This is a genomic window from Methylobacterium sp. J-078 (assembly GCF_022829285.1).
GTDB lineage: Bacteria > Pseudomonadota > Alphaproteobacteria > Rhizobiales > Beijerinckiaceae > Methylobacterium.
In genome coordinates, this window is record NZ_JAKSYI010000145.1 from 1 (window position 1) to 103,089 (window position 103,089).

A 103,089-nucleotide genomic window follows, 5' to 3' on the forward strand; every position below is an offset into this window, starting at 1 on the left:
GGGCGGGATCGATCGCCGGCGATCGCGGCAAGCGCTGACTGGGTGGCGGCGTCGAGGAGCACGCAGACGGTCTGAGCCATTGCCCAGACTCGCATGCATCGCCCGCCTCGTGAATCCTCTGACCGCGTCAGTGCACTAGCGTCGATCGCCGTCCAGCCCGTATCATTAGCGAAATCTTCCTTATACCCCATGCTAAATCCTCCCAAATAGAAATTGCTTTTATTCAAGTTTTCAACACACAATGGCCTCACGACAGATTTTTGCCGCGCGACGATGATATTTTGAATAATTCGAGACTTGTTAACTGTCGTATCGTCACGAAATTGCGCGGCTTATTTTGGAGAGGGGATCGTTATGGCCAACGGTGCTCCCTTTTCCGCGAGGTCGTACATGACCAAGATACGAAGACCTGACGGGCCCTCGTCCAGCGGAAGGATCGCCTCCGCTTTCTTCTCTGCTCCCGCCGGGGGAGGCTGCAACGTGGCGAGCTTGACGAGCTCCGCCCCCCTGTTCCACCAGAAGATTTCGTGGGTGCCATCGATGTCTGCCGCCGGCCCAGACAGAACGAGCAGGCCGTCCTTGAACGGCGCAAGGTCGCGAATCCCCTGTTTGTCGCCAAGGTGGAGGTACGCGGGCTTCGGATCGAGCGGCCCGCCCTCGAACAATGCCTGAAGACTGACCGAAAGAACGAGGGCGCAGGGGCGCCCGATCGCGGAGGACAGCTCGCACGCGGTGTCCTTGATCGGGCTGAACGTAGGTGCCCGGAAGCCCGCATACAGGCGCCCCCCCACGACCGCGAGACCTTCGATCGTGATACCGTCTCGTTCGAGGCGTTGGCCCACGTGAGGGGCTAGGGGCTTCACTGCCTCAATCGCGCCTCTCAGCGAGGCGACTGGTAGCTTCACGCGAAGTTCCCTATCTCCCATGAGCTCCAGCCTGATGATCTGGCTCGAAGCTTTGATCTTAGCCGCGATCAGGTCGTGATCCTTCGCGGGGTCCAGTTTGTGCTTACGGTCGCGCGGATGCCCGTGAGATCCAAGCACGTAGAAGTATTTGTGGCCAGTCTCATCTTCCGCGAATGCGACGCCTTCACCATCGAGCTCTAACGCTTTTGAAGCGAAGCGATTGGAGATGAGTGGAACGACGGCACCCGCTTTGCCTCGTCCCTCGAAGAGAGTGATGCGTTGGGCCGACTGCATGTTGTCGTCGATGACAAGGCAGTCCCTAGGGAAACCAGTCGACGCGCTGCACGCAATGCCGCTGATGTCCTCCGATGTCTTACCTTTCTTTCCTAACAGCTTGCCATCGATGGGCCAGTGGGCCTCGTCTGAGAAGGCCGGCTCTTGGACGCCTGCGGCCAGCAATGCGAGGCAAAGCGCGGCGGCAAGTCGACGATGGAACATTACTGTGCCTCCTCCAATCCGGATTCGCGGCAGACTCCATGAATGCAATCAACAGACGGGTTATGCAATCTCGAATTTACCCTGCCACCCATGTCCATTGGTGGAATTATGTGATCTGCGGTGTAGCCAGCTGGTCGCCTTAGAGAAGCTCGGATCGACTTTTGATAATTTTAATCAAGGGCGATGGCTTGGACGTCGCGGTTCTTCCAATATTTCATCGCGATCGCGGGCGTTCGCTTCGAGATCGGTCGGGCGAGCGGGGAAGGGCGATTGCGGCGTCAACGCGCTCGACGGCAAAGCTGGAGAGGACATGCTCCGAGGCGGCTTAGATGACAACACCTTACAATCCGTGTTCGGCCAAGGTCCCTCAGGCGCCCGCCCCCCCGGCCGCCGACGCGATGTGTAGCCGTGGGTCCGCCTCACCGGCTATCCAGCGGAAAGCAGACCAACTGAATTCTACCCAACTCAGTCGTACTCACTGTCCCATCGGGTGACCCGAAAGTGGACTCGCCCAACGCCCACCCAGGGTCGAACGCACGCCCAGCGGGCTGCAACCCAGCACTCGCCCCCTCCCCTCAGCGATACCCCGCCGCCTGCAATTCAAAAAGTTCGGCGTAGCGCCCGCCCAAAGCCTGCAACTCGGCATGGCTGCCTGATTCGATCACCTGACCGCCGGCCAGCACCAGGATTCGGTCGGCCATGCGCACGGTGGAGAAGCGGTGCGAGATGAGCACCGCCGTGCGCCCGTGGCTGAGTTCGCGGAAGCGCTCGAACACCTCGAACTCGGCCCGGGCGTCGAGGGCGGCGGTGGGTTCGTCGAGGATCAGGATCTCGGCCTCGCGCATGTAGGCGCGGGCGATGGCGATCTTCTGCCATTCGCCCCCCGAGAGGTCGACGCCCTCGGCGAAGCGCTTGCCGAGCGGCTGGTCGTAGCCGAGCGGCAGGCGCCCGATGACCCCGTCGGCGAGGCTGCGCCCAGCCGCCCGGGCGACCCTTTCGGCGTCGTCGCGCGCCGCGATCCGGCCCACCGCCACGTTCTCGCGGGCGGTGAAGCTGAAGCGCACGAAATCCTGGAAGATCACGCCGATGCGGGCGCGCAGGGCCTCGAGGTCGTAGGCGGCGAGCGGCAGGCCGTCGAGGAGCACGCGGCCCTCGGTCGGGTCGTAGAGCCGGGTGAGGAGCTTGACGATGGTGGTCTTGCCGGCGCCGTTCTCGCCGACGAGCGCCAGCACCTCCCCGGCCGCGAGGTGGAAGCTCAAGGACCGCACCGCCCAGGTCTCCGTGCCCGGATAGCGGAAGCCGACGTCCTCGAACACGATCCCGCTGCGGATCGGGCGCGGCAGGGCGACCGGATCGGCGGGCGAGCGGATCGCCGGCACCACGGCAAAGAACGAGAACAGGTCGTCGAGGTACTGCGCCTGGGAGGCGACCTGCGAGAAGCCCATGAGCAGGCCCTCGATCAGGCCGCGCAGGCGCTGGAAGGAGCCCGCCAGGAAGGCGAGGTCGCCGATGGAGAACTGCCCCGCCGCCGTGCGCCAGACGATGGTGGCGTAGGCGAGGTAGTAGGCGAGCGTGCCGAGCGCCGCGAAGGCGCCGCCCCAGCCGGCGCGCCGCAGCGCTAGGGCGCGGTTGTCGGCCACGATCCGGGAGGCGAGCCCCCGGTAGCGCTCGGCGATGTAGCCGTTCAGCCCGAACAGCTTGACCTCCTTGGCGGATTCGACGCTCGCCCCGAGGAAGCGGAGGTAGTCGATCTCACGGCGCTCCGGTGTGCGCGTCCAGGCCAGCCGGTAGCCCTCGCGGTTGAAGTAGGTCTCGTTGAGGAAGGCCGGCACCAGGGCGACCACGAGGAGCAGGATCAGCCAGGGCGCGAAGGCCACGAGGCCGAGGCCGAAGGCCACCAGGGTGATGAGGTCCTGGCCCTGGCCGAAGAGCTGGAACAGGAGGTTGGAGCGACCGGTGACCTGGCGCCGGGCCCGCTCCAGGCGGTCCTGCTGCGCGCTGTCCTCGAACTGCTCGAGGTCGAGGTCGGCGGCGTGCCGCATCAGCTTCAGGGTGGCGGCGTTGCCGTAGAGGTCGGCCACGAGGCCGTCGACCAGGGTACTGGCACGCCCGAGGAGGTCGGTCAGGATGGCAAGGCCGAATTCCGCCGCCACCAGCCCGGCGAGGTGGCGCAGGGCCGGATCGGCGAGCCAGGCCTCGGGCCCGAGGCCGCCCGGGTGCGGCCGGGCATGCTCGGCCACGATCGCGTCGAGGATGAGCTTGGCGAGGTAGAGCATCAGGACCGGCAGGCTCGCCCGGGCGAGGCGCAGGGCGAGGCTCGCCACGAGGAGGCGGGGGCTGGCGGCGTAGACGAGGCGGGCGAGGGCCGGCAGGTGGCGCAGGGCGCCGAGGCGGGCGGACAGGGCCGTGAGGGGCGAGGGGCGGTCGGGCATCGGCCGGGACCATGACCGGGCGCGCCGGCCCCGTCGATGCCGCAGACGCCGCACCCGCGCCCGCTCGCGGGGATGTCAGCCCCCGGCGAGCCGAAGTGTTCAAGCTCCTGAGGACAGCCGGTTCGCCGGCGAGACTTCAGTTTATCGCCTATGTTACGCGTTCATCCTCTCAACAGGCGCGAGGCCGCCCTCAATGCTCAGCGGTTCGGCAGTCGTGCGGGTCGGCATTCTCATCGTGGCGGCGGCGATCCTCGCCGGACTCGTCCAGCTCCTACGTCCGCGCGACAGCGGACCCGTGGACGCACCCGCCTCCCGGACGGCCCCCGAGACCGGACGGGCCGGAACCCAGGCGGCGGTGCCGCCGGCCGTGACGCGGCCGGTCTCCCCGGTGGCCCCGGCCCCCGCGCCGCAGCCGGCCCCCGCCCCGGCGCCTCCGGCCGCCCCTCCCCAAGCCGCCGCTCCGCAAGCCACCACGCCGCAAGCGATCACGCCTCGGGCCTCGGCCCCACCGCCGGCCGTTCCGGCGCCCGCCCCGAACGCGCTCCCGCCGACTCCGACCCCGCCGAATCCATCCCCGCAGAGCGTCCCGGCATCGCCCTCGGCCGGCGAGGCGGCGATCGACAGCGCCGCCGAGTCGGCCGGGCCGCGCGGCATCGCGATCGTCGACCTCAACACCGGGAGCGTCGCCGAGCTGAACGGCCTGCGGGGCGGCGGCATGATCGGGCGCGCCATCGTGCAGAAACGGCCCTACGCTTCCGTCGGCGAGTTGCTGTCGAAGCGCGTCCTCAGCCGGGCGGTCTACGAGCGGATCAAGGATCAGGTCACGGTGCGCTAAAAACCGTTTCGGGTAGCGCGGCGCGCCTCGGCTGCCTAAGATGCGGCTCCAGGAAGCCGAAAAGTCGCTTCGATCACCAGGGACGAGCCATGTTTGCGCAAGCCGGGGGCGTTACCTTTCGCGAGGATCTCGGCGTCGAGGAGACCACCGAGACCGACAACATCGTCCGGTGGGACGGCGAGAAGCTCTATGTCGAGCACGACATCTACCACAACGGCCAGTTGGTTCACCGCAAGTACCGCAAGAACGTCAGCGAGGCGGTGGCCCGGGCGCTACAGGCGTTGATCAACCAGGCACGGCAATAGGCGCGTCGGTCCGGCGCGAGGCGCGGACGGACCGACCCCGGCCCTCCCTACTTCCCGATCCAGTCGTGCCCCGCCGCCACCGCCTCGACGGGGCGCGTCCAGGTCCCGGGCTGGTCGGTGGCGCCGGTGCCGAGCGCGCACTGGACCATGACGCTGTCGCTCCAGCGGCCGTACTTGTAGCCCACCGCCGGCAGCAGCCCGACGCGCACGAACCCGCAGGCCTCGTGGAGGCGCAGGCTCGCCTCGTTCTGGGCGTCGATGTAGCCGATCATCTGGCGGTAGCCGCCGGCCGCGCAGGCCTCGATCAGCGCCGGCAGCAGGCGCCGGCCGATGCCCGCGTGCAGGTGCTCGTGGTGGACGTAGATCGAGTGCTTGAGGGTGTAGCGGTAGGCCGGGCGCTTGCGGAACGGCACCGCGTAGGCGTAGCCCGCCACCACGCCGTCGCGGTCTGCCACGAGGTGCGGCAGGCGCTTCTTGCGCATGGCCTTGCGCCGCTTCTTCAGGTCGTCGGGGTGGAGCGGATCCGCCTCGAAATCCCCGACATCGCCGACGCCGCGCCGGATGTGGTGGGCGTAGATGTCCACCATGTCCGGCACGTCGGCATCCGACGAGGGCCGGATGACGAGGTCGGGGTCGCTCTCCGCCCGGCCCGCCATCAGCGGCCCTCGCGCATGACGTAGGTGTAGAACCGGATCGTCCCGTCCGGGTCGACATCGCGAAAAACGCCCTGGATCTCGGCCTCGAAGCCCGGGAACAGGTTCGCGGAGCGCTCGAACATCTTGAAGTAGTCCAGCATGGGTTTGGCCCGCTCGTCCAGCCGCTCGCCCGGCAGCACCGTGCCGATGCCCGGCGGGTAGACCAGAAGCAAGGTCGTCGCCACGCGCCCCTCGGCCTCCGCGATCGGTACGTAATCGACGTTGTTGCGGGTCAATTGCTGCACCGCCTCCTTCGGGGTCATCACCATCTCGGGGAGATGCCCCGGCTCGAACTGCTTGCGCTGGAGCGTGCTGGTGCCGTGCTCGCGGTGGAAGGCGTGGAAGTCGGCGCAGAGGTCGCGCAGGCGCACACCCTTGTAGCGGTTGGGCCGGCGCCGGACGAATTCCGGCATCGCCTCCTCGAGGGGCACGTTCTCGTCGTGCAGGCGCTTGAAGGCGACCAACCCCGAGATCAGCGTGCCGGCCTTGGAGGATTCGACGCCCGGGGTGAGCAGGAAGAGGAGCGAGTTGAGATCGTTCTTCTCCGGAACGATGCGGTTTTCGCGCAGGTACTGGGCGACGATCGGCGCGGGCACGCCGTGCGCGGCGTATTCCCCGGTGCGCCGGTCGAAGCCGGGGGTGAGCACGGTGAGCTTGTTGGGGTCGGTCATGGCGTAGTCGGGCGCGACATGGGTGAAGCCGTGCCAGTCGGCGCCCGGCGTCAGTTCCCAGTACTTCACGTTGCTGGCAAGCTCGTCGGTGGAGAGGCTTTCCCACGGCACCCGGCCGTCCGGTCCCTTCACGGTGTCGGGCACGAAGGGGTCGAAGAACCAGCGCTTCTGGGGATCGCCCTCCTTCTCCTCGAACTCGCGGCGGATGGCGCGGACCTTCTTGCGCCACTCGATGCCGAGCCGAATGGTGTCGTCCCACAGCACCACGCCCGAGCGGCCCTTCATCATCTGCGCGCCCACATCGAGGGAGGCGAACAGGGGGTAGAACGGCGAGGTCGAGGCGTGGACCAGGAAGGTCTCGTTGAAGCGCCGGTGCTCGATGCGCCGGGTCTGACCGCGGATGTGGCTGTCCTTGGTGTGGATCTGCGAGGCCTGGGAGAAGCTCGCCAGCTGCTTGTGGGTCGATTGCGTGGCGATGATGCCGGGCGAGGTCTCGTCGAGACCTTTGAGCCCCATGGCGAAGCGACCGGCGAAGAGCGGGTGGAACTTCATGAAGCCCGCCCAGGCCTCGTCGAACAGGATGTAGTCGCACAGGTGCCCGATCTTATCGAGGATCATCTGCGCGTTGTAGATCGTGCCGTCATAGGTGCATTGCTCGACCACCGCCACGCGGAACGGGCGCTCGCGCGTCGCGGCCTCGGGGTCGGTGATCAGCGGGTTGTCACGGATCTTCTGGCGGATGCGGGCCTCGTCGAGGGCCTCGTGGTACATCGGACCGATGAGGCCGAAGCAGTTCCGGTCGGTCTCCAGGAAGACGGGAATCGCGCCGCCGAGGAAGAGCGCGCCGTGATGCGCCGCCTTGTGATTGTTGCGGTCGAACAGCACGAGGTCGCCCTCGGCGACCAGGGCCGAGAGCACGATCTTGTTGGAAGCCGAGGTGCCGTTGAGGACGAAGTAGGTCTTCTCCGCCCCGAAGATGACGGCCGCCTCCTTCTGCGCCTTCAGCGCCGGGCCCTCGTGGACGAGGAGGTCGCCGAGATCGAGCACGGAATTGTCGAGGTCGTCACGGAACACCGCCTCGCCGAGATGCTCCACGAAGATTCGCCCGATGGGCGAGCGGTTGTAGAAGATGCCGCCGTTGTGGCCCGGACAGGTCCAGAGCTGGTTGCCCTGCTCGGCGTAGTCCACCAGCGCTCCGAAGAACGGCGTCTTCAGGGTCTCGGCATATTGCTTCACGCGGCTCACCAGGCCGCGGGCGATGTAGTCCGGGGTCTCTTCCGCGAGGAAGATGTAGCCGTCGATGAAGTCCAGCACTTCGACGGGGATGTCCTCCAGGCGCTTCCTCCGGACCATGATCACGATGGGCATTTCCAGCCCGCGCTTGCGCATCAGGTTGATCAGCGCCGCCGCCTTGCCGTCGAGGCCGCGCTTGCCCCAATCCACCACCATGCAGCCGATGGCGGAATCGGTCTGGACCGCGATGGCCGCGTCCTCGACGCGCCGGGCCCGCACCACTTCGAAGCCGAGTTTTTCCACCGAGCCGATGATCTGCTGGACGCGCACGCCCTCGAGATCGTCCGGGTCGAAGTTCGGCGCACACATCAGGACGGTGAAGCGGCGAAAGAAGTCCATGCGGAAAAGGCTCCCAGAGGCGTTCGGCGCACCGTTCGCGACGGGACGTGACGCTTCGATGACGATCCTGCGCCGGTCGCGGTGTTTTCAGGCTCCGCGCGGCGCGACAGGGAGCCGGCTTACGATCAGGCGCGCCTTTTGACGAGCCCGAGGCGGCGGATCACGCCGTAGACCGCCAGCGCGGCGGCCGCGCAGATCACCAGGGCGAGGAGTGAGCCGTTCTCGAACTCGCCGAGGAACAGCCCCTTGGTGTTCATGCCGAACACGCCGGTCACGAGCGTCGGCGGCAGGAACAGGGCGGTGAGGATCGACAGGGTGAAGAGCTGGCGGTTGGTCTCGGCGGCCGTGCGCCCGGCGATCTCGTCCTGGAGGAGGCGCGAGCGTTCGGACAGGACCAGCATGTCGCGGTGGAGCGAGTCGAGGCGCTGGACCACGCGGGCGGCCATGCTCACCACCGCCTCGGGCAGGGCGTCCTCCTCCTCCTCGGTCTCGGATTCGAGGCGGTGGAAGACCGCGCTCAGGCCGGCGAGCTGGCGGTGCTGGCGCACGGCCTGCCGGCGGATCGGGGCCAGGGGCCGGGGATCGTCGGGCTGGTCCTCGTCGAGCATCCGGTCCTCGATCCGATCGAGCTCGTCCGAGAAGCGCCGCGCGGAGGCGTCGAGGGAGGCGGCGACGTTCGCGACGAGCATCTCCAGGAGCCCGGCCGGATCGGACACGCGCCGCCCGGCCAGCACCGCATCGCGGGCGGCTTCCGCCGCGGCCGTGGCGTGGCGCCGCCCGCTCACGAGGAGATGCGGGCCGAGCACGCAGTGCAGCCGCCCGGCCGGCTCGTCCTCGATCCGGCCGCCGAATTCGCGCTCCCGGTCGGCGATCACGAGGCCGAGATCGGCGCCCTCGATCACCACGCGCTGGTGCCCGTCGCGGGCGAAGGTGGCGGCGGCGAGTGCCGGCGGCCCGAAGCGCCCGGCGGCGATGAGCCCGTCGAGGCGCGCATCGACGAGATCGAGATGGAGCCACAGAAACCCCTCGGCGACGGGCTCCGGCAGGCCGCTGTCGGCATCCAGCAGCCGCCCGCGCCCCTCGGCGTCGAACACGAGCGCGAAGAGCAGGCACGGCAGTGTGGGGGCATCGGTGAGGAGGCGCTGCATGCGGGCGGCCCTGTTGCCGGCAAAGCGCCGACGGTTGCGGCGCTGGATCGCAAGTGTGGGCGACAGTGTCGTGACAGGGCGCGCGTATCGCGACCGAAGTCGGACGCCTGGTACCCATCGTCAGGGGCAGCGTCCCGACCCATGTCAAGTGTACGGGCGGCTGTGGGCACTTTCCGCAAGCGGTCGCAGGACAGCCGCCGTTCCATGTCGGATCGGGGTGGATTTTTGCCAGTCTGCTTTCAGACGTCGAATTCGAAAAGTGGACGTCTGTCATTTGGCAGAATTTGGCCGATTGCGGCCCGTCTGCTTCGAGGCTTAGGTAGCAGGTAAGCCGACGTTCGATGCGGCTCCGGCGAAGGCCTCAGAGTACCCTTTTGCGGACATCCTTCCCCAATCAGGTGGTTTGGCTCTCTGATCTCGACCGTTCCGGCCTCACCGTTTGGGGCATTCGCGACTGCGCTGCGGGTGGGGTTCAGGCTCCGACAGTCGCTGGCAATCTACACCAGCGACGATGGCCGACAGGGACAGCACGCGTTGCTCGGCAAGCAGGCACTCCTGCCGTGCCTTGAGCTTGTTGAAGGTCCTCGTGACGTCGCCCTCCAGCTCGATTGGGTAGCCGACCAAGGCGACGTTTCTGCCTGCCATTCGTTGGTCTTCGGAGCCGAGGTCGTCTTCGGCCCTCCACTCCGAGGAAACTGCTTCGAACATCTGGGTGTGTGTCATTAGTTTCAAAAAGGAATCGGGCATCGAGCTCCCATCAATCAAATGAGCGTTTTTCGTTATGATCTCTTTGATCGCGCGGTCAGTTGGAAGGAAAACTGTCCTAGAATACAATCTAAACTTCTCGACCTCTTCCCTACCAGGGGGTGCCCTGTCGTCGAAATAGCCGTAAGTATTACTTCTAAATTTGCATCGAAATGTTTCCCACGTTTCAGTCGATGAAGTCGCGAGCGCAAGCAAGGGGCCGTACAGTCGTTCCAATTGGTCGTTGACCAATTCGATCTGCGCCTTCCGCGCGTCGGACGCGGCGTTGTTCACATAGGTGGCAAGGTAACCCAAGAAAGCCAGGAGCACTGTCACGAGCAGGCCGACGATAGCCAGACGGTTAGCTGCACGCTTCTCCGCGGCATCGCTGCCTTCCGGGGTGGCGGCCATGACATACTCCGATCCAATGCAGGGTCGAACTTGAACATCCGGCTGGGGGAAATGCAAGCTGCACTCAAGCCTACGATGTCTTGACGTCCGCTTCCGAAGACCACTGTAAGGCAGCAATAGGCGCATCACAGCCATAGTAGCAGCGGAACATAGGTCCGCCTACGGGAGCCACACAACCGCACGTGAACGACTGCGAAGGCGAGGTCGGGTCGCGAGCGGGAGCGACAGCGACGTCCGCTTCGCTGCATTGCCGCTCCGGCGTAGAACCGTCGCAGATCCGCCCTCACGCAGACGGCGCCGCGCATTAGAGCCGGATCACGAGGCTCGTCCCGCTGGGAAGACGGGACCGCGAAGGTGCGGGCGATCGATCGTCCCGTGATCCGCGCGGTGGAAGCCCCAATTTCGCAGGCGACACGCGGCCCGGCATCGGGCTTGCTCCACCCCGTCGGAACAGCGGGGCGGCATGGTCGAGAAACTCTTTCACGCGGGCGCGAGCCTTGTCCTGCTGCTGGCGATCGCGGTGCTGTTCTCCACCAACCGGCGGGCGATTTCGCCCCGGGTAGTGCTGTCGGCGCTCGCGCTGCAGGTGGCCCTCGGCGCCCTGGTGCTGTTCGTGCCGGCGGGGCGCACGGGCCTCGCGGCGGCTGCGGGCTTCGTCCAGACCGTGCTGAACTACGGTGACCGCGGCACCTCGTTCCTGTTCGGCGGCCTCGTCGAGCCGCGGATGTTCGAACTGTTCGGCGGCAGCGGCTTCATCCTGGCCCTGCGCATCCTGCCGCAGATCCTCTACGTCTCGGCGCTGATCGCGGTGCTCTACCATGTCGGCGTGATGCAGGCGGCGGCGCGCGCCATCGGGGCGGTGCTGCAGCGGGTGATCGGCACCTCGCGGATCGAGACCTTCTCGGCGGTGATCACCATCGCCATCGGCCAGAGCGAGATCGCCATCGCGCTGCGCCCGTTCCTGATGGCGCTGACTTCGGCCGAGCTGTTCGCCGTGATGTCGAGCGGGGCCGCCTCCACGGCGGGCACGATCCTCGCCGGCTACGCGGCGCTCGGCGTGCCGATGGAGTACCTGCTGGCGGCGAGCGTCATGGCGATCCCGGGCGGGCTCCTCTACGCCAAGATCCTGGTGCCGACGACGGAGCCGAGCCGGATCACCTCCACGCACGTCACCTTCGGCGAGACGCGGGCGGTCAACGTCATCGAGGCGGCGGCGGACGGCACCCAGAAGGGGCTCACCGTGGCGGTATCGGTGGGGGCGATGCTCATCGCCTTCACGGGGCTGATCGCCCTGCTGAACGGGTTCCTGGGCTGGACCGGCGGCCTGTTCGGCCATCCGACCCTGAGCCTGGAGGGCGTCCTCGGCACGGCGCTCGCGCCGCTGGCCTGGCTGATGGGCGTGTCCTGGGACCAGGCCGGCCTCGTGGGCGGGGCGCTGGGGCAGAAGATCGCCTTCAACGAGTTCCTGGCCTACGCGCAGCTCTCTCCGGTCCTGAAGGCGGGCAGCCTCGATCCGCGTGACGCCGCGATCCTGTGCTTCGCGCTCTGCGGCTTTGCCAACCTGACCTCGGTGGCGATCCAGCTCGCGAGCCTCGGCAGTCTGGCGCCGGAGCGCAGGGCGGAGATCGCCCGGTTCGGCCTGCGCGCGATCCTGGCCGGCACCCTGTCCAACCTGACGAGCGCGACGCTCGCCGGGTTGTTCATCGGAGCCTGACGGCGGAGCCGGCCAGGAGGCTGCGAAGGACCCATGCGCGGGACCTCATGCGGCGGCGAGCTTCGCCGCCTTCGCCTTGTCCCCGGCCTTCGCCCCGCCGGCCTTGGCCGGCGTGAGCGGAAGCTCGATGTCGATGTCGAGGGTCGACATGTCCTGGCCGCGGTCGAGGCGGATCTGGACCTTGTCGCTGTTCACCTCGACATGCTTGGCGATGACCGCGAGGATCTCCTCGCGCAGCACCATCACGAGGTCGGAGCCGCCGGCCCCCGCCCGTTCATGGGCGAGGATGAGTTGCAGGCGGTCGCGGGCGACCGGCGCCGAACCGCGCCGGTTGAACATGGTGAGGAGGCTCATGCTGCCCTCCGGGTGAAGAACTTGTCGAGGAAAGACTTCTTGTCGGTGGGGACCGACATCGGAACCGCGTCGCCGTTGAGGCGGCGCACGGCGTCGGTGTAGGCGCGGGCCGGGGCGCAGAGCGGGTTGTTCAGCGTCACCGGGCAGCCCACGTTGGAGGCGCGCAGCACTTCCATGCTCTCGGGGATGATGGCGAGCAGCGGGATGGAGAGGATCTCGAGCACGTCGTCGATCTTCAGCATGTCGCCGCGGTCGGCCCGGGCAGGGTCGTAGCGGGTCAGGATGAGGTGCTTCTCCATGGTCTCGCCGGCTTCCGCCTTGAGGGTCTTGGAGTCGAGCAGGCCGATGATCCGGTCGGAATCGCGCACCGAGGAGACCTCGGGGTTGGTCACCACGACCGCCACGTCGGCGTGCCGCATGGCGAGGGTGGCGCCGCGCTCGATGCCGGCCGGCGAGTCGCAGATCACCCAATCGAACTTTTCGCGCAGCTCGTTCATCACGCGGGCGACGCCCTCGTCGGTGAGCGCGTCCTTGTCGCGGGTCTGCGAGGCGGGCAGCAGGTGGAGCTTGTCCAGCCGCTTGTCGCGGATGAGCGCCTGGGAGAGCTTGGCGTCGCCGTTGACCACGTTGATGAGGTCGTAGACGACGCGCCGCTCGGCGCCCATCACGAGGTCGAGGTTGCGCAGGCCGACGTCGAAATCGACCACCGCCACGCTCTTGCCGGCCTGCGCGAGCGCCGCGCCGAGGGCCGCCGTCGTCGTCGTCTTGCCGACGCCGCCCTTGCCGGATGTCACGACCAGAATTTTGGCCATATGGGCTGTCTCCTCAATCCAAGGATGCGAATTTGATGGCGCCGCCATCGAGCCAGATCTGCACGGGCTTGCCGCGCAGGTGATTGCCCATTTCCTCGGCCGTGCGGACGAGGCGGTCGATGCCGAGAAGCTCGGGCTCGAACTTGCGGCAGCAGATGCGGGCGCGGGGGTTGCGGGCGGCGCCGGCGATGGCCCGGCCGCGCAGCGCGCCGTAGACGTGTATGGAGCCGCCGGCGAGGATCTCCGCGCCGGAGGAGACCGACCCCATCACGGTGACGTCGCCGGTGGGATGGACGATGGACTGGCCCGAGCGGACCGATCCCTCGATGGTGAGGGAGGTGGTGGCCGGCTCCGGGGGCGCCTTCGGCGCTTCCGGCTCCGGCTGGACCGGGATCTCGATCGTGCTCAGGGGCCGTCCCTGGACGAGGAGCGGCGGGCGCCCCGGTCCGGGGAGGGACAGAGTAGTGCCTTCGATGCCGAGGATGCGGATCCGGCGGCTGCCGAGTTCGGCGAGCAGGCCGTCGAGGTCCGACGGGGCGGGTTCGAGGGCCGCCACGTCGAGGATCAGGGCGCGCCCGTCGAACAGGGTCGGCGTGCGCTTCAGCGCCTCGTCCAGATCGGCGAACCAATCGGGGAGCGGGGATTCCGGAGCCAGCACCAGGGACTTGAAGGCGCGGCCGCGAAGCTGAACGGGTCTGCGGGGAGGGCTTGTGTCAGTCACGGGCTCTCGCGATTCCTTACCAGACCATTGATGCCCGGTATGGTTACCGCTTCGTTAACAACCCGTGCTCAAAGGATTAAAGGCGCACATTTTCCAGTGATCCTGGCATCCTGGCATCCTGGCCTCCTGTGACACGCATGCCCCTCGGGCCGCCCTCGGCAGGGTCTGCGCCGCCGTCGACCCGGTCCGGATGCCAGGCTAAGGCTCGCACCGCCTCGCGCGAGGGCAAAGCCATGAGGTCCGGGCGCGCGGGAGCGGGCAGGCCCGCGACGGTCGAGGCGGCGGAAGGCGTCGGGATGCGGGGCGAGCGATGGCGATCTTTCGGCTGCCTTAGCTGACGAGCCGCTGCGTCAGGATGTATCCCGATCCCGGCTTCAGTGTCCCGCGCCGGTCGGTTACCACCGGCGCATTGGACAAAGCATGGCAGGAGGCCCGATGACGTCGCTGATGTTCTTGGTCCGTGGCCCGGACGGCGCGGTTTCGCATCGGATGGAGGCCACGAAGACCGGACGTGGCCTCCGCTTCACCTGCACCTGCGCGGAAGGCCGGGAGGGCGTGCATTGCGAGCACCGGATCGCCCTGCTCCTCGGCGACGCCTCGCACCTGGTGGAGGTCGACCGGGAGGCCGTCGCGGCCCTGGCGGCGCTGACCAAGGGCGCGCCGCTCCTGCACGCGGTCCAGCGTCTCGCCCAGGCGGAGGCGGCCGTGGCGGAGGCGCAGCACGATCTGGACCGCGCCCGGCAGGTCCTGGCGACCATCCTGGCGGGCTGAGTCCCCGCCCGCGCAGTTCTCCCGGATCAGCGTCCGAAGGCGGCGTCGAGATTGGTCAGGGTCGCGGCGAGCGCGGCGTCGCGCAGGGCGACGTCCGAGCCGATATGCGGCCCGGCCTCCACGCAGGCATCCGCGTAGGCGAAGGGCTTGCCCGTTTGGGTGTTGGCGATCACGCCCTCGGCCTCCTCGCGCAGGGCGCAGCCGCGCACGGTCTGAGCGCCGGCCGCGACCGTGGGGGTGGCCGGCCCGATCGGGTTGTCGAAGACGTGCTGCCCGGTCGGGTAGATCGTCATCGCCACGTCGCGACCCGCCGCCTTCAGACGCTCCACGTAGCCGGTGCAGAAGGCGGCCGGGTTGTAGTCGTCGGCGCCCCCGGCGAGGATACGGATCGGGCGCGCGGCGACCTCGGTGTCGCCGAGAAACGCGATGGAGCAGTCGGGATAGACCGGCAGGTACGCCGCCGGGCGGATGCCGGAGCGGTTCCAGGCCGCGTCGAAGCGGGCGAGGCTCGCGTAGAGCGCCGCCTGCCCGCCCCGCGAGAAGCCCATGATCGCCACGCGCTCGGGATCGACGCGGGGATGCCGGGCCAGGATCTCGAGGGCCCGGTAGATGTCGAGGATCAGGTTGGTACGCCCGACCAGGGCCTGATTGGTGTTGACCGAGGTGAGCCCCCGGCCGCTGAAGGCGTCGATGGCGAAGGTGGAATAGCCCTTCGCCCCCAGCATCCGCTGCCAGTACTCGATGTTCCCGCCGATGCCGCCGGAGCCGTGCACCAGGATCACGGTGGGCAGGCGCTCGGTGCCGGCCCGGGCGATCCGCAGGGTGCCCGCGAGGATGACGGGCTTGGCGCCCTCGCTCCGGCCGGTGAGGAATTGTGCGTCGGAGAGGGTCAGGCTCTCGAAGGGCCGGATCTCGACGCGGGGGGCGTAATCCGCGCCGGGATCGGCGTGGGCCGGACCCGTGAGGCAGGCGAGCGCGATCAGCCCGAACCGGAGGTGTCTCATGGTCGGCACTTCTTTCGCAGGTGGGGCACGTCTGTCGAAGGTCGGGAGAGGCGTCCGGCGTGCCGGCCCCCGCGCGGATGCGGGGGCCGGGACCTTCGGCGCGCTCAGCGCGTGGTCGGCAGGAGCCAGTTCGGCAGCCACATGGCGATGCCGGGCACGAGGCAGAGGATCAGGATCGCCACCGCCATCAGGATCACGAAGGGCAGCGTGCCCCAGATGATGTCCTTGAGCGGGATGTCGGGGGCGATGTTCTTGATGACGAAGATGTTGAGGCCCACCGGCGGGTGGATCAGGCCCATCTCCATGGTGATGGTCATCACCACGCCGAACCAGACGAGGTCGAACCCGGCCGCCTTCAGCGGCGGCAGGATGATCGGTGCCGTCATCAGGATGATCGAGACCGGCGGCAGGAAGAAGCCGAGCAGGATCACGAGACCGAGGATCGTCACCAGCAGCACCCAGGGCGAGAGCTGCATCGCCACGATCGCGGCCGCCGCCGATTGCGAGATGTGCAGGTAGCTCATCACGTAGGCGTAGAGGAGCGACATGCCGATGATGAGCATCAGCATGGTGGATTCCCGCAGGGTCGCGGTGAGGATCGGGCTGACGTCCTTCGGACGCCAGACGCCGTAGATCACCGCGATGAGGCCCAGCGCCAGGAGGCCGCCGAGGCCGGCCGTCTCGGACGGGGTGGCGTAGCCGCCGTAGAGCGCCACCATCACGCCGGTGAGCAGGATCACGAAGGGCAGCACGCGGGGCAGCGTCGAGAAGCGCTGGCGCATGCTGTAGGTGTCCTCCGCCAGGATGGCGGATTGCGTGCCCTTGCGCTCGTAAGCCGCCTTCGCGGCGGCGTACTCCGCGCGGAAGCGGTAGACCGACCAAGTCGCGAACAGGCCCACCAGCAGCAGGCCCGGGCCGATGCCGGCGAGGAACAGGCGCCCCAGGGACTGCTCTGCCGCCACCGCGTAGAGGATCATGGTGATCGAGGGTGGCAGCAGGATGCCCAGCGTGCCGCCCGCCGCGATGATGCCGGCGGCGAAGCCCGGCGAGTAGCCGCGCTTCCTCATCTCCGGGATGCCCGCCGAGCCGATGGCAGAGCAGGTGGCGGGCGAGGACCCCGCCATGGCGGCAAAGAGCGCGCAGGCGAAGACGTTGGCGATGCCGAGGCCCCCGGGGATGCGGTGCATCCAGGCATGCATGGCCGAGTAGAGGTCCTGGCCGGCCTTGGACCGCCCGATCGCCGCGCCCTTCAGGATGAAGAGCGGGATCGACAGCAGGGTGATCGAGGCCATCTCCTCGTAGACGTTCTGCGCCACCGTATCGAGGGAGGCGCCCGGCATGAAGAAATACATGAAGGCGAGCGCCACGAAGCCCAGCGCGAAGGCGATGGGGATGCCCGCCAGCATCGCGCTGAGCGTCGCGCCCGCGTAGAGGAAGCCGATGGCCGCGACGCTCATGGATGCCTCCCGGTGACCTTGGTGTTCGGCGTGACGTTGGCCGAGGACGTGTTTGCCAAGGGATCGCCGAGGGGCCGGGTCCCCTCCGGCGTGAGGCCGGGACGGCCTTGGCCATCCTGGGTCTGCGTGTCGCGGTTGAGATCGGCGCCGAGGCCGATCTTCGGGTTCGCCCAGCCGGCCTTCTCGGCGCCGTAGAGGATCTCCTCGGCGATCTGCAGGACGAACTGGACTCCGAGCAGCGTCATGCCGCCCGCCATGAGGATGTAGGGGATCCAGAGGGGCGGCCCCCAGCTCGACTGGGAGACCTGGCCGTCGACCCAGGCCTCGTGCAGCAGGGTCCAGCTCTTCCAGGCGAAGAAGGCCACGAACACGAAGCTGATGATGTCCGCCATCAGCAGGCGGGCGCGGTTGACCCGCGGCGACAGGAGGCCGGTGAGCGCCTCGATCGCCACGTGGCCGCGCTTGGACTGCACGGCGGCGGCCGAGAAGAAGGTGGCGCCGACGATGAGGAACACCGCCATCTCGTCCTGCCAATCGGTGGGCTCGTGCAGGACGTAGCGGATGACGACGCTGTAGCTGAGCACGAGGCAGGCACAGACCAGGGCGATGCCGCCCAGCAGCATGATGACGTGGTTGATGCGCTTCAGGGCGCGATCGATGGTGCCGAGGAGCCCCGGAACCCGGGGCTCTGCCTTGGTCTGCGTCTCGGCGGCGGCCGAAGCCGCGTCGAAGGCGTGGCTCACGACACCTGCTCCGCCAGCTTGAGGAGCTCGGCGCAACCGGCCGACTTGCCGGCGAAGTCCTTCCAGGCGGTGTCCTTGGCGATGTCGCGCCACTGGCCGAGGGTCTTCTCGTCGAGGTTCTGGACCTTGGCGCCGGCCTTGGCGAAGATCTCCTCGACCTTGGTGTCGTCCGCCTTGGCGCCGGACTGCCCGAACGGCTCGAGCTCGGCGCCGATGGCCATGATCAGATCCTGCTGGTCCTTGGGCAGGCGATCGAAGGCGAGCTTCGACATCATGATGGGCTCCAGCATGAACCAGTAGGAGCGCTCGCGGCCCGAGGTCAGGGCCTTGCCCAGCTCCTCCAGCCGGAACGAGATCAGGCTGGTGGACGAGGTGATGACCGCGTCGCAGGCCCCCGTCTGCATGGCGGCGTAGGATTCGCTGGAAGGGATCGACAGGGTGGCGGCACCCGCCTGCTTCATCATCAGGTCCATCTCGCGCGACCCACCCCGGACCTTGAGGCCCTTGGCGTCGGACGGCGCGTAGAGGGGGCGCTCGCGGCTGGCGACGCCGCCCGCCTGCCAGACCCACGAGACGAGGACGATGCCCTTCGATTCCAGGATCTCGGTGAGCTTGCGGCCGACGGGCGCCTTCTTCCAGGCGATGGCCTGCTCGTAGGAGCTGACCAGGGCCGGCATCAGGCCGATGTTCAGCTCCGGCACCTCGCCGCCGGCATAGGGCGAGGGATAGAGCGAGAGGTCGAGGGCACCCTTGCGCATGGCCGCGAACTGGGCGTTCGTCTTCATCAGCGACGAGCCGGGATAGACCTGCACCTCGAGGGCGCCCTTGGAGCGCTCGGCCAGCGCCATCGCGAACTTGCGGCACATCCGATCGCGAAAGTCGCCCTCCTCAAGGGTTCCGCCGGGGAATTGGTGCGAGAGCTTCAGGGTGGTGGCCGCCCGGGCACGCGAGCCAAGGGATAGGATGGCGGGGGCGGCGAGGCCGCCGGCGACGAGGGCACGGCGTGTCAGCATCATGGCGCGTCTCTCCCTGGGCCGTGGCTCGGCCGTTCCGTTTTGCAGCGCAGCATTTATACTGCAATGCGCCTTCATTATACATGAAACGATGTCTTGTATATTTTGTCAACGCAGATGAATAATGAATGCCGCCGGATTTTCGCGAATCGGTGGGATTAAACCGAGCCGGGATCCCAGCGCATGACTCAGTCGCGCCGCCTCAGGCAGACCATCGAGACCGAGATCGTGGATGGGCGCCTCGCCCTCGGCGCGCGCCTCGACGAGACCGAACTCGCCGAGCGCTTCGGGGTCTCGCGCACGCCCATCCGCGAGGCCCTGCTGCAGCTGGCGATGACCGGCCTCGTGGAGATCAAGCCCCGGCGGGGCGCCATCGTCAGCGCGCCCGATCCGCAACACCTGATCGCGATGTTCGAGACGATGGCGGAGATCGAGGCGTCGTGCGGGCGCCTGGCGACGCGCCGCCTCGTGCCGGACGACGAGGCCGCCCTGAAGGCGGCGCTCTCCGCCTGCGCGACCTCGGCCGCGGCCGGCGATCCCGAGACGTATTACGCCGAGAACTACATCTTCCACACGGTGGTCTACCGGGCCTGCCGGAACGGTTTCCTGGAGGAGCAGGCGCGCCAGCTGCATCGCCGGCTCGCGCCCTTCCGGCGCCTCCAGCTCCGCGCCCGCAACCGCCTCGGCCAGTCGCTGGTCGAGCACGAGGCCATCGTCGCCGCCATCGTGTCGGGTGACGAAGCGGGTGCCTCCGACCTGCTGCGCGCCCACGTCATCGTCCAGGGCGACCGCTTCTCCGACCTCGTGGCGGGCCTGCGTTCGATCAACGCCGCCGCCTGACAGTCGGCGGGATCGCCCGCCCGAATCGCACGAAGAAGATGCACTGCAACTCAGGGTTGTCTTTAGGAATCGTGTAAGTCAATCTTAAAAGGCGCGGCATTAAACGGGAGGCCCACGTTCTCGTCTCGCGGTCACCGGCCTTCCCATGCGCTTCTCTCTCAAGTCGACACTGATCGGCCTCTTCGGTCTGCTGGCGATCATCACGGCGGGACAGGGCCTGCTTTCCCTGTCGAAGATGGATACCATCGGCGACCGCATGGCGGTCCTGTCCGACAATGCACTCCCCTCCGTCGATGCCGCGCACGCGATGAACGCCCTGGTGATGCGGATCCGCCTCTGGCAGTTCCGCTACGTCGTCGCCGACACCGCCGAGGAGCGGGCCAACAGCGTCGCCCAGACCGCGACGCTGGCCAAGGATCTTGAGGGCCGGCGCGTCGCCTACAAGGCCCTGGTGAGCTCGCCCGAGGAAGGCGCTCTCTACGACGAGGTCAGCGCCAAGCTCGCCCTGATGGGCCAGGACTGGAGCCGGCTTCAGGCCATCGACCCGGCCCGGCGCGACGAGGTCCTGACCCTGTTCCGGGGGCCGATGAACGCCAACTACCTCGCCACCAGCGGCACCATGCGCAAGCTCGTCACCCTCAACGGCGAGGCCGGCGAGGCCGCTAAGGCGGCGGCGCGCGACGCGCACGCGAGCGCCGTGCGCACGACCCAGATCATGCTCGGGCTCTCGGTGCTGATGGCGCTCGCCGCCATGGCCTACACGATCCGGGGCATCACCCGGCCCCTGAGCGCGATGACGGAGGCCATGCGGCGCGTGGCGGACGGCGATGCGCAGGCCGAGATCCCGAGCGTCGGCCGCCAGGACGAGATCGGCGCCATGGCCGACACCCTCGACACCTTCCGCGCCAACCTCCTGCGCAGCCGCGCCCTGGAGGAGGAGACCCGCCTCGCGCGCGCCGGCGCCGAGGCGCAGCGCAAGGCCGCGATGCGCGCGATGGCCGACGGTTTCGAGGGCGCCGTCGGCGGCATCCTCGGCCGGGTCACGGCGGCCTCGGCCCAGCTGCGCGCCACCGCGCAGAGCATGGCCGGCACCGCCTCCGAGACGGCGAGCCAATCCAGCACCGTCGCGGCGGCGGCGGACCAGGCCGCGGCCAATGTCGGCATGGTGGCGGCGGCGGCCGAGGAACTCGGCGCCTCGGTGCAGGAGATCGGACGTCAGGTCGACGGCTCGACCCAGCTCGCCCAGCGCGCGGTGGACGAGGCGGCGCGCACCGCGACGCAGGTGCAGGAGCTAAGTGCGGCCGCCGCACGCATCGGCGACGTCGTGGCGATGATCGCGTCGATCGCGGGCCAGACCAACCTGCTGGCGCTGAATGCCACCATCGAGGCGGCGCGCGCCGGAGAGGCCGGGCGCGGCTTCGCGGTGGTTGCGGCGGAAGTGAAGGAACTCGCCAACCAGACGGCGCGGGCCACCGAGGAGATCAGCGGCCAGATCGGCCGCATCCAGGGCTCGACGGGTCAGGCCGTCACCGCGATCGAGACCATCAGCGGCCGCATCCGCGAGATCAGCGCTGTGGCGACCTCGATCGCGGCGGCCGTCGAGGAACAGGGCGCGGCGACGCAGGAGATCGTGCGCAACGTCAGCGAGGCCGCCACCGGCACCGGTGAGGTCACGGCCAACATTGCGGGCGTCGCCGGAGCGGCCGAGGCGACGGGGGCCGCCGCCTCCCAGGTCCTGTCGTCGGCCTCCGAACTTTCGGCGGAATCCGAGCACCTCGCTCGGGAAATGGCGCGCTTCCTCGGAACGGTCCGGGCCGCCTGACGCCGCCTCCGGAGCGGGTCGGCGGCGACGGGACAGTCATCGCCGACGTCCAGTCCTTCCGATCATCGAGCCGGCCCAGTCTCAAAGGCGGGGGTGCGCGGGGACCGTGTGCTCCGGCTCAGGCCGCCGGAGCCGCCTCGCGGTCGGAGGTCCCAAAATTCTCGGCGATCACGGGCGTGCGCGCGCGGATATGGACCCGCATGAGGCGGGCCAGCGCCTCGCCGTCGCGGGCGCGCAGCAGGGCGATCATCTGCTCGTGCTCGGACACGGATTGCTCCCACTGTTGCGCAGTCTGATGCACCGCGTAGCGCGAGCGCTGGATGCGCCCCGACAGGCTGTCGTAGATGCCCGCCAGGGTGGCGTTCCGGCTCGCCCGCATGATGGCCTCGTGGATCGCGCGGTTGAGGGCGAAGTACAGCGCCTCATCACCGGCCTTCCAGGCCCCCACCATGGCATCGTGGTCGCGGCAGATGCCCTCGATCTCCCCGTCGGTGATGATGCGGCAGGCGAGGTCGGCGGCGGTCGCCTCCAGGCCGGCGATGACCTCGATCATCTCCTCGATCTCGGATTGCGACAGGCTGGCGACCCGGGCGCCCCGATTGGGCAGCAGTTCGAGCAGCCCCTCCGTGGCGAGGATCTTGATGGCCTCGCGCAGGGGGGTGCGCGAGATGCCGAAGCGCTCGGTCAACTCGCTCTCGTTGACCCGCGCGCGCGGCTCGAGCTCACCGGACCGGATGAGATCCCGCATCCGGTCGACGACTTCATCGTGCAGGTAGCGTCGGTTGATGCCGAGGCCCGTCTCGATCTTGTTCATGGGTCCGCGACGTCTGGAAGCAAAAGGAACAATACTCCCCCTGGTAATCCGCAGACTGCGGCCTGTCGAGGGAGTCTGGAATTATACCTCGCCTTTCGCACTTGGTCATCGGATCTCTTCGTGCCAGGTGCGTCCGTCGCGCTCGATCAGCGCGATGGCGGCGGTAGGGCCCCAGCTGCCGGCCGCGTAGGGGCGCGGCGGCTCGGGTCGGTCAGCCCAGGCCTTAAGGAGGGAATCGGCCCAGGCCCAGGCCACCTCGACCTCGTCGCGGCGCATGAACAGGGTGGCGTTGCCGCGCACCACATCCATGAGCAGGCGCTCGTAGGCGTCGGGGTAGCGCTGCTTGAAGGTCTCCTCGAAGGAGATGTCGAGGTTGGTGGGCCGCAGGCGCATGCCGCCGGGACCCGGGTCCTTGGTCATGACCTCGAGCTTGATCCCCTCCTCCGGCTGGAGCCGGATGACGAGGCGGTTGGGCTCGCGCCCGAAGGATTCGGCCGGGAAGATCGAGAACGGCGAGGCGCGGAACTGCACCACGATCTCGGAGAGCTTCTGGGGCAGGCGCTTGCCGGTGCGCAGGTAGAACGGCACCCCCGCCCAGCGCCAGGACTGCACCTCGAGCTTCAGGGCGACGAAGGTCTCGGTCCGGCTGTCGGCCTCGTTGCCGAGGTCGGCCCGGTAGCCTGCCACCGGCTGGCCCGCCACGGCACCGGCCGCGTACTGCCCGCGCACCGTCACGCTCTGCACGTCGTGCGGGGTGATGGGCTTGAGGGCCCGCAGGACCTTCAGCTTCTCGTCGCGCACCGAGTTCGCGTCCAGCGAGAGCGGGCTTTCCATCGCCATCAGGCAGAGGAGCTGCAGCATGTGGTTCTGCACCATGTCGCGCAGCGCACCCGAGGTGTCGTAGTAGCCCGCGCGCCCCTCGACGCCCACGGTCTCGCCCACGGTGATCTGGACGTGGTCGATCACGTCCGCCGTCCAGAGCCGCTCGAAGATGGTGTTGGCAAAGCGAAGGGCCAGCAGGTTCTGCACCGTTTCCTTGCCGAGATAGTGGTCGATGCGGAAGATCTGCTCTTCCGGAAACACCTTGCCGACGGCGTCGTTGATGGCGCGGGCCGATTTCAAGTCCTTGCCGATGGGCTTTTCCAGCACGACGCGGGACTTCTCGCCGATCAAGCCGTGCTTGGCGAGGTTCTCGCAGATCGAGCCGTAGAGGTCGGGCGAGGTGGCGAGATAGTAGGGCCGGACCTGGTCCGGGCGCTCGGCGAGCTTGGCGGCGAGATTCTCCCAGCCGTCGTCGCCGGCTCCGTCCACCGCGACGTAATCGAGATGGTCGAGGAAGGCGGCGAGCTTGTCCTCGACCACGTCGCCGGCCGGCACGAAGCGCTTGACCGCGTCGCGCGCCCGCTCGCGGAACGCCTCGGCACTCATCTCCGAGCGCGAGGCGCCGATGATCCGGCTCGTGCCCGGGATCTGCCCGTCCTTGAAGCGGTAGTACAGGGCCGGCAGCAGCTTGCGCGTGGTCAGGTCGCCGGTGGCGCCGAACACGACGCAATCGAAGGAGGCGACGGGGATGATGGTGGCCAAGGGCGGCTCCCGTTCGGTTTGCAAGCACAGGCTACGAAGATTCGCGACTGCTGTTTCGACTCGCCGGCCCCGCTATGCAAGGCGTTCGCCATGTGAGCGGCGTGTGGGACGGCACGCCGCTTCCCGGCGGTCCCGCACCTCACCCCGCCGAAATCCTTGCCCCCGCGAGACAGGGCTCGGTGTCAGCCGGGGCTGAACACTTTGAACGCCTCGGCGTGATCGGGGTGCCAGCGCGAGAGCGCCGGGCGGTTCTCGATGATGTCGCCGGCCGCCCAAGCGATGCGCTTCGCGTCGTCGGCGCGGGTGGTCTCGTTGTCTGGGCACAGGATGTAGAAGTCGCCCCGCGCCAGTCCGTCCAAGAGGAACGCCACTGTCTCGTCGGGCGTCCAGGCGCCCTCGGGCTTCGCCGCGACGCCGCGCGCTTTCGTCAGGCCCGTATAGACGAAGCCCGGAATGAGCAGGTGGACGCTCAACGGCACGCCCGCCCGCCCGCGCAGGTCGTGCGCCAGCGCCTCCGTCACCGCCTTCACGCCCGCCTTCGAGACGTTGTAGGGCGTGTTGCCCGGCGGCGTGGTGATGCCCTGCTTCGAGCCCGTGACCACGATGGCGCCGGGCTGCCCGCCCGCGATCATGGCCGGCGCGAAGGCCTGGATGCCGTTGATGACGCCCCAGAGGTTGGTGTCGAGGATGCGCGCCCAGGTCTCAGGCTCCGAGAAGAGCCGGCCTCCGGCCTCGATCCCGGCATTCAACATCACCACGGCGGGCGGGCCATCGGCACAGGCCGCATCGCGCAGGGCCGCGATGTCCTCGGGGCGCCGGACATCCGTGGCGAGCGCCCGGACGGGAGCGTCCCCGGCGACGGCCGCGACCTCCACGCGGGCGGCGTCCAGCGCCTCGCCGGGCAGATCGGCGAGCCAGACCGTCAGCCCTTCGGCGGCGAAGCGCTTGGCCGCCGCCAACCCGATCCCGCTCGCCGCGCCGGTGACGACGGCGGTCCGCCCCGCCTGAAGTGCCGGATGCATGGTCATGGCCTCTCCCTTCGCGCTCTGCGCGCAAGCAGAGTTAGGGCGCCCTGTGGACCACGTCAGGCCGGGACAGGAGATTGGTAACCCTCCGTGCGCATGGTTGGGGAGACACCACACGCGCGAGATCCGTGATGTATTGGCGCCACAGTGCCGACCTTCTCAAGCCGCTCACGCCCCGCGCAGCCCTGCGTGCCGGCCTGTCCTCCGTGGCGCTCCTCCTCGCCCTCGGTGCCACCGCCATGGGCCAGCAGGTCCCCACGAGGGCGAGCGAGACTCCGGCCAGGACAGCGGAGCCCCCGGCCAGGACGGTGCAGGAGGCGCCCGCCAGGGCGACCGTGGAGAACCCCGCCAGGGCGCCCGACGCTCCCGCACGGCCGAAGGTCGAGGCCCTGGTGGCCGCGCCGGCGGCGACACCGGCCGTCCAGGCGATCGTGCCAGGAAGAGGCGACGCGCCGCCGCCCGTGAAGAAGTCGCGGGAGCTGCCGCCGCTGGTGGTGGCACGGGTCTCCGCCGATCCGGTCCCGACGCTCAGCCCCTCCACCTTCCTCGAGACCCTGCGCATGGCCGACCGTTACCAGGCCATGGCTGATGCCGGCGGCTGGCCGGCGCTGCCCGTCGACCTCGTGATCAAGCCCGGCGCCAGCCACCCGGCGATCCCGGCCCTGCGCAAGCACCTGATCCTGGTGGGCGACCTGGCGCCCGAGGCCATGGCGGGCGATCAGCTCGACGCGACCCTCGTCGCGGCGATCAAATCCTTCCAGGCCCGGCACGGCCTGCCCGAGACCGGGCTGATCGGCCGGCAGACCGTGGCGGCCCTCAACGTGCCGGCGGCGACCCGCCAGCGCCAGCTCGCCGCCTCAGCCGCGCGCCAGATCGGCTCGAACTTCGCCTATGGCGACCGCTACGTGGTGGTGAACATCCCCTCAGCCACCGTGGAGGCCGTGGACCACGGCGTGGTGGTGCGCCGCTACGTGGCGGTGGTGGGCAAGCCCGACAAGGCGACGCCCCGCATCGAGGCCCGCATCACCGACGTGAACCTCAACCCGACCTGGACCCTGCCGGTCTCCATCATCAAGAAGGAGATCATCCCGAAGATGCGCAAGGACCCCGGCTATCTCGCCCGGGAGCGCATCCGCATCCTCGGCCCCGGCGGTGTGGAGGTCGACCCCACCGCCATCGATTGGTCGAGCGAGAAGGCGGCGAACTACACCCTGCGGCAGGATTCGGGCCTCGAGAACTCCCTCGGGCAGGTGCGCATCGACATGCCGAACAAACAGGCGGTCTACATGCACGACACGCCGTCGAAATCGCTCTTCGCCCGCGAAGTGCGGTTCCACTCGCATGGCTGCGTGCGCGTCGCGCAGGTGAAGGAACTCGCCGGCTGGCTGCTGGAAGGCACGCCCGGCCCCAACGGCGCCGGCTCGACCTGGGGCCCGATCGAAATCGAGACCAGCATCGCCACAAACGAGCGCCTTGACATCAAGCTCCCAAAGCAGATTCCCGTGACCTTCGTGTATCTCACCGGCTACGCCACTCCGGACGGCCGCGCCCATTTCCGCGACGACATCTACGGGATCGACAGCCCGGCGGTGCCGATGCGGGACGTGGCGACGACAGGCGCGATCACGCCAAAGGCGCCCGCTTCCCCGGCGATCCCGCCGAAGGCCGGCGGGACGGGAGGGGCAGCGATCAGGCCCGGTCCGACGCCTTCCGCGCCGGGCAGGCCCCAGGCTGCCAAGACTCAAGCGGGCAAGCCCGGAAGCGCCGGCCTCGCTCCCCCGAGGTCCCTGAATGCCGGGCCGGTTCCTCCGGGCCTGATTCCAGCCGGGGCGGCTCGGTCGGTCGTCGACTGAGGGCCTCGCGCCGGTCCCCGCGCCAGCCCCGACAGGGATGCGGCGGACGAAGGCCACCGCGCGTTCGCACGGGCAGACCCCTCCCGGAGATTCGGTGGGGCCGTCCCTCGGCACCAGCGCCGTGATGACCGAGGGACGACCGGATGGACGCCATCCGCCATCGTTCATACGGGCCGAAGCCGATGACCGGTCGTGGGTATCACGAGCGTCGAACCGCCCGGATCGCCAAGGACGATCTGTCTCCGGTGCCGGGACAGGTGCATGCCGCGCCTTCGGGCGCCCGATCGCATTCCTATTCGCGCGTGATCACCCCGTGCGCGCGCGGATGAGGTAAATGAGCCCGAAGGCCACCAGGGCGAGCGGTCCCATCACGACGAAGGCGAGGACCGGGTGCTCGGGCCATAAGACGCTCTCGGCCCAGCCGCCGGCTATGGTCACGAGCATGAGGCCCCCGAACGCGACGGCACCGCGCCAATCGGTGAGTTCCCTGCGTCCGGGATAGAGAGCGGTGAACCAGGTCGGCGGCTTGCGGTCCTTGTCCATGCCCGATACCCCTCATACTCCCCTCTCTTGCCAGACTTGTACGATGAGTCGACGGGAGCAAATCGCCGGGGGCCGCGATCTTCGCATCGTGCGCCTGCTTTGGAAGACGCATCGCAAGTGGCTCATCCTGTGGGGTGAATTCCAGATCGTGGCGACCTTCCCGCTCCTTGCCGGATTGTTGGGCGGCACCGATCCCGACAGGGTTCCCGCGCTCCTCGTCTTCTGGCTGGGGGCCGCCACAATCTCGACCCTGCTCTTTTATCCGTGGCTCACCCATTATCGCGCCCGGCGCGATCGTTGATGGACGGACGCGTTCGTGTGGCGTCATCGCGCAAGCAACGGCGCATCGCTCGATGGACCGTATCGGCGCCAAGCATCCGCGCAGGCGGGGCCGGGCTGCCGAAGGAAACGATTCTGCAACGCGTCGATCGTCGCCTGAAGCGCAGGCGTGACCGGCCGCCCGTAGAGCTCCTTTCGCGTCACGTTCTCGGACGAGAGCAGGCTCGCGAGCCGAGGTTCGACGATATGGACGCCACAGGTGGCCTGCGCCATGTCGAGCGTGAGCAGCATCTCCGTCAGGCGTCGTTCCGCCTGCCCGTCGATGGGCGCGGAACCGACGGAGATCGTCGAGCCGAGGATCAACGCCACCGGGAGCAGCCACGAGCGCGCCATCGACTCCGCGGGACCCATGCGACGACATGCTGCCATGATACCCTCCAGTCTCGAGTGACGATGCCTGCTCTGCCTCGGCGACCCTGGCCGACGGGTCAGTTTCGCCCGCTGCGAAACCGGACCCTGGCGTTGCGCAGGAGGGAGATGCCGACGCTGAGGCAAAGAATTCCGATCACGACCGCAAGCCACCAATGCGCGTTCGGGGCGGTCAGGATCCCTGCAGCCAGCAGCATGGCGCCGAAGAGGCCGACCCAGAGCCCGAACCAGAACAGCAGGAACCAATTCGCAGAAGGCAGCGTGTCGGTCAGCCCGGTCAAGGTCTCGATCGCCGCTTCCCCATCCCAGTCGCCGAGGTCCCGCGAGGACGGCCCGGTCCCGTGCTCGCCGGGCGCCGATGCTTGCGGGACGAACACCCGTCCACGTGGTTCGGCGGACCCGAAGCGGTTCACGTCCGGAGTTCCGCGGGCACGATACATGGCGCCCCAGATGGGCGGCCAGAGCACCCACCATCCACGATGGTCGAGATCGTGGAGCCTCCGGACAAGCAGGGAGAGACAAGGCAGGGCGTGGAAGACCTGGTTGACACGGCGAAAGCCGGTAAACCCGGAGCCCGTCAGACCAACGAGCCCGTCGAGGCAGGCAGCCGCAACGTACAGAATCAGCATCGCGATGCTGAACGCCCAGAATTCTTCGCGGGTACTACGACCGCGGAACTCCGCGTAGCATCGCAGGCAGGTCAGATACCCCCGTTTCACCCACGCGACGAAACCGAGCATCGTGGCTCACCTTCCGGGAACATCGGTGCGATACATGCGCGGTCTCAGACGTCCGCTTCCGAACGCTGGATCGAGGACTGTTCTCCACCCGTCACGGGTTTCTGCACAAGGACAAACGTCGCGATTCTGCCCATCGCGACGCGGGCCGCCGCTGAGCGGGAGGCATCCGGCCAAAGCCCGGCGCGAAGAACCCCGCCCGGTGACGGGCGGGGTTCTTCGCAATGTCTGGCGCTCAGGTCACGGGGCGTCCGAAGCGGTCAGGAATCGAGGCCGCCATCCTCGTCGATGTCCACGAGGAACACGATGTCGGCATCGTCCTCCTCGTCGTCCTCGTCCGAATCGTCGTCGGAAGCCTTGTCATCGTTGGAAGCCTGGGCGTGGCGGGCATCCGGCTCGTAGGGTTCGTCCTCTTCCGAATCGTCCTCCGCGAGGGCGTCCTCGAAGATCTCGGTCTCCTCCTCGGTGGCGGCGCGGATCTTGAGCGGGGAGGTGCCGTTCCACAGCACCTTGCCGTCGCTCTTCATGGTCTGGATGTCGTCCTTGAAGCCATCGCAGGTGAAGAGGTCGTTGGCGACCTCCTCGGAGCCGTTGATGACCGCGATGGCCACGCCATCGATCTCGAGAGTGAACATCGCGAATCCTTATCTCTGTGGCCCGGGGCCGCTGTCCGTGTAGGGGCGAACGCCCGATAGGCCAAGGGTGAACTCGAAGGCGCCGAGATCAGGCGCCGCCGCTCGCCCGCCCGATGGCGCGCTTGACCACGCCCTGCACGTCGGGGTTCGACAGGAACAGGTCGTGGTTGATCAGGCCGCCGCCGTAATCGGAGGCGTCGGCCACCCGGACGCCGAGCGCCTCCAGGCGCTCGCGGTCGGCCGCGCCCGCCCGGACGACGCCGCCCGCGATGGCGCCGGAGAGTTCCAGCGCCCGGTCCTTGGTGGAGGAGATCACCGTGACCTTGGTCACGTCCGGCCCCATGCGTTCGATCGCGCTGGTGAACAGGTCGATGTCGATGTCGGGGGCCGCGAGCACCACCGCGCCGATGCGGGCCATGGCCGCCTCGCCGGCCTCGGCCCGCAGCATGCGCAGGGTTTCCAGAGTCAGGAGCGTGCCCATGGAATGCGCGACGATGTTGATGCGCCCGCCGGAGGCCGAATTCGCCAGCGCCTTCAGGAGGTCCTCGAAGCCGTCGCGCGACCAGAGCGCGCTCTCGCGGTCGTAGCCGTAATCGAAGGTGGCCGCCGCCGAGGGCCAGGTGAAGAGCGCCGAGGCGCCCCGGAAGCGGATGCCGTCCGAGAGCCGGGCCGCGCTGACGGCCGCCGACTGGAAGCTCTCACGGTAGCCGTGGACGTAGATCAGTACGTCGCGCCCCAGAGCCGCCTGGGCGAAGGCGCCGGCGGCCCCCGGCCCGGTCTCGACCTGCGGCACCGCCGTCACGGCCCAGTCGCCGGTGACCACCGAGGAGACCTTGCCGATCAGCGAGCGGTCGGGGGCCGACAGGCGAACCTCGGCGAAGCTGAGGCCGCGCCCGCGCTCGGAACTGAAGAAGGGGCTCTTCGGCGGCGCGCCGACGGGCTTGCGCGTGGTCGCCACGAGCAGGACCGGGCTGACGTCGAGGGCGGATTGCCGCTCCGGAGCCCCGCCCACCACCGCATCGGTGACGAGCCCGTCCGCCACGCAGCCGGCGAGCCCCGGCGCGAGGGCGGCCACGCCCGAGAGGGCGGCGAACCGCAGCAGGGTACGACGGGTCGGGACTATCGGTCGGGTCGGTCGGTCGGAGCGGATCATGTCGGGCAAGGCGATCCTGACGATGGCGGGCCGGGAGCGGCCCCGGCGTGGTGCTACCCTGTCGACGAGGATCGTGACCATGGCGCGGCGGAAGCGTGACCGTGGCGATGTGGATTGCGGGCAGAGGGGGCCCTGTGGCGGCACGCCCACAGACGCAGCAGGCCGGGTTTCGGCGCCGCGACGGATCAAGACCGCGCGACGACGGCCCTGCCTCTCGACGAATCCCGGCAGGACCGGCAAAGAAGGCAGCCATGGCCCTGTCATCCGCACCCGCCCCTGCCCTCGACATCGATGCCCTGCGCGAGCGGCTGCTTGCCGGGGACCGCGCCGCCCTGGCGCGGGCGATCACGCTCGCCGAATCGAAACGGGCCGACCACCGGGCGGCGGCGCGCGCGCTGATCGATGCGGTCCTGCCCCACACGGGCACCGCGATCCGGGTCGGGATCACCGGCGTGCCCGGCGTCGGCAAATCGACCACCATCGATGCGCTCGGCGCCAACCTGACGGCGGCCGGGCACCGGGTAGCGGTGCTGGCGGTCGACCCCTCCTCCACCCGCACCGGCGGCTCGATCCTGGGCGACAAGACCCGGATGGCGCGCCTCGCCCTCGATCCCAACGCCTTCATCCGTCCCTCCCCCTCCTCCGGCACCCTGGGGGGCGTCGCCGCCAAGACCCGCGAGACCATGCTGCTCTGCGAGGCGGCGGGGTTCGACGTCATCCTGGTCGAGACCGTCGGCGTCGGACAGTCCGAGACGGCGGTGGCGGACCTGACCGACTTCTTCCTCGTGCTGATGCTGCCGGGGGCCGGCGACGAGCTCCAGGGCATCAAGAAGGGCATCCTCGAACTCGCCGACATGATCGCGGTGAACAAGGCCGATGACGGCGAGGGCGAGCGCCGGGCCAGTGCGGCGGCCTCGGAGTACCGTGCCGCCCTGCACATCCTCTCGGCGCCGAGTTCGACCTGGACGCCGCCCGTGGTCACGATTTCGGGCCTGAACAACAAGGGTCTCGACGGACTATGGGAGCGAATCGTCGATCATCGCAACAAGCTCACCGCCACGGGCGAGATCGCCACGAAGCGCCGGGCCCAGGACGTGAAGTGGATGTGGGCCCTGGTGCACGAGCGCCTGCATCAGCGCCTCGTCGGCTCGGCAGACGTGCGCCGCCAGACGGCGGAGGCCGAGGCCGCGGTCGGGCGCGGCGAATCCTCGCCCGCAGCCGGGGCGGAGGCCATCGCCACCCTGATCGGCCTGTAAGAGCGGATGCCCGGCGGCCTGCTGATCACCGGGTTCGGCCCCTTTCCCGGCGTGCCGCGCAACCCGAGCGCGACCCTGGCCCGCCGCATCGGCGTCCTCGCACGCCCGAAGGTCGGGGGGACCCCGGTGCGGGTGCTGATCCTGCGCACCACCTACGCGGCGATTCCCGCGATGCTGGAACCGGCCCTGGCCGGGGCGCCGTCCGCGATCCTGATGCTCGGCGTCGCCTCCCGCGCCAGGCGGGTTCGGGTCGAGATCCAGGGCCGCAACCGCACGAGCCGGCTGTTTCCCGATGCCTCCGGCCGGATCGCGGCGCGCCCGACCCTGGAGCCGGACGGCCCGGCCGCCCGGCGCTCTCCGGCGGCCCCCTTCGCCTTGGCGAGCCTGCGCAGGAGCGGGATCGCCGCGATCCCTTCGCGGGATGCGGGGCGCTACCTCTGCAACGCCACCTATTTCCGCGCCCTGCGCGAGGGCCCACCGACGCTGTTCGTGCACATCCCCCTCCCGCCCCGGACCCGGCGGCCGGCAAAGGCATCCGCGCGACCGCAGCGCCAGACCTCCGCGGAAATCCTCGCCCGAGCCTGCGCGGAGGTGGCGCGCGGCCTCGTGGTACGGGGCCGCGCCGGCGGCCGATAAGGAGCGCGACGCGCTCGTTTGCCGGCACCGGAAGATTTTCATGCCTGGCCTTGGGCCCCTTCGCGCCGTCGGGCGTTCTGTGAACGTCGGATGCGGGCCGACCTCGGACGGGCAGCCCGCATCACCCGCGTTCAGGAGAGAGACCATGGTCGATACGGATCGCATCGTCGGCGCCGCCAAGGAACTCGGCGGCAAGGTGCAGGGCGCCGCGGGCGACCTCACGGGTTCGTCGCGCAGCTCGGTCGAAGGCCGCTACCGCGAGGCGGAGGGCCGCGCCCAGGACATCTACGGGCAGGCCAAGGACACGCTCCGGGATGTCGCCGACAACGTCCAGGATTACGCCGGCGAAGCCTACGATCGGGGCGGCCACTACCTGCGCGATGGGGGCCGCGCCGTCGGCAGCCGCGTCGAGGAGAACCCGTTCATCGCCCTCGTGATCGCGGGCGCCGTGGGCTACGGCCTCGCGCTCCTGCTGCACGGCCGCCGCTGAACGAGCGATCACGTCCGCCCGCCGGACGTGCCGGCTTGGTCCTCCGCCCCGCGCGGGGAGGAGGACCGGTTTGATCAGGGACCGCGTCGCCTACTGCGCGGTCCAGCCGCCATCCATCGCCATGTTGGCGCCGGTGATCTGGCTCGCCGCGTCGGAGGCCAGGAACACCGCCAGCGCCGCGACCTGATCGATGGTCACGAATTCCTTGGTGGGCTGCGCCTTCAGCAGCACCTCGTTGATGACCTCGTCCTCCGTCATCCCGCGGGCCTTCATGGTATCGGGGATCTGGCTCTCCACCAGGGGCGTCCAGACGTAGCCCGGCGAGATGCAATTGACCGTGATGCCGTGGGTGGCGAGCTCGAGGGCCGCGGCCTTGGAGAGGCCGACGAGGCCGTGCTTGGCCGCCACGTAGGCCGACTTGAACGGCGAGGCGACCATCGAGTGGGCCGAGGCCGTGTTGATGATCCGGCCCCAGCCGCGCTGCTTCATGCCGGGAATCGCCGCCCGCATGGTGTGGAAAGCCGAGGACAGGTTGAGCGCCAGGATCAGGTCCCACTTCTCGACCGGGAAATCCTCGATCGGCGAGACGAACTGCATGCCCGCATTGTTCACCAGAATGTCGAGGGAGCCGAAGGTCTCCTCGGCAAGCTTGACGAAACCCTCGATCTCGGCCGGCTTCGTCATGTCCGCGCTCGAATGGATCGCCTTGACGCCGAACGTGGACTCGATCCCGCTGCGCGCCGCCTCGATGTCCTCCGGCTTGCCAAAGCCGTTGAGGACGATGTTGGCGCCTTGGGCCGCGTAGGCCCGCGCCATGCCGAGGCCGATTCCGCTGGTCGAGCCGGTGACGGCGGCGGTCTTGTTCTTCAGGGTCATGGGCAAGCTCCGTTCAGGACGTCGGGTTCGTGCGTGCGCGCTGCGCTCGGCATAACCTGGAACGCGGTCCGGTCGCACGCCGGATAGAGGTCGTGCCGACCACAACACCCAGAATGGCGGCGCTGGCCAGGGCTTGTCCTCCATCCGGGCGACGCGAAGCCGCACTCTGTCACGGGGCCCCACCCGGACGAGTGGTGGAACTGGGTCCACGCCGCTAAGCCGACCCACCCCTGCGGCCCGGATCGGAGACCGGAACCATGACCGGCACGATCCTGCTGGCGCTGCTGCCCATCGTCCTCCTCATCGGCCTCGGCGCGGCCCTGCGCCGATCGCGCTTCCTCGGCGAAGCGTTCTGGCCCCAGGCGGAACGGCTCGGCTACTACGTCCTGCTGCCGTCCCTCTTCGTCCACGGCCTAGTGACCGCGCCGCTGGCGGGCATTCCCATCGGGGCGCTCGTCACCGTGCTGGTGTCCTCGACCCTCGTGGTCGCGGGCCTTCTCCTCGCGGGCCGGCGCTTCCTGAATCTCGGGGGCGCCGCGTTCACCTCGGTCTTCCAGGGCGGGGTCCGGTTCAACAACTACGTGGGCGTCTCCGTGGCGGCCGGGCTGTTCGGCGCCCAGGGCATCGCCCTGGCGGCGGTGGCCAACGCCGCCATCGTCCCCACCGTGAACATCCTCTGCGTCCTCGTCTTCGCGCGCTTCGGCGCCCTCGGCCGCCCGTCGCTGGCCGGGCTCCTGCGCCTCCTCGCCCTTAATCCGCTGGTCGTGGCCTGCCTCGTCGGAATCGGCCTCAAGTCCGCGGACCTCGGCCTGCCCGGGGGCATCGAGCCGGCGCTGCGCGCCCTGGGTCAGGCCTCGCTCCCCCTCGGTCTGCTCTGCGTCGGCGCGGCCCTCGATTTCGGCACGGCGCGGGCCTGGGTGCGGCCCGTGCTCGTCGCGTCGGCGGCCAAGTTTATCGCGATGCCGCTGGCGACCCTGGCGGCCTGCCTCGCCCTCGGCCTCCACGGCCCCGCCGCCGCCACGGCCCTGCTGTTCCAGGCCCTGCCCACGGCCTCGTCCTCCTACATCATGGCTCGGCAGCTCGGGGGCGACGCACCCCTGATGGCGGGAATCACCGCCGTGCAGACCGTGCTGGCGGGCCTGACCATGCCCCTGGTCCTCATCGGACTGCTCGAGATCGTCGGATGAGGCTGGTGGGCCGGGCCGATCGCACCCCTCTGTTGACACCTGCCCGTCCATCCCCAACACCCTGCGCCCGCGCGGCCCCCGCCGCCGCGCCATAGGCCCGACACGATCTGCGTCAGAACGGTCGCCCGCCCGCCGGACCACCCGGTGCCGCGACCGAGCACGAAATGGACCCCTCGATGACGGTGATGCGCACCTACCTGGATTTCGAGAAGCCCGTCGCCGAACTCGAGGCCAAGGTCGAGGAGTTGCGGGCGCTGGGCGCACGCGACGGCGCCGTCTCGATCAGCGACGAGGTCGGGCGCCTGGAAGCGAAGGCCGCCGCCGCGCTCTCCGACATCTACGCCGCCCTCACGCCCTGGCAGAAGACGCAGGTCGCGCGCCACCCGCAGCGGCCGCATTTCATCGACTATTGCGCCGGCCTGATCACCGAGTTCACCCCGATGGCGGGCGACCGCAGCTTCGGCGAGGACGAGGCGATCGTCGGCGGTCTCGGGCGCTTCAACGGTCGTCCGGTCTGCGTCCTCGGCCAGGAGAAGGGCTCCACCACCGAGACGCGGCTGCGGCACAATTTCGGGATGGCCAAGCCCGAGGGCTACCGCAAGGCCGTCCGCCTGATGGAGCTCGCCGACCGCTTCGGGTTGCCGGTGCTGGCCTTCGTGGACACCGCCGGCGCCTTCCCAGGCATCGAGGCGGAGGAGCGGGGCCAGGCCGAGGCCATCGCCCGCTCCACGGAAGCCTGTCTGGCGCTGGGCGTGCCCAACATCGCCCTCGTCATCGGCGAGGGGGGCTCCGGGGGCGCCATCGCGCTCGCCACGGCCAATCGGGTGCTGATGCTTGAGCACGCCATCTACGGCGTGATCTCGCCCGAGGGCGCGGCCTCGATTCTGTGGCGCGACCAGGGGCGCGCGGCCGACGCGGCCACCGCCATGAAGATCACCGCGCAGGATCTGCTCCGCCTCGGCATCATCGACACCATCGTTCCCGAGGCCACGGGCGGCGCGCATCGCGGTCGCGAAGCGGCCATCGCGGCCGCCGGAGCCGCCATGCAATCAGCTCTGGCGGAGTTCGATGGCCTGAGTCCGGACGAAATCCGCGACCGGCGGGCGGCCAAGTTCCTGGATATCGGCCGGAAGCTCTGATCCATCCGACCTGCGGCGGCATGACGCGGGCGAGCGACGGAACCAAGCCGACATTCGTTAGGATGCGGTGTCTAGTCTGATCGCCGGCGCGGCGGGTCCTTCGGGCACCGGAAAGTCGTTGGCGATCAACCGCTTCCCCTGCCCTGAAATATCCGTCGGATGGCAGTTCCGGGCTTTGCGGCAAGAACGCGTCCGCACCCCCGCGATGACCGCAATCCACACTAGGCGCGCCGACCATCGAGCGTCGCCTTGCGGTAACAACCGGGTAAGTTTAACCAAGCTAAGGGGTTGGGGAGTGGCGTTCGACGGGAAGATCCCGCGGATGCATGACTGAGGACGGGGTTCCCCATGGCTATGCGCCCGCTCGTGGCCGCCGCTTTCGCTGTGCTCGCACTCTCGCTCGGCGCATGCCAGGACGGATCGACCGGCGGCGTTCCCCTCCGCGCCCTCGCGCCCGTGCCTCAGAAGACCCTCGCGCTGATGGCGCAGAAGGGCATGTCCCAGAACGACCCGATCCTGATCCGCGCCTACAAGCGGGAAGCGGAGATGGAGGTGTGGAAGCGCGGCATCAACGGCCAGTACGCGCTCCTGAAGACCTTCCCGATCTGCCGCTGGTCGGGCCAGCTCGGCCCCAAGACCAAGCAGGGCGACCGGCAGGCGCCGGAGGGCTTCTACACCGTGACGCCGGGACAGATGAACCCGAACTCGTCCTACTACCTTTCGTTCGACACCGGTTACCCCAACGCCTACGACCGCGCGAACGGACGCACCGGCAACTACATCATGGTGCACGGCACCTGCTCGTCCTCGGGCTGCTTTGCCATGACCGACGAGTCGATGGGCGAGATCTACGCCTTGGCGCGTGATTCCTTCGCGGGCGGTCAGCGTGCGTTCCAGTTCCAGTCCTACCCGTTCCGGATGACGCCGGCGAACGTCGCCAAGTTCCGCAACGACCCGAACGCACCCTTCTGGAAGAATCTCAAGGAGGGCTCCGACTACTTCGAGGCCCTGCGCGAGGAGCCGCGCGTGGGCGTGTGCGGCTCGAAATACGTGTTCGGCGGCGCGGATGCCGCGGCAGGCTCCTGCACGCCGAAGGTCGAGCCGCAGGTCGCCGAGAAGCGCGAGCGCGACAACCGCGAGATCGCCGAACTCATCGCCAAGGGCACGCCGGCCACCCGCCTCGTCTACGACGACGGCAGCCAGAACCCCGTGTTCCGCGGGCAGCAGACGCCCGCCAACACCCTGACCTTCGCGAGCCTCGGAAAGCCCGAGCCCGAAATGCCCTACGATCCTAAGGACTACGCCCAGCACAAGCTCGGCGAGGTCAGTCGTCCCGAGAGCCTCGCCGCCGGCGAGCGCGAGATCGAGGTCGATGCCAAGGGCCGTCCGGTGATGATGGCGGCCGCACCGATCCCCACCAAGGCCGCCGCGGCGAACCTGGCCCGCAAGGGTTCGACCCCCGCCGCGAAGCCCGAACCCATCGTCGCCGAGCCGGCCAATCTTTCGCCCGCCAAGCCCGCCCGGGTCATGGTGGCGGATGCCGACGGGGATCCGGCGGCCTACAAGAAGCTCCTGGGCAACCTGTTCAGCAACGGCGCCCCCGCGACGCCGGCCACCGACGCGGCGACGGTGCCGGCCGTGGCCGCGCCGGAACCGGCCAAGCTGGAGTTGAAGCCGGACGCGAAGGCGCCCCACGCTCATGCCGCCCTCCCGAGGACCGCGCCGGTGAAGGCCGCCCATGCGGGACTGGCGGCGGACAAAGCCAAGCCGGCGACCGACGAGAAGTCGAAGCCCGCCAGCGACGACAAGGCGGCCGGCAAGGCGACTCAGAAGACGGTGGCGACGGTCGGGCAGGCGTCTCCCAAGACCACCGGTTCGACGACCGCCAAGAACTGAAGCGGCCGGCCTCCTATCCTCTTGTCAGATAACGTTCCATCGCCGAAGCGGCATCCGCATCGGCGATGGAACACCCTAGCGGGCTCCGAGCAGCATCGCTCCGAAGCCGACGAAGATCGCGCCGGTGACCCGGTCGAAGGCCCGCTTCAGGGCAGGACGGGTCAGGGCGGTGGCGAGGCGGCGACCGCCCAGGGCGTAGACCCCGTACCATAACAGCTCCGCACCCGCGAAGGTGACGACCAGGATCACGAATTGCGGGCCCTGCGGCCGGGCGGGATCGACGAATTGCGGCAGGAAGGCGCTGGCGAACAACAGCAATTTGGGATTGCTCAGCCCGATCAGAAGCCCATCGCGATAGAGGCGCGCCGGGGAGAGCGGCGCCGGGCCCGCACCTCCGGAGACGGTGACGGGGGCATCGTCCCCGCGCCAGGCCCGGACCCCGAGGACGACGAGATAGGCGACGCCCGCGTAGCGCAGGATGTCGAACAGGACGGGCGACGCCATGAGAACGGCACTGAGGCCGGCGGCGGAGGCCAGGAGCACGAGGACGACGGCGCTGAGGCAGCCCGCCATGGCGGCGAGGCTGCGCCGGAGCCCGACCCGCAGGCTGCGCGTCAGGATGTGGAGCATGTTCGGTCCGGGCGTCCCCGAGAGGACGAAGACGGCGCCGAGGAACAGCCACCAGGTCTGAAGGGTCATCGCTTCGCGCCTCACGGAACCGGAGGGAGGCGGTCCCGTGCCGTCGATACACCGGAAACGGGCGCGCGAGAGGCGGCGCCGCGCGCCGGGCAGCCCTGTGTGCGGCAAAGAAAAAGGGCCCCGCGAGGGACCCCTTCTCGAATTCGGCCGGGTTCAGCGCCCGATCACATGCGGCGCATCATGCGGCGGTGCATCATCCGACGCTCCATCCGGCGACGCTCCATCCGGCGGTCCATCCGGCGCTCCATGCGCCGATGCATCATGCGACGCTCCATGCGGTCCATCTGCACGGTGGACACGGTCTCGGGGGTGGTCACGCCCATCGGGGCGCCGGGCGCAGCGGAGGCAGAGGTGGCGAGGCTGGCACCGCCGAGCGAGGCGAGCACGGCGAAGGCTAGGGTCAGTTTCCTCACGAGGGAGTCTCCCATTCTCTTTCTGTCCGAGCGCGGCACCCGGGCGGTTCGGCCGGCCGGGAGGCCGGGAACCCATGTCGCGCACCGGAGTGAGCGGCGGACCCCGTTCCGGTCCGCCGCTGATAACCCGCGAGTCAGAGATTCGTTTCCTCGAAAGCCCGGACCCACTCAGCACAAATTCCCGAGCGCACGATGTCGTCGAGGGTAAATTCCACCACCGGGATCGGCATCATCCGGCTTTTGATCAGGTGGATCACGGTGCGCAGGCCCGACGTCTCGCGCAAGTCCGTCTGGGACACGTCGCCGTTGATGATCACCTGGCAATCGTCTCCGATGCGGGTGAGGAACATCTTGATCTCGGCGGTGGTGGTGTTCTGCGCCTCGTCGAGGATCACGAGGCAGTTCTTGAAGGTGCGCCCGCGCATCACCTCAAAGGGCACCACCTCGATGTCGCCGGTCTTCACCGCGATCTCGAAGGCCGCCTCGCCCATGCGCTCCTTCATGGTCTCGGTCAGCGGTGCGACCCAGGGAGCGATCTTCTCTTCCAGGGTTCCGGGGAAGAAGCCCAGCGAGCGGCCGGAGGGCACGTTGGGCCGGGTGATGATGACCTTGCCGATCCGGCGCTGGCGGAGCTGGTCGGCGGCGCGGGTGCCCGCGATGAAGGTCTTGCCGGTGCCGGCGGGGCCCAGCACGATGACCTGTTTGTGAAGGGCCAGCGCGTCGAGATACTGCGCCTGCCGGTCGGTGAGCGGTTGGATCGGACTTAAGTTGCGTTCTTCGTCGAAGCGCGTCTTGTGCGGCCGGACCGTGCGGTCCTCAACGAGTTCAAGTCGTGTGCGGCGTCTCTTCATCGATCAACACTCCAACCGGACTTGCCAACCTGGATTCAATCTGAGCCTGACTTGCTGAACTTGCTTCGTGACATCCTTGAATCGATCCGAATTCGGCGATCCTTCCTGCTTCGCCCGCTTCACAGCCAATCCGGAGACCGCCCGCGAGTTCCGGGCGGCGCCATCAGGACTGTGGATACCCGATACGGCCACGATGACCGCCGGACTTCGCGTTGCACGCACCATGCCGCGGGCCGCGCGACAGGGGCGTGACAACGACTATTCTTGCGAATGATGTAAAAAGTCTGCGCCGATGCTGCGCCGCGGGAGAAATCGTGCCGCGCCGGCCGATTGCCCGGTCCTGTGCCGTAGAAGACGCACTCCGCATTCGGCGACGCACTCCGCAGATCCGAAGGCGCCCCGCGATCAGGCCGCCTGGATGAAGCTGTCGAGCACCATCTTCCGGCCGGCCTTGTCGAAATCAACGGTGAGCTTGTTGCCGTCCACACCCGCCACGGTGCCGGGGCCGAACTTGGTGTGGAACACCCGCATGTCGACGCTGAACGCCGAAGGCGCCCCCGTGGACTTGGCAATGAGCTCGCCCTCGATCTGGCGCGGGCCGCCACGGCTAACGGGCGAACGGTTGCCGACCCCGTAGCCGTTGGCATTGCCGCTTTGCGCCGTGTTGGCCTGGGCCCGCTGCCAGCCCGGCGTGCCGTAGGACGAGCCGAAGGGCGTCGGGTTGCGGTCGAAGCGCGAGGCCCCGGCCGAGAAGTGGGCGGGGGCGTCGAGGACGTCCACGCTGTCCTCGGGCAATTCGTCGATGAAGCGGCTCGGCACCGTGGAGGACCACAGGCCGTGGATGCGCCGGTTGACGGCGAATGACAGCTTGGCGCGCTTGCGGGCGCGGGTCAGGCCCACATGGGCGAGGCGCCGCTCCTCCTCGAGACCGGCGCGGCCGCTCTCGTCGAGCGCCCGCTGGTTGGGGAACAGGCCGTCCTCCCAGCCGGGCAGGAACACGGTGTCGAACTCGAGGCCTTTGGCGGCGTGCAGGGTCATCAGCGAGACGCGGTCGGCCCCCTCCTGCTCGCTGGCCTCCATGACGAGGGAGACGTGCTCCAGGAAGGCGGCGAGATCGGGAAACTCCTCCATGGAGCGCACGAACTCCTTGAGGTTCTCCAGGCGCCCGGCGGCGTCGGCCGACTTCTCCTTCTGCCACATCTCGGTGTAGCCGGATTCCTCCAGAATGGTCTGGGCCACCTCAGAATGCGGCTGGGTTCCCACCAGCCGCGACCACCGTGAAAAGCTCTCCACCAGGGCGCGCACGCCGGAGCGGGCGCGGGGCTTCAACTCGTCGGTCTCGACCACGAGGCGCGCGGCCTGGAGGAGCGGCACCCCTTGCGCGCGGGAATAGGCGTGCAGCGCCTGCAGGGTGGCGTCGCCCAGACCGCGCTTCGGGGTGTTGAAGATGCGCTCAAAAGCAAGGTCGTCGGAGGGATTGGCGGTGACACGCAAGTACGCCAGCGCGTCGCGGATCTCGGCCCGCTCGTAGAAGCGCGGGCCCCCGATGACCCGGTAGGGCAGGCCGAGCTGGACGAAGCGGTCCTCGATCTCGCGCATCTGCGCGGAGATCCGCACCAGCACGGCGATCTCGGAGAGCGGGTGCTGCTTGGCCTGCAAACTCTCGATCGCTTCGGCGACCTGGCGCGCCTCTTCTTCAGAATCCCAGGCGCCCGACACGGTCACCTTCTCGCCGGCCACGTCCTCGGTGCGAAGCGTCTTGCCCAGCCGCCCCTCGTTCTTCGCGATGAGGCCGGAGGCGGCGGCGAGGATGTGGCCGGTGGAGCGGTAGTTGCGCTCGAGACGCACCACCACGGCGCCAGGAAAATCGTGCTCGAAGCGCAGGATGTTGTCGACCTCGGCGCCGCGCCAGCCGTAGATCGACTGGTCGTCGTCGCCGACGCAGGCCACGTTGCGGTGGCCCTGCGCCAGCAGGCGCAGCCAGAGGTACTGGGCGACGTTGGTGTCCTGGTACTCGTCGACCAGGATGTAGCGGAAGCGTTGCTGGTAGTTTTCCAGCACGTCCGGGTTCTCGCGCCACAGCTTGAGGCAGAGCAGCAGGAGATCGCCGAAATCGGCGGCGTTGAGAGTCAGGAGCCGGGCCTGGTAGGCCGAATAGAGCGCGCCGCCCTTGCCGAAGGCGAAGGCTCCCGCCTCGCCCGGCGGCACCTGCTCGGGCAGGAGGCCGCGATTCTTCCAGCCGTCGATGGCCGAGGAGAGGGCGCGGGCAGGCCAGCGCTTCTCGTCGATGTTCTGGTCGACGATGACCTGCTTCATAAGGCGAAGCTGGTCGTCCATGCCGAGAATCGTGAAGTCGGAGCGCAGGCCCACGAGCTCCGCGTGCCGGCGCAGGATCTTGGTGCCGATGGAATGGAAGGTGCCGAGCCAGGGCATGCCTTCGCCCGCCGGCCCGATGAGCCCGCCGATGCGGTGCTTCATCTCGCGGGCGGCCTTGTTGGTGAAGGTCACCGAGAGGATGTCGAAGGGCCGCGCCTTGGCCGTCGCGATGAGGTGGGCGATGCGCGTCGTCAGCACCCGGGTCTTGCCGGTGCCGGCTCCCGCGAGCACGAGGACCGGCCCGTCCGTCGCCTCGACGGCGCGGCGCTGCTCGGCGTTCAGGCCCTCGAGATAGGGCGAGCCCTGCGGCCGCAGCGAGGCCATGGCGCGGGCGGCGATGGAGGTCGGAGCGGCGTCGGAGGCGGATGCGCCGGCCGCGTCGGAGTGCTGGGTCATCGCGCATCCCTGGACCAAAACGCGAACGGCGTCGAGGGTGGGGTGCGTTCCGGGGCCGATGTCGCTCCAATTCGCCGCGACGGTCTCGCCTGGCTCACGCCGGCGCGGGGGCTCGCTCCTATGGCGCCGTGCGCTCCCACCCCATTGCGGGCCTCGGGGAGGTCCGCTTATCGCCTTTCGTTCTTTACACGTACTCCATCCGGACATTTCGATGAACCCTCTCGACGAGGACGCTTGGGATGCATGGTCCCCCCACGAACTCGGTCAGCGTCTCCGAGACGTGATCCTCCCATGGTACGTCGCAGGCGGATGGGCTTTGGACATCTGGCATGACGAACAAACACGCGAGCATGAAGACTTGGAGTTTGTCGTTCTTCGCAATGACGTAAATCCATTTCGCGCGACTTTACATGATCTGGATTTTTTTACCGTCAAAGACGGAGCGATCGAATATTTGCCCCCGTCAGCCGACCTCCCAAGCGATGTGTGGCAGCTTTGGGGGGCAGACATGCGGCATGGTTGTTGGCGAGTGGACCTGATGATCGAGCAAGGGACGCCAGACCTGTGGGTCTACAAGCACGATCAGACAATAAGTATGGCACGCCCCGACGCCGTTCGTGTAAGCAAGGCGGATATCCCGTACCTTGCTCCAGCGAATGTCATGCTTTTTAAAGCCAGACATTGTAGAATTAAGGACCAGATAGATTTCAAAGTTTGCTTGCCTAAATTTTCTTCCAAAGAAAAAGAACAATTGATTCTCTGGTTGGATGAATTACACCCTGAGCATGAGTGGATTACAAATCTGCAAATCAGCGGGTAGTGCTGAGATCACACAGGTTGAAGGTATTGGGATGGGGCGCAGGCGGAACGCCCGCTCGCGAACAGTCGATCAATTTCCGCGCGCTTCCAGGGCTCGTACCGTGAAACGGCGCCATCCTGTCGCCGTCTCGGCCTCCGAAACCGCATCCACTCGCACTCCGCCCCGCCCGAAGTCGCGCGCATCCTCGCCGGCCAGCCCGTCGCGCGGCCGTCTCCCTGGCCCCGCAAGGGCGTCGTGAGGGCGACCAGCCTGACGCTTCCCCTCCCCCCATCGGGTCGCGCGGACGCGATCCGCGCATCATCCGGGCTTCGGCAGCGACGCGGGATTGTGCGGGCGCAGCGCCTGCGGGCGAGGATCGTCGCAGCCGGTCAGACCGTTCTCGTCCCGGCATGAGGCACGACGCCGGAACGCGGGCGTTTCCCGCGCTCCGGCCGTCCGGCGCGGGATGAAGCGTCGGGTGCCGCGCACCCGTTCGGGAACCCGCCTTCCCCCCGGCGCGTCGCATCACCAGATCAAAACTCAAACCCGCTCACACGCAGGATCATGCCATGCCCGCCGCCCGCGCACTCCTCGCCGCCCTCGCGCTGCTCGCCGCCGGCCCCGCCCTCGCCCAATCCTCCAACGGCGCCATCAACAGCCTCAACGCCACCAACGACCGGCTTTCCACCCGCAGCGAGATCCGCGGCATCGAGCAGCGCCAGCAGTTCAACAGCAACCAGACCCGGATGCAGATCGACCGCGGCGACCTGTTCCGGCCGAGCGCGCCCGCCGCGCCGATCGTGGTTCCGGGTCGGCGTTGAGCCTGCCGCACCCCGGCGGCCCCACGGCCGACCGGGGGACGGCGGGCCGCCATCAGAAGCGGGGACCCTGGCTGTTGCCGTGAGCCCCCAGCCCAACGCCCGTATTGGCGCTGCGCCCGGAACCGCCGCCCATGTTGCCCATCCCCCCGTAGAGGCTGCTCACACCCTGGCGTTGGATTATCCCCAGGGGGTCGCGTCGCAGGTCGGCTCGACCGCGAAGGCCGGGGGCCGGCCAAGCCTGCGCCTGCGGAGGGGGACGATATCCCGGAGACTTGCCTTTTTTACGAGCACTCACATCCGAAACAGACAGCGCGACAACCATCATCGCCAGCATGAAAGCTGATATGATGCGCATTTTGTTTAATCCTTATGCGTTGCTGCGAACAGAAGGATAGACGACTATTCGCCACTGCCCATTCCGAGCGCAAAATGCACATTCCGCGCGCAAGTGTTCCGACGCACCTCGGCGACGGGACGGACTGAGGGCGATCGACGCGGCGACGGTTCGACCCGCCCGTTCGGGCACGCCAGCCCATCCGGCCCGCGCGCGCCGGAACGGAGGCGCATTCCGTGTCCGGTGTGCTATGCCGCAGCGGGTTCAAGTAACGAGGCGGAACAGTAACGGTGCGTGACCTCCTGACCGCACTGGCGGGTGCCGTCATCCTGCTCCTCGTGGCGGCGCTCGCCGTGCCGCCCTTCGTGGCCTGGGAGGGCTATCGCGGTCTCCTCGACCGGACGATCGGGCGTTCCCTCGGGATCGAGGTGCACACCGAGGGGCGCATCGGGTTACGCCTGCTGCCCTCCCCGCGCCTGAAGCTCGACCGGCTCCGGCTCGGCCCCGGCGCCACCGAGAAACCGGGCGGCGAGACGCCGGGCCTCGACCTGCACTGGGTCCGGGCGGAGGTCGCCCTCGCGCCCCTCCTCAAGGGCGAGGTCCGTTTCACCGAGACCCGGATCGGCCGGGCCGAGGTGAAGCTGCCCGTCAGCGAGGGCGAGGGCGTGCTGGTGCCGGCGGAGGGCTGGCCGGCCGCGACGCGCGACCTCGCCATCGAGGACCTCGCGATCCGCCAGTTCGTGCTCACCACCCAGGTGCCCGCCACGGGGCGGACCGAGCAGTTCTATGCCGAGGCCCTGCAGGTCTCGGCCCCCGCCCTCCTCGGCCCGTGGCGGGTCGAGGGCACGAGCCGGGGCGTGCCGTTCCGGATCGCCACCGGCGAAGCGGGGGCGGACGGGGTCGCCGTGAAGATCTCGGGCGGCGGCGACACCCAGCCCCGCTTCGAGGCCGACGCGCGCATCACCCTGGCGGCGCCCAAGGAGACGCAGAAGGGGGCACCGGCCGCCCGCGCCGCCGCGCTCAAGGCGTCGGGTCAGCGCATCCTGGTGCCGGAGGCGGAGGGCAGCGCCCGGATCGTGGTCGGCCCCCCGGTCCAGGCGGCGGGCGCCTACCTGCCGTTCTCGCTGGGCGGCAAATTCACCGGGCGCGGCCTGGCGGTGGCCTTCAGCGACGTCGCCCTCGAGATCGACCCCGGCGGCCAGGCCCTGCGCCTCGGCGGCACCGGGCGGCTCGACCTGCGGCAGTGGCGCGGCGCCCTCGCCCTCGGCGCCCGGCGCCTCGATCTCGACGCCTTCCTGACTTCGGCGGGGGGGCAGGCCCTGATCGCGCGCGGCCTGCCTACCGCCGAGGCCCGGGGCACCGCTGCCCGCGGCTGGGCCGGGCTGCCCATCATGCTCGACCTCGACCTCGCGGTGGAGACCCTGGCCCTGGGCCTCGACGAATGGTCGGGCCTCGCTCTCTCCGCCACCCTCGACCGCACCGGCGGCCTCGTCCTGCGTCGCCTCGACGTCACCGCGCCGGGCGCGGCGGTGCTCGGCGCCAGCGGCGAGATCGATACCACGGGGGGCTTGCGCTTCAGCGGGCACCTTTCCCTCGACACGCCGGCCTCGGACGGGCTCGGCCGCTACCTGCGCCGCCTCGGCCTCGAGGGACCCGCCGTGGCGGTGCTGGACGGGCGCCCGGTCCAGCTCGGCACCGACCTCTCGGTGGCCGCGCCCAGCCTCTCGCTGCGCAACCTGCGCCTCAACCTCGGGGAGGCCCGCATCACCGGCAACGCCCGCTACACCGCCGCCGAGGGGACGGGCCGGGGGCGGTTCGACGCGCAGCTGGTGGGCCAGGGCATCGACATCGCCGCCCTGCCGTCCCTGAGCGGGGCGCTGGCGGAGCTGAAGGGCCACGATCTTGGCCTCACCCTCCAGGCCCGCGACGTGCACTACGGGCCGGCCGGGGCGCATTCGGGCAACGGCACCATCGCGGCCAGCATCCAGTCCGACGGCGCCGGCCTCGCGGTCGACAGCCTCGACATCACCGATCTGGCCGGCGCCAACGCCCGGCTCTCGGGGCGCATCGCCCCCGACGGCACCGGGCGCATCGCCGGGCGGGTCTCGGCGGCGGTGGCGGCCCCCCTGTTCGCGCTCCTCGACCGGGTCTGGATCGCCGAGGCCCGGGGGGTGCCGGCCTTCCTGCGGGCGGGCGCCCTCGACCTCGCGGTCAGCCTGGAGCGGGACGCGGGTGCGGCCGACACCCTGCGGGTCGGGGCCAAGGGCGACGCGGCCGGGGGCACCCTCGACCTCGACCTCCTGAGCCGGGCCGGGCGCATCGCGGCCCTCGACCTCACGGTCGCGGCGCCCGACGCCGCGCCCTGGTTCGGGCGGCCCGACCTTGCCGCCCTGCGCCGGCCCGGCCGCCTGCGTCTCGTCGGGGCGGAGGTTCCCGCCCTGCCCGGCGCCCCCGAGGTCGGCCTCGCCCTGCGTCTCACCGGCACCGTCGCCGACCTCACCGTGGCTACGGTGCAGCCCCTGCTGATCGCGGCCGGCGAGCCCTTCCCGCGGGCCGGAGAGTTGCAGCTGTCCCTGCCCGACCTCGCGCCCTTCCTGACCCTGGCGGGCAGTACCGCGCCCTCGGCCGGTCCCTGGCCGGCGGAACTCGGCCTGCGCCTCTCGCGCGCCGGGGCCGATGCCCGGGTCGCCGTGGTCGGCCGCATCGCCGGCCAGGCGGTCTCGGCCGACCTGACCCGCGCGCCCTCCGGCGAGATCGGCGGCAGCGCCACCCTGGCGCGCCTGTCCCTGCCCCTCCTCGCGCGGGCCACGATCCTACCCGTGCAGGCACCGCGCGGGTCGGGCCAGGACCCGGCGAGCCTGCGCTTCGCGCCGGCCCCGGAGGGGTGGCCGCCGGTCGCCCTGGCCCTGCGGGTCGATGCCCTCGACCTCGGGCGTGGGCTCACCGCGACGGGGGCCGGATTCAGCGCCGCGCTCGACGGCGACACCCTGGCGCTGCGCGACCTCTCGGGCGCCCTGGCGGGCGGCCGGATCGCCGGCAGCGCCACCCTTTCGCGCCAGGGCGGCGCGGCGGCGATCTCCGGAGAGGGCCAGATCACCGATGCGGGAATCGCCGAACTGGCCGGCGGCGGCCCCGTGGCGGGCCGGGTCACGGCGCAACTGCGCTTCGGCACCTCGGGGGAGAGCGCCACCGGGCTGACGAACAATCTCGGCGGCAGCGGCACCCTCACCCTCAGCGGCCTCGGATTGCCGGGCGCCGATCCCGCGGGCCTGCCCCGCGCCCTGACCCGGGCCCTCGCGGAGGACGATCCCCTCCGGGAGGGGCGCCTGCAGGCCCTGGTGGCGGAGGAACTCGGCGCCGGCCCCCTCGGGACGAAGGGGCCGGTGACGAGCCCGGTCAGCCTCGTCGGCGGCGCCCTGCGGACGGGCCCGCTCACCCTCGACCTCGGCGCGGGCCGCTGGACGGGCACCCTCGGCCTCGACCTGCGCGACGCCCGCCTCGACGCGCGCGGCAGCCTCACGGCCGCAGCCGTTCCGAAGGGCTGGAGCGGGGCGGCGCCCTCGATCCAGCTCGGTTTCGGTGGCCCCTTGCGGGCGCCGGAGCGCAGCCTCGATGCCGGGGCGGCCACGAACGGCCTCGCCGCCCTGGTGCTGCAGCGGGAACTGGAGAAGATCGAGCTGTTCGAAGCCGACCAGACAGAGCGCGCGCGCCGGCGCGGCCGTATCGAGATGGACAAGGCCCGCGCCGCCGCCCTGAAGGCCGCCGCCGACCGGGCCGCCGCGGAGAAGGCGGCGGCCGAGAAGGCGGCCGCCGAGGAGGCCGCGCGCCAGGCCCGCCTGCGGGCGCAGCAGGCGGCCGAGAAGGCCGCCGAAGAGGCGGCGGCCAAAGACGCGGCGGCTCGGGAGGCGGCTCGCCGCCAGCGCTCCGAGCCGGAACCGCCCCAAGGCGGGGAGGTTCCGGCTGCGGGGCCCTAGGCTCCTGTCTTGCCGTGCCTTTGAGCGACGAACCGGTTTCCGCTTCGTCGGAATGCATTCTGGTGATGCGGGAGGCGCGTGCCCCGGCCTCGTATCAAGTCTCACTGACCCCGACCCACGGTCCGGGGTCAGTGAGGTTCGGCGGACGGTCGCCGCCGCGCGGGCGGACCTCGATGGGGTCGGACCCATCGAGGTCCGGTAATCAAAGGAAGATCAGGTCGTTGACCTGACCCTTCAGGGCGGCGTCGGTCCACCAGTTCGACTGGCCGACGAGATCGCTGGTGCGCAGGACGTCGAGGGGAACCGCGCCGGGGCCCTCGGCCACCAGGGTGTTGTTCTTCATCAGGCGCATGTAGCCGGCATCGTCCACGCTCGCCTGCCAGGTCGCCATCTCGCCCTCCACGATCGTGTCCCGGGCGGTGATCCGGTGGGGGGTCCCGCCGGTGACGATCTCGAACACCATGTCGTCGCCGGTCCAGTCCTGGCCGAGCCAGATGTTGTCCTTCCAGGCCCCGTTGCCGGTGTCGAAGACGCGCTGGAAGGCGCCGCTGTCGAGGTCGTCGAAGCGGGCCTGCGCGATGACCTTGAAGGCCCCGTCGATCTCCGGAATGCCCAGGTGGGGTGTGACCACGAGGTCGCTCACCTTGCCCACCAGCGGCGCGTCGTTGGACCAGTTCGACTTGCCGATGAACTCGTTGGGGCGGTCGACGTCCTTTGGCACGACGCCCTGACCTTCCGCCATGAGCTCGCCGTCCTTGAACAGGCGCATCCAGCCCGCCTCGTTGACGCTGGTCGTCCAGGTCGCCTCCTTGCCCTCCACGATCGCGTTCTTGGCGGTCACGGTCCCCCACTTGCTGTCGTTCAGGATGGCGAACATCATGTCGCCCGACGTCCCGACCTGCCCGAGGAAGACGTTGTTGGCGCCGACGGGGTCGCCGAAATCGTAGACGCGCTGCCAAGCGCCGGCGTCGAGGTCGTCGAAACGGGCCTTCACGCTGGCGGTGAGCGCCCCGTCGATGTCGGCGGCCACGTCGGTCTTGAAGGTCAGGTCGTGGACGGCGCCGGCGAGCTTCGTGTCCCAGGACCAGTTGGACTGGCCCACGAATTCGTTCGCGCGGGCGACGTCCCGGGGCACGGCGCCCTGGCCCTGGGCGAGGAGCACGTTGTCCTTGTACAGGCTCATGCGGCCGTTCGGATCCACGGCGGCGGTCCAGCGCGCCTCCACGCCCTGGACGATGGCGTCCTTGGCCACGATCCGGAACGGGGTCGAGCCGGAAAAGATCTCGAAGGCCATGTCGCGGCCGTTGCCGACCTGACCGAGCCAGACGTTGTCGCTCCAGGCCCCGTTGCCGGTGTCGAAGACGCGCTGGTAGTTGCCGCCGGCGAGGTCGTCGAACCGCACCAGGGCGCTCGCCACGAACGCGCCGTCGATCTCGGGGACGTCGTTGACGTACGGATCGTCGGAGGCCGCGACCAGCGGCATCTCGAAGGTCTTGTTCGACCCGGCCGCGATGGGCCCGAAGCGCCCCTGGAGGTGGGCGAACAGGCCCTTCACGTCGAGTTCGACCTCGCCGATCTTCAGGGTCTCGATGCCCGTGAGGGTCTCGACGGTGTTCGTGGCGATGTGCTTGATGGAGAACGCGCCGGCGGTGCTGGCGGCGTCGTAGACGACGGCGTAATCGGTGCTCTTGCCGGAGAAGTTCACGCGGTCGACGCCCTCGCCGCCGTCGAACGTATCGCGGCCGGAGCCGCCGTCGAGGACGTCGTTGCCGGCGCCGCCGATCAGCGTGTCGTTCCCGTCTCCGCCGAGCAGGGTGTCGTTGCCGGCGCTGCCGTCGATCCGGTCGTCGCCCCAGCCGCCGTCGACCCAGTCGTCCCCGCCGAAGGCGAAGAACGTGTCGTTAACACTGCCGAGCCCGATGGTATCGGCCCGCTCGGAGGCGATCGGCATGCCGAGATCCTGGAAGACGGCGAGGTCGAGTGGCGAGATCCATTCCCGGATTCCCGTGCCGAGATTGGGGTCCATGATGTTTTCGCCGCCCCAGATGTGCGATCGCCCGCCGTCGATACCGATCGCGCGACCGGCGACCGCCCTGACGTTGGGGCCATCGAAGATCGGGTTGCCCCACTGGTCGTTCTGCCAGGAAATGCCGACGAACCCGAGGGCATGGCCGATTTCGTGCGTGAAGAGCGAGAAAGCATCCGTTTGATTGCCGGGAACGGCATGCTCGGCCTTCGGGTCGTAGAAATACTTGTCGAAGTTCTCGATGCCGAGCGTCACCCCGCCATCCGCGGTGTCGCCGTTGATGTCGCGGCCATCACGGGCCTTGGTCATGGCGGGCTTTTCCCACCAGCTGCCGTTGTGATGATAGATCGGACCGCCATTGGCGAGAAAGCCCGGCCCTCCGACGTTGCCGATTCCGACATCGATCACGATGTCCTGGTCACCCTGGAAGTGCTTGGCCCAGTTGTTCGCGGCCGCCTGGGCGGTGGCGAGGATCAGATCGGCCTTGTCGCCCGCGACACCGCGCGCCCAGTCGTTTGCCCACCTCGTCGTGATCGTCGTCATCTATCGGCCCTCCTGCTTCAAGCAACCGCAAGTGGCGCCGGACAGGCATACTGATCGCATGTGCTAAAAATATTTCAGCGATCGATAAAATTTAGGTATTATTTGATAAATATACTGTATATACGCAATATATACTCGTAAATAAGACACCTGTAATTCTTGATGATGCCTTAGAATGACGACCACGCCCTTGAAGCACTTGGGTACAGTCTTTCTGATTTTCGCAAGGCAGTCGGGTCCGGCGTTCCTCTGCGTTGAACATCGAAATCTTGTCACCTGTCCTGACAAGGACGCGAGGCCTGGTGTTCTTCATCGTTCGCGCCAAGCCTCGGCAATCTGGTCCGTCAGCAGCTTCGTCGGGTAGCTCAGGACCGAGCGGTCGCCGAGACCCGGCTCACCACCCCGTCGATCTCCGGCGTCGTACGCTGGTTGAAAGGGGCGAATCGCAAGACCGCAGGTTGGTCGAGGTGGGCGTCGTCGATGTCCTGGGGCTGGATCTTCACCTCGACGGCGCGTTGGTCGGCCTCCGACACGATGCGCATCGCCGGCTGGGCGGGCGTTACCAGGCCGCCGATGGTGTGGACCGTCATCTGGCGCACGCTGCCGTCCTGGGACCAACGCATGTCGACGCGCTTCTCCCAGTCCTCCGAGCACTTGCCCCGGATCTCGGCCAGGTCCCCGCCGGTCTCGGTGCGCATGTCGCCGTCGATCTGCATGCAGGATCTGGAGTTCGGTCTCGGCGATCCTGCCCCGGGTCCCGTGACCGCTCAGGCCTTGCCTACCGCCAGCAGCGCGAAGGCCTGGATCAGGCCGACCTCCTCGAGCCGATCGAATCGGCCGGCGGCGCCGCCGTGGCCGGCCTCCATGTTGATTCGCATCAGGATCGGACCGCCCCCCGTCAGGGTGGCGCGCAGGCGGGCCACCCACTTGGCCGGCTCCCAATAGGTCACGCGCGGGTCGGTGAGGCCGCCGAGCGCCAGGATCGCCGGATAAGCCTGGGGGCGCACGTTGTCGTAGGGCGAGTAGGACAGGATGGTCTCGAAGGCCTCGAGGCTCTCCCGCGGGTTGCCCCATTCGGGCCATTCCGGGGGAGTGAGCGGCAGGCTGCCGTCGAGCATGGTGTTCATCACGTCGACGAAGGGCACGTCGGCCACGATGGCGGCGAACAGCTCCGGCGCGAGGTTGGCGACCGCGCCCATCAACATGCCGCCGGCCGAGCCGCCATGGGCCACGATGCGGCCTTGCGCGGTGTAGTTCGCCGCGATCAGGGCCCGGCCGCAGGCGATGAAGTCCGTGAAGGTGTTGGGCTTCTTCTCGCGCTTGCCGTCGAGGTACCAGCGCCAGCCCTTCTCGGTCCCGCCGCGCACGTGGGCGATGGCGTAGACGAAGCCGCGATCGACGAGCGACAGCAGGTTGGTGCGGAAGGCCGCCGGCATCAGCGTGCCGTAGGATCCGTAGCCGTAGAGGAGTAGCGGCGCCGTCCCGTCGAGGGGGGTGTCGCGCCGGTGCAGCAGCGAGATCGGCACGCTCTCGCCATCGGGCGCGGTGGCGAACAGGCGGCGGGTGACGTAGTCGGCCGGTTCGTGCCCGCTCGGCACGGTCTGGCGCTTGCGCAGCTGCCGGGCACGGGTGGCGCAATCGTAGTCGTAGGTCTCGGCCGGCGTGGTCATGGACGAGTAGGTGAAGCGGATCACCGCCGTCTCGAACTCGTGGCCCGGCTGAAGGCCGAGGGAATAGGCCTCCTCCGCGAAGGCGACGACGTGCTCGCTGCCCTGCTTGTCGCGCACCACGATGCGGGGGCGCGCCTCCTCGATCTCGAGGCGCACCATGTGGTCGGCGATGACGTGCTGGTGGCGGATCATCACGCCCGGCCGATGCGGGACGACGTCGGTCCAGTTCTGGCGGCCCGGCGCCGCGATCCGCGCGGTGACGATCTTGAAGTCCTCGGCGCCGTCCGCGTTGGTGAGGATGAAGAGGTGGCTCGCCCAGTTCTCCACTGAATAGATCAGCAGGGGCTGGCGCGGCTGCACCACGGTCAGGGTCGCGTCGGGCGCCCGGCGGTCGAGGAGGTGGACCTCCGAGGTCTCGTGGTCGCTGGCGGTGACAACGAGGTAGTCGCCCGACTGCGTCTCCCCGATATGCACGAAGAAGCCGGAATCGGCCTCCTCGTACACGAGGGTGTCGGCCGCCTGCGGGGTGCCGAGGACGTGGCGCATCACGCGGGCGGGGCGGTGGTTCTCGTCGACGGCGACGTAGTAGAACGCGCGGCTGTCGGCGCTCCAGACGGCCTCGCCGGCGGTGGCCTCGATCCGGTCCACCGCCTCCGTGCCGGTGTCCAGATCCTTGCCGCTGTCCAGATCCTTGCCGGTCTCGAGGTCGCGCACCCGGATGGTGTGGAGTTCCGATCCCTTGGTGTCGGCGCTCCAGGCGAGCAGCCGGTGGTCGTCGGAATGCACCGCCGTCGCGATCTCGAAGAAGGCGAGACCCGCCCCCTCGTGGTCGCCGTCCACCAGGATGACCTCGCCCGCCTCCGGCCCGCCGTCCGCGGCGGTCTCGGCGCCCTGGCCGGGGATGACCACGATCGCGCGCGGGCGCCGGCAGACCAGCGGGTGCTGCCCGCCCTCGCGGTGGCGGGTGTAGTAGGCGAAGGGGCCGTCGGGCTCGGGAACGCTGCTGTCGTCCTCCCGGATGCGGGCCCGCATCTCGGCCACCAACGCCTTGCGCAGGGGTTCGGTGCCCGCGAGCGCCGTCTCCGAATAGGCGTTCTCCGCCTCGAGATAGGCCCGGATGTCCGCCGGCAGGGCGGCGGGGTCCTTGAGCACGTCCCGCCAGTTCTCGGCCTTCAGCCAGGCGTAGTCGTCGCGCAGCACATGGCCGTGGACCGTGTCGGTGTGGGGGCGCACCTCCGCGACCGGGGCGGCCGCCGAAACGGTGATCGAAGTCGAGGAGGACGTCATCGCGAAAGATCCTGGAAACATTGCGGGAGGACGATGTCGAATCGGGTCTTGATCTGCGTCGATGCCGGTTCGCGCAGGTTTCGTGCGATCGAATGCTGGCCGGCGGAGCGTCTCATCCGAGCCATGTCCCTGGAATTTCAGCCGTCTCCCGTCGGGGGTGATCCCACGCCCGCCCGTGCCGACGAAAATCTCGTCCGCGCCATGTGCCCGCTGCCCCGCCCGCAGGCAAGCGCGACGGGCGGGGCAGCGTCACGACGGCATGTCCGGACTGCGGCAATCTGCCGGAGTCTCGAGGCGCTGCCGATCCCTCCCCGCAAGACCAGGATGAACGGGCAAGCGGCGGCGTTAGAAATATTGTTCGCTCTAGTTGTTCAAGATTACCGGGAATGCTGGGAACCGTCTTGCGACATCATCGCGAATATCCTACCTAGATAATGTGGCGGGCGAAGTCGCTGCGTACCGTACTGCGTTGCGAGTGACGGGGGAAAGCAGGGGGTTCGATCCCTGCGCCAGGCACCGGCCGATGTGGAAACGCTCGGCGTGCTCGAACCCCTGTCCGCGCGTCGCTTTAAGGAGAGTCCTTCCAGTTATGATCGACATCGAACAATCCGCCGATTACGTGGAACTCACGGTCGACATCGTGTCGGCCTACGTGAGTAACAATCCGGTCCCACCCGGCGAACTCGCCCAGCTGATCACGCGCATCCATACCGCTCTGACGCAGGTCGCGAGCGGCCAGGTCGAGACCAAGGCGTCCAACGCGCCCCTGCAGCCGGCGATTCCCGTCAAGAAGTCCATCACGGCGGATCACATCGTCTGTCTCGAGGACGGCCGCACCTTCAAGTCGCTCAAGCGCCACCTGCGGGCGAAGTACGACATGAGCCCCGAGCAGTACCGGGCCAAGTGGGGCCTGCCGCCCGACTATCCGATGGTCGCCCCGAACTACGCCAAGGCCCGCTCCGACCTCGCCAAGGCCATCGGCCTCGGCCAGACCCGCAACGGCAATTACGACGAAGCGGCCTGAACGGCCACTCCGTCTCCGCACCGGTTTCGGGTGGCGTCCTCTGGGCCCGCCCGGAACCGTCTGGACGGCAAACCGCGTCAAGCCTTGATCTAGGATATTTTTCCCTTACCATCGGCGAACGGCACCCCGATGCCGCTGTCATGTGTAATGGAACAAATCATGAACATTGCCCGGTCTCCCGCCGCCCCGGTCCCCGCCCCCCGCCGGCCTCGGGCCGTATCCGGCGCCGCCCCCCTCGGCCGGGACGCCGCGCGCCTCCTCGCTGCCCTCGCCGGCGAGGGCGCCTACGCGATCACCGACCCGGCCGAACCGGCGGGCTGGATCCTGCGCGAGGGCGGACGCGGTGTCTCCCTCGGCGGCGGCCGCTTCGCGCCGTCGGCGGGGCGGGAACTCCTGGCCAGCGACCTCGCGGAGCAGGCGAGCGGGCGCCGGGCCCGCCTGACGATCAGCCCGGCGGGGCGCGCCCGCCTGCGCCGCGAGCGGGCCGGGGCGCACAGCCCCTACCTCGCCCAGCATCTCGACCTCGTCGGCGAGGCGCCGAAGCCGGACCGGCCGCAGCGCGACGCCTCCGAGAGCCCGCTCGCCTGGATGGCCCGGCGGCGCGACCGCGACGGCGCCCCGCTCATCGACGCGGTCTGCTTCGAGGCGGGCGAGCGCCTGCGCCGCGACCTCACGGTGGCCTCGCTGATGCCCCGGATGGGCCAGGACTGGAGCGGCGTCTCGGTGGACGGCTCGGGCCCGCGCGACCCCGCGGCGGGTTCGGACGCGATGCTGGCCGCGCGCCAGCGCGTGCGGGCGGCTCTCGGCGCCGTCGGCAACGACCTCTCGGGCCTGCTGATCGACCTCTGCGGCTTCCTGAAGGGGCTGGAACGGATCGAGGCGGAGCGGCGCTGGCCGGCCCGCTCGGCCAAGGTGGTCGCCCGCATCGCCCTGGCGCGGCTGGCCGAGCATTACGGCCTGGAGCGGGAGGCCGTCGGTCCCGAGCGCGGCCGCCTGCGCCTGTGGCGGGCGACGGACGGCGCGTGAGGGAGACAAGCTCCGGGGCCGCCAAGCGGCCCGTCATACGTTTTCCGGGTAATGGCTCCGGTCAGCCTGCGCGCAACGCGCTCCCTCTGCTGAAAGGAGAGGGTTGGGGTGAGGTGTGGTCCATTTCCGGAGAGGTCACACACCTCACCCTGTCCCTCTCCTTTCAGCAGAGGGGACCCGCGCCAGAACCCGAACGATTCAGTCGGAAATTGTATCAGGCCGCCAGGCGGGCGGCGTCCCGGTGGATGCGCTCGGCCATGGAGCGCACGCCGTTGGAGCGCTTGGAGGTGAGGTGGGCGCCGAGGCCGATCTCCTTGAAGACCTTGAAGACGTCGACCCGGCCGATCTCCTCGGGCGTCTTCCCGTCGTGCAGGGCCATCACCAGGGCGATCAGGCCCTTGGTGATCACGGAATCGCTGGTGCCCCGCAGGTGGAGGCGGGGTGGCGCCTCCGCCGGGTCGAGGCGCGATTCCACCCAGACCTGGCTCTCGCAGCCGTGGACCCGGTTCTCCTCGGTGAGCAGGTCCTCGGGAAAGGGCGGCAGGGCCCGGCCGAGCTCGATCAGGTACTCGTAGCGGTCGGGCCCCTCGTCGAGGATGCTGAAATTGTCGATGATCGTCGCGATGGGTGGGAGCATGATCGGCCGGCGGACTCGGTGCGCGTCTGGGGTTCCCCGCATATAGGATATGCGGGGCGCGTTGCGATCCTCAGGCGGGCGGCGGCACCAGAACCTCGGGCAGCTGCAGCTCCAGGGGCTGGTCCATCGTGCCGATGCCGCGTACGGCGATCTCGGCCTGGGAGGCGTAGGCCGCGATGAGGCGGGGCCCGAGATTGGGCACCTCCAGCTTGCCGGGTGCCGCCCCCTCTCCGGCTCCGGAGACGATGGTGAGCCGCACGGGCCCGCCCGCCCGCGCGTCGATCCGGATGTCGATGGCGCAGGCCACGGTCTCGGCCGTGGTGTCGAGGCATTCCGACACCACCTCGGCCACGATCATGCCGAGGGCGTTGGCGGTGCGCGGCTCGACGAGGCTGGTGCCGCTGCCGCCGACCGTGACGCCGATGCGGCCGGCCCGGCGCAGCTGCCCGAGGCCCGAGGCGAGGCGGTGCAGGTAGTCCCGCAGGTCGATGGAGGCGATGTGGGGCGCCTCGTGCAGGTGCTGCTGCACCAGGGCGATGGCGCGCACGCGCTGCCCGAGCGCCTCGAAGCTGCCCCGGCAGGGGGTCGGCGCCGCGCGTCCGTAGAGCCCGATCAGGCTGACCATGACCTGGAGGTTGTTGCGGACGCGGTGGTAGACCTCCGCCAGCAGCGCCTCCTTCTCCACCAGGGCGCGCTCGGAATGCTCCTCGGCGTGCTTGCGGTCGGTGATGTCGAAGCAGGTCCCGAGGAAGCCGACGAAGTCGCCGTTCTCCCGCAGCGGCTTGGCGGTGTCGAGGAGCCAGCGATAGGCGCCGTCGTGCCGGCGCAGGCGGAACTCGGACGTGAAGGGCTCCTGGGCCGCGAAGGCCTCGGCCACGATGGCGGCGTGCCGCTCGAGATCGTCCGGGTGCAGGCCGCGGCGCCAGCCGTGGCCGCTCTCCTCCTCGGGGGAGCGGCCCGTGAAGGCGAGCCAGGTCTCGTTGTGGTGGACGGCGGCGCCCTGCGTGTCGGCGCGCCACATCATCAGGGGAACGAAATCGGCGAACCGCCGAAACTCCCCGCACCCCATCCCACTCACCGATGCCGCATCGGTCGACGGTGTGTCCGCGGCCATGATACTCCGATCCACCCGTTCCAAGCGTCAGCCCCGCCCCAGGGCTCGCGCCGGACAACGTGCCGGGGGTGGCGCCGTTCCGATCCTACGTTGTGAAGCCGGTGCATACCCTCCGTGCGGCGGGCGGGACGCCTCAGAGCATGGTGGGGAGGATGCGGTCGGGCGGCCGGTGCCCATCCATGAAGGTCTTGATGTTGATGATGACCTTCTCGCCCATGTCGACGCGGCTCTCGTGAGTGGCCGAGCCCATGTGCGGCAGGAGCACGACCTTGCCGGCGCGCGCCAGCTTGACCAGGCGCGGGCTCACCGCCGGCTCCTGCTCGAACACGTCGAGGCCGGCGCCGGAGATGTCCCCCGCCTCCAGCAGGCGGGCGAGCGCGGTCTCGTCGATGACCTCGCCGCGGGCGGTGTTCACCACCACGGCCTCGGGCTTGAGGAGCTTGAGGCGGCGGGCCGAGAGCAGGTGGTAGGTGGCCGGCGTGTGCGGGCAGTTCACCGACACGATGTCGACGCGGGCCAGCATCTGGTCGAGGGATTCCCAGTAGGTCGCGTCGAGGTCGCGCTCGATCTGGGCCGGCACCCGGCGGCGGTTGTGGTAGTGGATCGAGAGGCCGAAGGCCTTGGCGCGGCGGGCCAGGGCCTGCCCGATGCGGCCCATGCCGACGATGCCGAGGCGCTTGCCGGTGATGCGGCGGCCGAGCATCCAGGTCGGCGACCAGCCCGTGGTCCAGGCGTCCTCCGGGATGATCCGGGCGCCCTCGGTGACGCGGCGGGCCACCGCCAGGATCAGCGCCATGGTCATGTCGGCGGTGTCCTCCGTGAGGACGCCGGGGGTGTTGGTGACGGTGATGCCGCGCTCCAGGGCCGCGGCCACGTCGATGTGATCGACGCCGTTGCCGAAATTGGCGATCAGCCGCAGGTTCGGGCCGGCCTGTGCGAGCAGGCCCGAATCGATCTCGTCGGTCACGGTCGGCACCAGCACGTCCGCCTCGCGCACGGCCGCCATCAGGGCTTCCGACGACATCGGGGCGTCGTCGGCGTTGAGGCGGATCTCGAAGAGTTCGCGCATGCGCGCCTCGACGACCTCGGGCAGACGCCGCGTGACGACCACGAGCGGCTTGCGCTTCAACGACGACATGCACCCTCCCCGCGAGCTCTCGCCGCGACCGCGATCCGCCGCGCCCGAATCCGGACCGGCCGGTTCCGGCTCGATGCCCGGGGCGCGGACGACACCGCAAGCTTACCGCGCGTTAACCACGCGCCCGTCAAGACAATCGGAACGACCGGGCCGGCAGCCGGATGGCTGGCGCGACCCTCAAGGTCTTCGCGACCTCACGTGGCCTCTCTACCAGAGAGGCCGCGGAACACAATGGATGCCGGGGTCCGCCGCCGCGCTTCGGGCGCGGCCCCCGGCCAGCGTCAAGGATACCGGACGATGCGCGCACGTGCCCTGCTCCTGACCGCCGCCTTCCTGAGCGCGGGTTCGGCCTTCCTCGGTGCAGGCTCCGCCCTCGCCGCCCCTGCGCCGAGCGCCGGGCCCGACGTCGCCCTGGGCCCGGTGACGAAGCTGCCGCTGCCGCGCTACGCCAGCCTGAAGACCGACCGGGTGAACCTGCGCGAGGGCCCCTCCAAGGACCACCGCACCCTGTGGGTGTTCCAGCGGGCGGGACTCCCCATCGAGATCGTGGCCGAGTTCGAGACCTGGCGCCGCATCCGCGACTCGGAGGGCACCGAGGGCTGGGTGCTGCACTCTCTCCTGTCGGGGCGCCGCACCGCCGTCGTCACCGCCCCCCGGGCGACCGACAAGGGCGCGGACAAGGTCGCCGTGCCGCTCTACGCCAAGGCGGACGAGGCGGCGGGCGAGGAGGCGCGCCTCCAGGCCGGCGTCATCGGCAGCATCAAGGCCTGTACGGGCGCCTGGTGCCGGGTCGTCGTCGCCCTGCCGCAGAAGCGCGGCGACGTCGACGGCTACATCCGCCAGAACCGCCTCTGGGGCGTCTACCCGGACGAGAAGGTCGAGTAGCGCGGCGCCCGCCGGCCTCGGGACTGGCGCATTCAGGACTGGCGCATGCGGGACTGGCGCATGAACGTGTCGGGCGTGCCCGTGCCCTCGCGGACGAAGCGGATGTCGCGGGGCTCGCGCCGGGGCGTGTCGACGGAGAGGAAGACCATCGGCTCCTCGAGGATCTCCGGCACGGAGTGGACCACGCCCCGCTTGAAGAACACGAGCTTGCCCGGGCCGACCTCCACGGGCGCCTCGTCGCCGAACTTCATCCGGCAGCGGCCCGACAGGACGTAGAGATACTCGTCGCACGAGGCGTGGCTGTGCGGCGGCGTCGGGCTGTAGACCCGGAACACCCGGGCGCTCGCCGCCGGGTCGTCGGTGAAGCGGTGATCCGCCACCATGGTGTCCGAGGTCTCGGGCAGGCGCGCGGCGTGCTCCGCGACGTCGAACACGCCGTGCGCCGTCAGGCTGTCATCGCTCATCCCTTCGTCCTCGCTCCTCTCCGGGCCGACCCGCAGCTTAGCGCAGATCCGCGCCGGCCGCCTCCAGGGCGCAACCCTGTCCCACCCCCCGCGCCAGCGCGGCATTTCGGTGACAGGCCCGTCCTTTTCCCGTCGGCAGCGGATTACGTGACGCGCGGACACGTGTCGAGGCGCAGACCGGACAACGCAGTTCTACGTTGGAATAAGTAAAAAACATACGTCTTGCATGTGTATAATGAATCCTGCCAAGACCTTAATCGGCTCAGGGAAGTCGATCACCTCACGATCCCGCGAAGCCTCTGGTGCGTTCCCACGAATGGTCTTGGCTGTGTCCTGCTTTATGTTGCCCACTTCCTCCCGCCGCGTCGGCGACATCGTGCAGCGCGGTCTGATGCTGACGCTTTTGTCCGGCGTTGCCTGGACCGGCGGCCCCTCGAGCCCCGCCCGAGCCCAGGAGGCCAGCCAGACGGTGACCCTCGACACCCTCTCGGTGGAGGGCACTGGCAACGGCCGCAACGCGGCCGGCAGCCAGCCCGGCGGCGCGGTCGGCCCGGTGCGCGGCTACGTGGCCACCGAGAGCCGGGTGGCCACCAAGACCGACACGCCGATCCTCGAGACCGCCCAGTCGATCTCGGTGATCGGCCGCCAGCAGATCGAGGACCAGAACGCCCTCACCATCAACCAGGCCCTGCGCTACTCGCCGAGCGTGACCACCGAGCAGCGCGGCGGGTCCGGCGCCACCCGCCTGGAGCAGTTCTACATCCGGGGCTTCGTCGCCCCCCTCTTCCTCGACGGCCTCGCCCTGCCCGGCAGCCGCGACGCCTCGCCCAGCGTCGACCCCTACCGCCTGGAGCGCGTCGACATCATCAAGGGCCCGGCCTCGGTGCTCTACGGGCAGTCAGGCCCCGGCGGCATCGTCAACCTCGTCTCCAAGATGCCGCGCTTCGTCCAGCACGGGGAGATTTTCGTGCAGGGCGGCGGCTTCAACGAGGTGCGCGGCGGATTCGACGTGGGCGGCCCCCTGCCCGCCGAGGCGGGGCCCCTCGCGGATCAGTTCGCCTACCGGGTCATCGGCCTCGGCTGGAAGGGCGACGGCCCGGCGGTGACCACCCAGGTCGAGCGCGTCCTCATCAATCCGAGCGTCACCTGGCGCCCGTCGGCCGACACCTCGCTCACCATCATCGGCAATTACGAGCGCGATCCGTTCTCGGGCTTCTACGGGGGCTTTCCCGCCGTCGGCACGGTGTTCCCCCGCAACTTCGGCAACGGCTTCACCGGCCGCCTGCCAGTGGACTTCTACGACGGCGACCGCAACTTCGAGCGTTCGGACCGGACGCAGGCCTCGATCAGCTACATCTTCGACCACACCTTCAACGATGCCCTGCATTTTCACTCGGCGGCGCGCTACCTGCGCACCGAGGGCGACTACCGCAGCGTCTACGGCGCCTTCAACGACACGACGGGCCCCTTCGCCAGCGGCCCGCTCATCGACCGCTCGCGCATCGCCACCCGGGTCGGCCTCGACGCCTACACCATCGACAACAACCTGACGGCCAAGTTCGACACCGGCATCTTCGCGCATACCGCGCTCGTCGGCGTCGATTACCGGAGCTTCGAGACCCGCACCCTGTCCTCGGCCTTCCCGGCGGCTCCCAGCCTGAACGTGCTGGCGCCCAACTACACCATGACCATTCCGACGCCGCCCTTCACCACGGATTCGCGGATCACGTCGGAGCAGACCGGCATCTACTTCCAGGATCAGGTGAAGTTCGACCGCCTCGTCCTGACCCTCGGCGGGCGCTACGACTGGGCCAGCAATTCGGGCCCGACCCGCAACCTCACCACGAACGTCGTGACGAACCAGGACGTGCCGTCGGAAGCCTTCACCGGCCGGGCGAGCCTGCTCTACCTCTTCGACAACGGATTCGCGCCCTACGTCTCCTACAGCGAGGCCTTCGAGCCGATCACCTCGGGGCGGATCTTCGACCCGAATTTCGGCACGGTCGGCCGCATCCCCGATCCGATCGCCAGCGACCAGTTCGAGGCCGGCATCAAGTACCAGCCGCCCGGCACCGACATCCTGCTGACCGCCGCCGCCTTCGACATCCGCCGCTCGAACGCGACCAACCCCGATCCGGCGAACCCGGGCAGCATCTTCGTGGTGCAGACCGGCGCGGTCGGCGTGCAGGGCCTGGAATTCGAGGCGCGGGCCAATCTCGCCGAGGGCCTGAACGTCATCGGCGGCGTCTCCTTCATCGACGCGCGCGTCGTCGGCGACATCACCAAGACGCTCAATCAGCTCACCAACCAGCAGGTGCCGCTGCTGGGGCGCACGCCGGTGCAGATCCCCGACACGACGGTCTCGCTGTTCGCCGATTACCGCTTCACCAGCGGGCCCCTGCTGGGCCTCGGCATCGGCGGCGGCGTGCGCTACCTCGGCACCTCCTGGGGGGACCCGGCCAACACCTTCAAGGTTCCGGAGAGCGTCCTCGTGGACGCGGTGCTGTCCTACGACCTGAAGAACCTCGACGCGACGCTCAACGGCTTCACGATGCAGGTCAACGCGCAGAACCTCCTCGACGAGCGCTACGTGACGGGCTGCTTCAGCTACTCGAATTGCTATTACGGCCTGCCCCGCACCGTCTACGCCACCCTGCGCTACCGCTGGTAAGCGCCTTCGCGACCACCACAAATCCCCCGGAGGACGCATGGGGACGACCTTCCGCCAGGCCATGGCCTGGCTCCACACCTGGTCCGGCCTCGTCGTCGGCTGGGTCCTGCTCGCGGTCTTCGTCACCGGCACGGCGAGCTACTACCGGGCCGACATCTCGCGCTGGATGCGGCCCGAGATCGGCCGGAACGCGCCGCTCTCGCCCGACGCCATGGCGCGGGCGGCCACGTTCGGCGTCGCGCATCTCCAGCAGCATGCGGGCGGGGCGCGGAGCTGGTTCATCGGCCTGCCGCAGCCGGACAGCCCGGTGGTCGACCTGTTCTGGCGGACGAAGCCCGGCACCCCGCCCGGACAGGCCCGCCTCGACCCGGACACGGGCGCGCCGGCCGCGATCCGCGAGACGAAGGGCGGCGATTTCCTCTACCGCTTCCACTTCGAGCTCCACATGCCCCCGCTCTGGGGCCGCTGGATCGTCGGCATCTGCGCCATGATCATGCTGGTGGCGCTGGTCTCCGGCATCGTCACGCACCGGCGCATCGTCTCGGACTTCTTCACGCTGCGGCGGGACAAGGCGCCCCAGCGCGGCTGGCTCGACGCCCACAACGTCACCGGCGTGCTGGCGCTCCCCTTCCACCTCATGATCACCTACACGGGCATCGTCACCTTGAGCGTGATGTACATGCCCTGGGGCATCACCACGGCCTACAAGGGCGAGGCCCCGACGTTCTTCGCCGAGAGCGGCCAGATCCCGGCGCCGCGCGCCGCCGCCGGGCAGCCCGGCACGCTGGCGCCCATCGGCCCGATGGTGCGCGCGGCCATGGCGACGGTCTCCGAGCCCCTCGAGCGCCTCGCGATCGTCAACCCGCGGGACGCGAACGCCGTGGTGACGGCGGTGTTCGAGGAGCCGCACGGGCTCTCGCACGAGCACCCGCAGATCGCCTTCGACGGGGTGACGGGGACGGTGCGCGAGGTCCGGCAGGGCGGCCTCAAGCCGGCCACGCGCACCTTCACCACCATGGTCGGCCTGCACGAGGCGCACTTCGCCGGGCCGGCCGTGCGGGCGCTGTTCTTCCTGTGCGGCCTGATGGGCTCGGCCATGGTGGCGACCGGCCTCGTGCTCTGGTCGGTGGCGCGCCTGCCGAAACCCGGCGCGCGGACGCATCTCGGCCTGCGCCTCGTCCAGGCCCTCAACATCGGCAGCGTGGCGGGTCTGCCGGCGGGAATCGCGGCCTACTTCCTCGCCAACCGGCTGCTGCCGCCGGACCTGCCGGGGCGGGCGGACGGGGAAATCGCGGCCTTCTTCGCCGCCTGGGGGCTCGTGACCGTGGCGGCCCTCGCCGGCCCGCAGCGCCGGGCCTGGCGGCTGGCGCTCGCAGCCACCGCCGGCCTCTACGGCGCGGTGGTCGCCGCCGACCTCGCCCTCGTGGATCACAACTGGGCCGGGCTCCTCGCCGGCGAGGCGCGCTTTGCCGTGTTCGACGCGACCCTCCTGGCCCTCGCGGGCCTGTTCGGCATCGCGGCCCGCAAGGTCGCCCGCTACGCCGGCCCCCGGCGAGCGAGCCGGGCCGCCCCGGCCACGGCCCGGACGGCGCCGGCCCCGGCGGCGCGCGCGCCGCGCGGGACGGGGGCGCTCGGCGAGGCCTGACGTCGGCGTCCCGGCGGCCATGCGGGAGGCTCAGGCCTTCCGCGCCGTCACTGGACAACCGAGGCCATCGTCCCGCGAGCCGCATCCGAGGGCCAGGGCCGCGTGGGCGACGCGGCGGGCCGCCAACGCGTACCAGAGCGGGCGGCGGATCTCGGTCGCGGGCCCTTGGACGTGGAGGCGCACCGGGCGGTCTCGCGGATTTGGTCTTCGACCGGTTGAGGGGACGAACTCTGACGGATGGAACTCGCGTCCTGGGTCCGCTGTCGACCCGATTTGGTCATTCCGTTTGTTCCATCGGTCACTCTGAACCGGACGTAGGATCAGTTCAGCCCTCTCGCTGCCAAGCTCGCCCGGTCGATCACCTGCACCTGGCCTCTGCGGATCTCGACAAGCCCGATGTCCGCCCATTCTCCAAGAAGGCGGCTGATGACCTCACGCACACTGCCAACGTCCGATGCGAGTTGCTGGTGCGTCTTCCAGACGATGCCATCGGCGTCGGCCTCGATCAGCAGCCGCCTGGCTAGGCGCTGCTCCAGGGGGGCGAAGGCGATCTCCTCGACCAAGTCGAACATGCCGGACAGTAGCCTCGTGTAGTCGTCGAGGACGAAGTCTCGGAACGTCTCGCTCTCCCGCATCAACTGGCGAAAGGTATCCGCCGGCAACGCAGCGAGTTTGGTCCTGGCTTCCGCGATACTTTGCGCCGGGAAGCCCCCGCCCGAGAGCAGGCATTGGGTGGTGAGCACGCAGGTGCCGCCGGCACTGACCTTGTAGATCAGCATCTCCCGCCCGCCATCGGACATCCGGAACACCCGGGTCCGCCCGTCGATGCACATCAGGTAGTTCGGGCAGGCGTCCTGAAGCTCGTAGGCAATCGCGCCAGCCTCAAGCACGGGGAAGTGTACCGTGCCGCGGGCGATCTGGAGATGGCTGGCGCTGAAGCTCCGGACCAGCGGAAAGCGCTCGATCCAGCGCTCGACCTGATGGGCGCTCTGCATGGTTCGTCCTCCCGGAGGCCAGCGGTCGTTGGATGCCGCCATACCCCGTTTAAGCAATGGATCTTCGCATTCCGAACCCATCGGTGACCTGGGTCACAGACGGTGGGAGCAGACCCCAGTACCACCGTCGTCAGAGAACAAAAATCCGCCCAAACGGCGTCTTGAGGAAGCACGGGCTTTCCATGGACGCGGGCGAGATGATCCGGGAGAAACCATGCGCCGTCTCGCCCCCCTTCTGCTCGCCTCCGTCCTTCTGGCCGCCCCAGCCCATGCCGAGCAGGACCTACTCCTGGGCGCCGACATGGGCTCGGCCGCGATGACCAAGGCCGAGATGACGCGGGCCGACGTCGAAGCGCTGATCGCTAAGGCGGACGGCAAGCCCATCGACCTGTCCGACAAGGCGCTCGCCGGCCTCGACCTGTCGGGCCTGAACCTGAAGGGCGCGAACCTGCGCACCGCGCGGCTGAACAAGGCCAACCTGCGCGGCGCCGACCTGAGCGGGGCGAACCTGGAGCAGGCCTGGTTCATCAAGGCCGACCTCTCGGGCGCCAAGCTCGTGGGCGCCAAGATGTTCGGCATCACCGCCCGCGACGCCAACCTCAGCGGGGCCGACCTCAGCCGGTCGATGCCCATCGGCGACTTCAAGGGCGCGAACATGGCCGGGGCGACGCTAGTCGACCTGAAGGGCGGCGCAGACATCAAGAACCAGTCCATGGGTCTGATGCGGGCCGTGTTCGTCTCGGTGAACCTGAAAAACGCCAACCTGAAGGGGGCGAACCTCGGTCGCTCGCGACTGGAATACGCCGACCTCACCGACGCCGACCTGACCGACGTGATCCTGATGGGCTCCGACCTGTCGGGGGCCAACCTCACCGGCGCGACCGTTGCCGGAGCCGACTTCAAGAACGTTGACGTCACCGCCACCCGGCTCATCGACCTCAAGGGCCAGGACAGCGCCAAGGACTGGTCCGCCCGCGTGAACGTCGACAGGGCGATCACGCAGGTCTCGAACTGAGCCTCGACTTCCACCCCCAGCCATCCATGACGGGAACTACATCCATGACCACCCGCCGCATCCTGTTCGCCGCCTTCGCCGTCGCCCCCATGCTGTTCGGCACCGTCGCCGGCGCCGCCGAGATGACATACACGCCCGCCGCATTCGAGGCCGCCCAGAAGGCCGGCAAGCCGATCCTGGTGCACATCACCGCCCCGTGGTGCACCACTTGCGCCGCCCAGAAGCCGATCATGGCGAAGCTCGAAGCCGACCCGAAGTTCAAGGACCTCCAGGTGTTCGACGTCGACTTCGACAGCCGCAAGGACGTGGTCAAGAAGTTCGGCGCCACGATGCAGAGCACGCTCATCACCTTCAAGGGCGAGAAGGAAACCGGGCGCTCGGCCGGCGAAACCAAGCCCGAGGCGATCTCGTCGCTCCTCGACAAGGCCATCTGAGCCGTCATGGTCACGAGCCTGGGCCTCGCCTTCCTCGCCGGCATCCTCTCGGTGCTGTCCCCCTGCGTGCTGCCGTTGCTGCCGCTGGTGCTCGGCGCGGCGGCCTCGGATCACAGGCTCGGCCCGGCAGCACTTGCCGCCGGCTTGGCGCTGTCCTTCGTGATCATCGGCCTGTTCGTCGCGACCGTCGGCTTCGCCATCGGGCTCGACGCCGGCATGTTCCGGACCGGGGCGGCCATCATGCTGATCCTTGTCGGGCTGTTCCTGATGGTCCCGGCGGCCCGACGCGGCTGGCGGTCGCCGCCGGCCCGATGAGCAACTGGACAGAAAACCGGTTCGGCGGCTTCTCGACCACCGGCCTGCTCGGCCAGTTCGGCATCGGCCTACTCCTCGGCGCGGTCTGGAGCCCCTGCGTCGGTCCGACCCTTGGGGCTGCATCCCTGCTCGCCTCGCAAGGACGCGACCTCGGGGTCGTCGCCCTGACCATGCTGCTGTTCGGTGTAGGTGCCGCCCTACCGCTATTGCTGCTCGGCACCGTATCACGCGAGGTGCTGATGCGCTGGCGGGACCGGATAATGGGTCTGGGCAAGAGGCTGAAGGCGGCGCTTGGATTGATCCTGGTCGTCACCGGCGTGACCATCGTGCTCGGTTACGAGAAGGTGCTGGAGATAGGTCTAGTAAACGCTTCGCCGGCTTGGCTGACGGACCTGACGACGAGGATCTGAGCCCTTAAGCCATATCTGTCGAACGAATGTCTGCAACTGTGGTGCACTGACCGGAAGCGGACTAGCAGGAACCCACTCTGTCGGGTCGTAGGGCGGACTGGCGGCTCGCGACCGGACCTTGCCGTTTAAGCTACCCTACGCCATCCGCCGAAAGCGGTCGTTCGTCGCTCCGTGATGTCGGCAGCAGCGCCACGTCTGCGGGCCTTCGCCTGCAAGCAGGAGATGGGCTGCCTCCGGTGCAGCCGTGAGCCCTGATGCGAATGGCCTCGATGGCGTCTGGTCGAAGTCGCCCACTCGTCCAAGGTCGAGATCCGGCTCGGCGGCTTCCTGCCGGGGGGGGCTGAAACTTCTCGGGGACCGACTCCGTATCAATAGCCGAGGATAGGATCGCGCCCAGGCCAAAAGCCTTGATTTGAGCGCGGAATATCTTTTGCTTAATTATCATAGTATAGGAAAGTAATTATTTAATTTTTAGGAACAGCGATACAATCATGATGTTGTAGTGTGGGTTGGATAAGATGTTCACCTCCACAGGAGATCCTACATGAAGAAGTTCACTCTTGCGCTGACCGCCTTGACCGCTCTCGGCGGCATCGCCCTCGCCGCCGGTTCGGCCACGGCCGCCCCGATGTCCGTCAACGGCATGCAGTCCGAGAGCGGCGTCACCCAGGTCCGCATGGACCGCGGCGAGCGGATGATGATGAAGAAGCGCATGATGCGGAAGAACATGATGAAGCGCCGCATGATGAAGAAGCGGATGATGAACCGCGGGATGTGATCCCAAGCGCCATGCGCTTTCGGAGGCCCCGACATGGGGCCTCCACCCCGATGGCCATGACTTCAAGGAAGACCGTTTGGCTCGAACCTACCTGACCCGTTCCGCGCCCGAGACCGGCGAGGTCGAGCGCCGTCGTTGGATGTTCCGGCACCCCGCCGTCATCCGCGTCACGCACTGGGTCAACGCGGTCTGCCTGCTGGTCCTGCTCATGAGCGGCCTGCAGATCTTCAACGCCCATCCGGCTCTGTACTGGGGCAACGTCTCGACCTTCGATACGCCGCTGATGGCGATGTCCTCCACCGAGGACGACCCGCCCAAGGGCGTCACCACGATCTTCGGAACGACCTTCGACACCACCGGCTGGCTCGGCTCCTCGGTCGGTGCGAACGGCGAGCCGGCCGACCGTGGCTTCCCGGCCTGGACGACCCTGCCGAGCGACCAGGACCTCACCGGCGGTCGTAGCTGGCACTTCTTCTTCGCCTGGGCCTTCGTCCTGAATGGGCTCGCCTACCTCCTCTACGGGTTGGTCAGCGGACAGCTTCGGTTCCGGGTGATCCCGTCGCGCGACCAAGTCCGGCACTTCGGCGCGTCAGTGTGGGAGCACCTGACGCTGCGCTTCCCCCAGGGCGACGAGGCCAAGCGCTACAACGTCATCCAGAAGCTCACCTACCTCGTCGTGTTGTTCGTGCTCCTGCCGGTTCAGGTGCTGGCTGGGCTCGCGATGTCGCCGGCGATGAACGCGGCCTTCCCGTTCCTGCTGACCCTGTTCGACGGGCGCCAGTCTGCCCGTACGATTCACTTCGTCGTGGCGGCGCTGCTGGTCCTGTTCGTCGTCGTGCACGTCGCACTCGTCCTGCTCTCCGGGTTCTGGAACAACATGCGCGGCATGCTCACCGGCTGGTTCGTGATCGAGCGCAAGGTCGAGCCGGTCGCCGTCGCCGCGGAGCCCCGGTCATGAACTCCCTTCCGAGTCGACGTGCCCTCCTAACGGGAGCGTCCGCCACGGCCGCGGCGGCCATGCTCGGCGGGTGCGACCGCCTAGGCAACGCTGACTGGTTCCAGCGCACGCTCAAGACCGGCGAGGACGCCAACCTGTTCGTCCAACGCCTGCTCCTGACCGACCGGACGCTGGCGCCGGAATACGCCGAGTCCGACATCTCGCCGTGGTTCAAGCCGAACGGCACCGAGGATCCGCCGGACAAAGACTACAAGGCCCTGGCGAAGGGCAAGTTCGCCAAGTACCACCTTGAGGTCGGCGGCCTCGTGGAGGTACCCTTCCGGCTGTCCCTGGCCGAGCTTCGCACGCTTCCCGCCCGCACCCAGGTCACCCGGCACGATTGCGTCGAGGGCTGGAGCGCCATTGGCAAATGGACCGGCGTGCCGCTCGCCGACCTCCTGTCCCGCGCCAAGCTGAAGCCCGAGGCGCGCTACGTGGTGTTTCATTGCGCGGACACCATGGACCAGGGCAGTGCGCTCGAAGGCGGCGGAGACGGTGAGGATGCCGACGAGGCGCCCCCCGCCGGCAATACCAACCCGGCCATGACCAAGCAGTCGGGCGGAGGGGAGAGTAGGAAGGATTCCGGCGGCCAACAGGCGCCGGAGGACACCGCGGCCAGCGGCGGGACGTCCGTCCGGTACTACGAGAGTATCGACCTCGTGGACGCGTTCCACCCGCAGACGATCCTCGCCTACGACATGAACGGCAAGGCGCTTCCTATCGCGAACGGCGCCCCGCTGCGCCTACGGGTCGAACGCAACCTCGGCTACAAGCAGGCCAAGTACGTAATGCGCATCGAGGTGGTCGAGAGCTTCGCCCATTTTGGCGAGGGCAAGGGTGGCTACTGGGAGGACCAGGGCTACGCTTGGTATGCGGGCATCTGAGCCGCTCGCGTGCAGCCGGCTTCGAAAGGTGAACTCGATCAACATCTTACGGGCGGCGGCGGACAATGAAAACCTGGCCGATCAGAATGGCTGTTAGCCCCATTCTCCGTCCAGAAGCGGACGGGCAGAACCCCACCCGACACGGTTGTAGCGCGGACGGGCAGGTACCGACCCAACCGCGTCGTAACCGACTGCCTGAGTGGCTCTCGAAAGCGGACAGTCGTTGGAGGACGAAAATACCTGAGTTCCGCTGCATCCGATCATTCGGCTCATGGCTAGCACTCTTGATGCCGCCTTCGCGGCAGATGGAGAACGCCATGCGACTGAGCCTCATCGCCGTTACCCTGCTGGCTGGCACCTGCCTTGGAACCGCCGCGCGTGCCGAGACCGTTGCGGCACTCGTCGGCGATGCCACGCTGGCGCATGTCGACACGGCCGCGAAGAAGGTCACCAAGACGGTGACGATCACCGGGATCGGCGGCAGCGTCCTCGGCATCGACGTGCGGCCGGCCGACGGCATGCTCTACGCCGTGATCTCGGATGGCAGCGTCGTCACGATCGATCCGATGTCCGGCAAGGCCACCGCCAAGTCGAAGCTCGACACGATGCTGGCTGCCGGCACCGCGGCGACGGTCGATTTCAATCCCGTCGCCGACCGCCTGCGCATCATCGGCTCGGACGGCACCAACCTTCGCGCCAATGTCGATGACGGCAAGGTGACGAAGGACGGCCAGCTCAAGTTTGCCGAGACCGACACCATGAAGGGCAAGACCCCGAAGGTGACGGCTGGCGCCTACACCAATGCCTTCAAGGGCACGAAGGAGACGGCCCTGTTCGACATCGACGCTGCTGGCGCGCTGCTGAAGCAGGCTCCGCCGAACGACGGCATCCTGAACACCGTCGGCATGCTCGGCATGTCGGGCGAGGCCGTGGCCTTCGACATCCTGTCCGATGGCCAGGGCGGGAACCAGGCCTGGGCAATGGCCGGCGACACGCTCTACAAGGTGGATCTCGCCACCGGGAAGGGCGAGATGGCCGCCAAGATCGCTGGCGTGTCCGGCAAGGTCCGTGACATCGCCATTCTCCCCAAGATGTAGCATCGCTCCGCCACTACGGGACCGGCCCGGCGGCCGGTCCTTCCGATCGCCGGGAGGGTCATGGAGCCGTTCGATCACGCCTCCGAGCTGGAAGGCTGCGCCCGTGGGGATCCGGCGTCGCTGCGGCGTCTCTACGACCATGAGGCCGGGTTCCTGCTCGCCGTCGCGCTCAGGATCGTGCGGCGGCGTGATGTTGCGGCCGATGTCCTGCACGATGCCATCATGGATATCTGGGAGCGCGCCGGCACCTTCGACCGCAGCCGCGGCGCGGGCCGTGCCTGGATCACCAGCATCGTGCGGCACCGCGCGCTCAAACACATCCGGGTCGTCGGCCGGGAGACGGACCTCGACGCGGCCGCGGCGACAGAGATCGCGGACGACGCGCCCGATCCATTCGCCATCCTGGCGACATCGCAGGACGGGAGACGCCTCCATGGTTGCCTTGCGCAGCTTGGCGCAGAAAGGCGGGCGGTGATCCTGCTCGCCTATGTCGATGGACTGTCGCAGTCCGAGATCGCCGAGCGACTGGGGACACCGCTCGGGACCGTGAAGGCATGGGTCCGCCGCAGCCTCATCGCCTTAAAGGATTGCCTGTCATGATCCCGAGTCAGCCGGAAGACCGCGACGTCCTGGCGGGCGAATACGTCCTGGGTTTGCTCGACCCGGCAGCCACGGCGGCGGTCGAGCGGGCCCTGGGTTCGGATGCAGATCTGGCCCGCCGCATCGCCTTCTGGGAAGAGCGGCTGCTGCCGGCCTCCGCGGTCCTCGGGAAGGCCGATGTCGAGCCGGCACAATGGGCGCGGATCGAGCAGGCCCTCGCGACACGCCGGCAGGCGCTCGGCCCGACCACGGCTCCCGCCCTCACACGGCCGCGAGGCGGGATGTTGAGGGCGGCGTGGCGGAGCCCTGCGCTTTGGCGGGCCACCACGGGGCTCGCTACGGCCGCCGCGATCCTTCTGGCGATCCTGCCGAGCCGCGTCTCGGTGCCGGCCGAGAGCCCGACGCGGTACTACGCGATCCTGCAGAGCCGCGACGCCTCCGGGCAGGAGAGCGGGCCGGGATGGCTCATCCAAGTTGCCCAGAACGGCACCGTGCGGTCCCTGCCGCTGGCTGATGTGCGGCCAGGAAGCGGACGCGCATTGCAACTTTGGACCCTGTGGGATCAGGCCCGCGGTCCGGTCTCCCTCGGCGTGCTGCCCCCGGGTGGAGCGATCCGACTGCCGCCGGAGCGGCTTGAAGCCATCGGCGACGGGCAGCTTTTTGAGATCACGCTAGAACCCGAGGCGGGCTCTCCCATCGGTCGCCCGACGGGCCGGATCCTGTTCATCGGCCGCGCGAAGGGGGCTGCGACGCAGGCTCTGTAGCGGGGCGATCGAGGTACTCGAAGGAGTTCATTCGTGTTCGAGGCGAGCTTTTTTAACTCACCGCCGTGATTGCTCTCGCATTCTGATCACAAGCGAACCAACGCACATTCACCCGATCCTATGGCGGACGGACCGGTCCCAACCCAGCTCAGACATGCAGCGGACGGGCTGGATCCGACTCAACCTCGCCGCTCAAGGCAACTTGCGCTGGGTCCGAAAGTGGTCGTTCGCCAACAGCAGTTCTCGGACCAGAGGGCCAATATCGGCCGTCGTTCGCTGCTGCGATGGCGAGGCCGGCGGGCACCACGGCGTCTTGGAGTTGGGCTCCCGTACCCGGCCACGGCCGCCGGTCTCGCCGTAGCCGGTTGCGGCGATGAGCGTTCGCAAGGCGCATCGGATGCCCTGGACAACCGATCATGACCGGGATGACGACACCGTCGACATCGGTTCGGACGCGATGTGCCGCGGAAGGCCGGCATGGGCGCGCAACTCGGCGATCTCGGCTTCGATCCGGGATAAACGTCGGTCGATAATGTCGCCTTCGGTCGTGGCCAATGCCTCTTCGAGTTCGCCGAGCCTCGTCCAAAAGCGTCGCCATGTCGTTGGCGAGAACAGGCTGCGTGCCGTATATCCGGTCATGTCATAACCCCTCTCTTGCCGGCATGTAGCCGTCAGGCTTTCGGAGCCTTCCGCGTGCAAGCGCCTTGTGAAGCGATATGCAAGAGGCGGAGTTAGAGGGTGACGACGACCTTGCCGATTTGCTCGTTGGATTCCAGGAAGCGGTGAGCATCCTGAATGTCGGCGAAGGCGAAGACACGGGCGATCAGGGGCTTGAGGGCGCCCGACACCAAACCGTCCATGATGAAGGTCTTGGCGCGTTCGAGGATCGCATCGTCGGACACGACTTCGATGTAGAGGTAGCCCTTCAACGTCAGGCTCTTGCTCAGGACTGTAAACAACGGGAACGGCGTGGGCTCAGCGCTGAGCACGCCATATTCAAGCAGGATCCCACCCCGTGCCATGCTGGCCGTCAAAGGCCCGAACGAAGGGCCGCCGACCGGATCGAACACGACACGAACGCCGTTCCCGTCGGTGATTTCCATAACCTTCGCAACAAGGTCCTCTTCCTCCGTTGCTACGACATGGTCGGCGCCGGCATCCAGAAGAGCTTGTCGCTTGGCGTCGGTGCGCGTCGTTGCGATGACGGTCGCGCCGACCATTTTCGCGATTTGGAAGGCCGCTATGCCGACACTGCTGGACGCTGCGGAGATGATCACGGCCTCGCCGCGGGACAGCTTCGCCTGTTCGATGAGGGCGCCCCACGCCGTGACATATGGCATCCAGACCGCCGCGGCGTCCTCGTAGGATAGGTTCTGCGGATGCTTGACGACCAGGCGAGCCTGTACATTGACGAGTTCGCCGTAGGTGCCGCCGTCGGAGATGTCGAGCGAGGGAATGACGCTGACGGCATCACCGACGACGAACCCCCTAACGGACGACCCGACCGCTTCGACAACGCCCGAAGCCTCGTAGCCGAGGCGGCTCGGAAAGCGTGCGTCCTGCAGATAGGCATGACTGCGGAACATCACCTCGGCGCGGTTTATACCAATCGCCTTTACCTTGATTTGAACCTCGTTGGCAGCGGGGGCCGGGACGTCCACGTCATCGATCCGGAGAACGCTGGCGTCACCGTATTCGTGAATTCGGACTACTCGGGTCATTAGATATCTCCAGGCGCATCGCTTTAAGGAGCGTTTGCTCCAAAAAACCATTAGGAGATGTTTGATAGAGCGTCAACATAATATGGAGTCATAGCTCCATTTTATCGGCCATGTTGCCTGAGCCGCTCTCTGCTCCTGGTGTCCCACTGCGCTCTGACTGATGCCGGTACGTGCCCGTATCGATGCCCCGTACAAGGTCGCCCGTCGCGAGGCTTTGGAGGTGTGCCTCCAAAATTTGGTTGACGATCCCGCAATTCGAAAGCAGAACGGACTTGTGGAGGCGCACCTCCAATTCATACCGCGTTGCGTGGGTACGACGCAATGAGGAACACGTCATGCCGTTTTTCAACGTCCACGTACCCAGGGACCTGTTTTCTCTGGATCAGCGCAAGGCGATTGCGGACGCCCTCGCGCACTCCCTTCAGGAGAGCTTTGGCCTGCCCCCGGAGGACAAGTTCGTCGTGATTAACGAGCATGCCGAAGGTTTTATGTTCCTGCATCCCACGTATAAGGATGTGGAGCGTACGGCAGGTGCGATCGTCATCTCTGTCCATATTCCGGCATCGCGTCCGATGTCGGAAAAGCGCAAGTTGCTGAAGGAGATCGTCCAGTGCCTTCACGACAAGGTCGGCATCAGGCCGGATGATGTGTTCGTGACCCTCATTCCATTGCCGTCGGAGAACTTCTCGTTCGGGCGAGGTTTCAGTCCGTTTGATAAGGGCGACGACTAGGGCCGCCCGCCGGGCCATGCATCGAGCGCCATCACGCCGGTCTTTTCGAGCATGCCGCGATCTGCGCCGTCACGCGCACGGACCGCCATGCCCCTGAACACTGTCTCGAAGAACTCGGCGATCTGGGCGAGGTCGGTGCCTTCAGGTAGGTCGCCGTTCCGGACGCCCTCGTCGAGGCGCTCTACCATCAAGGCGAGCGACCGCCCTCTGACATCACGCATGAAGTCGCGGAGATCGGCGCGTTCGGGGGCGTCGTGTAGCCCGGCCAGGGAAATCATGCAGCCTGCAGGGCCCGTGTCGTCAGTGTAAGCGGCCGCAGTAGCCATCATCAGCCGCGCGAACGCATCTCGCGCCGAGCCCCCGCCGGTCAGAGCCTTGGGGAAGAAGCCGCCCGGCCCAGTGAGATATGCACCGACCGCCTCTCGATAGAGGGCCTCCTTGTTGCCGAAAGCGTTATAGAAGCTTGAGGGGCTGACCCCCATCGCGGCAATCAGTTCGTCGAAGGTCGCGCCCTCGTAGCCCCTGTCCCAAAAGACACGCATCGCCCGGTCGAGCGCCGCTGTGCGGTCGAACAGCCGTGGTCGGCCACGCCCGCGAGAGGTTGGGCTCTCGCCCTTGATGGTCATTGCGCGTCCCTACCGGCCTGCGACGTGAACGGTCATCGCCCACGCCTCCAAGCCATGAACTAACATATTCATAGCGACGGCTCCAGTTTTACATTGACTGCCAACGGCGGCAAGGCCAAAGCATATTTATGGAGCTTTCGCTCCAATAGAGACAACCTGCTGCGGCCTTGCTGCTCGACCAAAGGACCATCCTGATGAAAGCGATCCAGATTTCAGCCTTCGGCGAGCCCCGTGATGTACTGCGATTTGGCGATTTTCCTGAACCAGCCGCACCTGGTTTGAACGAGGTGCTCGTTCAGCTCGAAGCGTCTCCGTTCAACCCTCACGACCTCTATGTGATCAAGGGCGGATTTCCCGTCCTGCCGACGGCGCCGGGGCCCGTCGGCAACGAGGGGGTCGGCCGCGTAATCGGCCTGGGCGCGGACGTAGATCATCTTGCCATCGGTGACCGGGTGCTTCTTCCAACCTTCACCTGGCTCTGGCGCGAGCGGATGACCATCCCCGCGGCGGGTCTATTCGCCCTGCCGGACGCCGATCTGCATCAACTTTCGATGCTCGGCATCAATCCCCCAACCGCGGCTCTCCTGCTCAGCGAATACACAGCGTTGGAACCGGGTGACTGGGTCGTCCAGAACGCTGCTAATTCGGGCGTCGGTCGGGCCGTGATCGGCATCGCCAAGGCGCGGGGCTTCAAGACACTCAACATCGTCCGCCGGCCCGAACTTGTCAGTGAACTCAAGGCCGCGGGGGCCGACGTGGTCCTGATTGCGGGCGACGACACCAAGGCCGAAGCCGAGAAGGCGGTCGAGGGCGGCCGGATTGGTCTAGGTATCGACGCCATCGGCGGCGAGGCGATTGGCCTGCTCGCCGATATCGTCTCGCTCCGAGCGACCGTCGTCGCCTATTCTATTCTCGGCAGCGCAACGATGTCGATCCCGGCCTGGTCGCCGATCTTTAAGCAGGTGACCGTCCACGGCTTCTTCCTCGGCAACCCAGACTCAGCCGCCGCTACCCCCGCCGCCGTCCAAGACGTCCTGCCGCTCGTCATCAGCGGTGGCCTGCATACACCGATCAGCGGTGTCTACCCGCCGTCCGCCGTCGTCGATGCCGCCGTCCATGCCGAGCGTGGCGGCAAGGTGATCATCGACTTTACCGCGGAATAAGATTGCCCTCGCCTGAGCCGCGACCTTCGTCCTTTCAACCATCATCAGAGACGTGCGAGCCCGTCGAATCCCTTCAGGGGCGCACGGCGAAAGGTAGTCATATGTCTGTTTATGTTCTCATCGATCTGGACGTTCGCGATCCGGAAGCCTTTGCTGAGTACGTGGCCAAGGTCGGGCCCCTGATCATCCAGTATGGGGGCAAGGTCGTCGCGACGGATCCGGAGCCGGAGCTCTACGAAGGTGACTGGGCGCCAAGCCTGGTTGTCGTTCTGGAATTCGAGACGCGGGCAGCGGTGCGCGCATTCTACGACGCACCCGAGTATCAACCGATCCGTGCGATCCGCATCAACTCCGCGACGTCGAACGGCCTGATCGCCGTGGGCCGATAGACCAACGCCTGTCCGCAGACCGCGAAACGAAGTCGGCTTCGTCGGGTTTCCCGGCGAGGCCGTACGAAGCGTGGTGCTCACGACCTTCGGTCAAGAGAGCGATGTCAAACCGTGGGTACCGTCCCGCCGTTCGCGAGAGCGCCCTTCGCCGCCGCAGGCGCTGCGACGCGCGGCACGCGGCGACTCAGGTGTGGAGAACGCCGGCTTTGACGCTCACGTGTCCGAAAGCTGACGGTCCGCAAACCACCCATTACGGACGTCCGTGACGGGTATCAAACGTCAGGCTTCGACAACCAACAACCGAAGGTTTCCAAACCCGACACGAGTGGCCCCGCCCACGACCTGCATAAATTCCGATCATAGGATTCTATGTTTGACAGCGCGACGCTCCTGGGGTATTGATAGGGCACGCTCAAGAAGTGTGAGTGGCGGTGGGGGCAGCGGCGATGTTCAGCGCACCGATCCCCGCCGAAACCCGCGCTGCCGTCGAGGCGGCCATGCGCGGCACCCGCCGGTCCGTCCGGGACATCGCGACTGAGACAGGCGTCGCGGAAGCGACCATCCGCTCCTGGAACCGGCGCAGCGGCTGGCGCCCGGTGGCGGTGCAGGGGCCGCGCGGTCTCGATCCGCTCCGCTGGACGGCCGCGCGCCGCGCCGCGGTGGCACGGCTCTACCGCCACCCCTGGATCGACATCGCCGATCTCGCCCACGCGATGGGGTTGCCCGGGCGCCGGGCCGAGGCGCTGTTCGCGGCGTGCGGCCTGGAGGGGCGCCGACCCGGCGTGGTGGCGGACGCCACCGGACCCGAGACCGACCCCGGGCGCCTGCGGGCGGCGTTGCGCGCCCACATCGCCCGCCAGATCCTGCGTTTCGACGCGGCGCTGAACGCCGAGTCCGGCGATGATCCCAAGAACTTCGATCCCAAGAACGCCGATCCCAAGCGCTTCGACAGCGCCCGGGTGCTGCGCGACCTCGGCGGCCTCAAGCGGCTCCTCGACGAGACGGACCGGGACGCGGCGCCGGTCGTGTCGGCCGGGGTTGGTCCGGTGAGAACGGATTCGGGGAAAGATGCGCGCGATGGCGAAGGATCCGGTGAAGAACCCGGTCACGCCTCCGGCGACGCCGGCCACGACCTGCCCGCCCTGCGCGCGGAGATCGCGCGCCGCGCTGAGGCGCTCGGCGGCGAGCGGGCGGATGCCGGCCCTGCTGGCGAGCCTGCCGCCGCACCTGATCCGGGCGCTCGCGGCTGACTGGCTCCTGGCGGCCCGGGCCGACCAGCTGCCGCCCTGCCCCGCCCTGGGGGACTGGACCACCTGGGCGGTGATCGGCGGGCGCGGCGCCGGCAAGACCCGCACGGGGGCCGAGTGGGTCCGCGCCCTGGCGCTGGGCGACCCGGCCTTCACGGCCCGGCCGGTCGGCCGCATCGCGCTGATCGGCGAGACCTTCGCGGACGTGCGCGACGTCATGGTGGAGGGGCCCTCCGGGCTTCTGGGCCTCACCGGACGCCGGCCCCGCTGGTCGCCCTCGCGCCGGCGCCTCGAATGGGACAACGGCGCGGTCGGCCTCGCCTTCTCGGCCGAGGAGCCGGATTCCCTGCGCGGGCCGCAATTCGGGGCGGCTTGGTCGGACGAGATCGCCAAGTGGCGCTACGCGGAAGCCGCCTACGACATGATCCAGTTCGGCCTGCGCCTGGGCGCGCACCCGCGCGGCCTCGTCACCACCACGCCCCGGCCGATCCCGCTCCTGCGGCGGATCCTGGCGGACCCGCTGACCGTGGTCAGCCGGGCGCGCACCGCCGACAACGCCGCCAACCTCGCCCCGACCTTCCTGGAGGCGGTGGTGGGGCGCTATGCCGGCACCCGCCTGGGGCGCCAGGAACTCGACGGCGAGCTGATCGCCGACCGGGCCGACGCCCTCTGGACCCGCGACCGCCTCGAAGCGGCCCGCGTCCCGGCGGCGCCGGAGGCCTTGCGCCGCATCGTCGTGGCGGTGGACCCGCCGGCCTCCTCGAAGGCCGGGGCGGATGCCTGCGGGATCGTCGCCGCCGGCCTCGACGGCGCCGGCCACGCCTACGTGCTGGCCGACGCCACCCTCGCCCGGGCCACCCCCGAGGCCTGGGCCTCGGCCGCGCTCGCGCTCTACCACCGGCTCTGCGCCGACGCCCTCGTGGTCGAGGTCAACCAGGGCGGCGAGATGGCGACCGCCGTCCTGCACCAGATCGACGCCGCCGTGCCCGTGACCCCGGTGCGGGCCACGCGCGGAAAATACCTGCGGGCCGAGCCGGTCTCGGTGCTCTACGCGCAGGGGCGCGTCCACCATGTCGGCGCCCTGCCGGCGCTGGAGGACGAGCTCTGCGACTTCGGCCCGGACGGCCTCTCCACCGGCGCCTCGCCGGACCGCCTCGACGCCCTGGTCTGGGCGCTGACGCACCTCCTGCTGCGCGGCGGCTCCGAGCCGCGCATCCGGCGCCTGTAGGCGTCCCCGACCCCCGAACGATCCGACCCAGCGAGGCCCCGATGGCGAACCTCCTCTCCCGGCTCGTGCGCCGTGCCGCGCCTCCCGACACCAAGGCGGCCCCGCAGGCCGGCATCGGCGTCGCCTTCTACGGCGAGGGCCGGGCCTCTTGGACCCCGCGCGACATCGGGGCGCTCGCCCGCGAGGGCTTCCAGCGCAACGCCATCGTCCACCGCGCCGTGCGGCTGGTGGCCGAGGCCGCCGCCGCCCTGCCGGTCGGGCTGGTGGGGGAAGGCGCCGCCGAACCGCATCCGCTGGAGGCGCTGCTCGCCCGCCCGAACCCGCGCCAGGGCGGGGCGGCGCTCCTCGAATCGCTCTACGGGCACCTGATGGTCTCGGGCAACGCCTACCTCCAGGCCACAAACCTCGACGGGAGCCTGCGCGAACTCCATGCGCTCCGCCCCGACCGGATGCGGGTGGTGCCCGGCCCCGACGGCTGGCCGGCGGCCTACGACTACGCGGTCGGCGGCAGAACCCTGCGCTTCGACCAGGGCGGCGAGGGCGTGCCCCCGATCCTGCATCTGACCCTGTTCCACCCCACCGACGACCATTACGGCCTCTCGCCGATGGAGGCGGCGGCGGTGGCCCTCGACATCCACAACGCGGCGGGTGCCTGGAACAAGGCCCTCCTCGACAACGCGGCGCGCCCCTCCGGCGCCCTGGTCTTCGCGACCCAGAGCGGCTCGACCCTGAGCGATGCGCAGTTCACCCGCCTCAAGGGCGAGCTGGAGGCCAACTATCAGGGCGCCGGCAATGCCGGGCGCCCGCTGCTGCTGGAGGGCGGGCTCGACTGGAAGCCCCTCGCCCTCTCGCCCAAGGACATGGATTTCGTGGAGGCCAAGAGCGGGGCCGCCCGCGAGATCGCGCTCGCCTTCGGGGTGCCGCCCCTGCTGCTCGGCCTGCCCGGCGACAACACCCACGCCAACTACGCCGAGGCCAACCGCGCCTTCTACCGGCAGACCGTGATCCCGCTCGTGCGCCGCACGGCCGAAGCCCTGGCCCACTGGCTGGAACCCGCCTTCGGCCCGGCCCGCCTGGAACCCGACCTCGACGCCATCGAGGCCCTCGCCCCCGAGCGCGAGAGCCTGTGGCGCCGCGTGCAGGCGGCGGACTTTTTGACAGAGGCCGAGAAGCGCGCGGCGGTGGGCTACGGGCCGCGTTGAGGCCGAACGGAGCGCCGGCCCGCGCCGCGACCCCGGTGTCTCAGGCCTCCTCCGACCCCGGTGGCGACCCCGGCGGTTTCGGCGCGGACCCCGAGCAGCTCATGAACGCGATGGGATAGGCCGGAACGCTCCGGTCCTCGGAGACGAAGATAGCGCCCTCGGCCTTCGCCTGGGCGATGAGCAGGTGATCCCACGGGTCCCCATGATGACGCGGCAGGTCGCCGAGGCCCAGCAAATGCGCCGGAGTGATCCCGACGAGGTCGAAACCCTGGTCCCGCACCGCGTCGAGGATGGCGCCGAGATCGGCCTTGAGCTTCCCGACCCGCACCTTCACCTGGATCTCCCAGAGGGAGGCAACCGAGACCAGAACGTCGTTGGCCGGGTCCGCAATCAGGTCCTGCGCGGCCCGACCGAGCCTCGGATCGGCCAGCAACCACCAGAGCAGGGCGTGGGTGTCGAGGAGAAGCCTCACGCCACTTCGTCCTTGGAATCCCCGCCCTCCGAATTCTCGCCCTCCAGATTTTCACCCTCCATGGCGGCCAGGAGCGCGGGCGGCAGGATGTCGAAATCCGAAGCCATCTCGATCTGCCCGCGCAGCGTGCCGGGCCGGCGCCGGGGCAAGGGTTGGGGCGGGTGAACGATCGCGATGACCTCGTCGCGGGCGGTCACCGCGAAGGAGGCGCCGTGGCGCACCTGGCGCATGAAACCCGAGAAATTTCCCCGAAACTCACGCACGCCGATCCTCTGCGGCGCGCGCGGCAAAGCCTTCCCATCCTCGGCCACGACCCATCTCCACTGTGCACACACGATGTGTACACATCGATGGGGACCGGTCAACGCGCAGAGCCGTCAGGCTGCCCGGCCTCGATCATGACCGGTCCCGTTCCGATGCAGGATCCGACCGACGCGGCTCGGGCGCGCGTTCGAGCGGAAGCCCGTCACCACCCCAATCCACGCGGCGGAGTCACCCATGGACGGCCATTTCACCGGCTATGCCAGCCTGTTCGGCGTGCCCGATCTCGGACGCGACGTGGTGGCGCCGGGCGCCTTCGCGGCGAGCCTCGCGGCGCGGGGCGCCGCCGGCATACGCATGCTCTGGCAGCACGATCCGGCCGAGCCGGTGGGGCGCTGGCTCACCCTGCGGGAGGATTCCCGCGGCCTGCGCGTGGCGGGCCAGCTCAACCTCGCCGTCCAGCGGGCCCGCGAGCTCGATGCCCTCCTCCGGGCGGGCAGCCTCGACGGGCTCTCGATCGGGTTCCGCACGGTGCGCGCGCAGCCCCAGCGCGGCGGCCTGCGCCGGCTGGAGGCGATCGACCTGTGGGAGATCTCCCTCGTCACCTTCCCGCTCCAGGCCGGCGCGCGGATCGCAGCCCCGGACCGCGCCTCCCTGGCGCAGGACCTCCACGCCCTTGCCCGCAGCATGGCGCCGCCCCGGCGCCCGGCTCCCCCCTCCACCCGGCCCGGGTCCCGGCCCGCCGCCATCCTCCCCGCCCCCTCCGCGAGGTTCGCATGACCGTTCAGATCCCGTTCGTTCAGGTCCCCTTCGAGACCCACGCCGCCGCACGCCGTGCGCCCGAGGCGAAGAATGCCCTGCCGCTCCTGGAGGACAAGTCCGCCGGGCACGCACCGCACGATCCGGCGGTGAGCGGCGCCATGGCCGAACTCTCCCGCGCCTTCGAGGCCTTCAAGGAGACCAACGACGCGCGGCTTGCCGCGATCGAGGGCCGCGCCCCCGGCGATGTCCTCACCGACGAGAAGCTCGCCCGCATCGACGCCGCCCTCGACACGGCACGCACCCGCCTCGACCGCCTCACCCTCGACGGGCGGCGCCCGCCCCTGGGCGCCGGCGCGCCGGCTCCGCGCGACGGGGCAGCCGCCGAGCACAAGGCGGCCTTCGACCTCTACGTCCGGGCCGGCGAGAGCGGCGGCCTCAAGCGCCTGGAGGAAAAGGCCCTCTCGGCCGGCTCCGGCCCGGACGGCGGCTACCTCGTGCCGGCCGAGGTCGAGCGCACGGTGCTGAAGCGGCTTTCCAACCTGTCCCCGATCCGGGCGCTCGCAACCGTGCGGGTCATCTCGGGCGGACAGTACAAACGCGCCGTCTCGGTGCGCGACGCGGTCTCGGGCTGGGTCGCCGAGGCGGCGCCCCGGCCGCAGACCGACGCGCCGGCGCTGTCCGAGCTGAGCTTCCCCGCGATGGAGCTCTACGCCATGCCGGCGGCGACCCAGACGCTGCTCGACGACGCCATCGTCGACATCGATTCCTGGCTCGCCGACGATGTCGAGACCGCCTTCGCCGAGCAGGAGAGCACCGCCTTCGTCACCGGTAACGGGGTCAGCCGCCCGCGCGGCTTCCTGAGCTACGACACGGTGGCGAATTCCGCCTGGGTTCCGGGCAAGCTCGGCACGATCGCGACGGGGACGGCCGGCGCCTTCCCCACCGCGAACCCGGCCGACGTGCTGTTCGACCTCGTCTACGGCCTGCGCGCCGGCTACCGCCAGAACGCCAGCTTCGTGATGAACCGGCGCCTGCAGAGCACGATCCGCAAGTTCAAGGACGCGGAGGGCAACTACCTGTGGCAGCCGCCGCTGGCCGCCGACCGCGCCGCCACTGTGCAGATACCCATAACTTGCCAACGACCCGCATAACCTGAATCGAACTTACCCCATATTCTGCGGATCGGGTCCGCGAAGTTTGGCAGTGATCACTGGCTTCAGGGACGCCCTCCGACGGCTCCGGCCGCCGTTCTCAATCGATGCGGGCTGCCCGCACGACGATTGCCTTCCCGAATCGACCCTGCGATCCCAGGCGATACCCGGTTCGGATTTCGTAGCGGATCACGCATTGCGCTACGCGTCACCCGCTACCTTCGGAGTCGCGCGCCCGCCTCCGCGATCCACCCCGATGTGCCTTTCGTCAGCCGGTCCTAGCATGCCTCCATCGACATCGGAGAGCGTCATGCGAGCGGGAACGGACGACCGGCAGGTCATGGTCGGCATGGACAGGGAGCTCGTCGCCATCGGCATGGGCAACGGCGGCGGGGCGCAGCACAACGACAGCATGCGCCTCCTCACCCGGCGCCTCGGGGTGCTTCCGGTCGCCGAGACGGTGCAGGAAGCCTGCATCGACCCCTCGACCCTCTCGGGGCGGACCCTCTACGACCACCGCGACAAGGGGCCGTTCCAGGGAACCGTGTTCGCCCTGACGCGCAATCCGAGCGAGTTCGCCAAGCCCATCGACATCCGCAGGCTCTTCGAGACCCCCGGCCGGTCGTCGCTGTTCCGGGCCGACGAGGACCCTGAGGCCCCCACCGGCCTGGTCACGGCGTGGGTCGACGACGGCCTCGTCATCGTCGCCCACCGCAGGAGCTACCGCGACCACCTCGTCGAGATCGAGGCCGCGCTCCGACGCGGCACCCTCGCCCTGCTCGCCCCGGACGTCATGCAGGGACCCTTCCTGGTGATCTCGGACCGCGTCCCCGACACCCTCACCATCCCGACCTTCAAGCGCGACGCAGACCAGAACCTCGCGGGACGCGACGAGCCGGGCTGCGTCTTCACCGTCCCCACCTACCAGTCGGACTTCGAGGCCCTCGCCCCGACCTTCCGGCGGTAGCGGGCGTCAGGCCGCGTCGTCCTCCGGCCGGCGCCTGCGGTAACGCCCGCCGCCCTCGTTCGCGAACAGCTTCTTGAACTTAACCCGCTGGTCGATCACGCCCCGCAGCAACTCCGGACCCCACTCGCCGGGGTGCTCCTCGGCTTCCTTGATGACCTCGTGGCCGACCCGCCGGGAAATATCGTTCACGTGCATCGGCTCGTGTTCCGGGAGAACGTCCCAGATCTCCTGCGCCACCCTCTGCCAGAACTCCCGCGCCCGCACGATGCCGACGTGCTTCCGCATCTCGTCGAGCTCGGAGGCGTGCCGGGCGATCTCCGCCCGCAGCCCCGCGATGACCGCGTCGCGCGCGTCCACCATCCCGCACGCCTCGGTCCTGAGCGCACGCTCCACCGCGAGGGCCTCCGCCATGCGGATGCGGTCGCGCTCCAGCATCCCCGCGGCCTCGGCCCCCGCCGCCTCCCAAAGGGCGGCTGCAGCCTTCGCAAGCCGCGTCTCGACCGCCTCCGGCAGTTCGGAAGGCTCGATGATCGGGCTGTAGCCGCGCTTCTCCGCCCAGTCCGACAGGTGCTCGCCGACGATCCGGCTGCCGCCCGCCACGCCGGCGTTCCGGCCGACCCGCGCCCACACGTTCCCGAGCGCGACACGCTCCTTGCCCTCGGCCCGTATCTGGTCCGCCGCCCGGAAGACCTCGAATTTCCGCGGGTCTTCGAGGCGCTCCATGGCCTCTTCCCGACCCGACTTCCTTCCCGCCATCGCCCGACCCCTTCCGCAGGGCGCCAGGACACGCGAGCAGGGTTAAGGAACCGTGCCGACCCCATCGCACATCGCGGAGGGCGCCATCCGGGATGCGCGATGCCCTGAATCGCCGAATCGCGACCCTTGCGGCCACACGGCACGGATGCAGGTCGGCGCAACCGACATCGCGACGGTCTTCGCCGGCGCCGGACGGACCCTGCCACCGAGACCGGGAGCCCTGGCATCGCCGTGACCGGGGACGTCCAAGGCGCAGGCATCCCCGTGTCCGGCAGGGCCGCCGGCGAGCCGCAGGTCCCCGACCGTGCGGCCCTGGCGTCGAGGCCCTCGGGCCTCACGTCGTAGGGAGGACGCCGCCGCATGCGATGGTGGAACCCGCCGTCGCCGCCGAGGCCCATCCTCTCGCCGGTCCACCCGGATCGGTGGACGAGATCCTCGATGCCCCACCGCTCGATGGACCATATCCTCTCCGCGCGGGCATGGGTGCGGAGGCGGGAAACCCGAACGATGCCCGCGGCCCGACGGGTGCGGACATCGAACGTCCGTTCAGAGCGCCTCGTAGCGGCCGTCCGGGGTTTGCCGGAAGTAGTTCTTGCGCCGCACGCGCTCCCCGACCTTCTCGGCGATCAGGGACGTGTCGATCCGCTCGAACGCGCTCTCGGCCATCTCCAGCGCGTCCGCGTCGAGCGTCGCGAGCAACTCGGACGCCGTCTTCGGGCCCTCCTTTCGGATCGCCTCGACGAAATGCTGCATCACGCGGTCCCAGAACAGCCTCGCCATGACCGCGGCGAGGCCCCGCTTGCGCCCCTCGCGCTTCGGTTTCGGCGGCTTCGAACGGGACTGCGAAAGCGCGGCGACCTGCTCCCGCAGGGCGCCGATGTCGTCGGCCATGGCAGCCAGCCGGTCGTGGGTCGAAGTGGGCCACCCGGCCGGATGCCGGTCCCCGTCCGAACCGGACGATCCCGTTTCGATGCCGTCTCCGACATGCGGTCGGGACGCGGCCAAGGCCGTGGCGACGGTCGCGAGAACGCGTTCGAGATCCTCCGGCAGGTCCAGGACGGCAAGGTGTTCGCGATAGCGACGCCGGCACTTCCAGTCGGCCAGGAGCGCGCCGAGATCGCGAACGGCGACGCCCTTGGCCGCCCCGCCACCGTCCCGCCGGAGGGCATCCCTCAGCGAAGCCACGGTGACGCGGACGCCCTGCTCGACCAGCCTGTCGGCCGCCTGATCGACGAGGATTTGCTGGACCATGCGAACGAAACCGTCGGTGGGCATCCACGATGCGTGGCAAGGGCGAAGGACCCGTGCGGCCCGTCGCCGGGCCGCACGGGCGTCATGTCATGCCTGCGGGCGATTGCGCCTCAGGCGGCGGGCTTCGGCGGCACGCCGAAGCCTCAGGCGACGTGCCGCGGCGACACCTCGAAGAATGTCCATGGCCGTCGCGGGAGGCATCAACAGGTCCGCCTGACGCGTGCGGACGAAACACCGCGCCACCGCCTCCCGCGCGGTCCGCCTCAGGTTGCCGTCCGCATCGGTCGGAGGCATGTCCGCCCCCGATATGCAGGCGTGTTCGAGGGCGGTTCGGACATCCGCCTCCTCGCGGGCGAGGAGCCGGGGGCCCTTGCGCTGCCGGGAGGCGACAGGGGGCGAGGGTGGGGCGACCGGGTCGGGGGCGGCCTCCTCGGGCCAAGTTTCTTCGGCCCCGCTCCATAGAGCTGGTTGATCGGTGGATTCGCACACGGTATGAGTCTCTCTGTTGGCCCTGTACCGGTGGTCGTCGAAAAGCTGGCCGGTACACGGACTTGGTGGGTACGTCGGTTCTCCGATGTGTCCATGGCCCCGCAAGGGAGCCGGGTCGGCCGTCGACGATGTTTGCGCGTCGTCGACGGTTGGTTCGCGGCGCCTTGCGACGATGGCCCAGGCCAAGCATGCGCCCCGCCCAGTCCACGCACGCCGCCGCGATCCACCTTCTTTTAGGCACTTAACAGCGCTGTGCGCAAGCTCCCTGGGCCTCGCGTCGTTTCAGGCTGTCGCGCGGGATCCCGCAGCGATCGGAATCGCTTGCGCGCCGGTGCCCGTCGAGGGCCGAACCCTTCACCGAGCCTGGGCGATCACACCCGTCCTCCATCGACAGGCCGCCGTTCTCAGCGCTGAAAATTCCTCCCTGTGCCGGCGGCGCCGCGGTGGCGCCACGGACCGGACGGTGCCTTGCGTTCGCGATCCCGCCCGCGAGCGAGCACCCCGGATGGACGTCGGGCAAAGTCGACCCCCGTGTCATCCGACTGGCCATCCCCGCGTCTGCGTCGCCGGAACCGCTTCGAGGCGGGATGCGACCCGCGCCATGGCCGGCCGCCATCGGACGCTCCCTCGATGCCATTCAGGGACCCGAAGGGACTCCCTGGCGATCCCGCCCCGTCGTCGACGTTCCGGCGTCGGGGGACCTCTCGGAACCGAACCGTCAGGGCGGCCGGCATCCATGCTCGAAAGGCGTAACGCATGGCGGATGGCGCTACCCGACATGCGTTACCCTCGGAGTCGCGCAACCGGCGTCGCGAGCGCCACGATCCAGGGGTTTCGTCCGACCCGCGAAGCCTCGTGTCCCTCGCATCGGCTGACCGGAAGGACGATCTTCGGGGCGATGACCTTCGACATGCGCCAGCGGCCAAACTCAGCGATGGCCGAATGATCCGACTACGAGATCGGTATGGTCAGCAGACGAAAGATGAAGTCGTGGGCCGTCACGCCGAACACGATGAGTGCCGTCGTCACGACGAGGAGGACCACGATCAGCAGGGTCGTCCTCGTCCGGTGCCACGGACCGTCGATGATACTCAATCGTTCGCCTCCGTCCTCGCAGCCGGCATCCGGAGGCTATAGCCGCACGGCGCGCAAACGCAGGGCGTTCCCGATCACGCTGACGGAGGACAAAGACATCGCCGCCGCCGCGATGACCGGAGACAGCAGCAGGCCGAAGCTCGGGTAGAGCATCCCGGCCGCCATCGGGATGCCGGCGGCGTTATAGGCGAAGGCGAAGAACAGGTTCTGCCGGATGTTGCCCATCACGGCGCGCGACAGCCGCCTTGCCCGCACGATCCCCGTCAGGTCGCCCTTGAGAAGGGTGATGCCGGCGCTCTCGATGGCCACGTCCGTGCCGGTACCCATGGCGATGCCCACATCCGCCGAAGCCAGCGCCGGCGCGTCGTTGACCCCGTCACCCGCCATGGCGACGACCTGACCCGCCGCCTTGTGGCGCTCGACGACGGCCGCCTTCCGGTCGGGCAGGACGTCGGCCTCGACCTCGTCGATCCCGAGTTGCCGTGCCACGGCCTCCGCGGTGGTGCGGTTGTCGCCGGTGAGCATGACGACGCGGATGCCCTCCGCCTTCAGGCCGGCCAGGGCCTCGGCGGTCGTTGCCTTGACCGGGTCGGCGATGGCGATGACGCCGGCCAACCTCCCGTCGACGGCGGCGTAGATCACCGTCGCCCCGTCCCGCCGCAAGCCATTGGCGATGGCTTCCAAGTCCGCCGTCGCGACGTTCTCCCCGGCGAGGAAGTTCGCGTTGCCGAGCAGGATGCGGCGTCCCTCGACCGTACCGAGGGCGCCCTTTCCGGTGGGAGAGTCGAAACCCGACATCGCCGGAATCGAGATGCCGCGTTTTTCCGCCGCCGCCACGATGGCGACCGCCAGCGGATGCTCGCTCGACCGCTCGACGCCAGCCGACAGCCGTAGAACCTCCTCCTCCGAAAACCCCTCCGCCGGGACGATGCGGGTCACGGTCGGCTTGCCCTCGGTCAGGGTGCCGGTCTTGTCCACGACCAGGGTCGTGACCTTCTCCATCCGCTCCAGTGCCTCGGCGCTCTTGATCAGCACACCCATCCCGGCGCCCCGGCCGACGCCGACCATGATCGACATCGGCGTGGCCAGCCCCAGGGCGCAGGGACAGGCGATGATGAGGACCGAGACCGCCGCCACGAGCGCGTAGGTGATCCGTGGCTCCGGCCCCAAAGCCATCCACGCGGCGAAGGCGAGGATCGCCACCCCGATGACCGCGGGGACGAACCAACCCGCGACCCTGTCGGCGAGGCGCTGGATCGGGGCGCGGCTGCGCTGGGCCTCGGACACCATCCCGACGATGCGGGCCAGCATGGTGTCGCGCCCCACTTTGCGGGCCTCGATGACGAGCGCACCACTCTGGTTGATGCTGCCGCCGACAACGGTCGCGCCCGCTTCCTTGGTGACCGGCATCGATTCACCGGTGATGAGGGACTCGTCCACAGAACTCCGGCCCTCGACCACGGCCCCGTCGACCGGCACCTTCTCGCCGGGACGCACGCGCAGGCGGTCGCCGACCGCGATGTCCTCAATCCGGACCTCCTCGTCGGTCCCGTCGGCCTTGAGACAGCGCGCGGTCTTCGGCGCCAGGTCGAGGAGCGCCCGCAACGCCCCCCCGGTGCTCTCGCGAGCCCGAAGCTCCATGACCTGCCCTAGGAGGACGAGCACCGTGATGACGGCGGCGGCCTCGAAGTAGGCGGGCACGGCCCCGCCATGGCCTCGCAGGGCATCCGGGAACAGGCCTGGCGCCAAGGTCGCGACCACGGAGTAGGCCCAAGCCACGCCGGTGCCGAGCATCACCAAGGTGAACATGTTGAGAGAGCGCACGACCAGGGATTGGTAGCCGCGCACGAGGAACGGCCATCCGGCCCAGAGCACCACGGGGGTGGCCAGGGCGAACTGGATCCAGTTGGAGGTCTGCTGCCCGATCCGGTCCATCAGGCCGGTGAGATGGCCGCCCATCTCCAGCATGAACACCGGAAGCGTCAGGGCAAGACCGACCCGGAACCGACGAGTCATGCCAATGAGCTCTGTGTTCGGGCCGTCGTCCGCGCTCACCGTCGCCGGTTCCAACGCCATGCCGCAGATCGGGCAGGCCCCGGGGCCGACCTGACGGACCTGGGGATGCATCGGGCAGGTGTAGTCCGTGCCGGCGGTCGTCGGGGCTGCCTTCGCCTCAGCCGGTCCCGCGTCGAGGTATCGCCCCGGATCAGCCTCGAACTTCGTCCGACAGCCGTTCGAGCAGAAGTAGTACGGGTGACCGCGATGCTCCGTGCGATGCTTCGCGGTCTCCGGATCGACCGTCATCCCGCACACCGGGTCCCTTACAGGGCCTGCGTCATCGTTCGCCGCCGGGTACGGACCGTGGTGCCCATGGTCGGCGTGCGCATCAGGCTCGGCGTGAGGCGGGGTCATCCGAATGTCGTTTCCTGTGCCTCCTCAAAGGTTAGCGACCTGACGGCGCAGCGACTTTGAGGCTGAGGATGTAGTCGATGACCGCGTCCATCTCGTCCCGGTCCAGCCTGATGCTCGGCATGCTCGGGTGATGGCTCTGCAGGAAGACGTCGAGTGCCATGCCCGTGGTCGAGGGCATCGCGGCCACGGCCGTGAAGCTCGGGCCGGCAAAGACGCCCGCCCCGGCGCCCTTGCCGATGGCGTGGCACTGGCTGCAGTTCTCCGCGGCCAGGGTCCATCCCCGGATGCAATGGTTCTCCATGGCCGGGTCGGCGGCGGCCTGCTGGGCGATGGCAAGCGATAAGGTGAGGGCGACCACCAAACCCATCCCGTTGGTCAGCGGCCGGATCATGCCGTCCTCGCCAAGCCGGCGGCGGGACACGTCATCGCGCGGCGACCTCGGCGATGATGCAACCGGGGTCGATAAGGCCGCCTGCAGGCGCCATGAACGCCACCAGGCCCTCCGACGGCGAAGTGATGTCGTGCAACGCATCGCCGATCCGGACCGCCGCCACGGCCTCGCCGACCCGTACCCCGGCCCCGTCCTCGACGAGCCAGCGTTCAAGGATACCCTCGGGCAGCATACCCGTGGACCAGAGTGCTTCAGGGACGCGAATATCCGGCATGGCTTCCTGCCTTTCGGGGGCCCTCGACTAGGGGATCCGTCACGCATTGAAGCGCACCGAGCTCGGATGCGCCTTGATCTGGATCACGGCGCAGCGGATCACCTTCGTCGGGACGTTGGCGCGGCTCGCATACAGGTAGGCGCCTGCATCGGCTGCGACCAACGCTGCAACCAAGGACCATGTCAGCCCTGGCCGGCGGCGGCGATCAGGCCTTCATCGATGCCATGTCGATGACGAAGCGGTACTTCACGTCGCTCCGCAGCATCCGCTCGTAGGCACCGTTGATGTCCTGCATGCGGATCACCTCCACGTCCGAGACGATGCCGTGACGCCCGCAGAAGTCGAGCATCTCCTGGGTCTCGGCGATGCCTCCGATCAACGACCCCGCGACCGCCCTCCTACCCATGACCAAGGGCACGGAACTCAAGGCGGGCCCGAGCGGGCCGATCTGGCCGAGCAGGACAAGGGTGCCGTCGAGCGCCAGGGTCGGGAGGTACGGATTGAGGTCGTGGACGAACGGCACGGTATCTAGGATCAGGTCGAAGCGACCCTTCCTAGCCGCCATCTGCGCCTCGTCCGTGGACAGGACGACATGGTGGGCGCCGAGGCGACGGGCGTCCTCGGCCTTGCCGGGGGAACGGGTGAACAGCGTCACCTCGGCACCCAGGACGTTCGCCAGCTTCAGGGCCATGTGCCCGAGGCCGCCGAGGCCGATCACCGCCACCTTGCTGCCCTTCCCCACCTTCCAGTGGCGCAGCGGCGACCACGTGGTGATCCCGGCACACAGGAGCGGGGCTGCGCCTTCAAGGGCGAGGCCCTCGGGAATGGCGAGAACGAACCTGTCGGAGACGACGGTCCTGTCGGAATAGCCGCCGTAGGTCGTCGTCCCGTCGTGCCTGTCCGGCGCGTTGTAGGTCGTCGTCGCGCCGTCGTCGCAATACTGCTCCAGCCCCTGGGCGCACGGCATGCAATGCTGGCAGGAATCGACCATGCATCCGACGCCGACGACATCGCCGGCCCGGAAGCGGGTGACGCCCGCCCCGACGGCCGTCACCCGCCCGATGATCTCGTGGCCGGGCACCATCGGGTAGGTGGCGCCGCCCCACTCGTTGCGGACGTTGTGGAGGTCGGAATGGCAGACGCCGCAGTAGAGGATGTCGAGGGCGACGTCGTCGACGCGAAGGTCCCGGCGCGTGAACTGGTAGGGCGCCAGCGCGGCCTCGAAAGACTGCGCCGCATAGCCTGAAACGGGGATGGTCATGGAGTATTCGGTACCTGTTCGATGAATGGGGCCGGTCGATACGCGGTAGGCCGACGGAAACGGAGGGGAGCGACGTCCCCTACGACCCGGCAAAGTCCAGGACGACCCGCGACGGGACCTCGGCCTTCTGCAACCGGTCGAACACGGCGTTGATCGCCGAGAGCGGTTGGAACTCGATGTCCGCCTTGACCTGGCCGCGGGCGGCGAAGGCGAGGGCCTCGGCCATGTCCTGGCGATTGCCGACGAAGGAGCCGCGGACCGTGATGCAGTCGGCCATCACGCTGAACAGCGGCAGGGGCACCTCTCCAGGCGGGAGGCCGACCAGCACGCAGGTGCCGCGTTTCCGGGTCATGGCGATCCCCTGCTTGAACGCCGGCAGCGAGGCGGCCGTGATCCGGACCCCGTGGGCGCCGCCGCCGGTGGCCTTCCTGACCGCTTGCGCAGGGTCGTCACCCTTGGCGTTGACGACCACGTCGGCGCCCAGGCGCGTGGCGTGTGCGAGCTTGCCGTCGTCGATGTCGACCGCGCAGACCTGCAAGCCCATCGCCTTGGCGTACTGGATGGCCAGATGGCCGAGGCCGCCCGCCCCGGAGATGACGATGCACTCGCCCGGTCGGGCCTCGGTCTCCTTGATCCCCTTGTAGGTGGTGATGCCCGCGCAGATGATCGGCGCGGCCTCGGCGGCTTCGAGACCCGCCGGGATGTGCGCAACGTAGTTCGGGTCGGCGAGGATGTACTCGGCAAAGCCGCCATTGCGGGTATAGCCGCCGAACTCCGCCTCGGCGCAGACCGTCTCCCAAGCCGAAAGGCAATGCTCACAGTGCCCGCAGGCCGAGAACAGCCACGGCACGCCGACGCGGTCCCCTTCCTTCACGGCGGTGACGCCGGGGCCGAGGGCGACCACCACGCCGATGCCTTCGTGCCCGGGAATGAAAGGGAGGGTCGGCTTGGCCGGCCAGTCGCCCCGCGCCGCATGGAGGTCGGTGTGGCAGACGCCGCACGCCTCGGTCCTGACCAGGATCTGCCCAGGACCCGGCGTCGGGATGTTCCACTCGCGAAGGACAAGCGTTTCGCCGAACGCCTCGACGACGGCGGCCTTCATCTTGCCGGGCATGGGGCTTTCCTACGGTGGGCGGCGAAGGTCGAACGGCGGGCCGTCGATGAGTGCGTCAGGCTGGCGACTTGGACTGGTCCGGGCGACGGACATCGGGCATGCGCGCCTCGGCGGTGAAAACGACGCCGTCCGGCCGGTAATCGATCTCGGCCCGGCCTTCGAGCTCGTCGGCCAAGGCCCGCTCGATCATGCGTGAGCCGAAGCCGCGCCGGGTCGGCGGGCACACCGGCGGCCCCTCCGATTCCAGCCAGGTCAGGCGCAACGTCTCGGGCCGCAAGCCGTCGATGATGTCCCAATCGAGCAGGATGCGACCGACTTCGCTGGTCAGCGCGCCGTACTTCACCGCGTTGGTCGCGAGTTCGTGGAAGGCCATGGAAAACGCCAGGGCGAGCCTCGGGGTCAGCATCACCTCCGGCCCCCGGATCGTGATGCGGCGGTCGCCCTCGGTCCGGAACGGCGCCAGGGCCGTCGTCGCCACGGCGGCCAGCGTCGCGCCATCCCAACTCTCGCGCGTGAGAACGTCGGTCGCCGCGGCCAGGGAATGGATGCGGCCCTGGATGACGTCGCGTGTCTCCTGCGGGGACAGGTTCGCCCGCAGGGTCTGGGCGACGATGGACTGGACGGTCGCCAAGGTGTTCTTGACGCGGTGGTTGAGCTCGTTGGCGAGCAGCGCGCGATGCTCCTCCGCATGCTTGCGCTCGGTGACGTCGAGGGCGATGCCGGCCAGCCGCGATGGCGTCCCGTCGGCCCCGTAGAACGGCTGCCCGCGGATCTTGAGCCACCGCACCTCGCCGGTCGGCTTCACGATCCGGTACTCGACGTCGTAGTCGCCGTGCCCCGCGATGCAGGCCGCAACGGCCACGTCCCGCCGGGCACGGTCGTCCGGGTGGATGAGGGTCTCGTACTCGGCGCGGCTCAGCGGAGCCTGGGGATCTCGACCGAGGGCGAGCTTGAAGGTCTCCGATGCGACGAGGCGCATGTCGGCGAGATCCAGGCTCCATGAACCGAGCCGCCCTGCCTGGAGCACGAACCGCAGGCGCTCCTCGCTCCGGGACAGGTCACGGGTCCGACGCTCGACCTCGCGCTCCAACGCCTCACGGTCGGTCTCCAGACGGGTCAGGCGGGCCTTCTCCGAGGTGACGTCGACCTGGGAGGCGACGAAGTATGTCAGCGCGTCGCCTTCGAACACCGGGGACAGATAGATCCGGTTCCAGAACAGGCTTCCGTCCTTGCGGCGGTTGAGGAGTTGGGCCTCGACCGGCACGCGCCCCTCGATGGCCTCGCGCAGGCGTCCAACCTCGACGGGGTCCGTATCCGCCTCCTGGAGGAACCGGCAGTTGCGCCCGAGGATCTCCTCGCGCCCGTAGCCGGTCAGGATGCAGAAGGCATCGTTGGCGAAGACGATGGGGTTGTCGTCCTGCAGCGGGTCGGTGATCACCATCGCCATCTGCGACGCGCGCACCACCGCGGCGAACGGGTCGGTGCCATCGACCGTCCGGGCTATCTCCCTGACGATCCGGTCGTGCTCCCGATGCACCCCAAGCCCCTTGATGCCGAGCGACGTCTCGATGGCATGCGCGCAGGTCGCCTCGTACTCGCACGTCGCCGGCGGTCCCCTCGCAAGAGCGACGCCGGGGGGCGGGATCTTCGTATCGGCGGTCATCCGATCTCCGGCGGTGAACCGGACGGGACGCCGAGCGGCTCGTTGGACGGAGGCATCTCCTCCGGGCCGTAGTCGGGCACACCACGCGGCTCGGGCAGCGGGCTCTGGTCGGGCTGCGGGGGATGGGCCGGCGACTGGTCGGGAAACGTTGGGTTCGGCCGGTCTGGGAAATTCGGGTTCGCCATGAGGATTCCTCGTCGCTGGTGGCAGGGAAACCGACGCGCGCAAGCGTCAGCCCATGAAATGCCAGGCCGCCTCGGACCTCGTCCGCTTGTCGGAGACGACGCCATCGGGGCGAAGCCCGACCTCGTCGATCCGGGCCTTCTCGGAGTGGTCGAGGGCGAGGTCCCGCTCCTTCGCGGCGGCGGTGTGCTCCCCTTTTTCGAGATGCTTCGCCGAATGCCGGTAGTGGGCCGCGGCCCGGTCATGCTGGTGCGCGGCTTCCTCGCAGGCGCGGGCCATCTTGCTCATCGCCATCGTCGTTCTCCCTTGAGGTGGCGTTTGGAAGCCGCGTCCAACCGTCGTCAGCCGCGGACCTGGCTTTGAGCCATGTCGCGGTCCCAGGTGGTCCTGGCGGCCTCGCGGGCAGCGCGGGCGGCGTTCGCGGTGGCTGTCGCCGCCCGGACGATTGACGCCCGCGCTCCGGATGCCGCCCGACGCATCGCCGCCATGTTGGAGCTGATCGAGGCCGCCACGGCATCCTGCGACTTCCGCACCGCCGCCTGCGTCGCCTCCACGGACTTCTGCGCGGAATCGGCGGCCTTGCGCATCGAGGCGTTCGCGGAGACCCCCGCCGCCCTGTTGGCCTCGGCGATCTTGGTCTCGGCCCGGTTGGCGGCCTCCGCGGCGTCGGTGACGAGCTTCCCGATCATGTCGGCGGATTGCTTCGGGGCACCCTTCACCGCCGCCTTCGATGCCTGCATCGCGAGCCGAGCCGCCTCGCGGGCCGCATCGGCGGCCTCGTTCGCCTCGCGCCCGGCCTCCCGCATCGTCGCTGCGGCATCCGTCGAGGGTGCCGTCGGCGTTTGCGCCATCGCCGTTGTCATCGTCGTCAGGGCGAGGAAGGTCGCAGTCAGTACCGTCGTCGTTCTCATGTCGCGATCCATTCGTGGGTGGGGTGCGGACGGCAGGGCGGGCCTGCCGATGGGGTCGGGCTCAATCGACCTGCGGGGTCTTGGGGGCGGCGCCCCAATAGGCGTCCGCCTTCGCCGTCTGCAGGGCGAAAGGCTCCGCCTTAACGAACCGGCCCTCGACGATGCGGGGGGCCTGGTCCATGGCGTCCTTGTTCGTATCGAGGACGAGGATGTTCAGGTTGGGCGAGACCTTGAACCGGTCCCACGGGACCGCGACGTGGCGTTCGCCGAGGCCGAAGACGCCGCCGCGGGCGACGACGAGGTAGGCGATCCCACCGCCCTCGGCCCCCATGACGATGTCGTCCACGCTGCCGAGTGCCACGTTGCCCGGTGTGCGCACTTCGCTTCCGAGCAGGTCGTCCGACCGGAAGGCGGCGGCCCGGCTCACGACCGGCCGCGCCAGCGAAAGCTCCTGCTTGCGGAAGCCCAGGGCGTTCGCGACCCTGAGATCACGACCCTGCATGCCGGCCTTGTACTGGTCGTAGCTGGCCTGGATCTGAACCAGCACGTCCTCGCACGGCTGCTGCATGCCGTGGCGCGCCAGGATGTCGGCGGCGGAGAGGAGAACCCGAACCTCGTATCCGGGGCGGGCGTTCGCGTACCCCATCATCGCGGACGCGGCGCCCATCGCCATGCCGTTGTTCCCGGCCAAGCCGCCGAACCAGTATCCGCCGAGGGGATACCCGTAGCCGTAGCCCGACCCACCGAGCCAGTAGCCGTCCTTCTCCATCCGGGCGTCGAACGCCTTGAGGTGGTCGAGGCAGGCCTGCGCCGGCTTGGCATCCGTCTCCGCCATGGGGCCGGCCTTCGGCTCTTCGGCGGCCCGGAGCGGGCCCATCAGGGAGAGCGAAAGGACCGCCCCGAGGGCGATGGATCTGGCTGGCCGTTGCATGTTCGTGTTCCGGGTTGTCGGGCGCCCAAAGATTGTTCGCCCCGTCCACTCCTCCTGTCTGACGGCTCCGCCCCCTCGATACTTTGTCCTGGATCAAGGCCGACCTACCATCGTTCGTGCTTCCTTCCGGCCATCGATCCCGAGGCTCAAGGACGGAACGCCGACATGAACGTGGCCAGCATCATGGTCTCCGTGGACCTCGGTCCCGCCGCGGCGGACCGCGTCCAGCTCGCGGCCTCCCTCGCCGGGCGGTTCGAGGCCGAGCTCATCGGCGTGGCGGCCCGCCAGGTATCGCCGCCGGCATACTCCACGAGCGCCTACGCGGCGCTTCAGGTCACGGACGTCGAGGTGGCCCGGGCGGATCAGGACCTGGAGCAGGCGAAGCTCGTCTTCGAGCGCAACGTCGAGGGCGTCGCCAGGACCGACTGGCGTTCGGACATAGCCGAACCCTCGACCTACCTCGCCAGGCAGGCAAGGGCGGCCGACGTGGTGGTGGTGGGGCGTTGGGGCGTTCCCGATCCCGAACCCGGCTTCCTGGGCGTGCTTCCCGGCCCCTTCGTCGTGGAGGCCGGACGTCCGGTCCTCGTCGCGCCGCCCGGGATCGAGTCGCTTCGCATCGGACGTGTCGTCGTCGCCTGGAAGGACACCCTGGAAGCGCGCCGCGCCGTCCTCCACAGCCTACCGTTCCTCGAACGGTCGGACCAGGTTCTCGTCGTCGCCGGCGGCCGGGAGGCGGAGGGCGACGGCATCGACGACGTGGCCAACTACCTCTCCCGGCACGGCCTGGCGGTCACGGCACATCGGCTCGGCAACGACGATGCAGGCGCGGGCGAGGCGATCCTGGGTTTCGTGGCACGCGAGGATGCGGACCTGCTCGTCATGGGCGCCTACGGACATTCCAGGTTGCGCGAATGGATGTTCGGTGGCGTTACCCGCGATGTTCTCCGGAACACCTCGGTTTGCTGCCTGATGAGCAATTGACCGTCCCCTGGCCGGCGAGAACCGGCAGCGCATCACGACGGAGCCCCACATGATAGAACTGTTCGACCGCGAGGGCCGGGAAGCCGCCTTCTGCCGCGACGGGCACTCCGTCTACCTTTGGGACGGGACGCCCGCGGCCTACATCGACGGCGACGCGGTCTACGCCTATTCCGGCCGGCTCATCGGTTGGAGCAGGGACGGCTGGATTTCGGACGAGGCCGGCGGGCGCCTCCTGTTCGAATTCGACGCCGTCGGCGGCCCGGAGAAGCCAAGGCGCCAATCCAAGACCACGGCGGGACCGAGAGGCCCAAAGCCAGCGAAGGGGATGCCGGAGCCCGCCCCGTCCCGTCCCGTCCCTTCGCCCGCATGGTCCGACCGTTCCTTCGCCGAACTCGTCTGACTCCTGTGCCGTCCGTACCGTCCCTCACGCTTCCGGTCGGATTTCCCGAGGTGGCGGCGACCCAGGGACGGGACCCGATCCAAGGAACACCTCATGAGTGACGACCCACTCGCAGCTCGTGGACTGGCCCTTGAGGACCTCTTCTTCGCTCGGGAGGAAGCGGCCTCCCGGCGACGTGACGGTGGCCTGCTCGATGCGCAACGCCTGAGGGAAACCTTCGCGGAGGCATCGGGCATCACCGACGATACCCTCTTGCGCCGCTTGACCAACCTGGGGATCGGACCGGATACGCTTGCGGCGCTCATGCTCGTGCCCGTCGTCGCAGTTGCGTGGGCCGATGGTAAGATGGACGACGAGGAACGCGGCTCGGTGCTTGCCGCCGCCGCGGATGCCCGGCTCGACGTCGACGGTACCGGCTGCTTCAACGGTGGCTGTCGACGCACCCGCCAGCGGAGCTCTTCAAAGCATGGAAGAACTACGTCCGGGAGTTGTCGACCTCCATGCCCGTCGAAACGATGCGGTCCCTGAGGTCGGAGATCCTCGGGCGCGTCCGTGGTGCCGCCGATGCGTCGGGGAGCTTCCTTGGCATCGGCCGGACGGCCTCGACGGAAGAGGAAAACGTCATTGCCGAGGTCGAGCACGCCCTCGCGGATTGACCCGCCATGCATGGACGCACACGCTTCCCCTCATGCATCACGCGCCCACACCGCGAACGTCCTCCTCGTTCGTACCGGACGGCTGAAGCGCATGGCCGAGCGCCTGGATGCTCTCGGTGATGTGGGTCAACACCGTTCGTATCCTCGGCGTGTCACGATTGTCCTTATGGACCAGCAGGAGGATGTCGGCGCTGGGTGGTTCCGTCGGCACGTCCATCCGGACGAGCCGGGGTTCCTCGTCGCCGCGGAAACGGGCAAGGCAAGCCAGCCCGCCGCCGTTGGCGGCCGCCAGCACGGCGGCCTCGTGGCTGCTGGTCTGCAGGACGACGCGCGACCGCGAGGCCATCTCGGTTAGCCAGGCCGACTGCGTCATCTCCTGGCTGTCCTCCATCTGGGTGATCAGGTGGTGGTCCGGGCAGCCGTCGTCGAAGTTCAGGTCGCCGCGCTCCTTGATGTAGTCCGACGTGGCGTAGAGCCCGAAGGCGATGCCGCCGATGCGCCGCACCACGAGGTCGTTCTGCTCGGGCTGCCGCATGCGGACCGAGATGTCCGCCTCGCGCATCGCCAGGCTGAGTTCCCGCGGGTTGGGAATGAGCTCGATCATGATGTCCGGGTGCCGGGAATGCAGGCCGGCGAAGCTCGGGGCGAGGAGGTGCGCGGCCATCGTCTCGGCACAAGTCACACGAACCAGCCCCCGAAGGTGGCTGTCGCGGCCGGTGACGTCCCGCTCCAACGCGAGCGCCTCGGTCTCCAGGCTCTCGGCCTTCCGACGGACCTCCTCGCCTGCAAGCGTCGGCACGTAGCCGTCCGGGGTGCGGTTGAGTAGGCGGACGGAAAGCGTCGCCTCCAACGAGTTGAGGCGCCGTCCCACGGTCGATTGGGAGACGTGGAGGACCTTGGCGGCCGCCGAGAGGCTGCCGTGCCGCGACAAGGCTAGGAAAAACCTCAGATCATCCCAGTCAAGCATTCGGCATACCCCGCCAATTTCGCAGCCCTCGTCGTCATATTTGGTTGCCGCCGGGAACGCCAAAGAGCCTAAACTAGAAATCGCACATCGCCTATTTGAGAATACGTGCCGGATGAACGAGGCCGGCAACCTCGCCAGTGACCTGAACGACGGAAATCCTCATGGCCAAGCCACCACCGACTTCCGATATCCCACCGTCCCTGGGGGGCAAACGCGCGCTCGACCTCGTCGTCGCGCAGGCCAAGGCCGACCCGAGCGCCGTGCGCACCCTCCGCTGCCGCACGGTGGCGCAGGGTCGGCTGAGCCAGCTCAACTACATCCGGGACCTGCCGCCGCAGCCGGTGATGGAGGACGAGCCCGAGGGCATCCTCGGCGAGGCGGCGGCGCCCAACGCCTCCGAGGCCCTGCTCGCCGCCCTGGGTTCGTGCCTCTCCATAGGCATCCACGCCAATGCCCTGGCCCGGGGCATCCCGATCCGCTCTCTGGAGCTCAGCGTCGAGGCCGACATCAACATGACCTCGGTCTGGGGCGCCGGCGACCTCCATCCCAAGACCATCGGGTTCGAGAGCATCCGCGTCGCGGTGTCCATCGACGCCGATGCGTCCCGGAAGGTGCTGGCGGCGATGATCAAGCACACGGTCCTGTGGTCGCCGGTGGCGAACACCCTTCACAACCCGGTCCATCTGGACGTGGCCCTGGCCCCTGTGATGCCTGCCGTCCCCGCTGCGGCCTGAACGGGAGGCAAGACTTGCGCAATTTCGCGTCCCCGGTCCTCGATTCTGAAACCGTACTCTAGTTCGTCCGTCGCGTTGACCCTGTAGATGAAGCCTGAACTGCAACCGCTCGGGATAGGGTCCGGATGTTCGAAGCCGATGCCTTTTCCGTACTGGCCAGAGCGGTCGTCGACGTCGGCGACCGACCGGCGGATGGCCAAGCCTGGGACGACGCCACGGTCGGCCTGGCGGCGGGCGTCCTGCAACGCGCCTTTCGGCTCGACATGGACGCCCGCGACGCCTTCCTCGAAGTCGCTCGCAGGGAGGAACGGCTCCTGGCGACCGAACGCTGGCGGGGTCGCCGCGACAACGCGTGATGCCATGAGGCGGTGATCGACGGGCCCACCGTAAGAGGCCGTCCCCAAGCGGAAGGACAGATCCATGTCGATCCATTCCCTACCCATCGTTTCGACGGCCAGGCCGCCCGTACCGGTCATGCCGTCCCGCGTGGGGGACGGTTTCAACCGGGTCCGTCTCGTCAGCCTGTCGACCGCCCTGCCGTTGGCGGAGCGCGACGCGCTGGAGCCGTTGAGCCGCCGCGTGTCGCTCGACCAGAAGGAGACGCTGTTCAGCCAGGACGAGCCCGCCTGCTCGGTCTTCATCGTCACGTCCGGCGCGTTGCGCCTCTACCGTATCCTGCCCGACGGACGCCGACAGGTCACCGGCTTCGCCTTCCCGGGGGATTTCCTGGGGCTGTCGATGCTCGACCGTTTCGCGGTCTCGGCGGACGCCCTCGGGGCGGTGACTGCCTGCCGGTTCGAGCGGCTGGCCTTCCGGAACCTGGTGTTCGGACAGCCGGGCCTGATGATGCACCTGCACGAGATCACCGGACAGGAACTGTCGCGGGCCAAGGACATGATGATGCTGCTCGGGCGGCGCACCGCGGACGAGAGGATCGCCTCCTTCCTGACCGGGTTGCAGGACCGCTACGTCCGGATCGGCCGGTCCTCGGTCACCCTCGAACTTCCGATGGGTCGCCTCGACATCGCCGACCACCTCGGCCTGACCATCGAGACGGTGAGCCGGACCCTGTCGCGCCTCGACCGGGATGGCTGCATCCTGATCGTGCCGGGTGGGGTCCGCCTCATCGACCAGGGCCGCCTCGACCGGATGTCGGCCCACTGAGGTTCGGGGCCGCCGGGTACCGGTACACCTCCCGGCCCCGGTCCATGACGGCGACCGCCGAAGGGATGACAGTCCCGGTCGCCCGGGCGGTCGCCCGGGCGGTCGCCCTTGCCGCGCCGAACCAGGCCCGCGCTTCGTACCGTGCAGGCCGCAGGTCGGAGGAATCGAGGAAGTAGGCGGGCTCACCGGCCCGCGGCTCAGGGTCCGTCCCGCCATACAGAAGTTCCGTCGAGAACGTCATGTGAGATCCCTTTACCGTGACGGGGGGCGGACGGGCGGACGCTTGATGTCCCGCCACCGGGACTTCCCACCGTTACCGGCAGGGCCCTTCATGCTCCCCGTCGCGGCCGGCTCCTGCGGCCTGATCTCGCTCGGCACGACATCCCGGGATAGCG

General features: G+C 68.9%; 99 protein-coding genes and 2 pseudogenes. 46 read left to right on the forward strand and 55 right to left on the reverse strand.

Annotated features, from left to right (window positions below; translation table 11 throughout):
- Positions 1 to 332: 332 nt before the first annotated feature.
- Both MKK58_RS26265 and MKK58_RS26270 read right to left on the reverse strand, forming a co-directional pair.
- Positions 333 to 1,403, reverse strand: a complete 1,071-nt coding sequence (locus tag MKK58_RS26265) for a DUF3616 domain-containing protein (protein WP_243915893.1) — start codon at positions 1,401 to 1,403, stop codon at positions 333 to 335.
- A gap of 575 nt (positions 1,404 to 1,978) precedes the next feature.
- Positions 1,979 to 3,835 carry an ABC transporter ATP-binding protein gene (locus tag MKK58_RS26270; protein WP_243915895.1) on the reverse strand — a complete coding sequence of 619 codons (1,857 nt, stop codon included), beginning with the start codon at positions 3,833 to 3,835 and terminating at the stop codon, positions 1,979 to 1,981.
- Positions 3,836 to 4,028: 193 nt separating this feature from the next.
- Between MKK58_RS26270 and MKK58_RS26275 the strand changes: the two genes are divergently transcribed.
- Positions 4,029 to 4,670, forward strand: a complete 642-nt coding sequence (locus MKK58_RS26275) for a helix-hairpin-helix domain-containing protein (RefSeq protein WP_243915897.1) — start codon at positions 4,029 to 4,031, stop codon at positions 4,668 to 4,670.
- Between the two features lie 89 nt (positions 4,671 to 4,759).
- Positions 4,760 to 4,975: a hypothetical protein gene (locus tag MKK58_RS26280; protein WP_243915899.1), complete on the forward strand. Its 216-nt coding sequence runs from the start codon at positions 4,760 to 4,762 to the stop codon at positions 4,973 to 4,975.
- Between the two features lie 47 nt (positions 4,976 to 5,022).
- On the opposite strand, the gene MKK58_RS26285 is transcribed toward MKK58_RS26280, so the two are convergent.
- From MKK58_RS26285 to MKK58_RS26300, 4 genes are all read right to left on the reverse strand, one after another.
- Positions 5,023 to 5,631 (reverse strand): GNAT family N-acetyltransferase, encoded by a 609-nt coding sequence (locus tag MKK58_RS26285; RefSeq protein ID WP_243915901.1) that lies wholly within the window; start codon positions 5,629 to 5,631, stop codon positions 5,023 to 5,025.
- Positions 5,631 to 7,973: an Orn/Lys/Arg decarboxylase N-terminal domain-containing protein gene (locus MKK58_RS26290; protein ID WP_243915902.1), complete on the reverse strand. Its 2,343-nt coding sequence runs from the start codon at positions 7,971 to 7,973 to the stop codon at positions 5,631 to 5,633. Before MKK58_RS26290 ends, MKK58_RS26285 begins: the two co-directional genes overlap by 1 nt.
- A 125-nt stretch (positions 7,974 to 8,098) precedes the next feature.
- Positions 8,099 to 9,121, reverse strand: a complete 1,023-nt coding sequence (locus MKK58_RS26295; protein WP_243915903.1) for a CorA family divalent cation transporter — start codon at positions 9,119 to 9,121, stop codon at positions 8,099 to 8,101.
- A gap of 432 nt (positions 9,122 to 9,553) precedes the next feature.
- Positions 9,554 to 10,276: a hypothetical protein gene (locus MKK58_RS26300; RefSeq protein WP_243915904.1), complete on the reverse strand. Its 723-nt coding sequence runs from the start codon at positions 10,274 to 10,276 to the stop codon at positions 9,554 to 9,556.
- Positions 10,277 to 10,739: 463 nt separating this feature from the next.
- Here MKK58_RS26300 and MKK58_RS26305 point away from each other — a divergent pair, with 463 nt between their 5' ends.
- Entirely contained in the window at positions 10,740 to 11,990 is a 1,251-nt protein-coding gene (locus tag MKK58_RS26305; protein ID WP_243915906.1) for a NupC/NupG family nucleoside CNT transporter, read from the forward strand.
- A gap of 45 nt (positions 11,991 to 12,035) precedes the next feature.
- On the opposite strand, the gene minE is transcribed toward MKK58_RS26305, so the two are convergent.
- From minE to minC, 3 genes are read right to left on the reverse strand one after another with little or no spacing between them, the layout of a single operon-like run.
- A complete protein-coding gene (minE, locus tag MKK58_RS26310) occupies positions 12,036 to 12,344 on the reverse strand; it encodes a cell division topological specificity factor MinE (protein WP_243915909.1) in 309 nt (102 codons plus the stop codon).
- Complete coding sequence (gene minD / locus MKK58_RS26315) at positions 12,341 to 13,156, reverse strand: septum site-determining protein MinD (RefSeq protein ID WP_243915911.1); 816 nt, start codon at positions 13,154 to 13,156, stop codon at positions 12,341 to 12,343. The genes minE and minD overlap by 4 nt, the downstream gene beginning before the upstream one ends.
- A gap of 13 nt (positions 13,157 to 13,169) precedes the next feature.
- The gene (gene minC, locus MKK58_RS26320; protein ID WP_243915912.1) at positions 13,170 to 13,877 is read right to left on the reverse strand and encodes a septum site-determining protein MinC; all 708 of its coding nucleotides are present in this window, start codon (positions 13,875 to 13,877) and stop codon (positions 13,170 to 13,172) included.
- Between the two features lie 435 nt (positions 13,878 to 14,312).
- On the opposite strand from minC, the gene MKK58_RS26325 reads away from it, so the two are divergent.
- A complete protein-coding gene (locus tag MKK58_RS26325; RefSeq protein ID WP_243915913.1) occupies positions 14,313 to 14,648 on the forward strand; it encodes a hypothetical protein in 336 nt (111 codons plus the stop codon).
- A gap of 26 nt (positions 14,649 to 14,674) precedes the next feature.
- Here MKK58_RS26325 and MKK58_RS26330 read toward each other — a convergent pair whose 3' ends face one another.
- The 4 genes from MKK58_RS26330 to dctP form a co-directional block, all read right to left on the reverse strand.
- Positions 14,675 to 15,652 carry a dienelactone hydrolase family protein gene (locus tag MKK58_RS26330; RefSeq protein ID WP_243915914.1) on the reverse strand — a complete coding sequence of 326 codons (978 nt, stop codon included), beginning with the start codon at positions 15,650 to 15,652 and terminating at the stop codon, positions 14,675 to 14,677.
- Positions 15,653 to 15,756: 104 nt separating this feature from the next.
- A complete protein-coding gene (locus MKK58_RS26335; RefSeq protein WP_243915915.1) occupies positions 15,757 to 17,109 on the reverse strand; it encodes a TRAP transporter large permease in 1,353 nt (450 codons plus the stop codon).
- Positions 17,106 to 17,852 (reverse strand): TRAP transporter small permease, encoded by a 747-nt coding sequence (locus tag MKK58_RS26340; protein ID WP_243915916.1) that lies wholly within the window; start codon positions 17,850 to 17,852, stop codon positions 17,106 to 17,108. The genes MKK58_RS26335 and MKK58_RS26340 overlap by 4 nt, the downstream gene beginning before the upstream one ends.
- Positions 17,849 to 18,868, reverse strand: a complete 1,020-nt coding sequence (gene dctP, locus MKK58_RS26345) for a TRAP transporter substrate-binding protein DctP (protein ID WP_243915918.1) — start codon at positions 18,866 to 18,868, stop codon at positions 17,849 to 17,851. The genes MKK58_RS26340 and dctP overlap by 4 nt, the downstream gene beginning before the upstream one ends.
- A 180-nt stretch (positions 18,869 to 19,048) precedes the next feature.
- On the opposite strand from dctP, the gene MKK58_RS26350 reads away from it, so the two are divergent.
- Both MKK58_RS26350 and MKK58_RS26355 read left to right on the forward strand, forming a co-directional pair.
- A complete protein-coding gene (locus MKK58_RS26350) occupies positions 19,049 to 19,705 on the forward strand; it encodes a GntR family transcriptional regulator (protein ID WP_243915920.1) in 657 nt (218 codons plus the stop codon).
- A 145-nt stretch (positions 19,706 to 19,850) separates the two neighbouring features.
- The gene (locus MKK58_RS26355; RefSeq protein WP_243915921.1) at positions 19,851 to 21,527 is read left to right on the forward strand and encodes a methyl-accepting chemotaxis protein; all 1,677 of its coding nucleotides are present in this window, start codon (positions 19,851 to 19,853) and stop codon (positions 21,525 to 21,527) included.
- A gap of 118 nt (positions 21,528 to 21,645) precedes the next feature.
- On the opposite strand, the gene MKK58_RS26360 is transcribed toward MKK58_RS26355, so the two are convergent.
- The 3 genes from MKK58_RS26360 to MKK58_RS26370 all read right to left on the reverse strand — a co-directional run bounded on the left by MKK58_RS26360 (position 21,646) and on the right by MKK58_RS26370 (position 24,953).
- Positions 21,646 to 22,341 carry a GntR family transcriptional regulator gene (locus MKK58_RS26360; RefSeq protein ID WP_243915922.1) on the reverse strand — a complete coding sequence of 232 codons (696 nt, stop codon included), beginning with the start codon at positions 22,339 to 22,341 and terminating at the stop codon, positions 21,646 to 21,648.
- A gap of 105 nt (positions 22,342 to 22,446) precedes the next feature.
- The gene (gene zwf / locus MKK58_RS26365) at positions 22,447 to 23,925 is read right to left on the reverse strand and encodes a glucose-6-phosphate dehydrogenase (protein WP_243915923.1); all 1,479 of its coding nucleotides are present in this window, start codon (positions 23,923 to 23,925) and stop codon (positions 22,447 to 22,449) included.
- A gap of 182 nt (positions 23,926 to 24,107) precedes the next feature.
- The gene (locus MKK58_RS26370; RefSeq protein ID WP_243915924.1) at positions 24,108 to 24,953 is read right to left on the reverse strand and encodes an SDR family NAD(P)-dependent oxidoreductase; all 846 of its coding nucleotides are present in this window, start codon (positions 24,951 to 24,953) and stop codon (positions 24,108 to 24,110) included.
- Positions 24,954 to 25,081: 128 nt separating this feature from the next.
- On the opposite strand from MKK58_RS26370, the gene MKK58_RS26375 reads away from it, so the two are divergent.
- Positions 25,082 to 26,803, forward strand: a complete 1,722-nt coding sequence (locus tag MKK58_RS26375; protein ID WP_243915926.1) for a murein L,D-transpeptidase — start codon at positions 25,082 to 25,084, stop codon at positions 26,801 to 26,803.
- 306 nt (positions 26,804 to 27,109) lie between these two features.
- Here the strand turns inward: MKK58_RS26375 and MKK58_RS26380 are convergent, their stop codons facing one another.
- Positions 27,110 to 27,346 (reverse strand): hypothetical protein, encoded by a 237-nt coding sequence (locus tag MKK58_RS26380; protein ID WP_243915928.1) that lies wholly within the window; start codon positions 27,344 to 27,346, stop codon positions 27,110 to 27,112.
- Positions 27,347 to 27,434: 88 nt separating this feature from the next.
- On the opposite strand from MKK58_RS26380, the gene MKK58_RS26385 reads away from it, so the two are divergent.
- Complete coding sequence (locus tag MKK58_RS26385; protein WP_243915930.1) at positions 27,435 to 27,647, forward strand: hypothetical protein; 213 nt, start codon at positions 27,435 to 27,437, stop codon at positions 27,645 to 27,647.
- 23 nt (positions 27,648 to 27,670) lie between these two features.
- On the opposite strand, the gene MKK58_RS26390 is transcribed toward MKK58_RS26385, so the two are convergent.
- The 4 genes from MKK58_RS26390 to MKK58_RS26405 all read right to left on the reverse strand — a co-directional run bounded on the left by MKK58_RS26390 (position 27,671) and on the right by MKK58_RS26405 (position 30,579).
- The gene (locus MKK58_RS26390) at positions 27,671 to 28,018 is read right to left on the reverse strand and encodes a hypothetical protein (RefSeq protein WP_243915931.1); all 348 of its coding nucleotides are present in this window, start codon (positions 28,016 to 28,018) and stop codon (positions 27,671 to 27,673) included.
- 95 nt (positions 28,019 to 28,113) lie between these two features.
- Positions 28,114 to 28,794, reverse strand: a complete 681-nt coding sequence (locus MKK58_RS26395; RefSeq protein WP_243915932.1) for a DUF805 domain-containing protein — start codon at positions 28,792 to 28,794, stop codon at positions 28,114 to 28,116.
- 257 nt (positions 28,795 to 29,051) lie between these two features.
- Positions 29,052 to 29,426: a hypothetical protein gene (locus MKK58_RS26400; RefSeq protein ID WP_243915933.1), complete on the reverse strand. Its 375-nt coding sequence runs from the start codon at positions 29,424 to 29,426 to the stop codon at positions 29,052 to 29,054.
- 88 nt (positions 29,427 to 29,514) lie between these two features.
- Positions 29,515 to 30,579 carry an alpha/beta hydrolase gene (locus MKK58_RS26405; RefSeq protein ID WP_243915934.1) on the reverse strand — a complete coding sequence of 355 codons (1,065 nt, stop codon included), beginning with the start codon at positions 30,577 to 30,579 and terminating at the stop codon, positions 29,515 to 29,517.
- Between the two features lie 251 nt (positions 30,580 to 30,830).
- On the opposite strand from MKK58_RS26405, the gene meaB reads away from it, so the two are divergent.
- From meaB to MKK58_RS26420, 3 genes are all read left to right on the forward strand, one after another.
- Positions 30,831 to 31,835, forward strand: coding sequence for a methylmalonyl Co-A mutase-associated GTPase MeaB (meaB, locus tag MKK58_RS26410; RefSeq protein WP_243915935.1), 1,005 nt, complete (start codon positions 30,831 to 30,833; stop codon positions 31,833 to 31,835).
- 6 nt (positions 31,836 to 31,841) lie between these two features.
- On the forward strand, positions 31,842 to 32,471 hold the full coding sequence (locus tag MKK58_RS26415; protein ID WP_243915936.1) for a peptidase C15: 630 nt from the start codon (positions 31,842 to 31,844) through the stop codon (positions 32,469 to 32,471).
- Between the two features lie 145 nt (positions 32,472 to 32,616).
- Positions 32,617 to 32,961 carry a CsbD family protein gene (locus MKK58_RS26420; protein WP_238276571.1) on the forward strand — a complete coding sequence of 115 codons (345 nt, stop codon included), beginning with the start codon at positions 32,617 to 32,619 and terminating at the stop codon, positions 32,959 to 32,961.
- A gap of 90 nt (positions 32,962 to 33,051) precedes the next feature.
- Here the strand turns inward: MKK58_RS26420 and MKK58_RS26425 are convergent, their stop codons facing one another.
- A complete protein-coding gene (locus MKK58_RS26425; protein WP_243915938.1) occupies positions 33,052 to 33,837 on the reverse strand; it encodes a 3-hydroxybutyrate dehydrogenase in 786 nt (261 codons plus the stop codon).
- 257 nt (positions 33,838 to 34,094) lie between these two features.
- On the opposite strand from MKK58_RS26425, the gene MKK58_RS26430 reads away from it, so the two are divergent.
- From MKK58_RS26430 to MKK58_RS26440, 3 genes are all read left to right on the forward strand, one after another.
- Positions 34,095 to 35,024, forward strand: a complete 930-nt coding sequence (locus tag MKK58_RS26430; protein WP_243915940.1) for an AEC family transporter — start codon at positions 34,095 to 34,097, stop codon at positions 35,022 to 35,024.
- A gap of 185 nt (positions 35,025 to 35,209) precedes the next feature.
- Positions 35,210 to 36,163 (forward strand): acetyl-CoA carboxylase carboxyltransferase subunit alpha, encoded by a 954-nt coding sequence (locus MKK58_RS26435; protein WP_243916021.1) that lies wholly within the window; start codon positions 35,210 to 35,212, stop codon positions 36,161 to 36,163.
- A 348-nt stretch (positions 36,164 to 36,511) separates the two neighbouring features.
- Complete coding sequence (locus MKK58_RS26440) at positions 36,512 to 38,059, forward strand: murein L,D-transpeptidase family protein (protein ID WP_243915942.1); 1,548 nt, start codon at positions 36,512 to 36,514, stop codon at positions 38,057 to 38,059.
- A gap of 75 nt (positions 38,060 to 38,134) precedes the next feature.
- On the opposite strand, the gene MKK58_RS26445 is transcribed toward MKK58_RS26440, so the two are convergent.
- The 4 genes from MKK58_RS26445 to MKK58_RS26460 all read right to left on the reverse strand — a co-directional run bounded on the left by MKK58_RS26445 (position 38,135) and on the right by MKK58_RS26460 (position 42,794).
- A complete protein-coding gene (locus tag MKK58_RS26445) occupies positions 38,135 to 38,758 on the reverse strand; it encodes a LysE family translocator (RefSeq protein ID WP_243915943.1) in 624 nt (207 codons plus the stop codon).
- Between the two features lie 164 nt (positions 38,759 to 38,922).
- Complete coding sequence (locus tag MKK58_RS26450; RefSeq protein WP_243915944.1) at positions 38,923 to 39,171, reverse strand: hypothetical protein; 249 nt, start codon at positions 39,169 to 39,171, stop codon at positions 38,923 to 38,925.
- Between the two features lie 134 nt (positions 39,172 to 39,305).
- Complete coding sequence (locus tag MKK58_RS26455) at positions 39,306 to 40,022, reverse strand: PhoH family protein (RefSeq protein ID WP_243915945.1); 717 nt, start codon at positions 40,020 to 40,022, stop codon at positions 39,306 to 39,308.
- Positions 40,023 to 40,427: 405 nt separating this feature from the next.
- Positions 40,428 to 42,794 (reverse strand): ATP-dependent helicase, encoded by a 2,367-nt coding sequence (locus tag MKK58_RS26460; RefSeq protein ID WP_243915946.1) that lies wholly within the window; start codon positions 42,792 to 42,794, stop codon positions 40,428 to 40,430.
- A gap of 211 nt (positions 42,795 to 43,005) precedes the next feature.
- On the opposite strand from MKK58_RS26460, the gene MKK58_RS26465 reads away from it, so the two are divergent.
- The 3 genes from MKK58_RS26465 (at position 43,006) to MKK58_RS26475 (ending at position 48,722) form a co-directional block, all read left to right on the forward strand.
- Positions 43,006 to 43,614 (forward strand): nucleotidyltransferase domain-containing protein, encoded by a 609-nt coding sequence (locus tag MKK58_RS26465; RefSeq protein WP_243915947.1) that lies wholly within the window; start codon positions 43,006 to 43,008, stop codon positions 43,612 to 43,614.
- Positions 43,615 to 44,162: 548 nt separating this feature from the next.
- Complete coding sequence (locus MKK58_RS26470; protein WP_243915948.1) at positions 44,163 to 44,414, forward strand: hypothetical protein; 252 nt, start codon at positions 44,163 to 44,165, stop codon at positions 44,412 to 44,414.
- 624 nt (positions 44,415 to 45,038) lie between these two features.
- Positions 45,039 to 48,722, forward strand: a complete 3,684-nt coding sequence (locus tag MKK58_RS26475) for an AsmA family protein (RefSeq protein ID WP_243915949.1) — start codon at positions 45,039 to 45,041, stop codon at positions 48,720 to 48,722.
- 202 nt (positions 48,723 to 48,924) lie between these two features.
- Here the strand turns inward: MKK58_RS26475 and MKK58_RS26480 are convergent, their stop codons facing one another.
- From MKK58_RS26480 to MKK58_RS26490, 3 genes and pseudogenes are all read right to left on the reverse strand, one after another.
- Entirely contained in the window at positions 48,925 to 51,291 is a 2,367-nt protein-coding gene (locus tag MKK58_RS26480) for a hemolysin (RefSeq protein WP_243915950.1), read from the reverse strand.
- Positions 51,292 to 51,600: 309 nt separating this feature from the next.
- A pseudogene (locus tag MKK58_RS26485) lies at positions 51,601 to 52,089 on the reverse strand (HlyD family type I secretion periplasmic adaptor subunit); the annotation flags it as partial.
- On the reverse strand, positions 52,059 to 54,248 hold the full coding sequence (locus MKK58_RS26490; RefSeq protein WP_243915951.1) for a S9 family peptidase: 2,190 nt from the start codon (positions 54,246 to 54,248) through the stop codon (positions 52,059 to 52,061). The gene MKK58_RS26490 and the pseudogene MKK58_RS26485, both read right to left, overlap by 31 nt.
- Before the next feature lie 589 nt (positions 54,249 to 54,837).
- Between MKK58_RS26490 and MKK58_RS26495 the strand changes: the two genes are divergently transcribed.
- On the forward strand, positions 54,838 to 55,272 hold the full coding sequence (locus MKK58_RS26495) for a MucR family transcriptional regulator (RefSeq protein ID WP_243915952.1): 435 nt from the start codon (positions 54,838 to 54,840) through the stop codon (positions 55,270 to 55,272).
- 159 nt (positions 55,273 to 55,431) lie between these two features.
- Entirely contained in the window at positions 55,432 to 56,298 is an 867-nt protein-coding gene (locus MKK58_RS26500; protein ID WP_243915953.1) for a DUF6456 domain-containing protein, read from the forward strand.
- 214 nt (positions 56,299 to 56,512) lie between these two features.
- On the opposite strand, the gene MKK58_RS26505 is transcribed toward MKK58_RS26500, so the two are convergent.
- The 3 genes from MKK58_RS26505 to MKK58_RS26515 all read right to left on the reverse strand — a co-directional run bounded on the left by MKK58_RS26505 (position 56,513) and on the right by MKK58_RS26515 (position 59,187).
- Complete coding sequence (locus MKK58_RS26505) at positions 56,513 to 56,935, reverse strand: SufE family protein (protein ID WP_243915954.1); 423 nt, start codon at positions 56,933 to 56,935, stop codon at positions 56,513 to 56,515.
- Positions 56,936 to 57,005: 70 nt separating this feature from the next.
- Complete coding sequence (locus tag MKK58_RS26510; protein ID WP_243915956.1) at positions 57,006 to 58,049, reverse strand: sensor histidine kinase; 1,044 nt, start codon at positions 58,047 to 58,049, stop codon at positions 57,006 to 57,008.
- Positions 58,050 to 58,182: 133 nt separating this feature from the next.
- Positions 58,183 to 59,187, reverse strand: a complete 1,005-nt coding sequence (locus MKK58_RS26515; protein WP_243915958.1) for a 2-hydroxyacid dehydrogenase — start codon at positions 59,185 to 59,187, stop codon at positions 58,183 to 58,185.
- 297 nt (positions 59,188 to 59,484) lie between these two features.
- On the opposite strand from MKK58_RS26515, the gene MKK58_RS26520 reads away from it, so the two are divergent.
- The gene (locus tag MKK58_RS26520; protein WP_243915960.1) at positions 59,485 to 60,072 is read left to right on the forward strand and encodes an SH3 domain-containing protein; all 588 of its coding nucleotides are present in this window, start codon (positions 59,485 to 59,487) and stop codon (positions 60,070 to 60,072) included.
- Between the two features lie 32 nt (positions 60,073 to 60,104).
- On the opposite strand, the gene MKK58_RS26525 is transcribed toward MKK58_RS26520, so the two are convergent.
- The gene (locus MKK58_RS26525) at positions 60,105 to 60,536 is read right to left on the reverse strand and encodes a cupin domain-containing protein (protein WP_243915961.1); all 432 of its coding nucleotides are present in this window, start codon (positions 60,534 to 60,536) and stop codon (positions 60,105 to 60,107) included.
- A gap of 340 nt (positions 60,537 to 60,876) precedes the next feature.
- On the opposite strand from MKK58_RS26525, the gene MKK58_RS26530 reads away from it, so the two are divergent.
- Both MKK58_RS26530 and MKK58_RS26535 read left to right on the forward strand, forming a co-directional pair.
- The gene (locus MKK58_RS26530; RefSeq protein ID WP_409565324.1) at positions 60,877 to 63,207 is read left to right on the forward strand and encodes a TonB-dependent siderophore receptor; all 2,331 of its coding nucleotides are present in this window, start codon (positions 60,877 to 60,879) and stop codon (positions 63,205 to 63,207) included.
- 37 nt (positions 63,208 to 63,244) lie between these two features.
- The gene (locus MKK58_RS26535) at positions 63,245 to 64,852 is read left to right on the forward strand and encodes a PepSY-associated TM helix domain-containing protein (protein ID WP_243915962.1); all 1,608 of its coding nucleotides are present in this window, start codon (positions 63,245 to 63,247) and stop codon (positions 64,850 to 64,852) included.
- Positions 64,853 to 64,882: 30 nt separating this feature from the next.
- Here MKK58_RS26535 and MKK58_RS26540 read toward each other — a convergent pair whose 3' ends face one another.
- Both MKK58_RS26540 and MKK58_RS26545 read right to left on the reverse strand, forming a co-directional pair.
- Positions 64,883 to 65,035 carry a hypothetical protein gene (locus MKK58_RS26540; protein ID WP_243915963.1) on the reverse strand — a complete coding sequence of 51 codons (153 nt, stop codon included), beginning with the start codon at positions 65,033 to 65,035 and terminating at the stop codon, positions 64,883 to 64,885.
- A gap of 137 nt (positions 65,036 to 65,172) precedes the next feature.
- Positions 65,173 to 65,847, reverse strand: a complete 675-nt coding sequence (locus MKK58_RS26545) for a Crp/Fnr family transcriptional regulator (RefSeq protein WP_243915964.1) — start codon at positions 65,845 to 65,847, stop codon at positions 65,173 to 65,175.
- Between the two features lie 214 nt (positions 65,848 to 66,061).
- On the opposite strand from MKK58_RS26545, the gene MKK58_RS26550 reads away from it, so the two are divergent.
- The 9 genes and pseudogenes from MKK58_RS26550 (at position 66,062) to MKK58_RS26590 (ending at position 73,141) form a co-directional block, all read left to right on the forward strand.
- Positions 66,062 to 66,862 (forward strand): pentapeptide repeat-containing protein, encoded by an 801-nt coding sequence (locus MKK58_RS26550; protein WP_243915965.1) that lies wholly within the window; start codon positions 66,062 to 66,064, stop codon positions 66,860 to 66,862.
- A 44-nt stretch (positions 66,863 to 66,906) separates the two neighbouring features.
- Entirely contained in the window at positions 66,907 to 67,296 is a 390-nt protein-coding gene (locus MKK58_RS26555) for a thioredoxin family protein (protein ID WP_243915966.1), read from the forward strand.
- Positions 67,297 to 67,302: 6 nt separating this feature from the next.
- Positions 67,303 to 68,021: pseudogene (locus MKK58_RS26560) on the forward strand (cytochrome c biogenesis CcdA family protein).
- A gap of 544 nt (positions 68,022 to 68,565) precedes the next feature.
- The gene (locus tag MKK58_RS26565) at positions 68,566 to 68,799 is read left to right on the forward strand and encodes a hypothetical protein (RefSeq protein ID WP_018041746.1); all 234 of its coding nucleotides are present in this window, start codon (positions 68,566 to 68,568) and stop codon (positions 68,797 to 68,799) included.
- A 76-nt stretch (positions 68,800 to 68,875) separates the two neighbouring features.
- Complete coding sequence (locus MKK58_RS26570; protein WP_409565325.1) at positions 68,876 to 69,757, forward strand: cytochrome b/b6 domain-containing protein; 882 nt, start codon at positions 68,876 to 68,878, stop codon at positions 69,755 to 69,757.
- Complete coding sequence (locus MKK58_RS26575) at positions 69,754 to 70,680, forward strand: molybdopterin-binding protein (RefSeq protein ID WP_243915967.1); 927 nt, start codon at positions 69,754 to 69,756, stop codon at positions 70,678 to 70,680. Before MKK58_RS26570 ends, MKK58_RS26575 begins: the two co-directional genes overlap by 4 nt.
- A gap of 317 nt (positions 70,681 to 70,997) precedes the next feature.
- Positions 70,998 to 71,777, forward strand: a complete 780-nt coding sequence (locus tag MKK58_RS26580) for a DUF4394 domain-containing protein (RefSeq protein WP_243915969.1) — start codon at positions 70,998 to 71,000, stop codon at positions 71,775 to 71,777.
- Between the two features lie 60 nt (positions 71,778 to 71,837).
- The gene (locus MKK58_RS26585; protein WP_243915971.1) at positions 71,838 to 72,377 is read left to right on the forward strand and encodes a sigma-70 family RNA polymerase sigma factor; all 540 of its coding nucleotides are present in this window, start codon (positions 71,838 to 71,840) and stop codon (positions 72,375 to 72,377) included.
- Positions 72,374 to 73,141, forward strand: coding sequence for an anti-sigma factor domain-containing protein (locus tag MKK58_RS26590; RefSeq protein WP_243915973.1), 768 nt, complete (start codon positions 72,374 to 72,376; stop codon positions 73,139 to 73,141). The genes MKK58_RS26585 and MKK58_RS26590 overlap by 4 nt, the downstream gene beginning before the upstream one ends.
- 414 nt (positions 73,142 to 73,555) lie before the next feature.
- Here MKK58_RS26590 and MKK58_RS26595 read toward each other — a convergent pair whose 3' ends face one another.
- Positions 73,556 to 73,780 (reverse strand): hypothetical protein, encoded by a 225-nt coding sequence (locus tag MKK58_RS26595; protein WP_056453524.1) that lies wholly within the window; start codon positions 73,778 to 73,780, stop codon positions 73,556 to 73,558.
- 92 nt (positions 73,781 to 73,872) lie between these two features.
- Positions 73,873 to 74,862 (reverse strand): zinc-dependent alcohol dehydrogenase family protein, encoded by a 990-nt coding sequence (locus MKK58_RS26600; RefSeq protein ID WP_243915974.1) that lies wholly within the window; start codon positions 74,860 to 74,862, stop codon positions 73,873 to 73,875.
- Positions 74,863 to 75,197: 335 nt separating this feature from the next.
- On the opposite strand from MKK58_RS26600, the gene MKK58_RS26605 reads away from it, so the two are divergent.
- A complete protein-coding gene (locus tag MKK58_RS26605; protein WP_243915975.1) occupies positions 75,198 to 75,593 on the forward strand; it encodes a tautomerase family protein in 396 nt (131 codons plus the stop codon).
- Here MKK58_RS26605 and MKK58_RS26610 read toward each other — a convergent pair.
- A complete protein-coding gene (locus MKK58_RS26610; RefSeq protein ID WP_243915976.1) occupies positions 75,590 to 76,219 on the reverse strand; it encodes a TetR/AcrR family transcriptional regulator in 630 nt (209 codons plus the stop codon). The two genes, MKK58_RS26605 and MKK58_RS26610, sit on opposite strands and share 4 nt — an antisense overlap.
- A 194-nt stretch (positions 76,220 to 76,413) precedes the next feature.
- On the opposite strand from MKK58_RS26610, the gene MKK58_RS26615 reads away from it, so the two are divergent.
- The 5 genes from MKK58_RS26615 (at position 76,414) to MKK58_RS26635 (ending at position 81,448) form a co-directional block, all read left to right on the forward strand.
- Positions 76,414 to 77,382 carry a zinc-dependent alcohol dehydrogenase family protein gene (locus MKK58_RS26615; protein WP_243915977.1) on the forward strand — a complete coding sequence of 323 codons (969 nt, stop codon included), beginning with the start codon at positions 76,414 to 76,416 and terminating at the stop codon, positions 77,380 to 77,382.
- Between the two features lie 101 nt (positions 77,383 to 77,483).
- Positions 77,484 to 77,771 (forward strand): DUF1330 domain-containing protein, encoded by a 288-nt coding sequence (locus tag MKK58_RS26620; RefSeq protein ID WP_243915978.1) that lies wholly within the window; start codon positions 77,484 to 77,486, stop codon positions 77,769 to 77,771.
- 446 nt (positions 77,772 to 78,217) lie between these two features.
- Positions 78,218 to 79,021, forward strand: a complete 804-nt coding sequence (locus MKK58_RS26625; protein ID WP_243915979.1) for a hypothetical protein — start codon at positions 78,218 to 78,220, stop codon at positions 79,019 to 79,021.
- Positions 78,966 to 80,246, forward strand: coding sequence for a DNA-packaging protein (locus MKK58_RS26630; RefSeq protein ID WP_243915981.1), 1,281 nt, complete (start codon positions 78,966 to 78,968; stop codon positions 80,244 to 80,246). Before MKK58_RS26625 ends, MKK58_RS26630 begins: the two co-directional genes overlap by 56 nt.
- A 41-nt stretch (positions 80,247 to 80,287) precedes the next feature.
- Complete coding sequence (locus tag MKK58_RS26635) at positions 80,288 to 81,448, forward strand: phage portal protein (RefSeq protein WP_243915982.1); 1,161 nt, start codon at positions 80,288 to 80,290, stop codon at positions 81,446 to 81,448.
- A gap of 40 nt (positions 81,449 to 81,488) precedes the next feature.
- Here MKK58_RS26635 and MKK58_RS26640 read toward each other — a convergent pair whose 3' ends face one another.
- Both MKK58_RS26640 and MKK58_RS26645 read right to left on the reverse strand, forming a co-directional pair.
- Entirely contained in the window at positions 81,489 to 81,920 is a 432-nt protein-coding gene (locus MKK58_RS26640; RefSeq protein ID WP_243915983.1) for a type II toxin-antitoxin system VapC family toxin, read from the reverse strand.
- Positions 81,917 to 82,183, reverse strand: a complete 267-nt coding sequence (locus MKK58_RS26645; RefSeq protein WP_243915984.1) for a prevent-host-death protein — start codon at positions 82,181 to 82,183, stop codon at positions 81,917 to 81,919. Before MKK58_RS26645 ends, MKK58_RS26640 begins: the two co-directional genes overlap by 4 nt.
- Positions 82,184 to 82,418: 235 nt before the next feature.
- Between MKK58_RS26645 and MKK58_RS26650 the strand changes: the two genes are divergently transcribed.
- From MKK58_RS26650 to MKK58_RS26660, 3 genes are all read left to right on the forward strand, one after another.
- Positions 82,419 to 82,961: an HK97 family phage prohead protease gene (locus MKK58_RS26650; protein ID WP_243915985.1), complete on the forward strand. Its 543-nt coding sequence runs from the start codon at positions 82,419 to 82,421 to the stop codon at positions 82,959 to 82,961.
- Between the two features lie 140 nt (positions 82,962 to 83,101).
- Positions 83,102 to 84,094, forward strand: a complete 993-nt coding sequence (locus MKK58_RS26655; RefSeq protein WP_243916025.1) for a phage major capsid protein — start codon at positions 83,102 to 83,104, stop codon at positions 84,092 to 84,094.
- A gap of 310 nt (positions 84,095 to 84,404) precedes the next feature.
- Positions 84,405 to 85,061: a hypothetical protein gene (locus tag MKK58_RS26660; RefSeq protein ID WP_243915986.1), complete on the forward strand. Its 657-nt coding sequence runs from the start codon at positions 84,405 to 84,407 to the stop codon at positions 85,059 to 85,061.
- A gap of 6 nt (positions 85,062 to 85,067) precedes the next feature.
- Here the strand turns inward: MKK58_RS26660 and MKK58_RS26665 are convergent, their stop codons facing one another.
- From MKK58_RS26665 to MKK58_RS26725, 14 genes are all read right to left on the reverse strand, one after another.
- Complete coding sequence (locus MKK58_RS26665; protein WP_243915988.1) at positions 85,068 to 85,784, reverse strand: DNA-binding protein; 717 nt, start codon at positions 85,782 to 85,784, stop codon at positions 85,068 to 85,070.
- Between the two features lie 579 nt (positions 85,785 to 86,363).
- A complete protein-coding gene (locus tag MKK58_RS26670; RefSeq protein ID WP_243915989.1) occupies positions 86,364 to 87,068 on the reverse strand; it encodes a DNA-binding protein in 705 nt (234 codons plus the stop codon).
- A 1,440-nt stretch (positions 87,069 to 88,508) separates the two neighbouring features.
- Positions 88,509 to 88,652 carry a hypothetical protein gene (locus MKK58_RS26675; protein ID WP_243915991.1) on the reverse strand — a complete coding sequence of 48 codons (144 nt, stop codon included), beginning with the start codon at positions 88,650 to 88,652 and terminating at the stop codon, positions 88,509 to 88,511.
- 36 nt (positions 88,653 to 88,688) lie between these two features.
- Positions 88,689 to 91,064 carry a heavy metal translocating P-type ATPase gene (locus MKK58_RS26680; RefSeq protein WP_279578587.1) on the reverse strand — a complete coding sequence of 792 codons (2,376 nt, stop codon included), beginning with the start codon at positions 91,062 to 91,064 and terminating at the stop codon, positions 88,689 to 88,691.
- Between the two features lie 31 nt (positions 91,065 to 91,095).
- A complete protein-coding gene (locus MKK58_RS26685) occupies positions 91,096 to 91,455 on the reverse strand; it encodes a c-type cytochrome (RefSeq protein ID WP_243915995.1) in 360 nt (119 codons plus the stop codon).
- A 31-nt stretch (positions 91,456 to 91,486) separates the two neighbouring features.
- Positions 91,487 to 91,729 (reverse strand): acetyl-CoA carboxylase biotin carboxyl carrier protein subunit, encoded by a 243-nt coding sequence (locus tag MKK58_RS26690; protein ID WP_243915996.1) that lies wholly within the window; start codon positions 91,727 to 91,729, stop codon positions 91,487 to 91,489.
- Positions 91,730 to 91,768: 39 nt separating this feature from the next.
- On the reverse strand, positions 91,769 to 91,903 hold the full coding sequence (locus tag MKK58_RS26935) for a hypothetical protein (protein ID WP_279578588.1): 135 nt from the start codon (positions 91,901 to 91,903) through the stop codon (positions 91,769 to 91,771).
- A 31-nt stretch (positions 91,904 to 91,934) separates the two neighbouring features.
- Positions 91,935 to 92,990 carry an NAD(P)-dependent alcohol dehydrogenase gene (locus MKK58_RS26695; protein WP_243915998.1) on the reverse strand — a complete coding sequence of 352 codons (1,056 nt, stop codon included), beginning with the start codon at positions 92,988 to 92,990 and terminating at the stop codon, positions 91,935 to 91,937.
- 79 nt (positions 92,991 to 93,069) lie between these two features.
- Complete coding sequence (locus MKK58_RS26700) at positions 93,070 to 94,104, reverse strand: zinc-dependent alcohol dehydrogenase (RefSeq protein ID WP_243916000.1); 1,035 nt, start codon at positions 94,102 to 94,104, stop codon at positions 93,070 to 93,072.
- A 55-nt stretch (positions 94,105 to 94,159) separates the two neighbouring features.
- Positions 94,160 to 95,767, reverse strand: coding sequence for an HWE histidine kinase domain-containing protein (locus tag MKK58_RS26705; RefSeq protein WP_243916002.1), 1,608 nt, complete (start codon positions 95,765 to 95,767; stop codon positions 94,160 to 94,162).
- Positions 95,764 to 95,952, reverse strand: a complete 189-nt coding sequence (locus tag MKK58_RS26710) for a hypothetical protein (protein ID WP_243916004.1) — start codon at positions 95,950 to 95,952, stop codon at positions 95,764 to 95,766. The genes MKK58_RS26705 and MKK58_RS26710 overlap by 4 nt, the downstream gene beginning before the upstream one ends.
- 46 nt (positions 95,953 to 95,998) lie before the next feature.
- On the reverse strand, positions 95,999 to 96,244 hold the full coding sequence (locus MKK58_RS26715; RefSeq protein ID WP_243916006.1) for a hypothetical protein: 246 nt from the start codon (positions 96,242 to 96,244) through the stop codon (positions 95,999 to 96,001).
- A 47-nt stretch (positions 96,245 to 96,291) separates the two neighbouring features.
- Complete coding sequence (locus tag MKK58_RS26720; RefSeq protein ID WP_243916008.1) at positions 96,292 to 96,861, reverse strand: hypothetical protein; 570 nt, start codon at positions 96,859 to 96,861, stop codon at positions 96,292 to 96,294.
- 61 nt (positions 96,862 to 96,922) lie between these two features.
- Positions 96,923 to 97,792 carry a PRC-barrel domain-containing protein gene (locus tag MKK58_RS26725; RefSeq protein ID WP_243916010.1) on the reverse strand — a complete coding sequence of 290 codons (870 nt, stop codon included), beginning with the start codon at positions 97,790 to 97,792 and terminating at the stop codon, positions 96,923 to 96,925.
- A gap of 165 nt (positions 97,793 to 97,957) precedes the next feature.
- Between MKK58_RS26725 and MKK58_RS26730 the strand changes: the two genes are divergently transcribed.
- The 3 genes from MKK58_RS26730 (at position 97,958) to MKK58_RS26740 (ending at position 99,701) form a co-directional block, all read left to right on the forward strand.
- On the forward strand, positions 97,958 to 98,773 hold the full coding sequence (locus MKK58_RS26730) for a universal stress protein (RefSeq protein WP_243916012.1): 816 nt from the start codon (positions 97,958 to 97,960) through the stop codon (positions 98,771 to 98,773).
- A 49-nt stretch (positions 98,774 to 98,822) separates the two neighbouring features.
- A complete protein-coding gene (locus MKK58_RS26735; RefSeq protein WP_243916014.1) occupies positions 98,823 to 99,173 on the forward strand; it encodes a 4-fold beta flower protein in 351 nt (116 codons plus the stop codon).
- Positions 99,174 to 99,266: 93 nt separating this feature from the next.
- The gene (locus tag MKK58_RS26740) at positions 99,267 to 99,701 is read left to right on the forward strand and encodes a hypothetical protein (protein ID WP_243916016.1); all 435 of its coding nucleotides are present in this window, start codon (positions 99,267 to 99,269) and stop codon (positions 99,699 to 99,701) included.
- Between the two features lie 165 nt (positions 99,702 to 99,866).
- Here the strand turns inward: MKK58_RS26740 and MKK58_RS26745 are convergent, their stop codons facing one another.
- Positions 99,867 to 100,796, reverse strand: a complete 930-nt coding sequence (locus MKK58_RS26745) for a LysR family transcriptional regulator (protein WP_279578589.1) — start codon at positions 100,794 to 100,796, stop codon at positions 99,867 to 99,869.
- 161 nt (positions 100,797 to 100,957) lie between these two features.
- Here MKK58_RS26745 and MKK58_RS26750 point away from each other — a divergent pair, with 161 nt between their 5' ends.
- The 3 genes from MKK58_RS26750 to MKK58_RS26760 all read left to right on the forward strand — a co-directional run bounded on the left by MKK58_RS26750 (position 100,958) and on the right by MKK58_RS26760 (position 102,694).
- Positions 100,958 to 101,530: an OsmC family protein gene (locus MKK58_RS26750; protein WP_243916018.1), complete on the forward strand. Its 573-nt coding sequence runs from the start codon at positions 100,958 to 100,960 to the stop codon at positions 101,528 to 101,530.
- 125 nt (positions 101,531 to 101,655) lie between these two features.
- Positions 101,656 to 101,886, forward strand: a complete 231-nt coding sequence (locus tag MKK58_RS26755) for a hypothetical protein (protein WP_243916019.1) — start codon at positions 101,656 to 101,658, stop codon at positions 101,884 to 101,886.
- Positions 101,887 to 101,950: 64 nt separating this feature from the next.
- Positions 101,951 to 102,694, forward strand: coding sequence for a Crp/Fnr family transcriptional regulator (locus MKK58_RS26760; protein ID WP_243916020.1), 744 nt, complete (start codon positions 101,951 to 101,953; stop codon positions 102,692 to 102,694).
- The last annotated feature ends 395 nt before the right edge of the window (positions 102,695 to 103,089 follow it).

Excerpts from the sequence above, each read along its gene's own strand:
- MKK58_RS26265 (WP_243915893.1), bottom strand. The coding sequence starts at position 1,403 with ATGTTCCATCGTCGACTTGCCGCCGCGCTTTGCCTCGCATTGCTGGCC.
- MKK58_RS26270 (WP_243915895.1), bottom strand. The coding sequence starts at position 3,835 with ATGCCCGACCGCCCCTCGCCCCTCACGGCCCTGTCCGCCCGCCTCGGC.
- MKK58_RS26275 (WP_243915897.1), top strand. The coding sequence starts at position 4,029 with ATGCTCAGCGGTTCGGCAGTCGTGCGGGTCGGCATTCTCATCGTGGCG.
- MKK58_RS26280 (WP_243915899.1), top strand. The coding sequence starts at position 4,760 with ATGTTTGCGCAAGCCGGGGGCGTTACCTTTCGCGAGGATCTCGGCGTC.
- MKK58_RS26285 (WP_243915901.1), bottom strand. The coding sequence starts at position 5,631 with ATGGCGGGCCGGGCGGAGAGCGACCCCGACCTCGTCATCCGGCCCTCG.
- MKK58_RS26290 (WP_243915902.1), bottom strand. The coding sequence starts at position 7,973 with ATGGACTTCTTTCGCCGCTTCACCGTCCTGATGTGTGCGCCGAACTTC.
- MKK58_RS26295 (WP_243915903.1), bottom strand. The coding sequence starts at position 9,121 with ATGCAGCGCCTCCTCACCGATGCCCCCACACTGCCGTGCCTGCTCTTC.
- MKK58_RS26300 (WP_243915904.1), bottom strand. The coding sequence starts at position 10,276 with ATGGCCGCCACCCCGGAAGGCAGCGATGCCGCGGAGAAGCGTGCAGCT.
- MKK58_RS26305 (WP_243915906.1), top strand. The coding sequence starts at position 10,740 with ATGGTCGAGAAACTCTTTCACGCGGGCGCGAGCCTTGTCCTGCTGCTG.
- minE (WP_243915909.1), bottom strand. The coding sequence starts at position 12,344 with ATGAGCCTCCTCACCATGTTCAACCGGCGCGGTTCGGCGCCGGTCGCC.
- minD (WP_243915911.1), bottom strand. The coding sequence starts at position 13,156 with ATGGCCAAAATTCTGGTCGTGACATCCGGCAAGGGCGGCGTCGGCAAG.
- MKK58_RS26325 (WP_243915913.1), top strand. The coding sequence starts at position 14,313 with ATGACGTCGCTGATGTTCTTGGTCCGTGGCCCGGACGGCGCGGTTTCG.
- MKK58_RS26330 (WP_243915914.1), bottom strand. The coding sequence starts at position 15,652 with ATGAGACACCTCCGGTTCGGGCTGATCGCGCTCGCCTGCCTCACGGGT.
- MKK58_RS26335 (WP_243915915.1), bottom strand. The coding sequence starts at position 17,109 with ATGAGCGTCGCGGCCATCGGCTTCCTCTACGCGGGCGCGACGCTCAGC.
- dctP (WP_243915918.1), bottom strand. The coding sequence starts at position 18,868 with ATGATGCTGACACGCCGTGCCCTCGTCGCCGGCGGCCTCGCCGCCCCC.
- MKK58_RS26350 (WP_243915920.1), top strand. The coding sequence starts at position 19,049 with ATGACTCAGTCGCGCCGCCTCAGGCAGACCATCGAGACCGAGATCGTG.
- MKK58_RS26355 (WP_243915921.1), top strand. The coding sequence starts at position 19,851 with ATGCGCTTCTCTCTCAAGTCGACACTGATCGGCCTCTTCGGTCTGCTG.
- MKK58_RS26360 (WP_243915922.1), bottom strand. The coding sequence starts at position 22,341 with ATGAACAAGATCGAGACGGGCCTCGGCATCAACCGACGCTACCTGCAC.
- MKK58_RS26370 (WP_243915924.1), bottom strand. The coding sequence starts at position 24,953 with ATGACCATGCATCCGGCACTTCAGGCGGGGCGGACCGCCGTCGTCACC.
- MKK58_RS26375 (WP_243915926.1), top strand. The coding sequence starts at position 25,082 with ATGTATTGGCGCCACAGTGCCGACCTTCTCAAGCCGCTCACGCCCCGC.
- MKK58_RS26380 (WP_243915928.1), bottom strand. The coding sequence starts at position 27,346 with ATGGACAAGGACCGCAAGCCGCCGACCTGGTTCACCGCTCTCTATCCC.
- MKK58_RS26390 (WP_243915931.1), bottom strand. The coding sequence starts at position 28,018 with ATGGCGCGCTCGTGGCTGCTCCCGGTGGCGTTGATCCTCGGCTCGACG.
- MKK58_RS26395 (WP_243915932.1), bottom strand. The coding sequence starts at position 28,794 with ATGCTCGGTTTCGTCGCGTGGGTGAAACGGGGGTATCTGACCTGCCTG.
- MKK58_RS26400 (WP_243915933.1), bottom strand. The coding sequence starts at position 29,426 with ATGTTCACTCTCGAGATCGATGGCGTGGCCATCGCGGTCATCAACGGC.
- MKK58_RS26405 (WP_243915934.1), bottom strand. The coding sequence starts at position 30,579 with ATGATCCGCTCCGACCGACCGACCCGACCGATAGTCCCGACCCGTCGT.
- meaB (WP_243915935.1), top strand. The coding sequence starts at position 30,831 with ATGGCCCTGTCATCCGCACCCGCCCCTGCCCTCGACATCGATGCCCTG.
- MKK58_RS26415 (WP_243915936.1), top strand. The coding sequence starts at position 31,842 with ATGCCCGGCGGCCTGCTGATCACCGGGTTCGGCCCCTTTCCCGGCGTG.
- MKK58_RS26420 (WP_238276571.1), top strand. The coding sequence starts at position 32,617 with ATGGTCGATACGGATCGCATCGTCGGCGCCGCCAAGGAACTCGGCGGC.
- MKK58_RS26425 (WP_243915938.1), bottom strand. The coding sequence starts at position 33,837 with ATGACCCTGAAGAACAAGACCGCCGCCGTCACCGGCTCGACCAGCGGA.
- MKK58_RS26430 (WP_243915940.1), top strand. The coding sequence starts at position 34,095 with ATGACCGGCACGATCCTGCTGGCGCTGCTGCCCATCGTCCTCCTCATC.
- MKK58_RS26435 (WP_243916021.1), top strand. The coding sequence starts at position 35,210 with ATGCGCACCTACCTGGATTTCGAGAAGCCCGTCGCCGAACTCGAGGCC.
- MKK58_RS26440 (WP_243915942.1), top strand. The coding sequence starts at position 36,512 with ATGGCTATGCGCCCGCTCGTGGCCGCCGCTTTCGCTGTGCTCGCACTC.
- MKK58_RS26445 (WP_243915943.1), bottom strand. The coding sequence starts at position 38,758 with ATGACCCTTCAGACCTGGTGGCTGTTCCTCGGCGCCGTCTTCGTCCTC.
- MKK58_RS26455 (WP_243915945.1), bottom strand. The coding sequence starts at position 40,022 with ATGAAGAGACGCCGCACACGACTTGAACTCGTTGAGGACCGCACGGTC.
- MKK58_RS26460 (WP_243915946.1), bottom strand. The coding sequence starts at position 42,794 with ATGACCCAGCACTCCGACGCGGCCGGCGCATCCGCCTCCGACGCCGCT.
- MKK58_RS26465 (WP_243915947.1), top strand. The coding sequence starts at position 43,006 with ATGAACCCTCTCGACGAGGACGCTTGGGATGCATGGTCCCCCCACGAA.
- MKK58_RS26470 (WP_243915948.1), top strand. The coding sequence starts at position 44,163 with ATGCCCGCCGCCCGCGCACTCCTCGCCGCCCTCGCGCTGCTCGCCGCC.
- MKK58_RS26480 (WP_243915950.1), bottom strand. The coding sequence starts at position 51,291 with ATGACGACGATCACGACGAGGTGGGCAAACGACTGGGCGCGCGGTGTC.
- MKK58_RS26490 (WP_243915951.1), bottom strand. The coding sequence starts at position 54,248 with ATGACGTCCTCCTCGACTTCGATCACCGTTTCGGCGGCCGCCCCGGTC.
- MKK58_RS26495 (WP_243915952.1), top strand. The coding sequence starts at position 54,838 with ATGATCGACATCGAACAATCCGCCGATTACGTGGAACTCACGGTCGAC.
- MKK58_RS26500 (WP_243915953.1), top strand. The coding sequence starts at position 55,432 with ATGAACATTGCCCGGTCTCCCGCCGCCCCGGTCCCCGCCCCCCGCCGG.
- MKK58_RS26505 (WP_243915954.1), bottom strand. The coding sequence starts at position 56,935 with ATGCTCCCACCCATCGCGACGATCATCGACAATTTCAGCATCCTCGAC.
- MKK58_RS26510 (WP_243915956.1), bottom strand. The coding sequence starts at position 58,049 with ATGGCCGCGGACACACCGTCGACCGATGCGGCATCGGTGAGTGGGATG.
- MKK58_RS26515 (WP_243915958.1), bottom strand. The coding sequence starts at position 59,187 with ATGTCGTCGTTGAAGCGCAAGCCGCTCGTGGTCGTCACGCGGCGTCTG.
- MKK58_RS26520 (WP_243915960.1), top strand. The coding sequence starts at position 59,485 with ATGCGCGCACGTGCCCTGCTCCTGACCGCCGCCTTCCTGAGCGCGGGT.
- MKK58_RS26525 (WP_243915961.1), bottom strand. The coding sequence starts at position 60,536 with ATGAGCGATGACAGCCTGACGGCGCACGGCGTGTTCGACGTCGCGGAG.
- MKK58_RS26530 (WP_409565324.1), top strand. The coding sequence starts at position 60,877 with ATGTTGCCCACTTCCTCCCGCCGCGTCGGCGACATCGTGCAGCGCGGT.
- MKK58_RS26535 (WP_243915962.1), top strand. The coding sequence starts at position 63,245 with ATGGGGACGACCTTCCGCCAGGCCATGGCCTGGCTCCACACCTGGTCC.
- MKK58_RS26545 (WP_243915964.1), bottom strand. The coding sequence starts at position 65,847 with ATGCAGAGCGCCCATCAGGTCGAGCGCTGGATCGAGCGCTTTCCGCTG.
- MKK58_RS26550 (WP_243915965.1), top strand. The coding sequence starts at position 66,062 with ATGCGCCGTCTCGCCCCCCTTCTGCTCGCCTCCGTCCTTCTGGCCGCC.
- MKK58_RS26555 (WP_243915966.1), top strand. The coding sequence starts at position 66,907 with ATGACCACCCGCCGCATCCTGTTCGCCGCCTTCGCCGTCGCCCCCATG.
- MKK58_RS26565 (WP_018041746.1), top strand. The coding sequence starts at position 68,566 with ATGAAGAAGTTCACTCTTGCGCTGACCGCCTTGACCGCTCTCGGCGGC.
- MKK58_RS26575 (WP_243915967.1), top strand. The coding sequence starts at position 69,754 with ATGAACTCCCTTCCGAGTCGACGTGCCCTCCTAACGGGAGCGTCCGCC.
- MKK58_RS26580 (WP_243915969.1), top strand. The coding sequence starts at position 70,998 with ATGCGACTGAGCCTCATCGCCGTTACCCTGCTGGCTGGCACCTGCCTT.
- MKK58_RS26585 (WP_243915971.1), top strand. The coding sequence starts at position 71,838 with ATGGAGCCGTTCGATCACGCCTCCGAGCTGGAAGGCTGCGCCCGTGGG.
- MKK58_RS26590 (WP_243915973.1), top strand. The coding sequence starts at position 72,374 with ATGATCCCGAGTCAGCCGGAAGACCGCGACGTCCTGGCGGGCGAATAC.
- MKK58_RS26595 (WP_056453524.1), bottom strand. The coding sequence starts at position 73,780 with ATGACCGGATATACGGCACGCAGCCTGTTCTCGCCAACGACATGGCGA.
- MKK58_RS26600 (WP_243915974.1), bottom strand. The coding sequence starts at position 74,862 with ATGACCCGAGTAGTCCGAATTCACGAATACGGTGACGCCAGCGTTCTC.
- MKK58_RS26605 (WP_243915975.1), top strand. The coding sequence starts at position 75,198 with ATGCCGTTTTTCAACGTCCACGTACCCAGGGACCTGTTTTCTCTGGAT.
- MKK58_RS26610 (WP_243915976.1), bottom strand. The coding sequence starts at position 76,219 with ATGACCATCAAGGGCGAGAGCCCAACCTCTCGCGGGCGTGGCCGACCA.
- MKK58_RS26615 (WP_243915977.1), top strand. The coding sequence starts at position 76,414 with ATGAAAGCGATCCAGATTTCAGCCTTCGGCGAGCCCCGTGATGTACTG.
- MKK58_RS26620 (WP_243915978.1), top strand. The coding sequence starts at position 77,484 with ATGTCTGTTTATGTTCTCATCGATCTGGACGTTCGCGATCCGGAAGCC.
- MKK58_RS26625 (WP_243915979.1), top strand. The coding sequence starts at position 78,218 with ATGTTCAGCGCACCGATCCCCGCCGAAACCCGCGCTGCCGTCGAGGCG.
- MKK58_RS26630 (WP_243915981.1), top strand. The coding sequence starts at position 78,966 with ATGCCGGCCCTGCTGGCGAGCCTGCCGCCGCACCTGATCCGGGCGCTC.
- MKK58_RS26635 (WP_243915982.1), top strand. The coding sequence starts at position 80,288 with ATGGCGAACCTCCTCTCCCGGCTCGTGCGCCGTGCCGCGCCTCCCGAC.
- MKK58_RS26650 (WP_243915985.1), top strand. The coding sequence starts at position 82,419 with ATGGACGGCCATTTCACCGGCTATGCCAGCCTGTTCGGCGTGCCCGAT.
- MKK58_RS26655 (WP_243916025.1), top strand. The coding sequence starts at position 83,102 with ATGGCCGAACTCTCCCGCGCCTTCGAGGCCTTCAAGGAGACCAACGAC.
- MKK58_RS26660 (WP_243915986.1), top strand. The coding sequence starts at position 84,405 with ATGCGAGCGGGAACGGACGACCGGCAGGTCATGGTCGGCATGGACAGG.
- MKK58_RS26665 (WP_243915988.1), bottom strand. The coding sequence starts at position 85,784 with ATGGAGCGCCTCGAAGACCCGCGGAAATTCGAGGTCTTCCGGGCGGCG.
- MKK58_RS26670 (WP_243915989.1), bottom strand. The coding sequence starts at position 87,068 with ATGGTCCAGCAAATCCTCGTCGATCAGGCGGCCGACAGGCTGGTCGAG.
- MKK58_RS26680 (WP_279578587.1), bottom strand. The coding sequence starts at position 91,064 with ATGACCCCGCCTCACGCCGAGCCTGATGCGCACGCCGACCATGGGCAC.
- MKK58_RS26685 (WP_243915995.1), bottom strand. The coding sequence starts at position 91,455 with ATGATCCGGCCGCTGACCAACGGGATGGGTTTGGTGGTCGCCCTCACC.
- MKK58_RS26690 (WP_243915996.1), bottom strand. The coding sequence starts at position 91,729 with ATGCCGGATATTCGCGTCCCTGAAGCACTCTGGTCCACGGGTATGCTG.
- MKK58_RS26695 (WP_243915998.1), bottom strand. The coding sequence starts at position 92,990 with ATGACCATCCCCGTTTCAGGCTATGCGGCGCAGTCTTTCGAGGCCGCG.
- MKK58_RS26700 (WP_243916000.1), bottom strand. The coding sequence starts at position 94,104 with ATGCCCGGCAAGATGAAGGCCGCCGTCGTCGAGGCGTTCGGCGAAACG.
- MKK58_RS26705 (WP_243916002.1), bottom strand. The coding sequence starts at position 95,767 with ATGACCGCCGATACGAAGATCCCGCCCCCCGGCGTCGCTCTTGCGAGG.
- MKK58_RS26710 (WP_243916004.1), bottom strand. The coding sequence starts at position 95,952 with ATGGCGAACCCGAATTTCCCAGACCGGCCGAACCCAACGTTTCCCGAC.
- MKK58_RS26715 (WP_243916006.1), bottom strand. The coding sequence starts at position 96,244 with ATGGCGATGAGCAAGATGGCCCGCGCCTGCGAGGAAGCCGCGCACCAG.
- MKK58_RS26720 (WP_243916008.1), bottom strand. The coding sequence starts at position 96,861 with ATGAGAACGACGACGGTACTGACTGCGACCTTCCTCGCCCTGACGACG.
- MKK58_RS26725 (WP_243916010.1), bottom strand. The coding sequence starts at position 97,792 with ATGCAACGGCCAGCCAGATCCATCGCCCTCGGGGCGGTCCTTTCGCTC.
- MKK58_RS26730 (WP_243916012.1), top strand. The coding sequence starts at position 97,958 with ATGAACGTGGCCAGCATCATGGTCTCCGTGGACCTCGGTCCCGCCGCG.
- MKK58_RS26735 (WP_243916014.1), top strand. The coding sequence starts at position 98,823 with ATGATAGAACTGTTCGACCGCGAGGGCCGGGAAGCCGCCTTCTGCCGC.
- MKK58_RS26740 (WP_243916016.1), top strand. The coding sequence starts at position 99,267 with ATGAGTGACGACCCACTCGCAGCTCGTGGACTGGCCCTTGAGGACCTC.
- MKK58_RS26745 (WP_279578589.1), bottom strand. The coding sequence starts at position 100,796 with ATGCTTGACTGGGATGATCTGAGGTTTTTCCTAGCCTTGTCGCGGCAC.
- MKK58_RS26750 (WP_243916018.1), top strand. The coding sequence starts at position 100,958 with ATGGCCAAGCCACCACCGACTTCCGATATCCCACCGTCCCTGGGGGGC.
- MKK58_RS26755 (WP_243916019.1), top strand. The coding sequence starts at position 101,656 with ATGTTCGAAGCCGATGCCTTTTCCGTACTGGCCAGAGCGGTCGTCGAC.
- MKK58_RS26760 (WP_243916020.1), top strand. The coding sequence starts at position 101,951 with ATGTCGATCCATTCCCTACCCATCGTTTCGACGGCCAGGCCGCCCGTA.